At 58.4% G+C, this 115,343-nt stretch carries 104 protein-coding genes, 2 tRNA genes, 2 pseudogenes and 2 riboswitches (1 of these 110 running past the window's edge); of the genes and pseudogenes, 47 read left to right on the top strand and 61 right to left on the bottom strand.

Annotated features, from left to right (window positions below):
- The 6 genes from I9184_RS16445 to I9184_RS16420 all read right to left on the bottom strand — a co-directional run.
- Positions 1–1,085, bottom strand: partial view of an aldehyde dehydrogenase family protein gene (locus I9184_RS16445; protein WP_209835189.1) — the 5' portion only. It extends 367 nt beyond the left edge of the window; only the first 1,085 of its 1,452 coding nucleotides appear in the window; it begins with the start codon at positions 1,083–1,085; its stop codon lies off the left edge, out of view.
- 33 nt (positions 1,086–1,118) lie between these two features.
- Positions 1,119–2,717, bottom strand: a complete 1,599-nt coding sequence (locus tag I9184_RS16440) for a dipeptide ABC transporter ATP-binding protein (RefSeq protein ID WP_209835188.1) — start codon at positions 2,715–2,717, stop codon at positions 1,119–1,121.
- Positions 2,714–3,529 (bottom strand): ABC transporter permease, encoded by an 816-nt coding sequence (locus tag I9184_RS16435; protein ID WP_171206687.1) that lies wholly within the window; start codon positions 3,527–3,529, stop codon positions 2,714–2,716. Before I9184_RS16435 ends, I9184_RS16440 begins: the two co-directional genes overlap by 4 nt.
- A complete protein-coding gene (locus tag I9184_RS16430) occupies positions 3,526–4,473 on the bottom strand; it encodes an ABC transporter permease (protein WP_209835187.1) in 948 nt (315 codons plus the stop codon). Before I9184_RS16430 ends, I9184_RS16435 begins: the two co-directional genes overlap by 4 nt.
- Positions 4,474–4,513: 40 nt before the next feature.
- On the bottom strand, positions 4,514–5,536 hold the full coding sequence (locus I9184_RS16425) for a hypothetical protein (RefSeq protein ID WP_348539542.1): 1,023 nt from the start codon (positions 5,534–5,536) through the stop codon (positions 4,514–4,516).
- A 111-nt stretch (positions 5,537–5,647) separates the two neighbouring features.
- A complete protein-coding gene (locus tag I9184_RS16420) occupies positions 5,648–7,135 on the bottom strand; it encodes an ABC transporter substrate-binding protein (protein ID WP_209835185.1) in 1,488 nt (495 codons plus the stop codon).
- Between the two features lie 169 nt (positions 7,136–7,304).
- On the opposite strand from I9184_RS16420, the gene panB reads away from it, so the two are divergent.
- From panB to glpK, 3 genes are all read left to right on the top strand, one after another.
- Positions 7,305–8,144, top strand: coding sequence for a 3-methyl-2-oxobutanoate hydroxymethyltransferase (gene panB / locus I9184_RS16415; RefSeq protein WP_171637391.1), 840 nt, complete (start codon positions 7,305–7,307; stop codon positions 8,142–8,144).
- On the top strand, positions 8,141–8,992 hold the full coding sequence (gene panC, locus I9184_RS16410; RefSeq protein ID WP_209835184.1) for a pantoate--beta-alanine ligase: 852 nt from the start codon (positions 8,141–8,143) through the stop codon (positions 8,990–8,992). Before panB ends, panC begins: the two co-directional genes overlap by 4 nt.
- Before the next feature lie 69 nt (positions 8,993–9,061).
- Positions 9,062–10,540, top strand: a complete 1,479-nt coding sequence (glpK, locus tag I9184_RS16405; protein ID WP_209835183.1) for a glycerol kinase GlpK — start codon at positions 9,062–9,064, stop codon at positions 10,538–10,540.
- Here the strand turns inward: glpK and smpB are convergent.
- The 10 genes from smpB to I9184_RS16355 all read right to left on the bottom strand — a co-directional run bounded on the left by smpB (position 10,537) and on the right by I9184_RS16355 (position 18,755).
- Entirely contained in the window at positions 10,537–11,013 is a 477-nt protein-coding gene (gene smpB / locus I9184_RS16400) for an SsrA-binding protein SmpB (protein WP_209835182.1), read from the bottom strand. The two genes, glpK and smpB, sit on opposite strands and share 4 nt — an antisense overlap.
- A gap of 58 nt (positions 11,014–11,071) precedes the next feature.
- Positions 11,072–11,614, bottom strand: coding sequence for an isopentenyl-diphosphate Delta-isomerase (gene idi / locus I9184_RS16395; protein ID WP_209835181.1), 543 nt, complete (start codon positions 11,612–11,614; stop codon positions 11,072–11,074).
- Positions 11,615–11,815: 201 nt separating this feature from the next.
- Positions 11,816–12,229: a cytochrome C gene (locus tag I9184_RS16390; RefSeq protein ID WP_209835180.1), complete on the bottom strand. Its 414-nt coding sequence runs from the start codon at positions 12,227–12,229 to the stop codon at positions 11,816–11,818.
- A gap of 113 nt (positions 12,230–12,342) precedes the next feature.
- Positions 12,343–13,359, bottom strand: coding sequence for a P1 family peptidase (locus I9184_RS16385; RefSeq protein ID WP_171724720.1), 1,017 nt, complete (start codon positions 13,357–13,359; stop codon positions 12,343–12,345).
- Between the two features lie 82 nt (positions 13,360–13,441).
- Positions 13,442–14,188, bottom strand: a complete 747-nt coding sequence (locus tag I9184_RS16380; protein WP_171637403.1) for an SDR family oxidoreductase — start codon at positions 14,186–14,188, stop codon at positions 13,442–13,444.
- Between the two features lie 60 nt (positions 14,189–14,248).
- Entirely contained in the window at positions 14,249–14,668 is a 420-nt protein-coding gene (gene arfB / locus I9184_RS16375; RefSeq protein WP_171229972.1) for an alternative ribosome rescue aminoacyl-tRNA hydrolase ArfB, read from the bottom strand.
- Between the two features lie 263 nt (positions 14,669–14,931).
- The gene (locus I9184_RS16370) at positions 14,932–15,579 is read right to left on the bottom strand and encodes a queuosine precursor transporter (protein WP_171637404.1); all 648 of its coding nucleotides are present in this window, start codon (positions 15,577–15,579) and stop codon (positions 14,932–14,934) included.
- A 91-nt stretch (positions 15,580–15,670) separates the two neighbouring features.
- A complete protein-coding gene (locus tag I9184_RS16365) occupies positions 15,671–16,492 on the bottom strand; it encodes an esterase-like activity of phytase family protein (protein ID WP_348539541.1) in 822 nt (273 codons plus the stop codon).
- A 35-nt stretch (positions 16,493–16,527) separates the two neighbouring features.
- Complete coding sequence (gene mepA / locus I9184_RS16360) at positions 16,528–17,391, bottom strand: penicillin-insensitive murein endopeptidase (RefSeq protein WP_171637407.1); 864 nt, start codon at positions 17,389–17,391, stop codon at positions 16,528–16,530.
- Positions 17,388–18,755 carry an MFS transporter gene (locus I9184_RS16355; RefSeq protein ID WP_209835178.1) on the bottom strand — a complete coding sequence of 456 codons (1,368 nt, stop codon included), beginning with the start codon at positions 18,753–18,755 and terminating at the stop codon, positions 17,388–17,390. Before I9184_RS16355 ends, mepA begins: the two co-directional genes overlap by 4 nt.
- A gap of 128 nt (positions 18,756–18,883) precedes the next feature.
- On the opposite strand from I9184_RS16355, the gene I9184_RS16350 reads away from it, so the two are divergent.
- The 3 genes from I9184_RS16350 (at position 18,884) to yaaA (ending at position 22,091) form a co-directional block, all read left to right on the top strand.
- Positions 18,884–19,171, top strand: a complete 288-nt coding sequence (locus I9184_RS16350) for a YggT family protein (protein ID WP_209835177.1) — start codon at positions 18,884–18,886, stop codon at positions 19,169–19,171.
- Between the two features lie 76 nt (positions 19,172–19,247).
- Positions 19,248–21,287 carry a DNA helicase RecQ gene (recQ, locus tag I9184_RS16345; protein ID WP_209835176.1) on the top strand — a complete coding sequence of 680 codons (2,040 nt, stop codon included), beginning with the start codon at positions 19,248–19,250 and terminating at the stop codon, positions 21,285–21,287.
- 33 nt (positions 21,288–21,320) lie between these two features.
- Positions 21,321–22,091, top strand: a complete 771-nt coding sequence (gene yaaA / locus I9184_RS16340; protein WP_209835175.1) for a peroxide stress protein YaaA — start codon at positions 21,321–21,323, stop codon at positions 22,089–22,091.
- A 90-nt stretch (positions 22,092–22,181) separates the two neighbouring features.
- Here yaaA and I9184_RS16335 read toward each other — a convergent pair whose 3' ends face one another.
- Positions 22,182–24,440, bottom strand: coding sequence for a response regulator (locus I9184_RS16335; RefSeq protein WP_209835174.1), 2,259 nt, complete (start codon positions 24,438–24,440; stop codon positions 22,182–22,184).
- Positions 24,441–24,556: 116 nt separating this feature from the next.
- On the opposite strand from I9184_RS16335, the gene I9184_RS16330 reads away from it, so the two are divergent.
- Together I9184_RS16330 and pbpC are read left to right on the top strand one after the other, a co-directional pair.
- Positions 24,557–29,983: an alpha-2-macroglobulin family protein gene (locus I9184_RS16330; RefSeq protein ID WP_209835173.1), complete on the top strand. Its 5,427-nt coding sequence runs from the start codon at positions 24,557–24,559 to the stop codon at positions 29,981–29,983.
- 36 nt (positions 29,984–30,019) lie between these two features.
- Positions 30,020–32,056 carry a penicillin-binding protein 1C gene (gene pbpC, locus I9184_RS16325; protein ID WP_209835172.1) on the top strand — a complete coding sequence of 679 codons (2,037 nt, stop codon included), beginning with the start codon at positions 30,020–30,022 and terminating at the stop codon, positions 32,054–32,056.
- Here pbpC and I9184_RS16320 read toward each other — a convergent pair.
- Genes I9184_RS16320 through I9184_RS16305 form a run of 4 tightly spaced genes read right to left on the bottom strand, consistent with a single transcriptional unit; the run spans position 32,053 to position 38,730 of the window.
- Positions 32,053–34,095 carry a hypothetical protein gene (locus I9184_RS16320; protein ID WP_209835171.1) on the bottom strand — a complete coding sequence of 681 codons (2,043 nt, stop codon included), beginning with the start codon at positions 34,093–34,095 and terminating at the stop codon, positions 32,053–32,055. The genes pbpC and I9184_RS16320 overlap by 4 nt on opposite strands.
- Positions 34,092–36,854, bottom strand: a complete 2,763-nt coding sequence (locus I9184_RS16315) for a DUF4159 domain-containing protein (RefSeq protein WP_209835239.1) — start codon at positions 36,852–36,854, stop codon at positions 34,092–34,094. Before I9184_RS16315 ends, I9184_RS16320 begins: the two co-directional genes overlap by 4 nt.
- Positions 36,851–37,726, bottom strand: coding sequence for a DUF58 domain-containing protein (locus I9184_RS16310; RefSeq protein ID WP_171637426.1), 876 nt, complete (start codon positions 37,724–37,726; stop codon positions 36,851–36,853). The genes I9184_RS16315 and I9184_RS16310 overlap by 4 nt, the downstream gene beginning before the upstream one ends.
- Complete coding sequence (locus I9184_RS16305; protein WP_152459465.1) at positions 37,723–38,730, bottom strand: MoxR family ATPase; 1,008 nt, start codon at positions 38,728–38,730, stop codon at positions 37,723–37,725. The genes I9184_RS16310 and I9184_RS16305 overlap by 4 nt, the downstream gene beginning before the upstream one ends.
- Before the next feature lie 64 nt (positions 38,731–38,794).
- On the opposite strand from I9184_RS16305, the gene I9184_RS16300 reads away from it, so the two are divergent.
- Positions 38,795–39,370, top strand: a complete 576-nt coding sequence (locus I9184_RS16300; RefSeq protein WP_209835170.1) for a DUF1285 domain-containing protein — start codon at positions 38,795–38,797, stop codon at positions 39,368–39,370.
- On the opposite strand, the gene I9184_RS16295 is transcribed toward I9184_RS16300, so the two are convergent.
- On the bottom strand, positions 39,353–40,321 hold the full coding sequence (locus tag I9184_RS16295; protein ID WP_209835169.1) for a DMT family transporter: 969 nt from the start codon (positions 40,319–40,321) through the stop codon (positions 39,353–39,355). The two genes, I9184_RS16300 and I9184_RS16295, sit on opposite strands and share 18 nt — an antisense overlap.
- Before the next feature lie 158 nt (positions 40,322–40,479).
- Here I9184_RS16295 and I9184_RS16290 point away from each other — a divergent pair, with 158 nt between their 5' ends.
- Complete coding sequence (locus I9184_RS16290) at positions 40,480–41,235, top strand: TIM barrel protein (RefSeq protein WP_171637432.1); 756 nt, start codon at positions 40,480–40,482, stop codon at positions 41,233–41,235.
- Positions 41,236–41,309: 74 nt separating this feature from the next.
- Positions 41,310–41,540 carry a DUF2798 domain-containing protein gene (locus tag I9184_RS16285; RefSeq protein ID WP_171117031.1) on the top strand — a complete coding sequence of 77 codons (231 nt, stop codon included), beginning with the start codon at positions 41,310–41,312 and terminating at the stop codon, positions 41,538–41,540.
- Between the two features lie 20 nt (positions 41,541–41,560).
- On the opposite strand, the gene polA is transcribed toward I9184_RS16285, so the two are convergent.
- From polA to I9184_RS16270, 3 genes are all read right to left on the bottom strand, one after another.
- Entirely contained in the window at positions 41,561–44,359 is a 2,799-nt protein-coding gene (gene polA, locus I9184_RS16280; RefSeq protein ID WP_209835168.1) for a DNA polymerase I, read from the bottom strand.
- Between the two features lie 70 nt (positions 44,360–44,429).
- Positions 44,430–44,900: a hypothetical protein gene (locus tag I9184_RS16275; protein WP_209835167.1), complete on the bottom strand. Its 471-nt coding sequence runs from the start codon at positions 44,898–44,900 to the stop codon at positions 44,430–44,432.
- Positions 44,901–44,982: 82 nt separating this feature from the next.
- On the bottom strand, positions 44,983–45,159 hold the full coding sequence (locus I9184_RS16270; RefSeq protein ID WP_170346779.1) for a zinc-finger domain-containing protein: 177 nt from the start codon (positions 45,157–45,159) through the stop codon (positions 44,983–44,985).
- An 87-nt stretch (positions 45,160–45,246) separates the two neighbouring features.
- On the opposite strand from I9184_RS16270, the gene I9184_RS16265 reads away from it, so the two are divergent.
- Positions 45,247–46,239: an ABC transporter ATP-binding protein gene (locus tag I9184_RS16265; RefSeq protein WP_209835238.1), complete on the top strand. Its 993-nt coding sequence runs from the start codon at positions 45,247–45,249 to the stop codon at positions 46,237–46,239.
- On the opposite strand, the gene I9184_RS16260 is transcribed toward I9184_RS16265, so the two are convergent.
- On the bottom strand, positions 46,236–46,700 hold the full coding sequence (locus I9184_RS16260; RefSeq protein ID WP_171724734.1) for a DUF1203 domain-containing protein: 465 nt from the start codon (positions 46,698–46,700) through the stop codon (positions 46,236–46,238). The two genes, I9184_RS16265 and I9184_RS16260, sit on opposite strands and share 4 nt — an antisense overlap.
- Before the next feature lie 110 nt (positions 46,701–46,810).
- Here I9184_RS16260 and I9184_RS16255 point away from each other — a divergent pair, with 110 nt between their 5' ends.
- The 3 genes from I9184_RS16255 (at position 46,811) to I9184_RS16245 (ending at position 51,265) form a co-directional block, all read left to right on the top strand.
- On the top strand, positions 46,811–49,729 hold the full coding sequence (locus I9184_RS16255; RefSeq protein ID WP_209835166.1) for an error-prone DNA polymerase: 2,919 nt from the start codon (positions 46,811–46,813) through the stop codon (positions 49,727–49,729).
- Between the two features lie 48 nt (positions 49,730–49,777).
- Positions 49,778–50,191: a group III truncated hemoglobin gene (locus I9184_RS16250; protein ID WP_209835165.1), complete on the top strand. Its 414-nt coding sequence runs from the start codon at positions 49,778–49,780 to the stop codon at positions 50,189–50,191.
- A 135-nt stretch (positions 50,192–50,326) separates the two neighbouring features.
- Positions 50,327–51,265, top strand: coding sequence for a DMT family transporter (locus I9184_RS16245; RefSeq protein WP_209835164.1), 939 nt, complete (start codon positions 50,327–50,329; stop codon positions 51,263–51,265).
- 8 nt (positions 51,266–51,273) lie between these two features.
- On the opposite strand, the gene I9184_RS16240 is transcribed toward I9184_RS16245, so the two are convergent.
- A complete protein-coding gene (locus I9184_RS16240; RefSeq protein WP_245218176.1) occupies positions 51,274–51,993 on the bottom strand; it encodes an NYN domain-containing protein in 720 nt (239 codons plus the stop codon).
- 89 nt (positions 51,994–52,082) lie between these two features.
- Positions 52,083–53,195 carry an S-(hydroxymethyl)glutathione dehydrogenase/class III alcohol dehydrogenase gene (locus I9184_RS16235; protein WP_209835163.1) on the bottom strand — a complete coding sequence of 371 codons (1,113 nt, stop codon included), beginning with the start codon at positions 53,193–53,195 and terminating at the stop codon, positions 52,083–52,085.
- 130 nt (positions 53,196–53,325) lie between these two features.
- Here I9184_RS16235 and I9184_RS16230 point away from each other — a divergent pair, with 130 nt between their 5' ends.
- Positions 53,326–53,613 carry an I78 family peptidase inhibitor gene (locus I9184_RS16230; protein WP_171637451.1) on the top strand — a complete coding sequence of 96 codons (288 nt, stop codon included), beginning with the start codon at positions 53,326–53,328 and terminating at the stop codon, positions 53,611–53,613.
- A gap of 62 nt (positions 53,614–53,675) precedes the next feature.
- Positions 53,676–55,328: a DUF6504 family protein gene (locus I9184_RS16225; RefSeq protein WP_209835162.1), complete on the top strand. Its 1,653-nt coding sequence runs from the start codon at positions 53,676–53,678 to the stop codon at positions 55,326–55,328.
- 3 nt (positions 55,329–55,331) lie between these two features.
- On the opposite strand, the gene I9184_RS16220 is transcribed toward I9184_RS16225, so the two are convergent.
- Entirely contained in the window at positions 55,332–56,057 is a 726-nt protein-coding gene (locus tag I9184_RS16220; RefSeq protein WP_209835161.1) for an SDR family NAD(P)-dependent oxidoreductase, read from the bottom strand.
- Between the two features lie 193 nt (positions 56,058–56,250).
- On the opposite strand from I9184_RS16220, the gene I9184_RS16215 reads away from it, so the two are divergent.
- From I9184_RS16215 to I9184_RS16195, 5 genes are read left to right on the top strand one after another with little or no spacing between them, the layout of a single operon-like run.
- Positions 56,251–57,582, top strand: coding sequence for an FAD-dependent oxidoreductase (locus I9184_RS16215; RefSeq protein WP_209835160.1), 1,332 nt, complete (start codon positions 56,251–56,253; stop codon positions 57,580–57,582).
- Positions 57,536–58,081 (top strand): chalcone isomerase family protein, encoded by a 546-nt coding sequence (locus I9184_RS16210; protein WP_245218175.1) that lies wholly within the window; start codon positions 57,536–57,538, stop codon positions 58,079–58,081. The genes I9184_RS16215 and I9184_RS16210 overlap by 47 nt, the downstream gene beginning before the upstream one ends.
- Positions 58,081–59,304: an MFS transporter gene (locus I9184_RS16205; protein ID WP_209835159.1), complete on the top strand. Its 1,224-nt coding sequence runs from the start codon at positions 58,081–58,083 to the stop codon at positions 59,302–59,304. The genes I9184_RS16210 and I9184_RS16205 overlap by 1 nt, the downstream gene beginning before the upstream one ends.
- On the top strand, positions 59,301–59,918 hold the full coding sequence (locus tag I9184_RS16200) for a DUF3833 domain-containing protein (protein WP_209835158.1): 618 nt from the start codon (positions 59,301–59,303) through the stop codon (positions 59,916–59,918). Before I9184_RS16205 ends, I9184_RS16200 begins: the two co-directional genes overlap by 4 nt.
- Positions 59,915–60,457 (top strand): DUF3833 family protein, encoded by a 543-nt coding sequence (locus tag I9184_RS16195; protein WP_171206657.1) that lies wholly within the window; start codon positions 59,915–59,917, stop codon positions 60,455–60,457. The genes I9184_RS16200 and I9184_RS16195 overlap by 4 nt, the downstream gene beginning before the upstream one ends.
- A 29-nt stretch (positions 60,458–60,486) precedes the next feature.
- On the opposite strand, the gene I9184_RS16190 is transcribed toward I9184_RS16195, so the two are convergent.
- Together I9184_RS16190 and I9184_RS16185 are read right to left on the bottom strand one after the other, a co-directional pair.
- On the bottom strand, positions 60,487–60,711 hold the full coding sequence (locus I9184_RS16190) for a hypothetical protein (RefSeq protein WP_152459486.1): 225 nt from the start codon (positions 60,709–60,711) through the stop codon (positions 60,487–60,489).
- 301 nt (positions 60,712–61,012) lie between these two features.
- A pseudogene (locus tag I9184_RS16185) lies at positions 61,013–61,165 on the bottom strand (IS5/IS1182 family transposase); the annotation flags it as partial.
- Positions 61,166–61,238: 73 nt separating this feature from the next.
- Positions 61,239–61,443, top strand: a riboswitch (cobalamin riboswitch).
- A gap of 81 nt (positions 61,444–61,524) precedes the next feature.
- Here I9184_RS16185 and I9184_RS16180 point away from each other — a divergent pair.
- Positions 61,525–62,778, top strand: a complete 1,254-nt coding sequence (locus tag I9184_RS16180) for an aromatic ring-hydroxylating dioxygenase subunit alpha (protein WP_209835157.1) — start codon at positions 61,525–61,527, stop codon at positions 62,776–62,778.
- A gap of 5 nt (positions 62,779–62,783) precedes the next feature.
- A complete protein-coding gene (locus I9184_RS16175) occupies positions 62,784–63,866 on the top strand; it encodes a hybrid-cluster NAD(P)-dependent oxidoreductase (RefSeq protein ID WP_171637467.1) in 1,083 nt (360 codons plus the stop codon).
- A gap of 16 nt (positions 63,867–63,882) precedes the next feature.
- Here I9184_RS16175 and I9184_RS16170 read toward each other — a convergent pair whose 3' ends face one another.
- Positions 63,883–64,158, bottom strand: a complete 276-nt coding sequence (locus I9184_RS16170; RefSeq protein ID WP_209835156.1) for a hypothetical protein — start codon at positions 64,156–64,158, stop codon at positions 63,883–63,885.
- 286 nt (positions 64,159–64,444) lie between these two features.
- On the opposite strand from I9184_RS16170, the gene I9184_RS16165 reads away from it, so the two are divergent.
- On the top strand, positions 64,445–65,608 hold the full coding sequence (locus tag I9184_RS16165; protein ID WP_209835155.1) for a site-specific integrase: 1,164 nt from the start codon (positions 64,445–64,447) through the stop codon (positions 65,606–65,608).
- 104 nt (positions 65,609–65,712) lie between these two features.
- Positions 65,713–66,345 (top strand): annotated as a pseudogene (locus tag I9184_RS16160) (tyrosine-type recombinase/integrase).
- A gap of 141 nt (positions 66,346–66,486) precedes the next feature.
- Here the strand turns inward: I9184_RS16160 and I9184_RS16155 are convergent.
- Positions 66,487–67,824 (bottom strand): adenylate/guanylate cyclase domain-containing protein, encoded by a 1,338-nt coding sequence (locus I9184_RS16155; protein ID WP_209835154.1) that lies wholly within the window; start codon positions 67,822–67,824, stop codon positions 66,487–66,489.
- Positions 67,825–68,170: 346 nt separating this feature from the next.
- Between I9184_RS16155 and I9184_RS16150 the strand changes: the two genes are divergently transcribed.
- The 3 genes from I9184_RS16150 (at position 68,171) to I9184_RS16140 (ending at position 69,244) form a co-directional block, all read left to right on the top strand.
- On the top strand, positions 68,171–68,371 hold the full coding sequence (locus tag I9184_RS16150) for a DUF1059 domain-containing protein (RefSeq protein ID WP_170745557.1): 201 nt from the start codon (positions 68,171–68,173) through the stop codon (positions 68,369–68,371).
- A gap of 33 nt (positions 68,372–68,404) precedes the next feature.
- Positions 68,405–68,800, top strand: a complete 396-nt coding sequence (locus I9184_RS16145) for a rhodanese-like domain-containing protein (RefSeq protein ID WP_209835153.1) — start codon at positions 68,405–68,407, stop codon at positions 68,798–68,800.
- 147 nt (positions 68,801–68,947) lie between these two features.
- The gene (locus I9184_RS16140; RefSeq protein ID WP_209835152.1) at positions 68,948–69,244 is read left to right on the top strand and encodes a hypothetical protein; all 297 of its coding nucleotides are present in this window, start codon (positions 68,948–68,950) and stop codon (positions 69,242–69,244) included.
- Between the two features lie 91 nt (positions 69,245–69,335).
- Here I9184_RS16140 and I9184_RS16135 read toward each other — a convergent pair whose 3' ends face one another.
- The 3 genes from I9184_RS16135 to I9184_RS16125 all read right to left on the bottom strand — a co-directional run bounded on the left by I9184_RS16135 (position 69,336) and on the right by I9184_RS16125 (position 72,129).
- Positions 69,336–70,034, bottom strand: a complete 699-nt coding sequence (locus I9184_RS16135; protein WP_171638483.1) for an SDR family oxidoreductase — start codon at positions 70,032–70,034, stop codon at positions 69,336–69,338.
- Positions 70,035–70,121: 87 nt separating this feature from the next.
- On the bottom strand, positions 70,122–70,952 hold the full coding sequence (locus I9184_RS16130) for a class I SAM-dependent methyltransferase (RefSeq protein ID WP_209835151.1): 831 nt from the start codon (positions 70,950–70,952) through the stop codon (positions 70,122–70,124).
- Positions 70,953–71,232: 280 nt separating this feature from the next.
- Complete coding sequence (locus I9184_RS16125; protein ID WP_171329880.1) at positions 71,233–72,129, bottom strand: LysR family transcriptional regulator; 897 nt, start codon at positions 72,127–72,129, stop codon at positions 71,233–71,235.
- Between the two features lie 137 nt (positions 72,130–72,266).
- Here I9184_RS16125 and I9184_RS16120 point away from each other — a divergent pair, with 137 nt between their 5' ends.
- Both I9184_RS16120 and I9184_RS16115 read left to right on the top strand, forming a co-directional pair.
- The gene (locus tag I9184_RS16120; protein WP_171364712.1) at positions 72,267–72,587 is read left to right on the top strand and encodes a monooxygenase; all 321 of its coding nucleotides are present in this window, start codon (positions 72,267–72,269) and stop codon (positions 72,585–72,587) included.
- Positions 72,588–72,630: 43 nt separating this feature from the next.
- Entirely contained in the window at positions 72,631–73,011 is a 381-nt protein-coding gene (locus tag I9184_RS16115; protein WP_171329884.1) for a hypothetical protein, read from the top strand.
- A gap of 302 nt (positions 73,012–73,313) precedes the next feature.
- Here the strand turns inward: I9184_RS16115 and I9184_RS16110 are convergent, their stop codons facing one another.
- A complete protein-coding gene (locus tag I9184_RS16110; RefSeq protein ID WP_171638480.1) occupies positions 73,314–73,976 on the bottom strand; it encodes a Crp/Fnr family transcriptional regulator in 663 nt (220 codons plus the stop codon).
- 99 nt (positions 73,977–74,075) lie between these two features.
- Here I9184_RS16110 and I9184_RS16105 point away from each other — a divergent pair, with 99 nt between their 5' ends.
- Positions 74,076–75,659 (top strand): arylsulfatase, encoded by a 1,584-nt coding sequence (locus tag I9184_RS16105; protein ID WP_171638478.1) that lies wholly within the window; start codon positions 74,076–74,078, stop codon positions 75,657–75,659.
- A gap of 200 nt (positions 75,660–75,859) precedes the next feature.
- Here the strand turns inward: I9184_RS16105 and I9184_RS16100 are convergent, their stop codons facing one another.
- Positions 75,860–77,374, bottom strand: coding sequence for a phospholipase D family protein (locus I9184_RS16100; RefSeq protein WP_348539540.1), 1,515 nt, complete (start codon positions 77,372–77,374; stop codon positions 75,860–75,862).
- A gap of 619 nt (positions 77,375–77,993) precedes the next feature.
- Between I9184_RS16100 and I9184_RS16095 the strand changes: the two genes are divergently transcribed.
- Both I9184_RS16095 and I9184_RS16090 read left to right on the top strand, forming a co-directional pair.
- Entirely contained in the window at positions 77,994–78,500 is a 507-nt protein-coding gene (locus tag I9184_RS16095) for a helix-turn-helix domain-containing protein (RefSeq protein WP_209835149.1), read from the top strand.
- Positions 78,478–79,539, top strand: coding sequence for a site-specific integrase (locus I9184_RS16090; protein WP_209835148.1), 1,062 nt, complete (start codon positions 78,478–78,480; stop codon positions 79,537–79,539). The genes I9184_RS16095 and I9184_RS16090 overlap by 23 nt, the downstream gene beginning before the upstream one ends.
- Here the strand turns inward: I9184_RS16090 and I9184_RS16085 are convergent, their stop codons facing one another.
- The 3 genes from I9184_RS16085 to I9184_RS16075 form a co-directional block, all read right to left on the bottom strand.
- Entirely contained in the window at positions 79,540–81,393 is a 1,854-nt protein-coding gene (locus I9184_RS16085; protein WP_245218174.1) for a 7-cyano-7-deazaguanine synthase, read from the bottom strand.
- A complete protein-coding gene (locus tag I9184_RS16080; protein WP_245218173.1) occupies positions 81,368–82,174 on the bottom strand; it encodes a hypothetical protein in 807 nt (268 codons plus the stop codon). Before I9184_RS16080 ends, I9184_RS16085 begins: the two co-directional genes overlap by 26 nt.
- 107 nt (positions 82,175–82,281) lie before the next feature.
- Positions 82,282–82,357, bottom strand: a tRNA-Lys gene (locus tag I9184_RS16075).
- 210 nt (positions 82,358–82,567) lie between these two features.
- Here I9184_RS16075 and dapF point away from each other — a divergent pair.
- Positions 82,568–83,410, top strand: coding sequence for a diaminopimelate epimerase (dapF, locus tag I9184_RS16070; RefSeq protein ID WP_209835147.1), 843 nt, complete (start codon positions 82,568–82,570; stop codon positions 83,408–83,410).
- A complete protein-coding gene (gene mtaB / locus I9184_RS16065; RefSeq protein WP_209835146.1) occupies positions 83,407–84,663 on the top strand; it encodes a tRNA (N(6)-L-threonylcarbamoyladenosine(37)-C(2))-methylthiotransferase MtaB in 1,257 nt (418 codons plus the stop codon). The genes dapF and mtaB overlap by 4 nt, the downstream gene beginning before the upstream one ends.
- Positions 84,664–84,685: 22 nt before the next feature.
- On the opposite strand, the gene I9184_RS16060 is transcribed toward mtaB, so the two are convergent.
- The 4 genes from I9184_RS16060 to petA all read right to left on the bottom strand — a co-directional run bounded on the left by I9184_RS16060 (position 84,686) and on the right by petA (position 87,987).
- Positions 84,686–85,102, bottom strand: coding sequence for a nuclear transport factor 2 family protein (locus tag I9184_RS16060; RefSeq protein ID WP_171638461.1), 417 nt, complete (start codon positions 85,100–85,102; stop codon positions 84,686–84,688).
- A gap of 150 nt (positions 85,103–85,252) precedes the next feature.
- Positions 85,253–86,038 carry a cytochrome c1 gene (locus I9184_RS16055; protein WP_171638459.1) on the bottom strand — a complete coding sequence of 262 codons (786 nt, stop codon included), beginning with the start codon at positions 86,036–86,038 and terminating at the stop codon, positions 85,253–85,255.
- 17 nt (positions 86,039–86,055) lie between these two features.
- On the bottom strand, positions 86,056–87,387 hold the full coding sequence (petB, locus tag I9184_RS16050; RefSeq protein ID WP_171638457.1) for a cytochrome b: 1,332 nt from the start codon (positions 87,385–87,387) through the stop codon (positions 86,056–86,058).
- 15 nt (positions 87,388–87,402) lie between these two features.
- Positions 87,403–87,987 (bottom strand): ubiquinol-cytochrome c reductase iron-sulfur subunit, encoded by a 585-nt coding sequence (gene petA, locus I9184_RS16045; protein WP_152459513.1) that lies wholly within the window; start codon positions 87,985–87,987, stop codon positions 87,403–87,405.
- 461 nt (positions 87,988–88,448) lie between these two features.
- On the opposite strand from petA, the gene I9184_RS16040 reads away from it, so the two are divergent.
- Positions 88,449–88,895 (top strand): cytochrome C, encoded by a 447-nt coding sequence (locus tag I9184_RS16040; RefSeq protein WP_171638455.1) that lies wholly within the window; start codon positions 88,449–88,451, stop codon positions 88,893–88,895.
- Positions 88,896–88,914: 19 nt separating this feature from the next.
- On the opposite strand, the gene I9184_RS16035 is transcribed toward I9184_RS16040, so the two are convergent.
- Positions 88,915–89,526 carry an FMN-binding negative transcriptional regulator gene (locus I9184_RS16035; RefSeq protein WP_171638453.1) on the bottom strand — a complete coding sequence of 204 codons (612 nt, stop codon included), beginning with the start codon at positions 89,524–89,526 and terminating at the stop codon, positions 88,915–88,917.
- Between the two features lie 54 nt (positions 89,527–89,580).
- A riboswitch (FMN riboswitch) is annotated at positions 89,581–89,780 on the top strand.
- Positions 89,781–89,899: 119 nt separating this feature from the next.
- Here I9184_RS16035 and I9184_RS16030 point away from each other — a divergent pair.
- The 5 genes from I9184_RS16030 to cobO all read left to right on the top strand — a co-directional run bounded on the left by I9184_RS16030 (position 89,900) and on the right by cobO (position 93,842).
- A complete protein-coding gene (locus tag I9184_RS16030; protein WP_209835145.1) occupies positions 89,900–90,340 on the top strand; it encodes a 6,7-dimethyl-8-ribityllumazine synthase in 441 nt (146 codons plus the stop codon).
- A gap of 118 nt (positions 90,341–90,458) precedes the next feature.
- Positions 90,459–91,559: a chorismate synthase gene (aroC, locus tag I9184_RS16025; RefSeq protein ID WP_209835144.1), complete on the top strand. Its 1,101-nt coding sequence runs from the start codon at positions 90,459–90,461 to the stop codon at positions 91,557–91,559.
- Positions 91,543–92,205 (top strand): HD domain-containing protein, encoded by a 663-nt coding sequence (locus tag I9184_RS16020; RefSeq protein ID WP_209835143.1) that lies wholly within the window; start codon positions 91,543–91,545, stop codon positions 92,203–92,205. The genes aroC and I9184_RS16020 overlap by 17 nt, the downstream gene beginning before the upstream one ends.
- A gap of 45 nt (positions 92,206–92,250) precedes the next feature.
- Positions 92,251–93,186: a DMT family transporter gene (locus I9184_RS16015; protein ID WP_171638447.1), complete on the top strand. Its 936-nt coding sequence runs from the start codon at positions 92,251–92,253 to the stop codon at positions 93,184–93,186.
- Positions 93,187–93,242: 56 nt separating this feature from the next.
- The gene (cobO, locus tag I9184_RS16010) at positions 93,243–93,842 is read left to right on the top strand and encodes a cob(I)yrinic acid a,c-diamide adenosyltransferase (protein WP_171638445.1); all 600 of its coding nucleotides are present in this window, start codon (positions 93,243–93,245) and stop codon (positions 93,840–93,842) included.
- Between the two features lie 74 nt (positions 93,843–93,916).
- On the opposite strand, the gene arsB is transcribed toward cobO, so the two are convergent.
- From arsB to I9184_RS15990, 4 genes are read right to left on the bottom strand one after another with little or no spacing between them, the layout of a single operon-like run.
- Positions 93,917–94,936 (bottom strand): ACR3 family arsenite efflux transporter, encoded by a 1,020-nt coding sequence (gene arsB, locus I9184_RS16005; RefSeq protein WP_209835142.1) that lies wholly within the window; start codon positions 94,934–94,936, stop codon positions 93,917–93,919.
- Positions 94,933–96,198, bottom strand: a complete 1,266-nt coding sequence (gene arsJ, locus I9184_RS16000; protein ID WP_209835141.1) for an organoarsenical effux MFS transporter ArsJ — start codon at positions 96,196–96,198, stop codon at positions 94,933–94,935. Before arsJ ends, arsB begins: the two co-directional genes overlap by 4 nt.
- Positions 96,195–97,193 carry an ArsJ-associated glyceraldehyde-3-phosphate dehydrogenase gene (locus I9184_RS15995; protein WP_171724769.1) on the bottom strand — a complete coding sequence of 333 codons (999 nt, stop codon included), beginning with the start codon at positions 97,191–97,193 and terminating at the stop codon, positions 96,195–96,197. Before I9184_RS15995 ends, arsJ begins: the two co-directional genes overlap by 4 nt.
- Entirely contained in the window at positions 97,190–98,017 is an 828-nt protein-coding gene (locus tag I9184_RS15990; RefSeq protein ID WP_209835140.1) for a helix-turn-helix domain-containing protein, read from the bottom strand. The genes I9184_RS15995 and I9184_RS15990 overlap by 4 nt, the downstream gene beginning before the upstream one ends.
- A 235-nt stretch (positions 98,018–98,252) precedes the next feature.
- Between I9184_RS15990 and I9184_RS15985 the strand changes: the two genes are divergently transcribed.
- Positions 98,253–98,328: transfer RNA gene (locus I9184_RS15985), tRNA-Thr, on the top strand.
- Positions 98,329–98,390: 62 nt separating this feature from the next.
- On the opposite strand, the gene dxs is transcribed toward I9184_RS15985, so the two are convergent.
- From dxs to I9184_RS15955, 6 genes are all read right to left on the bottom strand, one after another.
- Positions 98,391–100,319 (bottom strand): 1-deoxy-D-xylulose-5-phosphate synthase, encoded by a 1,929-nt coding sequence (gene dxs, locus I9184_RS15980; protein WP_171638434.1) that lies wholly within the window; start codon positions 100,317–100,319, stop codon positions 98,391–98,393.
- A gap of 16 nt (positions 100,320–100,335) precedes the next feature.
- Positions 100,336–101,202, bottom strand: coding sequence for a polyprenyl synthetase family protein (locus tag I9184_RS15975; RefSeq protein ID WP_171724771.1), 867 nt, complete (start codon positions 101,200–101,202; stop codon positions 100,336–100,338).
- A complete protein-coding gene (locus tag I9184_RS15970; protein ID WP_209835139.1) occupies positions 101,203–101,445 on the bottom strand; it encodes an exodeoxyribonuclease VII small subunit in 243 nt (80 codons plus the stop codon).
- Positions 101,442–102,368, bottom strand: coding sequence for a histone deacetylase family protein (locus I9184_RS15965; RefSeq protein ID WP_209835138.1), 927 nt, complete (start codon positions 102,366–102,368; stop codon positions 101,442–101,444). Before I9184_RS15965 ends, I9184_RS15970 begins: the two co-directional genes overlap by 4 nt.
- Positions 102,369–102,436: 68 nt before the next feature.
- The gene (locus tag I9184_RS15960; protein ID WP_152459691.1) at positions 102,437–103,138 is read right to left on the bottom strand and encodes a response regulator; all 702 of its coding nucleotides are present in this window, start codon (positions 103,136–103,138) and stop codon (positions 102,437–102,439) included.
- Entirely contained in the window at positions 103,135–103,647 is a 513-nt protein-coding gene (locus I9184_RS15955) for a MarR family winged helix-turn-helix transcriptional regulator (RefSeq protein ID WP_152459690.1), read from the bottom strand. Before I9184_RS15955 ends, I9184_RS15960 begins: the two co-directional genes overlap by 4 nt.
- A gap of 161 nt (positions 103,648–103,808) precedes the next feature.
- Between I9184_RS15955 and I9184_RS15950 the strand changes: the two genes are divergently transcribed.
- The 3 genes from I9184_RS15950 (at position 103,809) to I9184_RS15940 (ending at position 106,210) form a co-directional block, all read left to right on the top strand.
- The gene (locus I9184_RS15950; RefSeq protein WP_171638424.1) at positions 103,809–104,675 is read left to right on the top strand and encodes a branched-chain amino acid aminotransferase; all 867 of its coding nucleotides are present in this window, start codon (positions 103,809–103,811) and stop codon (positions 104,673–104,675) included.
- 107 nt (positions 104,676–104,782) lie between these two features.
- Positions 104,783–105,733, top strand: a complete 951-nt coding sequence (locus I9184_RS15945) for an AraC family transcriptional regulator (RefSeq protein ID WP_171638422.1) — start codon at positions 104,783–104,785, stop codon at positions 105,731–105,733.
- Positions 105,734–105,844: 111 nt separating this feature from the next.
- The gene (locus tag I9184_RS15940) at positions 105,845–106,210 is read left to right on the top strand and encodes a hypothetical protein (RefSeq protein WP_152459687.1); all 366 of its coding nucleotides are present in this window, start codon (positions 105,845–105,847) and stop codon (positions 106,208–106,210) included.
- Between the two features lie 257 nt (positions 106,211–106,467).
- On the opposite strand, the gene I9184_RS15935 is transcribed toward I9184_RS15940, so the two are convergent.
- The 5 genes from I9184_RS15935 to I9184_RS15915 form a co-directional block, all read right to left on the bottom strand.
- Positions 106,468–107,769, bottom strand: coding sequence for an adenylate/guanylate cyclase domain-containing protein (locus I9184_RS15935; RefSeq protein ID WP_171638420.1), 1,302 nt, complete (start codon positions 107,767–107,769; stop codon positions 106,468–106,470).
- A gap of 178 nt (positions 107,770–107,947) precedes the next feature.
- Positions 107,948–109,138 (bottom strand): acyl-CoA dehydratase activase-related protein, encoded by a 1,191-nt coding sequence (locus tag I9184_RS15930; RefSeq protein ID WP_209835137.1) that lies wholly within the window; start codon positions 109,136–109,138, stop codon positions 107,948–107,950.
- Positions 109,089–111,224, bottom strand: coding sequence for a BadF/BadG/BcrA/BcrD ATPase family protein (locus I9184_RS21135; protein WP_209835136.1), 2,136 nt, complete (start codon positions 111,222–111,224; stop codon positions 109,089–109,091). Before I9184_RS21135 ends, I9184_RS15930 begins: the two co-directional genes overlap by 50 nt.
- Positions 111,221–112,732 carry a hypothetical protein gene (locus tag I9184_RS15920; RefSeq protein ID WP_209835135.1) on the bottom strand — a complete coding sequence of 504 codons (1,512 nt, stop codon included), beginning with the start codon at positions 112,730–112,732 and terminating at the stop codon, positions 111,221–111,223. The genes I9184_RS21135 and I9184_RS15920 overlap by 4 nt, the downstream gene beginning before the upstream one ends.
- A gap of 152 nt (positions 112,733–112,884) precedes the next feature.
- The gene (locus tag I9184_RS15915; protein ID WP_209835134.1) at positions 112,885–114,555 is read right to left on the bottom strand and encodes a hypothetical protein; all 1,671 of its coding nucleotides are present in this window, start codon (positions 114,553–114,555) and stop codon (positions 112,885–112,887) included.
- Between the two features lie 311 nt (positions 114,556–114,866).
- On the opposite strand from I9184_RS15915, the gene I9184_RS15910 reads away from it, so the two are divergent.
- A complete protein-coding gene (locus I9184_RS15910) occupies positions 114,867–115,160 on the top strand; it encodes a hypothetical protein (RefSeq protein ID WP_171724779.1) in 294 nt (97 codons plus the stop codon).
- Positions 115,161–115,343: the final 183 nt, after the last annotated feature.

Genomic DNA, 115,343 nt, shown 5'->3' with positions numbered 1-115,343 from the left:
TCTGGCGCGTCTTCGACAATCTGTCCCTGCGCAGCGATCGTCAGGTCCGTGGCGGTTTTCAGAAAGCCCCTGACAATCTGTCTCTGCCGGTCCGAGATCAACGGCCCAACCCGCAGATCCTGCATCGCCGGGCCGACGGTCAGTTCTTCATAGGCCTGGGACATGCGCGATCTGACCTGTTCATACACGCCACGCTGCACCAGGATCCGGGACGAGGCCGAACAGGTCTGGCCCGCATTTTGGATCCCCGCATTCACCAGAAACGGCAGCGCCGCATCCAGATCGGCATCGTCAAAAACCAATTGCGGGGATTTCCCGCCCAGTTCCAGCGTCACGGGCACCACGTTGCGTCCCGCCGCCTGCTGCACAAGGGCCCCTGTGGCAACAGAACCAGTGAACGAGATGTGGTTTACACCCGAATGTCCGGACAGCGCCGCACCCGCCTCGGCCCCCAGACCGGGCACGACATTCAAAGCACCGGCCGGCAGCCCGGCCTGTTGCGCAAGATGGGCAAAGGCCAACGCGGTCAAACAGGCCTCTTCCGCAGGTTTCAGAACACAGGCGTTGCCCATGGCCAACGCCGCCCCGACCGAACGTCCGATAATCTGCATCGGATAGTTCCAGGGCACGATATGGCCCGTCACCCCATGCGGTTCGCGCAGGGTATAGACGGTGTAGCCATCGAGATAGGGAATGGTCTCACCCATCACCTTGTCGGCCGCGCCGCCGTAGAACTCGCAATAGCGCGCCAGGGCGACCGCGTCTGCCCGGGCCTGCGTCAGCGGTTTGCCGACATCCTTCGCCTCAAGCCGCGCCAGATCGTCCACCCGTTCCAGCACCAGCTGGCCCAGCCGGGTCAGGATGCGGCCGCGTTCCAACGCCGTCTTTCGCCCCCAATCACCATTCAACGCAGACCGGGCGGCTTGTACCGCCGCTTCGATATCCGCCTCGGACCCTCGGGCGATCCGGCAGATCTCGGTCCCGTCCGAAGGGTTGATCAAGGGCAGGCTGTCGCCCGCGGCCGCCCGGATCCAGCGCCCGCCGATCAGGCACAAGGTGGGATCAAACCAAATCTTCTGGGTCATTTTGGGCCTCCAATCAGGCTCTAACAAGGAACTCTACGCCGTCAGCGGCCTTATCTCGGGCAACCGGGGCGAGGCGGCAATCAGGGTTTGCGTATAGGGATGTTGCGGGTTTTCGAACACCTGCTTGGTCTGACCCTGTTCGACGATCCGCCCGGACTGCATCACAAGCACACGGTCGGTGATCGTGCGGACAACGCTCAGGTCATGGCTGATGAACAGATAGGTCAGGTCATAGGCGTCGCACAGTTCAGCGAGCAGATCGAGGATCTGAGCACGGACCGAAACGTCAAGCGCCGAAACCGCCTCGTCGAACAGGATCAGATCGGGCCGGATGATCAGGGCGCGTGCAATGGCGATCCGTTGTCGTTGCCCGCCCGAGAATTCGTGGATGTATTTGCCCGCATCATCAGGGCCGAGGCCCACTGCCGTCAGAATTTCCGAAATCCGGTCCTGGCGTTCTGAATCCTTTGGTGGCGTTTCCAACAGGTGAAAGGGTTCAGTAATCAGGCGCGCGACACGGTGGCGGGGATTGAAGCTGCCATATGGGTCCTGAAACACGACCTGCATCCTCCGACGCACGGCAAGGTTGGGCCTGTGGCCGGTGAAAACCGGCTGACCATCCAACCGGATTTGACCGGATTGAACCTCCTCCAATCCCAAAATTGCCCGTGTCAGGGTCGATTTTCCACATCCGGATTCCCCGACCAGCCCCAACCGCTCGCCTCGGTTGAGGCAGAAGCTGACACCATCCACTGCCCGGTGATGCCGCGGCGCGTCCAACAGGCCCTTTCGGGGCAATCGGTAGTCCCGAACAACCTGGGTTACCTCCAGCAACGTTTGCGGTTGCGCGGGTTCCGGCAAAGTGACCTGATGGCCAGACGCCTCGAACAGCATTCGGGTATAAGGGTGTTGCATGTGACTCAGCAGGTGCTGTGTGGCCCCGCTTTCAACCACTTCTCCGTGGCGCATGACGATGATCTGGTCGGCCATATCAGAGACAACGGCCAGATCATGGGTGATCATCAGCAGCCCCATGTCGTATTCGCGCACCAGCCCCTTGAGAAGGTCGAGAATCTGCGCCTGTGTCGTGACGTCCAGCGCTGTCGTCGGCTCGTCCGCGATCAACAGCCTGGGGCGCAGAGCGATGGCCATGGCAATGACCACGCGTTGCCGTTGCCCGCCGGACAGTTCGTGCGGATAGCGGGAAAGGGGGAACCGATCAGGTGGCAGGCCAACGCGGGTCAGCACCTCTTTGGCGCGGGTCCGGGCCTGAGCAGGAGGCATCGCCTTGTGGATCAGGATCGTCTCCATCACCTGATCGCCGACGGTTCTTACCGGATTGAGCGCTGTCATCGGTTCCTGAAATACCATCCCCACGGACGCGCCGCGCAAGGCGCACAAATCGGGCTCTGACCGTGTCAACAGATCCTGACCGTCCAGCCAGATCGCACCTTCCGTGCTGGCCCCATGCGGCAGCAGTTGCATCACCGCCAATGCGGTCATCGATTTGCCCGAGCCGCTTTCACCCGTCACCGCCACGATCTGGCCGGGGTCGATCGACAAGTTGACCTGTTTCAGGATTGGCATCCCGTGGATCGTCAGCGACAGGTTTTCAATCTGCAACAAACTCATGCCCGCGCCACCCTGATCCGGGGATCCAGCCAGTCCCGCATTCCGTCGCCCAACAGGTTCAGACCCAGCACCGTGACGATGATCGACAGACCCGGAATCAGAGCCAAATGCGGAGCAAAACTGACCATCGTCTGTGCGTCTGCCAGCATCCGGCCCCAGCTGGGCGTCGGAGGTTGAGCGCCCAGACCGACATATGACAGGCCCGCTTCGGCCAGAATGCCAAGGCTGAACTGGATGGTCCCCTGCACGATCAGCAGATTGGCCACGTTGGGCAGAATATGCTCAGCTGATATCCGCGCGGCCCCTTTGCCCGACACACGGGCGGCGAGGATGAACTCTCTCTCCCAAAGCGACAAAGCAGCCCCGCGGGTGATACGGGCAAAGACGGGGATGTTGAAAATACCGATCGCAACAATGGCGTTGATCGCTCCGGCGCCATAGACGGCCGTGATCAGGATGGCGATCACCAGCGAAGGGAAAGCGAAGACCAGATCGTTGCCACGCATGATGACCTCATCCAGCCATGAGCCTTTGCGCGCGGCCGCTGCCAGGCCAAGAGGAACGCCGATTGCCATGCCGATGCCGACGGCCACCAACGCCACCGCAATCGACGTACGCGCACCGACCATGATCATCGAGAACATGTCGCGGCCGAAATGATCGGTTCCAAACCAATGCTGCCCGTTTGGTGGCTGCAATTTATTGGGAATGTCCAGCGCGGCATGGTCGTAAGGGGTCCAGATGAACGAGACCAACGCGGCCAGAACCACCAGCGACGACAACAAGGCCCCAAGGATCAGGTTCCGGTTCATGTCCTGCTCCTCAGTCGTGGGTCCACGGCCGCATAAGCAAGATCGACAAGGAAATTGACCGTTATCACAGCAAAGACCAGCAGCATCACGACCGATTCCACGACGATGAGGTCTCTGGCAGAAATGGCCTGAAACACCAGCCGCCCGAGGCCCGGCAGATAGAACACCTGTTCGATGATGATCGACCCCGCCAGCAGAAAGGAAAACTGCAAGCCGATGATGGTCAGCACCGGAATCAGCGCATTTCGCACCCCATGCCGCCAAAGGGCCTGACGACGGGACAGGCCCTTGGCCCGAGCCGTGCGCATGAAATCCTCACCCAGAATGTCCAGCAAGGCCGACCGCATGACCCGCGCCAGAATCGCCGCCTGTGGCAAGGCAAGAGCCACGGCAGGCAGGGTCAGGGAATGAAGGCCGGCCCAGAGCCCGCCGTTCCAACCGACAAACCCGCCTGCATTGAACCAGCGCAGATTGATGGCGAAGATCAGCACAAGCATCATCGCGAACCAGAAGTTCGGGACTGCGATGCCAAGCTGCGTCGCCCCCATCACTGCAAGGTCCCCCGGTTTGCCCCGACGCGCAGCGGCATAGATTCCGGCGGGAAAGGCGATCAATGTGGACAGCGTCAGCGCGTAAAGCGCCAGGGGTAACGACACCCACAGCCGGTCAGCGATCATCTGCGACACTGGTGTGCGATAGGTGTATGACGTGCCGAAATCGCCCACCAGCATGCCGCCAACCCAGTGGAAATAGCGCTGTATCTTTGACCCATCCAGGCCCAGCTCGGCCCGCAGCGCCGCCAGCGTGTCCTCCTGCGCATTGACGCCCAGCATGAACGATGCCGGATCACCTGGGGCAACCTCGATCACGGCGAAGATGACCACCGAGGCGACGGCCAGGCTGACAAGCAAGGAAATCAGTCGTTTTAGGACGTAGCGGAGCATTGGCACCACGTTAGGGTCACATCAGGCACGGGTCCAGCGTCTAAGGCACCAGAAGGAAAGCGGAAACCGCATAGGCAACGATCGCGGCATAGCCCAGTGGATAGATCCACTTGATCGCATAATTGTCCAGGGTGCGCGCCGCCCCCTCCTTGCCGGACACTTTCAATCGTCGCAGCGCGACGTTGAACACGATCAGCGCCCCGGTCATCAGGAACATGCACTGAAGGACAAAATCCAGAAAAGTCAGATAACCCAGCTTGGGCAGATCTGCGGATATTGCCCAGTTGAACGCGACAAAGACCAGCAAGTTGCCGCCCGCAATCTCGATCCTCCGGCGGTATTCATCCAGAAAAAACAGCGCCCAGCCGACCGAGATCAAGACAAGCATCGGCAGGAAAACCCGAATGACGTAATAGGTCAGATGTCGATTGCCCTCAAAAACAAGCGCGACCTGATCGCTTTCTTTCCCGGATAGACCCAAGACCCTGGATGTTTCCAACCGTGCATTGTTCAGAATCCATTCTTCTTCGCCCAGCTGATCTCCGAGGCCCGAGAATTCGTTCAACGGATGGTAAGTGACGTATTCAGAGGGAAAGACCGAAACCACCTCGAAATGAAACTCCTGCGTGTCGAACGGGTATTTTCGGAAATCGAAATGAGGCGCCTGGAGTGTAAGAGACGATTTTTCGACATACAGCACTCGACCGTCGTAACGCAGGGATGCGGCGGATTCGTGGATCCACTTGTTGGACTGCTGATTGTGAATGACAAAAGCCGGCAGAACGGACCCGATACTTGCCGCATGATTGGCAAGGTCGGGTGGGTTGAAGACCCTGATATCCCTCCCCAGTTCCTCAGGATCAAATGCCAGCGCGGGATCGGTCCATTCCACCCGCAAGACAACAACCGCGCCATAGTTTTCGGCCTTTTGATCAACACCGGTGATCTGGTCGATGCGAATTCCGATCCCAACATTCAACGGATTCTCGGGCGTTCCGGGCAGGGCATCCATCCGACCCCCCAACACATTCTGCGCCGTGGCCGCGATCGAAGAACCGAACACCAGGAAGAAACCTAAAACCAAGACGGGAATGGCACGGAGCAAGAACATACGTGAGAACACCCTGACACAAAGGAAGGCCCGGGCCGCCCGGCGCGGCCCAGGGCTGTAACATCACTCGGACCAGCTGATCTGAGTCAGATCGATTGCGGCGGTGGGCGCGTTCTCCCAAAGGCCCTGAACGCCGACTTTCGCAACGCCCAGTTTGGCCAACTGGAACAGGTAGCCATTGACATAGTCGCTTGCGATCAGGCGCTGCGCCTCACCCAGCAAACGGGTGCGTTCTTCGGTGTCGGTGGTGGTGTTCAGAGTGTCCATCAGCGCCTGAAAATCCGTGCTGTCATACTGAAAGTAATAATCAGGCCGCGCATAAATGCCGATATCCATAGGCTCGGTATGGCTGACGATGGTCAGACCGAATTCCTTGCCCTTGAACACGGATTCCAGCCATTGGGCCCATTCCACATTGATGATCTCGGCCGTGATGCCGACCTCGGCCAGCTGCGCCGCTATGATTTCGCCCCCACGACGGGCATAAGACGGCGGCGGCAAATGCAATGTGGTCTCAAACCCATTTTCGAATCCGGCCTCTGCCAGCAACTCTCTGGCTTTTTCGGGGTCGTAAGCGGATTGCGCGGTCAGATCGACGTAGGCCGGATTGTGCGGCGCAAAGTGGGTTCCGATCGGCGTGCCATAGCCAAACATTGCGCCGTCGATGATCGCCTGCCGGTCAATCGCATGGGCCAATGCCTGACGAACAAGGATATCATCAAACGGAGGCTGCTTGTTGTTGGTGGACAGGATCGTCTCACCTTCGGTCGACCCTACAAGGACCTGAAAGCGCGGGTCGGCCTCGAACTGGGGCAGGTTTTCCGGCGCCGGGAAGTTGTCAAACACGTCGACATCCTCGGCCATCATGGCGGCAAAAGCGGCGGTCGGGTCCGAGATGAACTTGAACGTCGCAGTCTCTAATGTGGGCTGTTCGCCCCAGTAATCGGGGTTTCGGTTCAGCGTGATACTGTCGCCCTGCACCCAGTTTCCAAAGGTATAGGCACCGGTACCAACCGGGTTGGTCTTGATGTTGTCTATGCTTTCCGGCGCGACGATGACGGCATCCCCCCAGGCCAGGTTGAACAGGAAATTTCCGTTCGGCTCTGACAGGGTGACTTTCACCGTCAGCGGGTCGACGACCTCGACGGTTTCGATACCGGCAAACAGGGCCTTCTGCGCGTTGGCGCTGTCTTCCGCGGTTGCGCGGTCAAGGCTGAATTTGACATCCTCGGCGTCCATGGTGGTGCCATCATGGAAGGTCACCCCGTCATGCAGGTTAAAGGTATAGACCGTCCCGTCTTCGGAAATCTCCCAGCTTTCCGCCAATCCGGGCACGACCGAGCCGTCGCCCATGAAACGTGTCAGGCCTTCGAAGATATTGGTGTAAACCACCGAGTCGATGGCTTGCGCCGCGGCGCTTGTCGGGTCCAGATGCGGAGGCTCAAGCTGCATCGCAATGGTGATGTCCGACTTGGCCAAAGCCTGCGTGGCAAGCAGGCTGGCCCCCACGGCCAGGGTCGAAGCAAAGGTCCGGAACAGGAATTTTGTCATGTGAACTCTCCCTACTGAAACGGGTTGTGCCCTTGTTTTCAGGGCCATTTTACTGACAGTCTTCCTGTAAACCTCAGGTCAATCAAGGGAATGTTCGCGCAACCGGGGTTTCTTCGGCCCCTCCCGATCTGCTATGCCGCACTGCAACATAATACTGCAGGAGCGATCCATGAGCGCCACCGCCCGCAAGAAAGCCCCGAACGCCGAGGACATTCGCGCCCGAAAAGGCGGCGAACCTCTGGTCTCTTTGACCGCCTATACCACGCCAATGGCGCGCCTGATGGACGCCCATTGCGATTTCGTGCTGGTCGGTGACAGCGTCGGCATGGTGCTGCACGGGCTGGAATCCACGCTGGGGGTCACGATGGAGATGATGATCCTGCATGGTCAGGCCGTATCACGCGGCCTAAAAAGTGCGATGATGGTCATCGACATGCCTTTCGGAAGCTATGAGGAAGGCCCGGCACAAGCCTTTCGTAACGCCGCACGCCTGATGGCGCACACAAATGCAGGCGCGGTCAAACTGGAAGGCGGGGTGGAAATGGCTGAAACCATCCGCTTTCTGGTGAAACGAGGCATCCCGGTGATGGCTCATATCGGACTGACGCCGCAGTCGATCAACACGCTGGGCGGCTACAAGGTGCAGGGCCGTGACGATCAGGCTGAAGCCGTCATGGCAGACGCCCGCGCCGTAAACGAGGCTGGTGCGTTCTCGGTCGTTCTGGAGAAAGTGCCCCAAGGTCTGGCGAACCAGATCACCGAAGAGATTGCGATCCCGACCATCGGCATCGGTGCATCTGCGGGGTGTGACGGGCAGATTTTGGTCGTGGACGACATGGTTGGCTTTTTCACCGCCTTCAAACCCAAATTCGTCAAACGCTATGCCGAGCTGGGCCCGTTGGCGGAAGCAGCCATCGCAGAATACGCCGCCGAAGTGCGCGCGCGGACCTTCCCGGCGGACGAACATGTCTTTGCCGATCAGGCTCCGGCCAAAGGACAAAAGACATGACCGCACCGATTTTGCGCTCTCTGGCCGAGCTGCGTGCCAAAACCACCACATGGCACCGAAACGGTGAGGGGATCGGCGTGGTTCCGACCATGGGTGCGCTGCACGAGGGGCATTTGTCACTGGCGCAGGCTGCGAAACAGGGCTGCGACCGGGTGATCGTGACGATTTTTGTGAATCCCAAGCAGTTCAACAATCCCGAAGACTTGGCAAATTACCCCCGCACCGAACATGAAGACGCCCAAAAGCTGGCCCCGTATGGTGTGGATGCGATCTATGTACCGGACCCGCAGGAAATCTATCCGGAAGGTTTTTCGACGACGGTATCGGTTGCCGGTCTGACCGACGTGATGGAAGGCCCATTCCGCCCCGGACATTTCGAAGGCGTGGCCACGGTGGTCGCCAAGCTGTTCCTGCAAACACAGGCGGATCGAGCCTATTTCGGGGAAAAAGACTATCAACAGCTGCTGGTTGTCCGCCGGATGGCGCGCGATCTGAACATCCCAATCGAGGTGATCGGCTGCCCGACTGTCCGAGAACCTTCGGGCCTGGCGATGTCGTCGCGCAACCTTCTTCTTTCCCCCCAAGGGTTGAAGATCGCAGAGCAAATGAACGGCGTCATGCGTCAGGTGACGGACGATCTGGCCAAGGGAGCAGACTTTGCCATGCTGGCGCAGGAGGCCAAGGAAACCCTGCTGAAGGTCGGGTTCACCGAAGTCGAGTATATCGACCTGCGCTGTGCCGAGACGCTGGAAAGCCTGTCCAGCGCAAGTCAACCCGCCCGCCTGTTCGTCACGGCCTGGGCCGACGGCGTCCGCCTGATCGACAATATTCCTGTCAATCCGGCCTGATTTCTGCACTGGCCCCTTCGCCATTGTTTGCGCTAAAGTCCGGCAAAACGATACCGGGGGAGAGCGGAAATGACCCATATTCTGGCAATCGATCAAGGCACCACATCCTCGCGCGCCATTCTGTTTGACGCGCAGATGCGGCCTGTTGGCACCGCCCAGCAGGAGTTTCCTCAGCACTTTCCGCAGGAAGGCTGGGTTGAACACGACCCCGAGGATATCTGGTCAAGCGTTCTGCACGTGTGCCGCGAGGTGATGGAGACCACCGGTGTTTCAGCGGATCAGATTGCCGGTATCGGCATCACCAACCAGCGCGAAACGACGGTTGTCTGGGACAAACAGACCGGCAAGGCCATCCACAATGCCATCGTCTGGCAGGACCGACGCACTGCCGATATCTGCGCGCGCTACAAACAGGCCGGGTGCGAGGATGACGTCACAGCTCAGACCGGTCTGTTGCTGGATCCTTATTTCTCGGGCACCAAGGTCAAATGGCTGCTGGATACCGTTTCGGGCGCCCGCGAGCGCGCAGAAGCCGGAGACCTGCTGTTCGGCACGATCGACAGTTTCCTGATCTGGCGGCTGACCGAAGGCCGTGTTCATGCAACCGATGCCACCAACGCCGCCCGTACCCTTTTGTTTGACATCCACAAAGGCACATGGAGCGCCGAGATTTGTGACCTGCTGGATGTGCCCCTGAACCTTTTGCCCGAAGTGAAGGATTGCGCCGCGGAATTCGGAACCACCACTTTGTTCGGCGGCGACATTCCCATTCTGGGCGTTGCAGGCGACCAGCAAGCCGCCACCATCGGGCAGGCCTGTTTCCAGCCCGGTATGATGAAATCAACCTATGGCACGGGTTGCTTTGCGCTGCTGAACACCGGCGCGCAACCGGTTCAGTCGAATAACCGCCTGCTGACGACGATCGCGTATCAACTGGACGGCCGGCGAACTTATGCGCTGGAGGGATCGATCTTTATCGCGGGGGCCGCAGTGCAATGGCTGCGCGACGCGTTGCAGATCATCGACGCGGCGCCACAAAGCGGCGAACTGGCGGCTCAGGCCGATCCGAACCAGCATGTGGTGCTTGTGCCCGCCTTCACCGGCCTCGGCGCGCCTTATTGGAAACCTGACTGTCGCGGGGCGCTGTTTGGGCTGACGCGCAATTCCGGCCGGGCCGAGATTGCCCGCGCCACGCTGGAAAGCATCGCCTTCCAGACCCGCGACCTGTGGCATGCCATGCAAGGCGACTGGGGCGCCGATGCCGATGTCATCCTGCGCGTCGATGGCGGGATGGCCGCGTCCGACTGGACCATGCAAGGCCTGTCGAACTGTCTCGGCGCGCCTGTGGACCGCCCCGTCATGCAAGAGACGACCGCCCTTGGCGCCGCATGGCTGGCAGGCATGAAAGCCGGAATTTATCCCGATCAGGCCGGGTTTGCGGAAACATGGGCGCTGGATCGCCGGTTCGAGCCAACGCAGGAACAATCCGAACGCGATGCGGCCTATGACCGTTGGCAACTTGCGGTACAGGCTGCGATGGCGTTCTAGCTGTGGTCTTTCAACAAACGCTGTTTCTGCCGTGACCAATCGCGTTTGGCTTGGGTTTCGCGCTTGTCATGGGTTTTCTTACCCTTGGCGATGCCGATCTTAATCTTGGCCAACCCCTTGTGGTTGAAATACAAAACCAACGGCACCAGCGTCATGCCCTTGCGCTGGGTTGCATTCCACAAATCGGACATCTGTTTGCGGGACACCAGCAGCTTGCGACGGCGGCGTTCTTCGTGCTTGAACACCTTGGCCTGCTCGTATGGCGCGATATAGCTGTTGACCAGCCACAGCTCGCCGTCATCGACGGCGGCATAGCTTTCCGCGATGTTGGAGCCACCCGCGCGCAGGGATTTGACCTCGGATCCTTGCAGAACGATACCGCATTCGATGTCTTCCTCGATCGCATAATCGAAGCGGGCGCGCCGGTTTTCGGCGATCACTTTGTAATTCGGGTCTGTCTTCTGCTTGGCCATGACGGGTTGATTTAGGCGGCTTGCGCCGCCCTTGCAAGGCACGGATTTCCAGCCGGGGTCATGATTTGGCAGAAATGATCAGATCCGGGCCAAAAATCGTGTCCGCGTGGCTGTGGAGATATATCTTTAACCAGGGTGTAAACCGGTCCGGGTGGCGTTTCACTTCGGCCAACAGATCGTGATAGTCGATCCAACGGATATCCATGACTTCATCCGGGTTGGGCGCGATTTTCAGCGGGCCGCGGACATGGGCCAGAAAGACGTCGACAACCTCGTTTTCCACCATGCTGTTGCCCACATCGGCGTGATATTCCAGCCGGTGTCGGTATTCGGGATACAGACCTGTGATCCCAAGCTCCTCACGCAGGCGGCGCACGGCACAGGTGGACGAGCTTTCCTCCCAATCGGGATGCGTACAGCAGGTGTTCGCCCAAAGGCCGGGCGTGTGGTACTTGCCCAATGCGCGACGCTGCAGCAGGATCTCGGTCCCCCGTACGACAAAAACCGACACAGCCTTGTGCTTGAGCCCCTTTTCGTGAACTTCAAGCTTGTCTACAGGGGTCAACTCACCATCGACCCAAGCTGGGATCATGATACCCATCTGTCCTCTCCTGCTGCCAATCCGCCTGACGAGCCCTGATGTTGATTATAGCTGTTGCCGGACCGGCTTGGCTTTGCGGCGTTGCTTGGCAATCCGCCGTCTGACTTCAAAGTGCGGCTGTTCCACATTGTTATCAATCGCACCAAAGGCCGCAGGGGCTGCGGCCTTTGGTCCTTGTGCAGTGGTGCACAGTATCAGGTGTTATTCACCCGACACGCTTGCGATATAGGCATAGACGTCTTCACCGCCCTTTTTCAGCTTGAAGGTCATTTTCGATTTGGCGGATGTGTCATCCAGATAGGTTTTCAAAAATGCCTTGGGGTCCTGAGCATACTCGACAAAAGTAGTTTCGTCCCAGACCAGACCCTTCTCACCGGCGGCAACGATGCTGTCTCCGTATTTGAAACCCTCAACGGTACCGGCGGTGCGGCCCGCGATTCCATAGAGGTTGGGGCCGGTCTTGCCACCTTTGACGATCACTTCGCCTGCCGGGTCGGCGATCATGTGGCAGGACTTGCATTTGTTGAAGGTTTTCTTGCCCGCCTCAGCGTCGCCTTCAGCATAAGCAGGAAGGGCCAGAAGGCCCATGATTGCGGTAGCGAGGATACGATTCATAGCTTTTGCTCCGATAGAAATTGGCTGCACCGAATGGACCGTCGGCGCAAAAAAGAGTCAACGCGCAGATTGCCGCGCGCGCTTACTGTGCCACTGCGACAAATAGGATGTCCTTAACTTTTGTCATGTACATCGGACCAGCAAGGCAACAGATCGCCCACGGACGGAGTCGCCAGATACACGGCGCGCGCAATAGCTCGCGCGAGGCACAGCGAGGCCGCATGCCCGATGACACCTGGTTCGGTGTCGGTGGCGACACCCCGCGCGCCCGTGCTGACCCCGAATACCAGATCACCATCCCCCGGCGTGTGGGCGGGTACAATAGCACGGGCAATACCGTCATGGGCGGCAACGGCCAGTCTCTGACACTGCGGTTTGGTCAGGTCCGCATCTGTCGCAACGATGGCAATCGTGGTATTGGCCTTGTCCGGCCTCGCGGACTGCATCACCTGCGCTTTGCGACTGACCGTTGGTTGGCCCAGTCCGGCATTGGAATCAGGCCCTAATCCACCGAATTCGCCGTCCATTTCAAATGGGGCGGCCCAGAAATGCCTGTCACCCGGCGTGGTGACACTGCCCAGCGGATTGACTGCAACCAATGCGCCAACGGTAACACCGCTGTCCAGAACAACCGAGGCCGAACCCAACCCGCCTTTGTGCATCGCGGTCAAAGCCCCGGTTCCTGCACCTGCTGTTCCGAGTTCGAACCGGTCCGACGCGGACTCGAACGCCGCACGGCCCAATGCGCGATAGGGATTCTCGTGCCACGCCTTGTCGCCGCCATTCAGCAGATCGAACAGGATCGCCCCGGGCACGATCGGAACCACGGCGGAACCCACCTTAAACCCGCGGCCCAGGGCATGCAGCGCGTCCATGACGCCCGAACAGGCATCCAGCCCGAAGGCCGACCCGCCCGAAAGCACGATCGCATCCACCTGTTCAACGGTCTTGTCGGCGGCCAGCAAATCTGTCTCGCGCGTGCCGGGTGCGCCACCCATCACGTGCACCGAGGCTCGGAGTGGTTGCGCGCCGGTCAGGACGGTGACGCCTGATTTCAAAGGTGCGTTCTGTGCGTTGCCGACCTTCAGGCCGGGGACATCCGTGATCAGGTTTCTGGGGCCGGGGATCATGCAAACCTCGGTGGTCGAGCTGGAAAGCGCGCTGGCGCGCGCTGCCTCCGGTGGGGATATTTTTGGCCAGATGAAGAGCGGATCAGATGCATCGGCCTCCATCCACCTCGAGCGCGGCGCCGGTGATCATGCTGGCCTCGTCCGAACACAGGAAACAGGCGGCATTGGCCATATCTTCAGGGGTTGAAAAGCGGCCCAACGGGATGGTCGACAGGAATTTGGCACGGATTTCGGGCGTATCCTCGCCCATGAAGGATTTCAATAGCGGCGTTTCCCCGGCAACCGGGCAGATCGCATTCACCCGCACGCCGGACGGGGCGAGCTCGACCGCCATCGTTTTAGTTGCGGTGATCATCCAGCCCTTGGAGGCGTTGTACCAGTTCAGGTTTGGGCGCGGCGACAGGCCTGCGGTTGAAGCAACGTTCAGTACTGAACCCGCTCCGCGCGCCTTCATAGGTGGAACCAATGCACGCGCGGTCAGATAGACGGATTTCATGTTCACGTTGAAAACACGGTCGAAATCCGCTTCGCTGACCTCCTCCAGCGGCGTCGGCAGGTGGGTCACACCGGCATTGTTCACAAGGATGTCCAGATGGCCGAAGGTTGAGAAAGCCGCATCCGCCATCTTTTGAACCGAGGCGCCCTTGCCTACATCGACCTGCTGAGCAATCGCCTCGGACCCAAGCTGGGTTGCGAATTCATGCGCGGCATCGCCATTGATGTCAGCAATCATGACACGCGCACCTTCGGCGAGGAACTTCCTTACGATCCCCGCACCAAACCCGGATGCACCGCCAGTGACGATTGCGGTTTTCCCCTCCAGCCTCATGGCGTTACTCTCCTGCACCTTTTGCAGGCCAGACTATCAATGCCCGGACGAGATGCCAGATCAATCTTCGGACACCTTGCCGCGCAGCGCCTTGACGTCGCCCCGCGCCTTTTTCGCCGCAAGCCTGCGTTTGACCGAACCATAGGTGGGTTTCGTCGCGATGCGCCGCTTAGGTTTGACCAGCGCCTTGCCGATCAGCTCGGCCAGCCTTGTTCGCGCAATTTCCCTGTTGCGGGCTTGGGAACGTGTTTCTTCGCATTGAATGATGATCGCACCATCCTTGGTCCAGCGGCGCCCGGCCAGTCGTTTTAGCCGCGCCTTGACCGGATCGGGCAGCGAGGGTGAGCGCGCAGCTTCGAAGCGCAGTTCAACGGCGGTCGAGACCTTGTTCACGTTCTGCCCGCCAGGCCCGGAGGAACGCATGAAGCTCTCGGTCATTTCCCAGTCCTGCAGTGTGATATCGTCAGAGATGCGCAACATGGGCAAGACCATAGCTGGAGCGAGTAAAAACAGAAAGGGCCGCCCCGATGGGACGGCCCTTCGAAAGTTCAGGAGGTCGGGTCGGTTAGATCAATCGACCAGCCGGAGCGTACGCTCGGCCAAGGGCTGCCCTAGCAGGCGGTCCTCCCGGTTGTTCCGACACCTCTCTCCAATCTCTTTCTCGACACTGGATCACCTCCTTTTCTATCTGTTGCGGTTGAAAAGAAGCGTGACACAAGATGCGCCATTCTCAAAGCACTTTTTTACGCAGGCCGTGCAGCGGTCAGTCGCGCAACGATCACCTTGAACGGAATCAGCGCGATCAGAGCCAGCGACAGTTTCACCAACCAGTCGGCAAAGGCCAGCGTCACCCACAGCGGCGCCTCGGGGCCTGACAGCATGAAGGGCACGGGCTCCCACGCCCAATTGATGGCCGCATCTGCATCGGCACCAAAGAAGGTGACCGAGGCCGAAAAGGCGATAGTAAAGAAGATCGCGGTATCCAGCGCTGAACCTACCAGGGTCGAGACCAGCGGCGCACGCCACCATTGACCGCCGCGCATGGCGTTGAACACGGTGACGTCGGTCAGTTGCGCGATCAGGAACGCGGTGCCCGAAGCGACGGCGATGCGCAGCGGCACGGCGGCATAGGTAAACCCGTCGCCCTGAAGCATGATCTGGCTGCCGATCAGCGAGCAGATCACCCCGGTGACGAAGCCCGCGAAAACAACCTTGCGGGCCGGGCCCACACCGTAGACGCGGTTCATAATATCAGTGACCAGAAAGGCCAGCGGATAGGTGAAGGCACCCCAGGTCAACAGGCCGTCAAAGATCAGGAACTGGACCAGGATGTTCGAGGCCACGACGATGGCGGCCATGGCAAGAATGCCGGGAATATAGTTGCGTTGCATTTTGTGATGCCCGTTTTGACAAGGTAGCGGCGACTTGGCCAAGGGACCGTCCCAAGGCAGGCTGTGCGTTTAGACCTTCATCTGCCGTGTGTCAATCGGGCAGCAGATACTCGACCAACTCGGTCCGTTGCAGTGCCAGAAAGTTGTCATCCGAGATCATCGTGGCCCGCAAACGTCCCCGATCATCCCGCCAGATCGACAAGCCTTCGAGGTTGTCATGCGCGCCGGTTCCGGTTTCGAACAGGGTTTCCTCGGCGTTTGGCACGTCGCCTGTCAGATCCCATCGCCGCAGGCGCGAGCGAAATCCGATTGCCGTGAGGTTTCGCTCCAACACGTAGAACCGCCCATCAGGACCGAAATCAGCGGCAACCGGTTTGAACCAACCACGCTGGGGCAGAACAAATGGGGTCGACCAGGTTTGGCCATTCCAGCGATAGACGGGAATATCTCCGTCCGGGGTGCGGTTCGTTTCCGGCAGCGTATACAGCCGTCCGCGCCTGTCGATGGCCAGACCTTCAAAGGACCCGTTGTCGGCGAGATGCTGAAATGCCTGCGGGCGTGGCAATACACGCGCCTTCGTGCCCGCTGCGGGGTAATGGGCGACGCGGTGCACCCCTTCAAATGAGATATAGAACCCACCGTCAGGAGCCGCCGCAATCCCTTCGGAATCGCCAACGCCGCCGGACATGAGATGCCCATTGCTGGACAGAACCGGCCATTGCCCCAGAATGCGAATGCCGGTGATCTCGCCATCAAGACGTTCAATGCGCGCAATCACCAACCGTGCCCGGTCGCTCAGCGCCATCATTTGCTGCCCATTGTCCGAAATGTGCAGCGCCGAGAATCCACCGAACCAATCCGCCTTGTCACGCCATGTAAAACTGCTTTGATGTGTGGCGGTCTTTACATCCACTCCAGGGGCCGCCGTGGCCAGAAACAGTGCCGCACCTACTTGGATTGCAAGACTGAGGCGCATTGCTTCGGCAAATCGGCCAGCACATATTCCCGGCGTTTCTTGGGCGGCGGCGCGTTTGGATCGGGCGGCGGCGGGTTCAGAATGTTACGCACCCATTGTTGCGCCTCGGCACAGCCATCGCCCTTGGGTGGTGCATCCTGGTTGACGCATCCCTTTGATCCTCTTGGGCATTTCAGGCGTACGTGAAAGTGGTAGTGATGCCCCCACCAGGGCCTGATCTTGCGCAGGTAGGCCCGGTTGCCTTTTTCATCGTTGCACATCTGAACCTTAGCCCCGGGGAACACGAAGATACGTGCCACGCGCTTGTCCTTGGCGGCTTCGCGCAGTACCGCGTGGTGCTGTTTGGTCCAGTTGCTGTTGACGTAGGCGCCGTTCGAGCGGCGCAGCGATATGGACGAAATATTCTCGCGCGCCTTGCGCGACAGGCGCATGTTGTCACCCGGAAGCATCCAGATATCGATATCCAGCCCCAGCTGGTGCGAGCGGTGGCCCGAAGTCATTGGCCCACCCCGCGGCTGGCTGATATCCCCAATATAGAGACCGTTCCAACCCGGCTGTTTCGCCGCAAACCGGCTGAGGTCCTGCACGTAATCGATCGCTTCGGGATGCCCCCAGTTGCGATTTCGCGACAGTCGCATAGCCTGCCACGTGGGCCCGGTCTCGGGCAATTGAACCGATCCGGCCGCACATCCGCGCGAATAACTGCCGAAAGCAGCCGATTTTTGTTGCGAGCTTACCTTCTGTGCCCCGAACAACTGCTTTGCCAAGGGCTGCGCTGATGCCGTATTCGCCAGCGCGGTTATTACCAGTAGTGCCAAAAAACGTAGTAAAATCATCTGCTCTGATCCCCTTCAGGTCTGACCCAGCGCATCAGGAATAGACCCAGAATAAACAACAGAATGATCGGTGACACCCCCAGACGCGCACTGCCGGTTGCGGTTGTTGCAATCCCGATCAACAACGGGGCCGCAAAAGCGGTCGCGCGCCCCGACAGACCATAAAGACCAAAGCTTTCGACCGGGGTTTCGGGGTCGGTGTGGCGCACCATCATCGAACGGCTGGCCGATTGCAGAATGCCTCCCATGCCACCGATCAGCACACCACAGCCAAAGAAGACCATGTCTGGCAGGTTGGATCCGTCAGGCAGGCCGATGCCGTAGATCTGCGTCCGGTCCATCGACACCACTGTGACGCAGACAAAAATCAATACCCAGATCGCCACCAATATCACTGGTTTCGGGCCGTATTTCTTGTCTGCCTTCCCCCCGATCCACGCAAAAACGGCCGAGGCGAGAACGCTGACGATCCCGAACACTCCGATCTTGATCAGATCCCATTCCAACACCAGCCGCGCGTAGACACCACCAAAACTGTACAGCCCGTTCAGAGCGTCGCGATAGAACATGGACGAACCGAGATAACTGGCCAGACTGACGCGATAGCGCAAGTTAGACACTGATTTCGACAACAGGCGCAGCGCCTCACCCACGCTTCCCTTCCTGTCCGTCGCCGCATCGTCGCGGACCCACAGGAAGTATGGCACCATGAACAGAATGAACCAGATTGCCGTAAATGGGCCGACAAAACGCGTGCCTTCCCGGGTGGCGGCATCCAGACCAAAGGCGGGCGTCATCCCGATCAGGGTTTTGCCGTTTGGCTGTTCCACAAACAGCGCCAGCATGATCGCCAGCGAAATCAGCCCTCCAAAATAGCCAAAGGCAAAGCCCGAGCCCGAGATCTCGCCCACTTCGCTGTCATCACCCAGATCGGGTAGCTGCGAGTTGATGAAGATCAGCGCATATTCCGCACCTACGAAGCCGAAACCAAAAGCCGACAGCATCAGCCACATGTTCGAGCCATCGGGCATCGTATACCAAAGCGCCGCGGACCCGACCGCATACATGACCGAAAAGGCAAATATCCACGGGATGCGCCGCCCCGAGACATCCGCCATCGCCCCCAGAAGCGGCGCACCAAAAGCGATGATCAGCCCGGTGATCGTCAGACAGTTCGCCCAAACAGTCTGTGCGCGCGCCGCAGCCGCCTGCGCATCCAGCCCTTCAGTGGTGAAATACCCGGCGGCGACGCCCGCGAAGTAAGGGCCAAAGACAAAGGTGACCAGAAGGGTGTGAAAGGGCTGGCTGGCCCAGTCAAAGAACCACCAGCCCCAAATGCGCCTGCGCTTGGAAATCTCTGCCATCTCTGCCCCTGTTTATCGTTGCGATTATATGACTGGGCTTTCATTCAAATCGCAAGCGTTGAGTGCCAGACACTTGCTCTTTGTCGCCATGGTGCTTAGGTCTCGGCCAACAAGAATACGGAGAACCCATGCTGTCGCTGATCCAAATCCTGCTGCTGATCCTGGACATTGTCTGGTTCATCATCCTGGCCCATGTGATCATGAGCTGGCTGATCAACTTTCAGGTGCTGAACTTGCACCAACAGCTGGTCGCGCAAATCTGGTACGGGCTGAACCGCCTGTTAGAACCTATTTATGGCCTGATCCGGCGCATCCTGCCCAATATGGGCGGTCTGGACCTGACGCCGCTGGTGGTGCTGATCGGGGTTTATGCGCTGCGGATCATCCTGATCAACAACGCGGTCTATTTCTACTGACCTCTTGTTCCCCGATTCCGACTGTGTGATTGTCCTTTCAAGAGCAGTCAAATCTTGAAACAGGGCACCCCCGCACATGTTCGACGCCGCGCCTCTGCTGCGAGATGTCTTTGGATTCGATGAATTCCGCCCCGGGCAGGAAGAGATCGTCGATGCCGTAACCGCCGGCCAGAACGTGCTGGCGATCATGCCCACGGGCGGCGGCAAATCCCTGTGTTATCAACTGCCTGCCCTGCTGCGCGACGGGGTCACGGTGGTGATCTCGCCGCTGATCGCCCTGATGCGCGATCAGGTGCGGGGGCTGCAAGAAGCCGGGGTCGAGGCCGGCGCGCTGACCTCGGGCAACACGCCCGAGGAAACCGATGCCGTGTGGGAAGCGCTTGAGGCCGGGCGGCTGAAACTGCTTTACATGGCGCCCGAACGGCTGGCGGCAGGCTCGGCACTGGGCATGTTGCGGCGGATCAATGTCAGCCTGATCGCGGTGGACGAGGCCCATTGCGTCAGCCAGTGGGGCCATGATTTCCGGCCTGATTATTTACGGATCGGAGAGTTGCGGCACGCCCTGAACGTGCCTCTGGCCGCCTTCACCGCGACCGCCGACGCCGAAACACAGGACGAGATCGTCGAGAAACTGTTCGACGGCACGCCTCCGCGCAAGTTCCTGCGCGGCTTCGACCGCCCGAACATCCACCTGGCCTTTGCCGCCAAGGACAGCCCGCGCAAGCAGATCCTGGATTTCGCCGATGCGCGCCGGGGCCAGTCGGGCATCGTCTATTGCGGCACCCGCAACAAGACCGAAGTGCTGGCGCAGGCGCTGCGCGAACAGGGCCACAGCGCCTGCCACTATCACGGCGGGATGGAGGCCGAGGACCGCCGCATCGTCGAAACCCGCTTCGCGCGCGAGGACGGGCTGATCGTGGTTGCCACCGTGGCTTTTGGCATGGGCATCGACAAGCCCGACATTCGTTGGGTCGCCCATGCGGACCTGCCGAAATCCATCGAGGCCTATTACCAGGAGATCGGCCGCGCCGGGCGCGACGGCGGGCCGGCCGAGACCCTGACTCTGTTCGGCCCCGACGATATACGTTTGCGGCGGTCCCAGATTGACGAGGGGCTGGCGCCACCCGAACGCCGCATGGCGGATCATGCGCGGTTGAACGCGCTGCTGGGGTTGGCCGAGGCACTGGAATGCCGCCGCCAGACCCTGCTGGGCTATTTCGGGGAACAGGCCGCATCCTGTGGCAAATGCGACCTGTGCGATACACCGCCCGAAGTATTTGATGGAACAACACCCGTCCGAATGGCCTTGTCCGCGATTCTTCGCACCGAGGAATGGTTTGGCAGCGGTCATCTGATCGACATCCTTCTGGGGAACGAGACCGACAAGATCCGCGCCCGTCGTCATGATGGTCTGTCCACCTGGGGCATCGGCAAGGACTGGTCGCGCGCGCAATGGCAGGCAATATTCCGCCAGATGATGGGGCACGATCTGGTGCGCCCCGACCCCGAACGCCACGGGGCCTTGCGGATGACCGAGGCCGCCAAACCAATTCTCAAGGGCGAGGCAAAGATCAACCTGCGCAAGGACGCCCTACGCAAGGCAACCCGTCGCCCCGCCGTGAAAGCCATGGTGTCCGATGAAGATGCGCCCTTGCTGTCGGCTCTCAAGGCCAAGAGACGCGCATTGGCAGAATCCGCCCGGGTCCCGGCTTATGTCATTTTTCCGGATCGTACCCTGATCGAAATGGCGGAAAAACGCCCCATGACGCTGGACGAAATGGCCCGGATCGGCGGCGTCGGCGCCAAGAAGCTGGAACGGTATGGCGACACCTTCCTTGAAGTGATAGCGGGCGAGGCCCAGGCGTTGCACCCGGCGCGGCGCAAGCTGGCCGGTCGCGATCAGGGCGACATCTATGACCGTTTGCTGGAAGTACAGTCCCAATTGTCCCGCGGTCCCGAGGGGATAGACAAGCCTCTGACCTGCTCGGCCTCGCAACTGGCAAAGGTGGCACAGATGCGCCCGGATGACCTGCGCGGGCTTGAACAGGTGCTGGGCGACCGGCGTCACGAAAGGTTCGGCACCGCCTTTCTGGACGTGCTGCGTGAGGCGGGCTAGATACGCCGGGACAGGTAAGGAAAGAGGGCAGGTATGCTGGTAGTGATTTCCCCGGCCAAGCGGCTGGACTGGACAGAGCGGGATGTTGAAGTCACACAGCCCGATTTTCAGGATGATGCGATCAGACTGTCCAAAACCGCGCGCAATCTGACCCTTGGCGATCTGAAAAAGCTTATGGGTCTGAGCGATGATCTGGCGCGCCTGAACCGCGATCGCTATCGTGCTTTTTCCGAAATGCCAGACGCCGATGCAACGCGCCCGGCCGCGCTGGCCTTTGCTGGGGACACCTATCAGGGTCTGGAAGCAGCTTCGCTCGATCCTGACGAACTGGCATGGGCACAGGATCATCTGCGCATCCTCTCAGGTCTCTATGGTGTCTTGCGGCCACTGGATGCGATACAGCCCTACAGGCTGGAGATGGGCAGCAAGCTGAAAACACGGCGCGGCAAGACCCTGTATGAGTATTGGCGCGACCAGCTGAGCAAAGCTCTGAACACACAAGGCAACATGATCGGCAGCGACGTTCTGATCAACTGCGCCAGTCAGGAGTATTTCGGCGCCGTGGACCCGAACGCTCTGAAATTGCGCGTCATCTCGCCGGTGTTCATGGAAGACAAGAACGGCACTCCGAAGATCGTGAGTTTCTTTGCCAAAAAGGCGCGTGGTGCAATGGCGCGATATGTCATTCAGCACCGCCTGACCGACCCCGATGCCCTGCTGGATTTCGATGCGGGCGGTTACGCATATCGTGCTGACCTATCGGAAAAGGATAAACCTGTCTTTGTTCGACCTTATTCGTCCTGAGACCCTGACAACCTGATCGATATTTCCTTCCACGGTTCTGGGCCGTGGATCCGAGCGAGGGTCCAGCCCCTCGCGCTCCCCGGGATATTTTCAGCCAGATGAAGTGGGATCCTGTTCGCGGTCACACATGGGTGCATGTTTCTGGGCGAGGTGATTGTCCATGACTTCGCTTACGCCATCCGGTTGGTGTTGCAGGATCATTTGATGAATATGATTTTTGCGCAGCGGTTTCGTCATGTAGTGATCCAACCCTGCGGACAGGATGCCCTGATCGTCACCGGCCATTGCATGAGCAGTTAAGGCGACAATCGGGACATGACGCCCTGTTTCGACCTCGAGCCTGCGGATTTCAGCAGTGGCCTGTTTGCCGTCCATTTTTGGCATCGATATGTCCATGAAGATCAAGTCCGGGTCAAATTCCTGAAACATCTCGACGGCTTCTATTCCATTGGACGCAAATCGCAGGTCTATATGCAGGTCTTTGACCATCTTTTTCAGGATCAGCTGGTTGGTAAGATTGTCCTCGGCCGCAAGTACCTTCATGCGCCTTGTTTCCGGGACATTGGTTTCTTTGTTGTCAGAGGCGGATTTTCGCTGCGTTGAACGACGTTCTGGCGGCGGGGTGTCCTTGAGAGCCACGAGTCTGGAATACAACTCGGCCCTGGGGATCGGCTTCTGCAACACACCGTCGATCAGTTCGCGGGCTGGGTGCGTGTGGATCAGAGATGGATTTGCAGACATCACGATGACCGAGGCGTCGCCCCACCCACGGTCTTTGAGGGTGACGGCAAGATCCAAGCCATCCATATCCGGCAGATCATGATCGCACAGGACAAGTTCAATCGCGCCATGCATTTCTGCCAGCGCCTCGGCCCCTGACGCGCAAACCGTCACTTTGGCCCCCAAACGGCCAAGTTGTTTCGCCAAAATGGCCCGGTTTACGGCCAGATCCTCGACCACCATGACATGATTCACACAATCCGCCAGTTTCGGAGGCTCGGGCTGTGGGCCTTCTGCCGTGGGCAGCGACACCCTGAACCCGAAACAGGATCCCCAACCCGGTTCGCTTTCGACCCAGACTGAACCGCCCATCATGGTGATCAGGCGCCTGGTGATCGCAAGACCCAACCCGGTGCCTTCAAATTGGCGATTGCGTTCATCTTCGACCTGATTGAACTCACCAAAAACGTGGTTGATCTTTTCTGCATCGATACCGATGCCGGTATCTTCGATGGCAACATGGATGTCGCATGTCTGAGCCTGGGCATGCGGAACGCCTGTCACACGGATCAGGACATGACCTTCCGTGGTGAATTTGACTGCGTTGCCGACCAAATTGGTCAGAACCTGCCGTATTCGGCCCGGATCGCCCACAAAAAGGGTGGGCAGGAACAGGTCGTAATCCACAAGCAACGTGAGCCCCTTGTCACGCACGCTTGGCTGCAACAGCATCGCGACTTCAAGAATGCAGCGCTCCAGATCGAAGGGTTCAGGGTGCAGAACCAGCTTGTCCGCCTCGATTTTGGAGTAATCAAGCACGTCGTTGATGATAACCAACAATGCCTCACCCGAATTGCGGATCGTGTTGACATAGAGCCGCTGTTCTTCGTCCAGCGGAGATTCATCAAGCAGTTCGGCCATACCCACGATACCATTCATCGGCGTGCGGATTTCGTGGCTCATATTGGCGAGAAAGGCTGATTTGGCCCTGTTGGCCGCTTCCGCCCGTTCGCGGGCAACCTTCAGTTCTGTTTCGTGCCGGACCGACGCGGTGATGTTGAGCGCCAGGCTGACCACGTCACCACCGCTGCCACGCTGATCAATCAGGCGAATGTAGTGACCGTTCCACAGCTGCATGACGATCGGAGTTGGATTGGCCCGATTCCAGCGTGCCTGCATTCTGGCCTGCCATTCCTCGGCAGTTTCGTCACCGGTATCGACAATTCCTTCGGTGGTCAGCAATTGCAGAATGCGCTGGTAGGAAATCCCTGGCGCCACCTCATCCAGCCCTTCAAACACGCTGAGATATGCAGCGTTTGCGCTGATGAGCCTGCTGTCGCCGTCAAAGAATGCAAACCCGTCCTGAATGGTCTGGATCGAATGCCAAAGGCGGCGTTCGGCAATCTCGATCTTGGCATGAGCGACAGAGAGATCGGATTTGACCTTTTCGTTTTCCCCACGAACAGTTTCGACTTCGGCCTGAGTTTCACCAATGCGCCTGGTCAGCGCCATGGCGTGTTGGCCCAGTTTGCGATTGGCGGCCGAAAGCTCGGCCTGTTTCAAGGCAAGCATTCGTTCGGCTGCCAGACGCGCACGCCGTTCCTGTGCCAGTTTGTTTGCAAGACTCATTTTGATCGGTTCCGGGACGTTCGGATTTCAGCATCGCGACAGAGAATGAAAAACTGTTTAAGCCGTTGCGCTACAGGCGCGCGCCATGCAAGGTTGAGCCCAAAGAGGAGAGCACGATGCACCGCTTTGTTTTTATTTCAATAACTTACATAATTGGCCTTCTGATCCTTCCCGCCGCCGTTCTGGCGCAGAGTGCGGTGCCTGAGTTCCGCTATGTCACCTCTCGGGACACGGATTTTTACGGGTCGGATCTGGATCCGTTGTTCGACACCGATCTGAAGTCCTGTGTTCAGGCCTGCTCGGCCAACGCGCAATGTACGGCGTTCACCTATAACACCCGTTCCGATGCCTGCTTTCCCAAAAGTGGCGTGAACAGACAAGAGGCGTATCAAGGCGCATTGTCCGCGCAAAAGGTGCCAAGCAGCGAACAGACTCTAATCTTGGGAAAAACGCGCGCGCAAGCACTGAGCGTCCTGAGTTCTGACGATCTGGATCACGCAAGAAAACAAGCCCGCGATCTGGGATTCCTGCACTCGGCAGGGGGGTATGATCTGCGGGCCGTTCTGGATGCCGCGCGCGACGCAGGCAGTGTCGCACAAACGATGCAGTGGACCGGTGTCGCCGTATCGCTCAGCGACCGCGCGGATCTTTGGGTGGAATATGCGCACATGCTGCTGGCCATGAACCCTTCGGGTTGGACCGAGCGGCGCGACCTGCGCAACCGCGCGCTGAATGCGGCGATCAATGGCTATCTGCGCGCCGAAACCCCCGGCACCCAGATCGCTGCTCTGATGACCCTTGCGGACGCCCTGGAAGAGGTTGAGCGCGGGCGCGACATGATTCCCGTTCTTCGGTTGGCCGAGCAGGTGCAGCCGCGCGAAGACGTGCTGACCGCATTGGACAAAGCCATCGGCAAATACGGTTTCCGCGTGGTCGACAGCTCGGTCGAAAGCGATGCGGCAGCCCCCAGGATCTGTATCGAATTCTCGGAATCACTGGTCAAGGCCGGGGTCGACTATGATCCCTTCGTTCAACGTGACGCCGATGGGCTAGTCGTGCAGGCCGAGGACAGCCAGCTTTGCATCGATGGGGTCGCGCATGGCCAGCGTTATCGCCTGACATTGCGCGAAGGCTTGCCTGCCGCCTCGGGCGAAGCACTGAATCGCAGCATCGAACTGACCCATTATGTACGCGACCGGACGCCTTCGGTTCGGTTTCCCGGACGCAGCTATGTCCTTCCGAAATCTGCCAACGCGGCCTTGCCCGTCGAAACGGTCAATGTCACCGAACTGGACCTGACCCTGCGGCGGGTCAGTGACCGGAACCTGTTGCGGGCCGTGCAACAGGACTTTTTCGGCCGCCCGCTCAGCGAATGGCAGGAGGAAGAATTCTCGGACCAGATTGCCCAGGACATCTGGACGGGTACTGCCGAGGTTTCAAACCAGTTGAACCAGACCATGACGGCACGTCTTCCCATGGCCGAAGCGATCTCGGATCAACCTGCCGGTATCTATGCATTGACCGCCCGCGTTCCGGGGGCCGATCCCTATGACGATCCCGGCGCAACGCAATGGTTTGTGCTTTCTGATCTGGGGATCAGCACCGCCCTGGGCACTGACGGGCTGCACGTGACCGTGCGCGGGCTAAGCGACGCGGCACCGCGCGAAGGTGTCGAAGTTTCGCTGATCTCAGGGGCGAACGCCGTCATCTCATCGGCACAGACCGATGAAACCGGCTATGCAAGGTTCGATCCGGGCCTGACACGCGGCAAAGGGGCCAGTGCGCCTGCTCTGGTGACGGCGGCAATCGATGAGAGGGATTTCAGCTTTCTCTCGCTGACCGATCCTGCCTTTGACCTGTCGGATCGCGGCGTTGAAGGGCGCGCACCGGCGGGGCCGGTCGATGTCTTTCTGACCACCGACCGAGGTGCCTATAGGGCCGGCGAAGTAATCCATGTCACCGCCCTGTCCCGCGATGGCAAAGCGCAGGCCATCGAGGGCCTGCCTCTGACGGCGATCCTGTATCGCCCGGACGGGGTGGAATACCGCCGGTCTGTCTCGGATGGCGGTGTTGCCGGGGGCCATGTCTTTGCCCTGCCCGTGGCCGCAGACGTACCGCGCGGCGCATGGAAGATTGAAATCAAATCCGATCCAATAGGCGATGCGCTGGCGCGTCAGACCGTTCTTGTCGAGGATTTCCTTCCCGAACGGATCGATTTCGAACTGACCCTGCCCGACGCACCCCTGCGCCCCGGCAACAGTCCACCGCTCGCGATCGACGCGCGCTATCTGTTTGGAGCGCCGGGGTCGGACCTGAGCATTGACGGGCAGGTCATCGCCCGCCCGGCGAACACGGTCCCGGGCTACGACGGATATCGCTTTGGCCGCTATGATGCAGAAACCTCGATCAAGAGCACATATTTCGGAGACACGCGCACAGACGCAACCGGGCACGCGACCGTGGCGGTCAAAGTCCCCGTGTTAGAGACTGAAGGAAAGCCAATCGAAGCTGAAATCATCGCCCGGCTGGCCGATGGCTCGGGCCGCCCGGTCGAGCGTCGCCTGACCGCGCCCGTCCTGCCGCCGCACCCTGTTATTGGTGTCAAACCTCTGTTCGACGAAGTCATCCCGGAAGGCACCGAGGCAGCGTTCGAGATCGTTGGCCTGTCTCCTGAGTTGACGCCCGTTCCGATGCGTCTCCGCTGGACGCTGAACAAGATAGAAACGCGCTATCAATGGTACCAGCTTCACGGCGACTGGAACTGGGAACCGACAACGCGCCGCAGCCGTGTCGCCACCGGCGAGGTGGACGTCCTCTCTGACCCTCTGACGCTGACGCAACCGGTGGAATGGGGGCGCTATGAACTGGTGGTGCAGCGAGTTGACGGAACATATTCCGAAACCGCCGTCGATTTCTATGCGGGCTGGTATCAGGCCGCCGATGCATCGACCACGCCGGACCGGCTTGAAATGTCGTTGGATCGCGACAGCTATCGCATCGGGGATACGGCGCAGTTGCGGATCGTGCCCCGCAGGGCCGGTGTCGCTCAGATCGAAGTCCTTTCGAACCGTCTGATCCACCGCCAGATCGTGGAGGTGCCCGAAGGGGAAACTCTGATCCCGATTGAAGTGACCCAGGATTGGGGCGCCGGGGCTTATGTCACCGCAACCGTGATCCGCCCAACGGATGTTGCAGCCGGTCAGAACCCGGCGCGGGCGATGGGCGTTGCCCATGCCAGCATCGATCCAGGGGACCGCAGACTTTCCCTAGCTATAGATGTGCCCGAGGTCACCGCACCACGTCAGACGCAAAAAGCCCGTATCAGGGTCGAAAATACCGTGGACGATGAGCCGGTCTGGCTGACGCTGGCCGCCGTCGACGTGGGCATTCTGAACCTCACCGAGTTCAAAAGCCCGGACCCGCAAGGATACTATTTCGGGCAGCGCCGTCTGGGTGTTGATCTGCGGGATGTCTACGGGCGACTGATCGACGGCATGAACGGAGCCATGGGCACAGTGCGCTCGGGCGGCGACAATGACAGCGGGATGCGTCGCCAGTCTCCGCCACCGACACAAGACCTGATGGCCGTGTTCAGTGGCCCGGTCGAGATCGGCGCGGATGGAGAGGTTGAGATCGACATTCCCCTTCCTGCCTTCAACGGAACCGTCCGGCTGATGGCCGTCGCGTGGTCGCGCAAAGCCGTCGGTCAGGCCGAAGCTGAAATGATCGTCCGCGACCCGGTGGTCGCTACCGCCAGCCTTCCGCGCTTCCTTGCCCCGGGCGATCAAAGCCGGATGCGTCTTGAGATCGTCCATGCGGATGGCACACCCGGAGAAATGGCACTTGGCCTGACCGCCTCCAAGGGTTTGGAACTGGGCGCGGCACCGGCCAGCTTTTTGCTGGAGGACGGTGGCAAGGCGGTTTTCGAGATCCCGATCACGGCCGGCACCATCGGCGATCCTGAAATCAGCGTATCGATCACCACACCTGATGGGCTGGACCTGTCGCAAACCCTGCGCATGCCGGTGCGGGCCAATGACCCGGTGATTGCACAGACGCGGCGTTTTGCCTTGGGCGCAGACGATAGCTTCCTGTTTTCGCAGGATGTGTTTGACGGGTTCCAGCCGGGTTCGGCCAAGGCCATCCTGTCCGCCGGAGCATTGGCCAAATTCGACACGCCCGGTCTGCTGGATCAGCTGAACCACTACCCCTATGGTTGCACCGAACAGATCACCAGCAAAGCGCTGCCGTTGCTGTACCTGTCATCCGTTGCGCAAGCCACGGGGCTGGGGGATGGCCCGGTTGTGGATCAACGCATCGCCGATTCGATCCGCAGTATCCTGACTCGTCAGGCCGCAAACGGCGCCTTTGGCCTGTGGCGCGCAGACAGCGGGGATTTCTGGCTGGACGCCTATGTGACCGACTTCCTGTCCCGTGCCCGCATTCAGGGGCATCTCGTGCCGGACCGGGCGTTCGCTCAGGCGATGGACAATCTTCGGAACAGGGTCAATTACGCGCCTGATTTCGACGAAGGCGGTCAGGACATCGCCTATGCCCTGATGGTTCTTGCGCGGGAAGGCGCGGCCTCGATGGGCGATCTGCGCTATTACGCGGATGTCAAAGGGGATGCCTTCGACACCCCTCTGGCGGCGGCGCAACTGGGCGCAGCTCTGGCCTCTTACGGCGACCAGACCCGAGCGGATGCGATGTTCAACCGTGCCGCGCGGATGCTGGATCGGCAACTGAACCAGCAACTGAACGTCTGGCGCGCTGACTACGGCACCCACCTTCGGGATGCAGCGGGCTTGTTGAGCCTTGCCGTGGACGCGGGCAGCGAGGCGATTGACCGCGATGCTTTGATCCAACGGGTGAGCACCGGCCGCGCGTCGCTGTCCACTCAGGAGGCCACGTGGTCATTGCTGGCGGCGCACGCTCTTGTGTCTGATCCAACGGGATCGGGCTTGATGGTCAACGGGGCGCCGGTTTCCGGTCCGTTTGTGAAAGTTCTGCAATCCGGACAGGCGGATGAGATCAACGTCACGGCCGCCGACGGTCAGGCGACGGATATCACCTTGACGGTCACAGGCATCCCGGAGGTTCCGCCCGAGGCAGGCGGCACCGGCTATGCAATCGAACGGCGGTATTATTCGATGGATGGCGATCTGATCGATTCAGAACGCTTTGCCGTGGGTGATCGGTTCGTCACCGTACTGCAAGTTACACCGTTCGAAAACGGCGGTGCGCGGCTGATGGTGAACGATCCACTGGCCGCCGGGATCGAGATTGACAACCCAAGCCTGCTGCGCTCGGGCGAGGTCCGATCGCTGGACTGGCTGGATCTGTCCGACGCCACCCATACCGAGTTCCGCTCGGACCGGTTCCTGGCCGCCGTTGATTTGTCCGGTCGTGAAACCGTGACGCTGGCCTACGTGGCGCGCGCCGTGACACCTGGCGTGTTCCATCATCCGGCGGCCTCGGTCGAAGACATGTACCGCCCGCAGAACCGGGCGCGGACATCTGCCGGACGGGTCGCGATCCAGTGACCGGACTTGCGCCATACCCTTGTTTGGGTGGTCGTCATGCCTAAGCGGTCGCGGTTCTTGTTTGCGCTGGCCGGAGCACTCTACCTGACGGCGCTGGCACGGGATGGTGTTGACCGCTGGGTCGATGCCACAACCCTGCCTTCCGTTATGGCTGAAACTTCGGTCGAGATGCGGGACCGGAATGGCGACCTTCTGCGGGCGTTTCCAGTTGAGGATGGCATCTGGAGGCTGCAGCCCGGCGCAGTTGACCCGGATTTCATCGCTATGCTGATCCGGTACGAGGATAAACGGTTCTGGACCCACGCCGGAGTGGACCTCATCGCGATGCTGCGGGCTGCCGGGCAAAGCCTGTGGAACGGGCGTAACGTGTCGGGCGGGTCCACTCTGACCATGCAGGTGGCGCGGTTGATCGAAGATGGTCCAACCGGGCGCTGGAGCGGGAAATTTCGCCAGATCAGAGTCGCATTGGCGTTGGAGCGGCGTCTGAGCAAACAGGAAATCCTGAACCTTTATCTGACCCATGCCCCCTATGGTGGCAATCTGGAAGGGCTCCGCGCCGGCGCCCGCGCGTGGTTTGGAAAGGACGCCACCCGGCTGACGCCCGCGCAAAGCGCCCTGTTGGTTGCGTTGCCGCAATCCCCCGAGGCCCGGCGCCCGGATCGCAAGCCCGAGGCTGCCCGGCAGGCCCGCGACCGGGTTCTGAACAGGCTGGTGCGCCACACCGTCCTGACCGATGCCGAAGCGCGCGCGGCCATGACCGAGCCTCTTCCGGATCGGATGAATCCGTTTCCGCGTCTTGCACCTCATCTGACTGACCGCGTGAGGCGGCAAGCACCCGCAACACAGGCCTTCGATCTGACTCTGGATGCCGGATTGCAGGCCCGGCTGGAAACCTTGGTGGCCCGGGCCGCCAACCGCGTCGGACCACGCGTTTCCGGGGCTCTGATCGTGGCCGACCATCGCAGCGGCGAGGTTCTGGCATCGGTCGGATCTGCCGGGTACCAAGATGCCCGTCAGGGGTTCGTGGATATGACCCGGGCCGTACGGTCACCCGGATCGACCCTGAAACCTCTGGTCTACGGGCTGGCCTTCGATCAGGGGCTGGCCCACCCCGAGACCCTGATCAGCGACAGCCCCGTGATGTTTGGCCGATACGCACCGCGCAATTTCGACGGCGCCTTCCGTGGCGATGTCCGGGTGCGGGACGCCCTACAGCTGTCGCTGAACATCCCCGTCGTGCGCCTGACGAATGAGCTGGGCCCCGCTCGGTTGATGACAGCATTGAGGTTGGCCGGATCAGAGCCACGTCTGAATGGCGCAACACCCGGATTGGCGATTTCTTTGGGGGGCGTGGGGTTGAGCCTGCACGATCTGGTGCAGGTTTACGCCACTCTGGCAGCTGGCGGCACAGGCCCGATCCTGCATCATGACGTTCTGGCAGACGCCCAGCGCACCCGGCGCGTTCTGTCGGAAACCTCGGCCTGGCAGGTTTCGGACATTCTGGCCGGGCTTGCGCCACCGGCAGGCGGTGCAACAGGGTCGCTGGCCTACAAGACCGGCACGTCTTATGGCCACCGCGATGCCTGGGCCATCGGCTTTGACGGGCAGCACGTCATAGGGGTCTGGCTGGGCCGCGCCGATGGAACGCCTGTTCCCGGCGCATTCGGGGGCGACCTTGCCGCACCCCTGTTGGCCGAGGCTTTCAACCTGTTGAAACCCGATCTAACGCCCCTGCGCCCACCGCCACCTTCGACCTTGCTTGTCGGCGCGGCCCAATTGCCTCAGCCGTTGCAGCGATTTCGCCCCCGCACGACAGCTTTCAAGGATGATCCCGCGGCGCCGGACCTGCTGTTCCCGCCCGATAACGCCGTATTAGAGACGTCAGGAGCACCTCTGACGGTCAAACTGCGTGGCGGCGTCGGGCCGTTTTCCGTACTGGCAGATGGCGTGCCGGTGCTGACCGGGCAGCGGCGACGAGAGTTCGAAATCCCAAATCCGGGGACCGGCTTCACCTCACTTGTCGTGGTGGATGCGCAAGGTCAATCCGACAGGGCGTCAATCAGGATCGATTAGCGCCGCCCCTCGCGCAGCCAACCGCCCAACAGGAAACCTCCTGCCAACAGCAAAACCAGCCAAGGCGGCAGCAGACCCGCCTGGGTAACATCCCGTGTCTCGTAGGCATCGCGCGGGGTCAGACCGATCCAGCCCCGACCAGCCGCCGGGCGCCCGGCGCGCACGTTGCGGATCGACGGCAATCCATCTTCCACCCGGATCACGCCGCCCCGCATGCCGGTCAGAACCGGTTCAAGAACATCCCCCGTAGCGATGGTGCGTTCAAACTCCTTCGGCGCGGCGGGACCAAGCCCGATCACGGCCATGTGGTCACCTTCCTGCAAACGGTAAAGACCAATCTCGGGCCCATAGTATTGCGCTTCGAACCGCCCCGGAGAGACCTCCTGCAAGGTGATTTCCAGCGTTTCGCCGTTCGGGCGCGTCACAGTCACCGGACCCACATCATCCCCAAGCGTCTGTCGAATGATGCGCATGGACTGGCCGTTGGCTTCGGCCCACAGCGCCTCTTCCTCGAGTTCGGGTTCCTTCATCATCCAATGGGCCAGCCTGCGCAAAAGTTCCAGTTGCGGACCGCCACCTTCAAAGCCACGGCTCCACAGCCAGGCATGGTCCGATGCCAGCATCGCAACACGCCCTTCGCCCACTCGGTCCAGAACCAGCAGGGGGCGTTCGTCAATGCCCGTCATCAGAACCTCGCCCGAGCGATGGTTCACATCGATCTGGCGCAACCAGGCCCCCCAATCCTCGGAATCGCCAAGATTTGTTGTCACCGGATGGCGCTGACCCAACGCGCTGACCTTTGGAACAAAGCGTTCCTCGAAGACACGCGCGGAAGGTTGCGCTGGCAGGATGGGCGCCAGCGGCGACCGAAAAATGCTGTCAGCTCCGGCGAAATCCGGACCGGCGGCAATCAGAACGGCGCCGCCGTCATTGATATAACTGGTGACGTTGTCCAGATAGATTGCAGGCAGGATGCCGCGCCGCTTGTAACGGTCGAATATGATCAGATCGAAATCGTTGATCTTTTCCAGAAACAACTCGCGGGTCGGGAAGGCGATCAAAGACAATTCGTCCACCGGCACGCCATCTTGCTTCTCGGGCGGGCGCAGGATGGTGAAATGCACCAGATCGACCGAGCTGTCGGATTTCAGCAGGTTGCGCCATGTGCGCCCGCCCGGATGCGGCTCGCCCGAGACCAGCAGAACGCGCAGGCGATCCCGAACGCCGTTCATCTGGATCAGCGCGGTGTTGTTGCGGTCGGTCAACTCGCCTTCGGCCAGGGGCACGGAAAACTGGAGCACGTTGCGCCCGCCATGAGGCAGGGTGACAGGCAGTTCGACATCCCGACCGATTGGAATACTCAGCTGCTGAGGCTCACCACCATCCACGGAAATCTCCAGCGGCGCTGTCGCGGCACCCGCGGGGGCTGCTCCGCTGTCTTCAACGCGCAGGGTCAAAGTCACCGATTCACCGATGATGGCAAAGGCAGGCGCATTTCGGACGATAAGCCGGCGATCCCAGTCGTCCGCACGCCCGGATTGCAGCAGATGCATCGGCGCTGGCAATTCCGGGGCCTGATCGGCATCGTGCACGATCCCGTCCGATACCACCAGAATGCCTGCGATGCGCGCACGCGGCTCTTCGGCCAGGGCCTCATTCAGGGCGGCCATGACCTGCGTGCCCTCATCCCCGTCACCGTCGCCGATCCGAATGCGGCGCAGTTCCGTATTGTCGCGCGCCTCAATCTCGGCGGCCAGATCTTCGGCGGCCTGCGCCGTTTGTTCGGCCCGGTCCGAAAGTGTCTGGCTGGCGCTTTCATCCTCGATCATCAAAACGATATCCGTCAGCGGCGCGCGGTCCTCGACTTGATAGACCGGACCGGACAGTGCCGCGATGACAACCAGGGCCGCCAATCCCCGCAGGGCCCAGCCCGACAAGCCGCGCCACAAGGCCAGAGCTACTCCGACAGCGGCAATCGCCCCCACAGCAGCCAAAAGCGGCCACGGGATCAGCGGGTCGAATATGACGGTTCCGGTCATTGTCCCAACCTGTCCAAAAGGGCGGGCACGTGGACCTGATCGGATTTGTAATTCCCGGTCAGCACGTGCATCACCAGATTGACGCCAAAACGATTGGCCAGTTCGCGTTGCCGTTCCCCGGCATACCCACGACCGACAGGCAAAAGGGCCTGGCCGTTGCGATCCACGGCCCAGGCCCCGGCCCAGTCATTGCCGCCGATAACCACCGGTGTCACGTTGTCATTGAGGTTGCGGAATGGCATCCCTTCGATCTGTTCTGCATCCCCGGGTGCAGCTTCGACCCAGACTTCTGCGCCGGAATAGCGGCCCGGGAAATCCTGGAGCAAATAGAATGTTCTGGTCAGGACGTGATCGCGGGGAATCGGCTCTAATGCAGGGATATTCAGCGGTCCGGCCAGTTGCTGCAACTTGCGGCCATTCGGACTGGATGCGCCGAAACCGGCAATATCCGCATCGCGCGTATCAAACAGGATCATCCCACCCGAACGCAAATAGGCGTTCAGTTTGATATACGCCTCGGCCGAAGGTTGCGGCTGGTTCGGCGTGATGGGCCAATAGAGAAGCGGAAAGAATGCCAGCTCGTCTCGTTCCAGATCAACGCCGATTGGGTCCGCCGGTTCGACAGAGGTGCGAAAGAACAGGGTTTGCGCCAAGCCCCGCAATCCGGCCTCGGCAATATCGTCCACCTGCGTCTCACCGGTCAGCACATGCGCCAGCACAAGCTCGTGCGTTGCAGCGAGGGCAAATTCGGTATCTTCGGGCGTCTGCGCCTGTACGTCCGGCACCAGCAGAAAAGCGGCCAGCGCGGCAGCCGCCGTTCGCGCCAGGCCCAGCCTGCCCGACAAGGCCAGCGAGGCAATCACGTCAACCGTGAGCAAGATCAGCGCGAGGCTGAGCAACAGGCCACCAAGCGGGGTTTCCGTGCTGACCTCCTGCCCTTTGATCGGCACATTGGCGGGCCAGGTCACAGGGCGCAGCTCGGTTTCTTCCGAAACCACGTTCAATGCCAGCTTCTGCTTTCCGCTTTCATAGAGACCCGGACGCAAATCTGGCCCGATCCGGCCCGAGATCAGCTGAACGCCATCCACACCGGCCAGGGTTCCGGCATCTGACAGGGCGCCAAACCCGTCCATGATCTGAACCGGCTCCCACGTGGTGCCTTGCAGTTGCGATTCTTGCCGCGACTTGGCTGCCGAAGCCACGGCCAAACGATCCAGCATCTCGACGAACAGGCCCGACAACGGCAGGCTGGACCATTCGGCATCCGCAGTGACGTGAAACAGCACCACCTGCCCAAGCCCCAAAGCCTTGCGTGTTACCAACGGAGTCCCGTCAGACAGCGAAGCAATCACGCGATCCGCCAAGTTAGGGTCTGGTTGCGCCATGACTTGGGTCGAAACAACCACGTCCTTTGGGATATCCAGGCCGAAAAACGGAGAGCTTTCGGGGAATGGAGCCAGCGTCTTGGCTTCGCCCCAGCTCATCGCACCGCCGACAGATCGTCCACCGCTGCGCAGCCGCGCCGGCAACAGGGTGTCTTCGGTATCCCTGCCCAGATCGCTGGCCGCCATGCGCGGACCGGCAAAACGCAGCAGAAGCCCGCCCTGTTCGACCCATTCGATCAAAGCGGCCTCTTCCGGCTCCGACATCTGCGCCACGTCCGACAGGACGATCACATCCGGGTTGGCGGGCAGAACCTCAAGCAGGCCGCCATCGACAAAATCCGCGGTCGGGACCAGAACCTGCGTCAAGTAATGGAGGGGTGACAACAGCTCCAGCCCTTCACGGTTGCGGGTTCCGGCAATCAGCGCAACCTCGCGCCGGCGCAGACTGTCATCGGTCAAAGTCACAGCCCCGGCGGACCTTTGGCCCTGAATTTCAAACCGCGTTATACGGGCGCGCAATTCCGACGGCAGCGCCAGATCGGCCTGCGCCGAGGTTTCGCCGACCTCCAGGGTCAGCTCAACGGAATGCAGCACCCGGGCCGTGCCCGCCGGATCACGGCCTTGTGCCAATACCGTCACGCGGTCTTCCGGTCCGGGGCCCGCGCGCTGAACGGTCAATTGGATCAGCCCGTCCTGATAGGCCGCAGGCCGGATCGCCACGGGCCGGGAGGCCGCCTGATAGACCGTCACATCTCCGCGCGCCTGAAGGCTGGACACCAGTTCAGCGTGGTCTGCATAATCCAGCCTGTCACTGAACCAATGGGTATCAAATCCGCCGTCAACGGCGTTCAACGCGGCAATAATCTGAGCAATCTGATCCGCATTCGGCTGCCAGGGGTTCGGGGTCAGCCCCGGCAAACGCCCACGCCACGCTTCCGCAGCCTGAAATACCGGTGTTTCCGGCTCTGTCAGGCGCAAAATCGCAACCGTTCGGCCCGCGCGCCCGGCCTCCGACAGTTGCGTGTCGATTTGGTCAAGTGTCGCCGGCCAGCGCGCGGCTCCGGCCCAACTGGCGTCCAGCACCAGCAGCAGCGGCCCGGTTCCGGTTTCATCCCGTGACGGGTTCAGAACCGGCCCTGCCAGCCCGATGATGATCGCAGCCGCCGCCAGCATCCGCAGCAGCAACAGCCACCATGGGGTGCGGTCGGATACGCTTTCGTCGTCCTTAAGGCCCAACAGCAGCGTGACCGCCGGGAACAAGCGGCGGATCGGTGCGGGCGGAACCGCGCGCAGGATCAGCCACAGGATCGGCAGAGTCAGAAGACCCAGCAACACCCATGGCGCGGTAAAGCCGATGCCCGCCAGAACCGTCATCGCGTGCCCCCATCCAAGGCCCGATAAAGCCATAACAGAGCCGCTTGTGCGCTGTCACCCGTGTGGTGCAGGCCCAGTTGCCAGCCCGTCGCTCGGCACAGTTGCCTCAACGCGTCCTTGCGGTGCGCCAGGCGTTCCAGATAACGGTCCCGCAGCTCGGCGGCCTTGAGCGTTTCGTGTCGGACGGACCCTCCGACGCTTTCGAAAATGGTGCGCCCGCGATAGGGAAACGACTCTTCACCCGGATCCAGCACTTGCAGAACCACGCCGCGCACGCCGCGGTCGGCGGCTTTGGTCAGGGCAAGTTCAACCTCATCCATGGGGCCCAGAAAATCCGAGATGAACACGGCGCGGGCATGAGGGATCATGGCGCGGTGTTCGGGTGGGGCGTAATCCGCTTGATCATCCTCGGACCAGGCCTGCGCCAGCCGAATGATCTGCGCATTGCCGCGCCGGGGCGGCAAGGTGGTGCCGGTCAGACCTACGCGTTCACCGCCGCGCACCAGAAGGATGGATGTCGCCAGCCCCAACAGCCGCGCGCGATCCGCTTTGGTCGGCAGGGTCTTGTCGGACGCAAACCGCATCGAAGCCCCCTGATCGACCCACAGCATCACGGATTGCGCGATCTGCCATTCCCGTTCACGTACGAACTGCTGATCCCCCCGCGCCGAGCGGCGGTGATCGATCATGCGACGGCTGTCGCCGACCTGTGCCGGGCGGTATTGCCAGAAATCATCCCCCATCCCGGACCGCCGTCGACCGTGGTCGCCCAGAAGAACGGTTCCGGCCAAGTGCTCAGCCCGCGCCAAGAGGGGCGGTAGCCGCGATGCCTCGGCTTCGGATCTTTCGCGAAGGGTCAGCTCGGCATTCACGCCGCGGCCTCGGTCCGGATCAGCCCGACAGCGGTCGAATCAATCAGCTCTGCAAGGCTGTCACCACGCGCCCTTGCCGCAAAGTTGAGCGCCATCCGGTGGCTGAGCACCGGGCGCGCCATATCCAGAACATCCTCGGCATTGGGTGCCAGGCGCCCCTGCAACATGGCCCGCGCGCGCACCGTCATCATCAGCGCCTGCGCGGCACGGGGGCCCGGACCCCAGGCCACGGTTTCGGCAACCCGTTCGGACACACCGGGTTCTTCGGGGCGGAACGCCCGCACCAGATCAAGGATCAGTTCAACGACGGATTCTCCGACCGGCATCCGGCGCAACAAGACCTGCGCGGCCAGCAACTCTTCCTTGCTGAAAATCTGATGCGCCTCTTCCTCTTCAACCCCGGTCGTAGCCAGCAGAATATCCCGCTCTGTCTGGCGGTCGGGGTATTCGACGTCAATCTGCACCAGGAACCGGTCAAGCTGGGCTTCGGGCAGCGGATAAGTGCCTTCCTGCTCGATCGGGTTTTGCGTTGCCAGCACGTGGAACGGCGTACCCAATGAACGATCTTCACCCGCCACGGTAACGGTGCGTTCCTGCATCGCCTGCAACAGCGCCGATTGTGTCCGCGGACTTGCCCGGTTGATTTCATCCGCCATCAACAGTTGACAGAAGATCGGGCCGGGAATGAACCGGAAATGGCGGCTGCCATCGTCGGCAGTGTCCAGAACCTCGGACCCAAGAATATCGGCGGGCATCAGATCGGGCGTGAACTGAATGCGGCTGCCATGCAGGCCCATCACCGTCGACAGAGTCTCGACCAGGCGTGTCTTGCCCAAACCCGGCAGACCGATCAACAGGGCATGGCCGCCGCACAAAAGTGCGGTCAGCGTCAGGTCCACGACCCTCTCCTGCCCGATGAAGCGGCGGGTGATCGAGGCCTTGGCCTCTTGCAGCTTGTTTTCCAGCGCTTCGATCTCGGCTACGAGGTCGGCAGGTTCGGTCATGACTTTCCCTTCCGTGGACTATTATGATTGAAGTGTATCGCGCTGAGAGGAAATGGCAAAAGCAATGAGCGGACAAAAACCTGTGAAACCGTCGCCAGATGGTCTGGCGGCATCGGTCAAGGCGGCCAAAACCAACGGTTTACCGCCCGTTCACCTCTGGAATCCTCCGTTTTGCGGCGATCTGGACATCAAGATCGCAAAAGATGGCACATGGAGTTATTTAGGCTCACCCATCAACCGTTTCGAGCTTGTGAAGCTTTTTTCCTCAATTCTTAAGAAGGAAGACGGCAAATACTTCCTCGTCACCCCGGTCGAGAAGGTGGGAATCACTGTAGAAGACGCGCCGTTTGTCGCAGTGGATTTCGTCCGGGACGGGGATGGAAAGGACCAGTCCTTGACCTTCACAACCCATGTTGGCGACCGGGCCTTGGCCGGAGCTGATCATCCGATCCGAATTGTAATCGACCCTGAAACAGACGAACCCTCACCCTACATATTGATCCGCGACAACCTTGAAGCTCGGATAGACCGCAAAAGCTTTTACCGCCTCGTCGAGATCGGAACGCACCACGACGGCTGGTTCGGTGTTTGGTCAGGCGGGCAGTTCTTTGGCCTGATCCCTTCAGCCGACCTGAGCTGACCGCGGCGCGCGATCCTGTGCCAGCACGACAGCCATTGCAACAATGCCCGCACCAAATGCCCGGGTCCAGTTCCACTCGTCCCCCAGCATCAGCATGATCAGCATCACGTAGAACGGGGCAACATTGATGTGAAAAGAGGCCAGCGCCACGCCCAGCTTGCCGACGGAGGTGATGAATAATACCTGGCTGAGACCCATGGAGATAAGCGCATAGATCATCAGCATGCCCGCCTGCTGCGTGTCGAACGCAGTTGCAGGCATCACGTCCAGACCAAACTGCGCCGATCCGAAAACCAGCAGCGATGCCATGGCCAGCCCTCCGACGAAGGTGATCGTCGTGCGCCCGGTCTGGCTCAGTTCGGCGAAATCACGGGCGGTTGCCATGCTGGCCCAGCAGAACAGCACCGTTGATCCAACCGCACAGGCCGCGCCCAGACCCAACTGGGCCGGGGCCAAGGCGCTGGTGGCGATCAATCCGCCGACAATCGACACAAGAACGCCCAGCGCAAAATTCCACTTCAGCCGGCGTGTGCCAGCAGCCAATTCAAGCAATGTGGCCACCAAAGGTGCGCAGGAGACGATGATTGCTACCGTTACCGGGTCGGTTAGCTTTTGCGCCAAGATCAACAGGAACATTCCCAACCCGATTCCAAGGCCTCCGACGGTCATTGCATGACCCCAGCGGGCTGAAACAACCCGGCGCGGCCCGTCCAGAATTACCCAGACCGGAACCATCACCAACACGGCCAGCGCCAGTCGCGCGGCCAACAGGGCGACGGGCGGCCATGTTTGCAACAGCACCTCGGCCGCCGGAAACCCGGCCGCCCATGTCAGCATCGAAGCCACGGCCAACCCGTTGCCCGACAAGGCAGAATGCTGTCCCGCCGGCGCAGAAAGGCTGTTCCCGCGGACGGGGTCTGGGCTCATCGCCATCGTTTTCAAACCTTCCATTGGCACGGCGTCAGAAAATTGATTCGCCGCAATGCAGGAAGCGTTTCCGATTTCATCGGGTCGATCTGGTCGAATTTCGACAAACTGTCGTTTTCTGTCACTTTCACAGAAATCAACGCGCGGATAAGGTCGGGCCACCTGAAACCCATGGGCCGCCTATGCCAAAATTCGCTGCGAATATCTCATTGCTCTTTGCCGAACTTCCGTATCTGGATCGGTTTCAGGCAGCGGCAGATGCCGGGTTCAAGGCGGTCGAGATCCTGTTTCCGTACGAACTGGCTGCAAAAGAAACCCGGCGTGCCTTGCTGGCCAACGGGCTCGAACTGGTTCTGATCAACGCGCCTCCGCCGAATTATACCGGTGGCGCACCGGGTTATGCCGCCATCCCCGGCGGTGCGTCCCGGTTTCAGTCTGATATCCGCCGCGTTCTGCGCTACGCTCAGGTGCTGCGGCCGGGTTTCATTCATATCATGTCAGGATACGCCGCCGGGACGGATGCATTGGACTGCTTCGTGCAAAACTTACAGTGGGCCGCCGATTTCGCACCGCAGCAGACATTTACGATCGAACCCCTCAATCCGATGTCCCAACCCGGCTATTTCTTGAACGACTATAATCTGGCGACCGAGGTACTGGGCCGCGTGGATCGCCCGAATGTCGGTCTGCAATATGACAGTTTTCACGCACATATGATCCACGGCGACGCGCTGGCCGTCTGGGAGCGTTTTCACCCCAGCGTTGTCCACGCCCAGATCGGGGCCGCCCCCGAACGTTCTGAACCGGGGCGCGGGCCCACGGATTTCACGCAGCTTTTCGCGGCAATGGATGATGCTGGTTACACCGGTTGGGTCAGTGCCGAATACGCGCCTTCTACCGCTCGAACGGATGCGACCTTGGCTTGGATGCGACGTTAACGCCGTTCATCGGGCTGGAATTAGCAGCCCGAAAGGCGCACATATCGGGCAAGCCGTTTTCAAGGATGACCGATATGATCCCTGCCCGCTTTGCCCATGCCATCTTTGGACTGATCATGTCAGGGCTGATGTCGTGCATTGTCACCGGGATCGCTACGGTCAAGGCAGTGGGGTTCCATCCTGAAACGCTGGGCGACTGGATGGCGTCCTGGGCCTTTTGCTGGCCCATCGCGTTCACGGTGATCCTGGTCCTGGGACCTTCGGTGAAACGTATGGTCGAAGGGTGGGTCAGGCCACAAGGCTGACTTGGGGGGCTGACCCGGCGCTAGTGCGCCTCGGCCCAGTTCGCACCCTGGCCGGCATCAACGCTCAGCTTCACATCCAGTTTCACCGCCGGGTCCGAGGCACCCTCCATCACCTCGCGCGCCACATCGATCAGCGGATCCACGGAATCCTCGGCGACTTCGAACAACAATTCGTCATGGACCTGCAACAGCATCCTGGCGGGCAGCCCGTTGATCGCACCCGGCATCCGCACCATCGCGCGCCGGATCACATCCGCCGCCGTGCCCTGAATCGGCGCGTTGATCGCCGCCCGGCGCGAGAATCCTGCATGCGGCCCCTTGGCGTTGATTTCGGGCGTGTGGATCTTGCGCCCGAACAGAGTTTGGACATAGCCGTGCTCTTTGGCAAATGCCACCGTGTCATCCATATACTGTCGAATGCCCGGAAAGCGTTCGAAATAGCGGTCGATGAAACCCTGTGCCTCGGCCCGCGGTATGCGCAGGTTGCGCGCCAGGCCGAAGCCCGAGATGCCATAGATCACACCAAAGTTGATCGCCTTGGCCTGGCGGCGGATGTCCGGCGTCATCTCGTCCAGCGGCACGTCGAACATTTCCGACGCGGTCATGGCGTGGATGTCCAGCCCATCGGCAAAGGCCTGTTTCAGGGTCGGAATGTCGGCGATATGCGCCAGGATGCGCAGCTCGATCTGGCTGTAGTCGAGGCTGACCAGAACATTTCCGGGCTCGGCGACAAAGGCCTCGCGGATGCGGCGGCCCTCCTCGGTGCGCACGGGGATATTCTGCAAATTGGGGTCGGTCGAGGCCAGACGCCCCGTGTTCGCCCCGGTAATGGTATAAGACGTGTGCACCCGGCCCGTGTCGGGGTTGATATGGGTCTGAAGCGCGTCGGTATAGGTCGATTTCAGCTTGGACAACTGGCGCCAATCCAGCACCCTGCGCGGCAGTTCATGCTCGGTCGCGAGGTCTTCCAAAATATCGGCCCCGGTCGAGTACTTGCCGGTCTTCCCCTTCTTGCCGCCTTCCAGGCCCATCTTGTCGAACAGGATCTCGCCCAACTGCGCGGGTGAGCCGACATTGAAATTCTCACCCGCCAGCTCGTGAATTTCAGCCTCTAAACCGGCCATTTTCTGGGCAAAGGCGTTTGACATACGGCTCAGCACGTCGCGGTCGACCTTGATGCCATGCATCTCCATCTCGGCCAGAACCGGCACAAGTGGTCGTTCGAGCGTCTCGTAAACAGTCGTCACCTGCACCCGGTGCAGCTGCGGTTTGAACAATTGCCACAAGCGCAGCGTTATATCCGCATCCTCGGCGGCATAGGCGGTGGCCTCGTCGATCGGCACCTTGTCGAAGGTGATCGCAGATTTGCCTGACCCCAGCAGCGGCTTTATCGGGATCGGCGTGTGGCTGAGATACCGTTCCGAGAGTGTATCCATGCCGTGCCCATGCTCGCCGCCATGCATGGCATAGGACATCAGCATCGTATCATCGATCGGGGCCACATCGATACCGTGACGCCGGAAAATCTTGGCATCGTATTTCATGTTCTGCCCGATTTTGATGATCGAGGGGTCCTCAAGCACCGGCTTCAGCAGCGTCAGCGCCTCATCCAGAGGCATTTGCCCTTCAGCCAGCGCGTCCGACCCGAACAGATCATCCGCCGCACCATCACGGTGGGTCAGCGGGATGTAACAGGCTTCGCTGGCCTCGACACACAGCGAAATTCCGACCAGATCGGCGATCATTTCATTCAGACCGGTGGTTTCGGTATCTACTGCGATCCAGCCTCGCTCTTGGGCCTGGTCGATCCATTTTTGCAAAGCCGCTGCATCACGGACACATTCATACTTTGCCGCGTCAAACGGGATCGTCTCGGCCTCAACTTCTTTGGCCGCAGGCGCCGGAGCGTCGGCGATGGCCGGTGCCTCGGCCCCCAGCTTGTCGGCGATCCGTTTGGTCAGTGTGCGGAATTCCATATCCGCCAGAAAACCCAGCAGGGTCTCGGCATCGGGCTCTTTCACTTCAAGGTCATCCAGCGTGAAATCCAGCGGTGTGTTCTCGTCCAGCTGCACCAGTTTCTTCGACAGTTCGATCTGATCGCGCTTTTCGATCAGGGTCTGCCGGCGCTTGGGCTGTTTGATTTCCTCGGCCCGGTCCAGCAGTGTTCCCAGATCACCGTATTCGTTGATCAACAGCGCCGCCGTCTTGACCCCGATTCCCGGAGCGCCCGGCACATTGTCAACGGAATCCCCGGCCAGCGCCTGAACATCCACAACGCGCTCAGGAGCAACTCCAAACTTCTCGATCACGCCGTCCCGGTCGATGCGCTTGTTCTTCATCGCATCCAGCATCTCGACGCCGTCACCGACCAACTGCATCAGATCCTTGTCGGAACTTACGATGGTCACGCGGCCCCCAGCCTCGCGCGCCTGCACGGTCAGGGTGGCGATGATGTCGTCGGCCTCATAGCCTTCGAGTTCTTTGCAGGCGATATTGAACGCCTTTGTCGCCTCACGGGTCAGCGGAATTTGCGGGCGCAGGTCCTCGGGCATCGCTTCGCGGTTGGCCTTGTACAGGTCGTACAGATCATTCCGGAATGTGTGCGACCCCTTGTCGAAAATCACCGCCACATGGGTTGGCGCATCCGGCCCGGTGTTTCCTTCGACATATTTCTGAAGCATGTTACAGAACCCGGACACCGCCCCAATCGGCAGACCATCCGACTTGCGGGTTAGCGGAGGCAGCGCGTGATAGGCCCTGAAAATAAAGGCCGATCCGTCGATCAGATGCAGGTGACATCCTTTTCCGAAATTGCTCATGCGCGCGCTCCCTGTCGGTCAGGGATGGTTCTGCCACAGGGTCGCGCGGGTGACCAGCCAAGAACGCAGCCTAACCGCCAAACAATCCCGAGAAGACGTCAGAGAAACTGTTCAGCAAAGCCATGACCACCAACACCCCCAGCAAGGCAAAAAATGCAAAGGCAAAGAACTGGAACAGGATTGCCCCCGTACCGATAACCATTCCGGCGATGGCAGGGCGCCGCTTTTCGTGACGCAGGATGCCAACGGCCGATATGACGATCGCAAGCCCGCCAAGCATGGCGACTCCGATCCACAGGAAATCATCCAGATCGCGGGCGCGGGCAACGGGCTCGGGTTGTTCCATCCCCGCGGCGGCCCTCAGGGTCGACTTGCCGATCTCGGCCGCCAGTTCGCCCAGCGACACACCCGCAGTCTGCTGAGGTGCAAAGGGCCCCGCCCAGAATACGAACAACGCAGCAAACAACGCCAAAGACGCGATGCAGAACCCAGCCCAGCCGAAAACCGGGTTCACTGTGTCAGTGGCCGAAATTCCGGTCATCACGTATCCCTGCTTTGGTTGCGCCAAAGCACTAACATGAAAACCGAGGCAAGATTTGGGCAAAACCCGGTTGGTCAGGCAATCAGCCCTGTTCGGTGCCCTTCAGCACATATTTGCAGTCGCAATACGGGCATTCGACCCAGCCTGTATCCTCGGGGATTTGCAGCCAGACGCGCGGATGGCCCAATGCGCCTTCGCCGCCGTCACAGGCGACACGGGCGGTTTCGACGATCTTGGTTTCCGGCGCTTCGATGGTCACGGCTGGCGATCCTTCTTCGGTTGTCGGCCTCGCGGGCATGTATTAGGTGCGTTTATGAGCGATGAGCAATCCGGGGGCAAGAGCCACATGAGCGATGCGGCAATCAGGATCGAAGGTCTGCGCAAGACCTATCGTGGCGGCAAGGGTCAGCCTGAGAAACACGCGCTGAAAGGCATTGATTTGACTGTTCCCAGGGGCTCGGTTTTCGGGCTGCTGGGCCCGAACGGCGCCGGGAAATCGACCCTGATCAATATTCTGGCCGGGTTGGTGGTGAAGTCCTCGGGCTGTGTGTCGATCTGGGGTTTCGATCAGGATCAGAATCCGCGGCAATCCCGCGCCGCGATTGGTGTGATGCCGCAGGAGCTGAACCTTGACCCGTTTTTCACCCCGCGGGGCGCCTTGGAAGTACAGGCAGGCCTGTACGGCGTTCCGAAATCCGAACGTCGCAGCGATGAAATCCTTGAACTGGTCGGCCTCAGCGACAAGGCCGAGGCCTATGCCCGCACGCTGTCGGGCGGGATGCGGCGGCGGCTGCTGCTGGCCAAGGCGCTGGTGCACCACCCGAAAATCCTGGTGCTGGACGAACCCACGGCAGGCGTGGATATCGAACTGCGCCAGATGCTGTGGGCCAATGTGCGCAAGCTGAACCAGCAGGGCATGACCATCATCCTGACCACCCACTATCTGGAAGAAGCGCAGGAGATGTGCGACGAAATCGCCATCATCAACCACGGTGAAAAGATCGCTCAGGACAGTACCGCCAACCTGCTGGGCCGAATGGACAGCCGGACCATGGTCATTGTTCCCGACACCCCGGTGGTCGACCTGCCGGTGACCGAAGGCGTCGAGGCCAGCTTACGTGAAGACGGCAGCCTGATACTGCAATATCGCAGCGCCCGGACCAGCGCCGAACAGGTTCTGGAATCCGTCCGGGCGGCGGGCATCCGCATCCGCGACGTGCGCACCGAAGAGGCCGATCTCGAGGACGTGTTTCTGGCCCTGACCTCCTCGCGCACCGACGATGCCCCGGCCGACGATCGGGACCAGCCGCGCCGGGGCCTGCACCGGGTCAAGCTTTAAGCCCGGTCGATCCGTGCTTGGTAGCAGTTGTTCCGTGCAGATCTGACGTGAATATAGGCCACGTCCGGGCGGGCAAAAATGTCGCTGACTTTTGCGTTGATCTGATCCTTGGGCGTGATTGCCCCGGTGCCATAAACGATCCGGTCATCCGGTCCATACCCCTTGATCAAATAGTCGGGTGCAGTGGTCAAAATCTCGGGCAGGGCGTCGCCTTCATAGCGCTCGCAAGGCGTTGCGCACAGAAAGATTGGTCCTGTTTCAGCGTATGGATGTGGCTCTAAAAAGGGGCGATGCGCCAATATCAGCATCTCTGCGCCTTCGGGAATGTTCTTCAGGCAGTGGCGACAGGGGTTGCCTGCCCCCGACGAAACGGCGCGCTCGGGCGCAGCGCCATATGCATCAGGCTGGCCTGCCTGAAGAGCGCGGACTTCGTCAGTGGGCAGAGCGGTGATCTTGAACATATCAGGTCTCCTTTTTCTGCAACCATGCGCGCCTGACCAGGTTCAGGCGACCCGTTTCCTGCGCAAAGGACTCGAAAAAGAACAAAACGTGAATATAATGTGGAATCGCCATGTATGCCGAACTGTCGATCACGTCGAACTTCACCTTCCTCACCGGGGCCTCGCACCCCGAGGAGTACATGGAGCGCGCCGTCACCCTGGGCCTGCCCGCCATCGCCATCGCCGATGACAACTCGGTGGCCGGCATCGTCCGCACCCATACCCAGGCGCGCGAGATCGCCCGCAAGGTCCGTGAGCGCCGCGCGTGGGACGAGCAGAACACGCCCATCGGCCCGCCCTGCCCCGATCACATCCCGAAACCGCCCTCGTTCCCGGTGCATGCGGTGCCGCGCCTGATCCCGGCGGCGCGGCTGATTTTTACCGATGCCCCGCCCGTCACCGCCCTGCCCATCAACCGGCAGGGTTGGGCCAACCTGTGCCGCCTCCTGTCCACCGGACGGCTGCGCGCGGCCAAGGGCGACTGCATCCTGCACCTGTCCGACCTGCTGGAATTTTCCGACGGTCTGCACCTGCTGCTCTGGCCACAGGCGGGCCGCCCAACCGGCGGCGCGAGCGGATGGCGGACACAGGCGGAACAGCTGACGCGCCGCTTTGCCGGTCGCATGCATCTGCTGATTCACCCCCGGTATGATGGCGCCGATAGCGCATTTTTTCATCTGTTAGAGACTGAATCTCATCATCTGAACCTGCCCACAATTGCCAGCGCCGCGCCGATGATGCATCACGGGTCGCGCCGCAAGCTGGGTGATGTGCTGTCCGCGATCCGCCTGCGCCGCAAGGTGGACGATCTGGGCCGCGACGCGCTGGCCAATGGCGAACAGCGCCTGCGCTCGGAACCCGAGATGCTGCGCATTTTCAAGGGCTTTGAGGACGCCGTGGCCCGCGCTTATGCGCTCAGCCAGGAACTCACATTCTCGCTGGACGAGCTGCGCTATGAATACCCCAGCGAGGGCAGCGAGCAGGAAACCCCGACCCAGCGCCTGCATCGGCTGGCGCATGAAGGGTTGAAATGGCGCTATCCCGCCGGGGCGTCCGAGAAAGCCAAAAAGATGCTGGCGCATGAACTGACGCTGATCGGCAAGCTGAAATACGAACCCTACTTCCTGACCGTCCGCGACATCGTCCATTTCGCCCGCTCGCGCGGTATCCTGTGCCAGGGGCGCGGCTCGGCAGCAAACTCTGTCGTCTGTTTCTGTCTCGGCATCACCGAGGTCAGCCCCGAGATGGGCACCATGGTGTTTGAACGTTTCGTCTCCGAGGCGCGGGACGAGCCGCCCGACATCGATGTCGATTTCGAACATGAACGCCGCGAAGAGGTGATCCAGCACATCTATGAACGCTATGGACGCCACCGCGCGGGGCTGTGCGCCACGGTGATCCACTATCGCGGCAAGCGCGCCATCCGCGAGGTCGGCCGCGCCATGGGCCTGACCGAAGATACGATCTCGGCGCTTTCCTCACAGCTTTGGGGGTTTTTCTCGGCCTCGGGGCTCGAGGCACAACGGATGCGCGAGATCGGCCTCGACCCCCAAGACCGCCGCCTGAAACAGACTCTAATGTTGGTTCATGAGATCGACGGCTTTCCCCGCCACCTCTCTCAGCACGTGGGAGGATTCATCATCACCGAGGGTCGGCTGGATGAGCTTGTCCCCATCGAAAACGCCACGATGGAGGGCCGCACGGTCATCTGCTGGGACAAGGACGATATCGACAGTCTTGGCATCCTCAAGGTCGATGTCCTCAGCCTTGGCATGCTGACCTGCATCCGCAAGGCCTTCGACCTGATCGGCCAGCATCACCAGACCAGCTACACCCTTGCCACCCTGCCGCCCGAGGATCCGGTGGTCTATGACATGCTGTGCAAGGCAGACTCGGTGGGCGTGTTCCAGGTGGAATCACGCGCGCAGATGAACTTCCTTCCCCGGATGCGGCCGCGCAATTTCTATGATCTGGTGATCGAGGTCGCCATCATCCGCCCCGGCCCCATCCAGGGCGATATGGTTCACCCCTATATCCGCCGCCGGAACGGCGAGGAGGAGGTCAGCTTTCCCTCGGACGCACTGGGCGAGGTCTTGGGCAAGACGCTGGGCGTTCCGCTGTTTCAGGAACAGGCGATGCAGATCGCCATTGTGGGTGCGGGGTTCACCCCGGAACAGGCCGACCGGCTGCGACGGTCGCTGGCGACCTTCAAGAAGCATGGCAGTGTCAGCGAATTCCGCACCCTGTTCCTGCGCGGGATGCAGCGCAACGGCTATGACGCCGAATTTGCCGAACGCTGTTTCTCGCAGATCGAGGGGTTCGGCTCCTACGGCTTCCCCGAAAGCCACGCGGCCAGCTTTGCGCTGCTGGTCTATGCCAGCGCCTGGATCAAGTGCCACCACCCGGGGATTTTCGCCTGCGCGCTTCTGAATTCGCAGCCGATGGGCTTCTACGCCCCCGCCCAAATCGTGCGCGATGCGCGCGAGCATGGCGTGCAGGTGCGCCCGGTCTGCATCAATGCCAGCTTCTGGGACAACGTAATGGAGCCTGACGGTCAGGGCGGGCTGGCCCTGCGGCTGGGCTTTCGCCAGATCAAGGGGCTGAGCGAGGAAGACGCCAGCTGGCTGACCGCCGCGCGCGGCAACGGCTACCATCAGGTCGATGATGTCTGGCGTCGTGCGGGCCTTGGGCCGTCGGTGATCGAACGGCTGGCCGAGGCCGATGCCTTTGCCGCCTGCAGCCTGACCCGGCGCGAGGCGCTGTGGCAGGCCAAGGCAATTGCCACAGCCAAGCCTCTGCCCCTGTTTGCGCAGGATCTGGAAGGCGAGGCGCTGGACGAGCCCGCCGCCCATCTGCCCCGGATGTCGCTGGGCGAACAGGTGGTTGAGGATTACGTCGCCACCCGCCTGAGCCTGCGGGCGCATCCCGTGGCCCTGCTGCGGCACCTGCTGACGCCGGGGCAGCGCGACAATACCACCTCTGTCACATAACGCCGGAACCGCCTATCTGCCAAAAAACAGAGGTGAAAACAGGCCACCATGACCAGACCAACCCTTCCGCCGCGCTTTCCCGCGACGCCCGAGCAGATCAACGCACAGGTTCGCGCCTTTTACGCCCGTGTGCGGCAGGACGCGGTACTTGGCCCGGTATTCGCCAACCATGTCACCGACTGGCCCGCGCATGAGGAAAAGATCGCATCCTTCTGGCGCAACGCCATCCTGTTCGAGCGCAGCTATGACGGCAACCCGCAGCGGGTGCATATCGAACGACCGGACGTGAAGCCCGAGATGTTCGCCCATTGGCTGGACCTGTTCGAAGAGGTCGCCACCCAGACCCTGCCCCCGGAAACCGCCACCCCATGGATCGCTCTGGCGCGCCGCATCGGTGTTGGGATGAAAGCCGGGGTGCAATCGGCCCGCCAGCCCAAGAACGCGCCACCGATCCTGCGTTGAGCCCACGTCATGGCTGCCTTGCGATGTTAGCGGTAAATTAGGGGCTATGCGGGTCGAGGAAATAGGGTTAGTCAGAGACAAGACAGCCCCTTTTGCGCTGCCCCTTCACATCGACACATCACCCGAGGCCGACCCATGAGCACTCAGAACACCACCCTCCGGGGTCTTGGCTATGCATTCGCGGGCTTTGCGGTCTTCGCCACCCATGACGCGCTGATCAAGGTGCTGGGCGGGACCTACTCGGTGATGCAGATCATCTTTTTTGCCACGCTGTTTTCCTTTGTTCCGATGGCCGTGACGATCTTGACGGACCGGACCACGGGCAACTTCCTGCCGCATCACCCCTGGTTGGTGTTGCTGCGCTCGGGTCTGATGGTCACGGCCATGTCCTGCGCGTTCTATGCCTTTTCGGTCCTGCCCCTGGCCGAGGTCTATTCGTTGCTGTTTTCTTTCCCGCTGATCGTCACGGTCCTGTCGATTCCGATACTGGGCGAAGTCGTCCGGGCCCAGCGCTGGGCCGCGGTTGGCGTGGGTCTGATCGGGGTGCTGATCGTTCTGCGTCCCGGCGCAACGGATATCACGCTCGGCCATCTGGCCGCCCTGATGGCCGCATTCTGCAGCGCCTTTGCATCGGTGCTGGTGCGCAAGATCGGAAACGAGGAACGATCGGCCGTGCTGATCCTCTACCCAATGCTGCTGGCGATCGTGGTCATGAGCCTGGCCCAACCGGCCGTTTATCAGCCGCCGTCCCTGTTGCATCTGGCCATGATGGCGCTGGTCGGCGTGTTTTCCGTGATCGCCCAGCACCTGATCATTCTGGCCTATCGCGCTGCGCCCGCCGGCGTCATCGCGCCCAGCCAGTACAGCCAGATCATCTGGGCCACGATATTCGGCATGATGTTCTTTGGCGAAACGCCCGACATGTGGGTCGCAGTCGGGGCCAGCATCATCATCGCGTCCGGTGTGTTCGTTGTCTGGCGCGAGAGCCGGGCCAATGTGTCGCCGAACAAGCCTGTTCTGCGCGTCCGCTCGCCGCGTTCCGACACCGGCGCCTCTGCGCGGCCTGGGTCGTAGGGCGGCTGCTACTGATCTTTCAGTCTGATCTTCAGGCCGCCGTTTTCGCCTGTTTCCTCGAATTTCCCGGTGGCTCGCACCAAGTCGCTCAGGCGCTTGAAGCCATAGGTTCGCGTATCAAAATCCGGATAGTTCATGCTGAGCTGGCTGCCTACCAAGCCAAGGCCCGCCCATCCGTCCGGTTCCTCGGACTTGAGCACGACATTCCGGATTAACTGGAAAGCATGATTCAGCTCTTTTTTGAGCTGAACTGCATTTACCTTCTCGCCGCCATTCATCTCTTCCTTTTTGATGTTCTCAATTAGAATGAAGCGGTTACAGGCTTTCTTGAAGGCGTTGGGCGTCTTTTCCTCGCCGATCCCGAACACGCTCAACCCTTGTTCGCGGATCCGGCTGGCAAGCCGGGTGAAGTCGCTGTCTGACGACACCAGTACAAACCCACCGAACCGGCCGGAATGCAATATGTCCATGGCATCAATCACAAGGGCGATATCCCCGGCGTTCTTGCCAGTGGTATTGGCGAATTGCTGGTGCGGTACGATGGCGTATTCAGCCAGCTTCTCGGCGCTCCAACCCTGCGGCGTGCCGCCCGAGAAATCTCCGTAGATCCGGCGCAGGCTTGCCTCACCCAGTGTGGCAACTTCTTCGAAAATCTCGGCAACATGCTTTGCCGGTACATTCTCGGCGTCAATCAGAACGGCCAGGCGCTCCGTTGCTTCAGTGATCAATTTAGTCCCTCTATTCAGATATTTATCAATATTCTGAAGATAGGAAACAAGAAGGGCGGGTTAAACCCCGCCCTTGCAATTTCTGGTAGTCAGTAAATCACCACCGACCGGATGCTTTCGCCCTTGTGCATCAGGTCAAAGCCGGTGTTGATGTCGTCCAGACCCATGGTGTGGGTGATCATCGGGTCTATCTCGATCTTGCCTTCCATGTACCAGTCGACGATCTTGGGCACGTCCGTGCGCCCACGTGCGCCGCCAAAGGCGGTGCCGCGCCATGACCGGCCGGTGACCAGCTGGAACGGACGGGTCGAGATCTCGGCCCCCGCGGGTGCGACGCCGATGATGATCGATTCGCCCCAGCCCTTGTGCGCCGATTCCAGCGCCGCGCGCATCACGCCGACATTGCCTGTTGCATCAAAGGTGTAATCCGCGCCGCCCTTGGTCAGGTTGACCAGATAGGGCACCAGATCGCCCTCGACCTCGGACGGGTTGACGAAATCGGTCATGCCGAATTTCTCGGCCATCTCGACCTTGGCCGGGTTCAGGTCGACGCCGACGATCTGATCGGCCCCGGCCAGACGCAGGCCCTGAATGACATTCAGACCGATCCCGCCTAGGCCGAACACGATGGCGCGGCTGCCGATTTCCACCTTGGCGGTGTTGATCACCGCACCAATGCCGGTGGTCACACCACAACCGATGTAGCAGATCTTGTCGAAAGGCGCGTCTTCACGCACTTTGGCCAGCGCAATCTCGGGCAGAACCGTGTGGTTCGAGAAGGTCGAGCAGCCCATGTAATGCAGGATCGGATCCCCATCCAAGGTCGAGAAACGAGAGGTGCCATCGGGCATCAGGCCCTGGCCCTGGGTTTCCCGGATCGCCTGACACAGGTTGGTCTTGGGATGCAGACAGTATTCGCACTCACGGCATTCGGGGGTGTAGAGCGGGATCACATGATCGCCCGGCTTCAGGCTGGTCACGCCTGGGCCGACCTCGACCACAACGCCTGCGCCTTCATGGCCCAGAATGGCCGGGAACAGGCCTTCGGGGTCGGCACCCGACAGGGTGAATTCATCCGTATGACAGATACCGGTGGCCTTGATTTCAACCAGAACCTCGCCCGCCTTTGGGCCTTCAAGGTTCACATCCATCACTTCCAAAGGTTTGCCTGCCTGAATGGCGACGGCGGCACGGGTACGCATGGTACTTATCTCCCTGTCACTTTTGCCCCGACCCTGCGTCAAATACAGGGTGGTTTCAACTGTGCTTTCTTGGCAGGTTGGCTAATTATTTGATATTGCAGAAACGACATTGCCAGAATGAGGAACGCCAATGCACCGTTTTTTACCGATCTTTATCTTTCTGGCGGCCTGCGCAGACACAAGCGTCCCGCAGGATGTCGCCGCCACCTCAGAAGACGCACCTGTTGATCTGGCATTTTGCAAGGGCGAGCCCTTTGCCGAATCCGTTGGTCAGCCCGTTTCAACGATTCAGGCTGGTCTTCCCGAACGGTCTCGTGTTTTGGGCCCGGACGACATCGCGACACAGGATTACCGTATCGACAGGCTGAACGTCTATGTGAACGACGCCGGTGTTATTCAGCGTCTGACCTGCGGGTAAGCGTGGACTCGGCAGGTGATTCTGAATTAAGAACAAAATAAGAACATCAATGATGCCTGCCGATGCCCAAACGCCGAATTCTTTCGCTCTGGTTTCCCCGTCTGGGGGCCGAACGGCTGGTCCGCGCCGCGCGGGGCCTGCATGCCGGGCCTTTGGCCGTTGTGGCCGAACAGTCGAACATGCAGATCGTCACGTCATTGAATGCCGAGGCGCAGGCCGCCGGATTGCGCGTGGGTCAGCCGGTCCGCGATGCCCATGCCATGTGCGCCAGCCTGATCACCCGCCCTCGCAACGCCCCGGCCGAGGCTGCGTTTCTGACCGCGCTGCGCCGCTGGGCGGGCAAGTTCAGCCCGTGGGTGGCCGAAGAGGCCCCCGATGGCCTGATCGTTGACCTGTCGGGCTGTGCCCATCTGTTCGGCGGTGAAGAGGCCTTGCTGAGCGTGCTTGAGACCGACTGCGCCGACATGGGCCTGAGCGTGCAGATGGGCATCGCCGACACGCTGGGCGCAGCCTGGGCGTTGGCGCGCTATGCCGGGCAAGAGGCCACGTCCGATCGCAACGGTGATGCTATTGCCCAAGAGGCCCGCGCCACCCGCGCCCGGGCAAGCAAGCGGCGGCACTGGACCAGGGGCGGGGCCGCGCCACAGGTGATGGCGCTGGGCGGTGGCGCGCGGATTGCCGCGCCGGGGCAGGCCTATGGCGCGCTCAGCCCCTTGCCCATCGCGGCGCTGCGGCTGGACGATCAGACCGTGGCGCAACTGAACCGCCTGGGCCTGCGCCGGATCGGTGATCTGCTGGGCCAGCCGCGTGCCAGTTTGGCACGGCGGTTCGGCCGCGGGCTGGTGTTGCGTCTGGATCAGGCCATGGGCAGCGCGCCCGAGCCGGTCTCGCCCGCCCGTCCGCCCAATCACTTTGCGGTGCGGATGACTCTGCCCAACCCGATTGGCCTGGTCGAAGACGTGATGGCCGCTGTCGATCGGATTCTGCCAACGCTCTGCACCAAACTGGAAGAGAAGGGGCGCGGGGTCCGCACGCTGCGCCTGGAAGCCCACCGTGCGGATCAGGCCGCTGAAATTATCGAGATCGGCCTGGCCCGTCCGACCTATGATAAAAACCGTATTCGCCCTTTGTTAGAGATGAAAGTTGACAAGATCGACGCAGGCTATGGCATCGACTTGCTGCGGCTTGAAGCGATCCAGACAGAACCCATCCACGCCCGCACCATCGCCGGTCATGCCGAAGCGCGCCGCGTGGCCCGCAACCGGCTTGAGGGCAATACAGCCGTGGATGACCTGATTGGGAAACTGGGCGCGCGGGTAGGGCTGGACGCGATCACCCGGCGGCATCCTGCGGCCTCTCATATCCCCGAGAAAACGGCGCAAACGCTGGCGGCGGCCTGGTCGGAACCCGCGCGCGACTGGCCTGCCCCGCCGCGCCCCCGCCCCTTGCATATGTGGCAGCCCGAACCCGTGATGGCCCCGGAAACCCCGAATGTGCCCCGCACCTTTCGCTGGCGTGGACGAGACTGGCAACTGGCACAGGCCACCGGCCCGGAACGCATCGCGCCGGAATGGTGGCTGGATGATCCCAACTGGCGCAGCGGGGTACGCGATTACTGGGTGGTGGTGACAGAACAAGGGGAGCGCCTGTGGTTGTTCTATGGGCACGGGGGCGCGATGTCCGCAGGCTGGTTCTGTCAGGGGCAGTTTTGTTAGAGTCTATTTCCCACGATAAACCAGCAGATCCGGCAGACAGTCGATCAGACGAATGAACCAGGAAAACGGTGCCGGAAAATCCGTACGGAAACGGCGACGCGCCATCGCCTTGACCACGCGATCCGCCGCATCCTCGGGCGACATCAGCATCGGCATCTTGAAACCGTTCTTTTCGGTCAGTCGGGTCTTGATAAAGCCCGGATTGACGATACGCACCGTCACGCCAGTATCCGCCAGATCGTGTCGCATCGTCTCGGCCAGAGAAATCAGTGCGGCCTTGCTGGCTCCGTACCCGATGGCGGCAGGCAGCCCATGATACCCGGCCAGTGACCCGATCAGAGTAACCTCTCCCTGGCCTGCCCGGACAAAACCCGGAACGGTTTCACCCAGAACCCGCAGCGCACCCAGATAGTTCACATCGCTCATCCTGAGCGACGCCTCGGTGTCCCATTCGGCCGAACGCATGGGGTCATAAGCCCCGGCATTGTAAACCAGCCCATCGACATGCCCCGCCTCGGCAACAGCCGAACGAACAGAGTCTAAATCGGTCACATCGCACCGGATCGCGCGCGCATCCGGCAGTTCAGAACACAGTTCGGACAACCTCTCAAGATTGCGCGCAGACAGGATCAGGGAAGCACCCTGTTGGCCAAGCGCATGCGCCAAAGCGCGACCCAGCCCTTCGCTAGCGCCGATGATCCAAATGGTATTGCCGTCAAAGCTGCTCATGTGTGGGCCGATTCAGTTGTGTTTCACGATAATACGGCCTTGCGCCTGCTTCGGATCAAAACGGTGGCGCAGGTCACGGAAGCTCAAACCAGACGCCACAAGGTAGTGCATCTGTTAAAAACTTCTAATCGGATTGATCCACTTGTGCCTACCCTGCGTATCTTCTTGTAAACTGTCACATAAAGAGGCTGGAATGTTCGACGAACCCCGGGGTGTACGGAAGAAAATCGCGATTGTAGGTGCAGGCATTTCGGGTCTTTCCGCCGCTTACTATCTTTCAAAAAACAACGACGTGACAGTCTATGAGGCCGAGCCTCGGCTTGGTGGCCATGCCCGCACGGTGATGGCCGGAAAGAACGGGGATCAACCGGTCGATACGGGCTTTATCGTCTTCAACTATGCGACATATCCCTACCTGACCCGGCTGTTTGATGAGCTCGGCGTGCCCGTGATCGAAAGCGAGATGAGCTTTGGCGCGACAATCGACAATGGCCGCATTGAATACGGGCTGAACAATCTGCGCACACTGACCGCTCAAAAGCGCAATCTGGCGCGTCCGGCTTACTATAAGATGATCGCTGATATTCTGCGGTTTGGCAAAGAAGCCCCCGGAGCCGCCAAGGACGATGACACCACGATTGGCGAATTGGTGGACCAGCTGCGGCTGGGTCACTGGTTCCGGCACAATTATCTGATGCCGATGTGCGGTGCCATCTGGTCCACGCCGGTCGAGTTCGTGGATCAGTTCCCCGCACGCTCTTTGGTACAGTTTTTCCGCAATCACGCTTTGCTGGCAAGTGGTCGCGCAAACCAGCATCAATGGTACACGGTCAAAGGCGGCAGCATAGAGTATGTCCGCCGGATCGACGCAGCCCTTCGTGCGCGGGGGGCAGAAATACGTCTGGCCAGCCCCGTTCAGAATATATCCCGTGACGAGATGGGCATCACCATCCACAGCCAGGGCGCCGTGGATCAGTTCGATGAAATCATCCTGGCCACCCATTCGGACCAGTCGCTTGCCATTTTAGGTGATGGCGCGACCCCCGCGGAAGCCGATGCATTGGGCGCAATCCGCTATCAGCCCAATACGGCCATATTGCATTGTGACCCAAATCAGATGCCAAAGCGGCGCGCCTGTTGGTCAAGCTGGACCTATCGATCGCAAGCCGGAGACGTGGGGGTAACCTACTGGATGAACCGGCTTCAGAACATTCCGGACAGTGACCCGCTGTTTGTAACGCTGAACGCTTCATCAGAAATTCCCGCGGAAAAGATCTATGACAAAGTCGAGTTTGCCCATCCGGTCTTCGACAAGGCCGCGCTGAAGGCGCAAGGGCAAATCCGCGAGATGCAGGGACAGAACCGAACCTGGTTTGCCGGTGCTTACAACCGGCACGGATTTCACGAAGACGGGATAGCCAGCGCGATGCATGTCGTTGCTCGAATAAATGGTGCCCCGCAAACCATCGGAGCTGACAATGGCATTCTTGGGAAAGACCCGGCCCTATCTGTTGCCGCTGAATAAGGCGATATGGCGCACAGCGTTTCTTGCACTTTCCTTGCTGATCCCCAATGGGCTGATCGCATCGCCGGTCACGGAAGAACTGAACGGTGCCCAACTGCGCGGAACCGCGACGTTCCGGTATCTGGGTTTGCCGATCTATGACGCCAAACTCTATACGCCCAAAGGTGCGCCGTTCAGTTGGAGCGAAGATATCGCCCTGCAACTGACCTATCGCAAGAACATCAAGAAGAAAGCGTTGGTCAATTCGACGCTTGACGAGATGGACCGCATTGGCCGTTCAGCACCGGTTCGCGACCAACTGAACCGGTGCTTCAAAGCCGTGGCAAAAGGGGACAGCTATCTGGCGGTTTCTGATGGTCCCGACAAGGTCAGTTTCTGGTTGAACGGGCAAAAGACGTGCACCATGGCGCATCCGGGCATCAAGCGCAGTTTCATGTCTGTATTCCTGGGAGACAACACGCGGTCCGCGTCCTTCACGCGCAGGCTACAGGGGCGGTGATGCTCTATCCCCGGGTCAGTCTCTATGCGCTGATGCTCGCTGCGGCGGGTATCCCGCTTTATATCCACTTGCCGCGCTTTACAGCCGTGAACCTGGGTATTGGCCTTGGGGTCATTGGTACGGTGCTGCTGGTGATCCGTTTGGTGGATCTGGTGCAGGATCCGCTGATCGGTTGGGCAATCGACCGATGGCCCGGCGGCCAGCTTGCATTTGCCGCGATGGCGGCTTTGGGGCTGGCGATCGGGTTTCCCCTGCTTTTCAATCTGCCGCAGGGTGCCAGCGTGCCGGAACTGGTCGCGATCCTTATCTTGCTGTTCTCGGCATACAGCCTGGGAACCATCCTTCTGTATGGTCGCAGCGCAACTCTGGCGAAGCGAACCGATCCGAAAGAGCTGATGACACTGGCCGCCTATCGTGAAGGCGGGCAGTTGACCGGGGTGGTCATCGCAGCCAGCGCTCCGGCCCTGTTGGTTGCTTTCGGGGCACACTCCCAAGGCTACCCCGCATTCGGCGCGTTTCTTGGGCTGCTGTCCGTTCTGACCCTGATACTGACGATCCCGATCTGGCGACGCAGACCGATCACCGGATCAGGCCTGTCCTTTGCGGGTCTGGGTCAGGCCGGTGGCTTGCGCCTTCTTGCGCTGGCTTTGGTCAACAGCCTCCCGGTTGCCATAACCTCCACCCTGTTTCTGTTTTTTGTGGAAGACCGGCTGCAACTGCCGGGCAAGGCGGGTCCTTTGTTGATCCTGTTCTTCCTGAGCGCAGGCGCGAGCGTTCCGCTCTGGGCAAAGCTCAGTAACAAAATTGGCCCGAAACAGACTCTGATTATCGCCATGCCGCTCTCGATCGCCGGCTTTATCGGCGCTGCCACACTGAGTTCAGGAAACCTTGCGGGTTTTGCAATGATCTGTCTCGCCTCGGGCGCGGCGTTGGGCGCGGATATGGTCGTGTTGCCTGCGATGTTCTCGATCGTGCTTACCCGGGCCGGGCTGAACGCATCAGCCGCGTTTGGCATCTGGTCCTTCGCTGGCAAACTGGGCCTCGCCCTGGCTGCCTTTTTCACTCTGCCGCTGCTGGAACGCAGCGGTTTCACCCCCGGTCAAACCAATTCAGCACAGGCTCTGGATACACTCAATCTTGCCTATGCGGTGCTGCCCTGCATCCTGAAAGTCGGAGCGTTCGGGATGGTGTTGACCCTGCCCACCGAGGTCACAAGCAAATGAACGCTTTCAGCATCATCCTTCTGGTCCTTCTGACCGCCGTCTTCATCCGTGCAAGGCTGCTGAGCTTTCGCGCGCAATCGCCGTCCGATTACAGTGGCACCGGGCCAAATTTTTCGCTGAAAAAACACCTGAACGGAGAGATCTTGTCCGAAGGCCTGATCTATGGCCCCAACGGCAAAATGTCGAACAGCTTTGTCGCGCGCATGTCCGGCGAATGGCAAGGCAACTCGGGCACGCTGACCGAGTACTTCACCTATTCCAACGGAAAACAGATGACCCGCAAATGGTACCTGACGCTGGGAACTGGCAACACATTCACGGCAATGGCGGATGATATCGTGGGCGAAGGTCGGGGCATCATCTCGGGGTCCGCGGTAAAACTGACCTATCGTATCATTCTGCCAGATGACGCTGGTGGACACACACTGGATGTCACCGATTGGATGTACCTGACAGAAACCGGCGTCATCATGAATCGGTCCGAGATGCGCAAGTTTGGCGTCAAGGTCGCGGAACTGATCGCCACAATGCGTCCAAGCCCCAGATCGAAACCGATGCATCCAAGTGGGTCAAACGGGTATGACGCGACTTCGGAAGGGAAGCCGTTGCAATGATCACCTTTCGCTCTTTCATCGCCTGCATTGCCATCGCAAGCCTTGCAATTCTGGCGGCCTGCTCCAGCAAACCGAAGGTACCAAAAACGTTTCTGTCGGACCGACAGTTGAACCTGGAAGAGTTTTTTGAGGGTAAAACAGTGGCCTACGGTCAGTTTCAGGATGTTCTGGGAAATATCCCCCGCAGATTCACGGTTGATATCGACGGAACATGGGACGGCGAAACCCTGACCCTGGTCGAAGACTTCGTCTACGACGATGGCGCGACGGAACAACGCATCTGGACATTGACCAAAACCGGAGAGGATACGTGGACCGGTACGGCGCCTGGCGTGCTGGGCACCGCCAGCGGGATTGAACGCGGGGATACGTTCAACTGGAAATACAAGATCGACCTGCCGATCAAGGACGGGACCATGCGTGTCAAATTCGACGACTGGATGTGGCTGCTGGATGACGACCGTCTGCTGAACCGCGCGTATGTCTCACGCTATGGCGTCCGTCTGGGTGAAGTCATCCTGTTCTTCGAGAAGAAATAGGGCCGTCAGGCCCGGTTTCATCACAAAAGTCAGTAGAAAATAAACTCGTCCACCAATGCTGTCGTCGATCCCTTGACCTCACCGGCCGTGTTTGCCCTTGGCCCGTCCGAGGCTGCGCCCTCGGCGCGTTCGCCGCCCTCGACCTTCAAGCGCGCGCGTTCTATCTGCCCCCAGAGGAAAAACAGACCATCCCGTTTTCCCATGAGGCGCGAAGGAACTGTTGTCCGCAAAACACCTGTTTTCGGTTTTGGCATCTGCTCTCTTACTGCCTCCGGTGTTTTCCACCATTTTCGGAAAACGTAATGGTTTTTCCCGAAAAAGACAATTTTTTATGGACAAAATGAGGTTTTCTACCGTCCGTTGACAGGATGGACTGACAACTCTCGCATGACGGATATTCGCCTTCTTCACCTGCCTCATGGCAAGCCAGCACTATCCCAAACGGATCAACTTCACCCAAAAGGGTTTGCTGCAAACCTCCTTCACTTGGCCTGACTCTCTCTTTTCCAGCCATGCTCAGGCGACGTGCAGCGTTTCGTTTCTGAGCAGAGCAGCCGGGCCTTCGCTGTCACGGCTGGGGGACAATTTGACGGCGCGGATGTCAGACGTGGCCGCATCCATCGCAAAGCCCACTGGCCCCTGCAGAACGCCGTGCTGGCGGGCTTGCCATGCCCCTGTGCCAAGGACCGTGATCCCGGCGCCGTCCACTCAGCCGGAAAATTTCCATGTCTGTTTTGAAACCGGAAATGTCGCAAGCATTTCAGCGCCCAAGCAGGTAGAAAGTAGGCTGCCATCGTGAGGTGCCGCTGTTTGATTCTCAGACCGCGGAGAATTGGGAAGCCGGTGGAATTCCGGCGCTGCCCCCGCAACGGTAAGGAAGGTCAGGTTCGACAATCAACCACTGGGACGAGGATCCCGGGAAGGTGTCGCAACCGGGTGCAAGCCCCTTTCAAGTCCGGAAACCAGCCTTGCAGATATGTCAAACCGCGGGTGGCGGTGGGGGCACGGGTTTCGGACGTGGTCCTCGCGCGCCTCCGGACGGTTCCTCCCTGTCATCTGCCCAAGCAATGCCGCGGGGCGCGGCAGGAGAGCCAGAAGTGAACAATGTCCAAAACCTGTTGGCGCGTCGAATCCCGGGCTATGCTCTGGAACGGGCCTTTTACACCGACCCCGAGATCTTTCAGACCGACCTGGAAACCATCCACTATCGCGAATGGCTCTTTGCCATTCCGGCCTGTGAACTGGTGAAAGCCGGCGACTATGTAACGTACAACGTGGGTGCCTATCGCGTGATCATCGTGCGCGGCGCCGACAACCAGATCCGGGCGTTTCACAACACCTGCCGCCATCGCGGCTCGATCATATGCAAGGCGGCAAAAGGCAACGCGCCGAAGCTGGTTTGCCCGTATCACCAATGGACCTACGAGCTTGACGGCTCTTTGCTGTGGGCCCGCGACATGGGGCCGGAGTTTGATCCCAGACAGCATGGTTTGAAGACGGTTCATTGCCGCGAGCTTGCCGGGTTGGTCTATATCTGTCTGGCGGATGTCGCCCCGGATTTTGACACGTTTGCCAATATCGCGCGCCCGTATCTTGAGCCGCATGATCTTGCGAATGCCAAGGTCGCATTCGAAAGCTCGATCATCGAGAACGGCAACTGGAAACTGGTCTGGGAAAACAATCGCGAGTGCTATCACTGCGGCGGCAACCACCCTGCGCTGTGCCGGACCTTCCCTGATGATCCGAGCGTGACGGGGATCGAAGGCGGTGAAACCCCAGCCTATATGCAAGCCCATTTCGACAGGTGCCAGTCAGCGGGTATGCCATCGCAGTTCTATCTGCACGAGGACGGCCAATTCCGTCTGGCGCGGATGCCGCTGAAAGAAGGCGCCGAGAGCTATACGATGGACAGGAAATCCGCCGTGCGCCGCTGGTTGGGCCGGTCGCCCTTTGCGGATGCGGGATCGCTTTTGAAGTTCCACTATCCGACCACGTGGAACCACTTTCTTGCCGATCACTCGATTGTTTTCCGTGTTACGCCGATCAGCCCGACAGAGACCGAGGTCACGACCAAATGGCTGGTCAACAAGGATGCGGTTGAAGGCGTTGACTACGACGTGAAACGCCTGACCGAAGTCTGGGTCGCCACGAATGACGAAGACCGTCAGGTGGTCGAGGACAACCAGCAGGGCATCAACAGCCCGGCCTATGTGCCCGGCCCGTATTCAGCCATTCAGGAATCCGGCGTACTGCAATTCGTGGATTGGTATTGCAGCACAGTGTCGGCCCGCCTGACCCCTGACTACATGGCGGCGGAGTAAGTCTGATGAAAGATCTGGACACGCTTTCATCAGCCGTTTGGCAGGATGGAGAGATGCTGGAATGTGTCTCGGTCGTGCCCGAGATGCCGAACACCGCCAGCTTTTCGTTCCGAGCCCCCTCGGGGGCGCAGTTCGCCTATCACCCCGGTCAGTTCCTGACGCTCGAGATTCCGGCGCCCGGCCAGCCCGGGGGAGTCGTGTATCGCACCTACACGATCTCATCGTCGCCATCGCGGCCGCGGTCGATCACCATCACCGCCAAAGCGCAACCCGACAGTATCGGCACGCGCTGGATGCTGGACAATCTTCAACCCGGCATGCGGCTCAAGGCCATTGGGCCTGCGGGCCTGTTCACCAACGCACTGAGCGATGCGCGCAAGTTCCTGTTTATCTCGGCTGGCTCAGGCATCACACCGATGATGTCAATGACCACCTGCATGTGGGACGAAGGCCGCGATCTGGACGTTGTCTTCATCAACTGCGCCAAGCGGCCATCCGAGATCATCTTCCGCCAGCGCTTGGAACAGATGGCCAGCCGCACGGATGGTTTGGACCTGAAGTTCGTGGTGGAAGAGCCGGACCGCTACCGCCCATGGACGGGATATCAGGGGCAGTTCAACCAATTGATGCTGGGCCTGATGGCGCCGGATTACCTTGAGCGCGAAGTCTATTGCTGCGGTCCCGAGCCCTTCATGCAAGCGGTGCGCGACGCGCTGGCCGGTCTTGGTTTTGATATGGACAACTATTATCAGGAAAGCTTCGGCGCGCCGGTGGAAACCGAGGCGGATCAGCCCGAGTTGGATGACGTTGTTCTGGACGACGACAGCAGCGCCGAAATCCTGTTCGCGACCTCGGGCGTGACGGCCAAGGTTGCCGAGACCGACACGGTGCTTGCCGCCGCCCGCTCGGTTGGCCTGAACATCCCGTCAGGCTGTACCTTCGGCGTGTGCGGTACCTGCAAGGTCAAGAAAACCGCTGGCGAGGTCCACATGGTCCACAACGGAGGGATCTCGGAAGATGACATCGACGCGGGGTACATTCTGGCCTGCTGCTCGAACCCGATCGGCAAGGTCGAAGTCGAGGTTTAGGCGCTTCGCATCCCGATCAAAGCCGCAGCGTGGCTGACACCCGCTGCGGCTTTCGGCGCGTTTTTTCTGCCCGTTGCAGAATCCGGGCCAGATTGGGTCGCCGGATGTCCGGCACTTTCAGAACTTTGTCATCTTCACGCAGAACCAGCTGCCCGTCTGCTCTGGGTTTCGACATGTGCGAGGCGTGGACCTCTTCCATCGCATCCCGCTTGATACCATGCTGGCCGAATTCGAGATTTGTTCCGCCGAGGTCGTGTTGGATGGCACAAAGCGTGTCCGGCACCTCGATCAAGCCCGTGGCTTCGACCGTCGTTCACAGCTGGGCCAAACACAAGCAGTTCGCTGTAAGCCAAGATCATAGTCCATGGAAAAAAGTGGTGAGCCGTGCAGGATTCGAACCTGCGACCCACTGATTAAAAGTCTTATTAGCCCATTTTCGATAGCATAATAACCAATTCGATTGGACAGTATATTCTCTTAAGTAGAAAGAGTTTTGGCGTGCTGAGGTTTCTATAAGACCCTTCCCAACTCTCCGCACTTTGCTTACCTTGTGCTTACCCAAGCCGTTCGAGACCAATATGCCCAACGTTAGATTAACAAAATCAAGTGTCGATCGCCTTTCAGCAACAAACCGGGACACGATCTATTGGGACGACGGTCTGCCGGGTTTTGGACTCCGCGTGAAAACGACCGGCGTCAAAAGCTTCTTAGTTCAATATCGCAACAAACAAACCGGTCGTTCGAAACGCAAGACACTTGGGCGATATGGGCCGACCTTGTCTTTGGGCGCCGCCCGCGAAATAGCACGCGCGCTTCTTGCTGACGTGGTTCGTGGCGCAGATCCTGTCGCCGATGCTCAAAGCCTCAGGCATTCACCAACGGTGAACTCGCTTGCCACGCAATACATGACCGAACATGCGGAACCGAAGAAACGTCCCGGTAGCGTTCGGAATGATCGGTCAATGCTGGACAGATACATTCTGCCCAAGCTTGGGGATCTTAAAGTCATTGAAGTGACGCATCAGCATGTTCAGAAGCTTCACAATCAAATGCGTGATACGCCCTATCAAGCCAATCGCACTCTGGCGCTCATGTCGAAAATGTTTGAACTGTCTGTGCGCTGGGGTCAGCGTTCTGACAATCCGGCGCGCGGCATAGAAAAGTTCCCCGAGGAAAAGCGGGACCGCTGGTTGTCAGACGGTGAGTTGCAAAGACTTTTGGTGGCTCTGTCAGAGCATCCAAATCAGGTTGCAGCGAACGCTATTCGCCTGCAGCTCCTGACAGGCGCACGGATCGGCGAAGTGCTGACGGCAAAATGGGAAGACTTCGATTTGGACCGCGCGGTCTGGACAAAGCCGTCGCACCACACAAAGCAAAAGCGACGAGAGCACCTGCCGATTTCGTCAGCAACCTGTGATTTGCTTGCGGCAATGAAAGCAGAGGCATCTCCTGAAAGTCGTTGGTTGTTTCCGGGACGCTCTCCGGACCAACCGTACAAAGATCTGAAGAAATTTTGGAGCTCGGTCACCACATCAGCAGGTCTTCAAGACTACCGTATCCACGACAATCGGCATACGCATGCGTCGCATCTCGTTTCCAGCGGTCTGAGTCTGCCTATAGTCGGTCGATTACTTGGACACACGAACCCGTCTACCACGCAACGCTACGCGCACCTCGCAGATGACCCGTTGCGGCAGGCAGCGGATGTGATGGGTAAGAAGATCAGCGGTGGCAGTTCCTGAAACCTGAGAATTTCCTGTGCTGAAGACACGCGAGCGGCAATTAGACTGCAGCTGTCGGCACAGTGTCGAAGTTTGGGACGGAAGGGAATGGACGGAGATCTAAGATGTCCAAATCTCTACTTCCCGTTGTCACAACGCGTCGTCCGCCTTGGAACAAAGGCAGACTAGTCGGACAGAAGCGGCCATTGCAGTCAAAGCAAGTCTGGGCCAGTCGCGCTTGGCTCGAACTTGCAAACAAGCTGAGAGACCTTGCATTGTTCAATCTTGCTATCGATAGCAAGTTGCGCGGGTGCGATCTCGTCCGCCTGAGGGTTAACGATCTCGCCGTCGGCTATTCTGTTCGCGATCGGGTATCCGTTGTTCAACGTTAAACTGCGAAGCCCGTGCAATTTGAAGTGACGGAGAATACACGTGAAGTCGTGTCGCAATGGGTCTCTTCTCAATGCATGCATGGACAACGGTATCTGTTTCCAAGTCGTATGCATGCTTTGCCGCATCTTTCGATCCGGCAATACGCTAGGCTTATCCGGGAATGGGTGTCAGCGATTGGTCTCGATCCGTCCAGCTACGGCACGCATTCGCTTAGGCGCACCAAAGCGGCTTTGATATACAGAAAGACCGGAAACCTACGTGCCGTTCAACTTCTGCTCGGTCACAGCAAAGTGGACAGTACGGTGCGTTACCTTGGCGTCGAGCTTGAAGACGCGCTTAGTATTGCCGAACGTATCGATCTTTAACGATTTAGGCGGGCGGGATCGTCCGCTCGCCGCTCCCAAGCAGACTTTCGGAATCTCCCGTTAATCTTCCGCTTCGAGCCCAAAGCCGACAATCGGATTCCGTGGTAAAGACCAGTAGGCAAGGCCAGCGTTCCGAGTTGTTTAGTTCGTAGGGCTGACCGCGTGCAGTCTCCAAGAATTTGGAACGCCCTTCAACTCGTGCTTACCGCAGTCTTGAAACTCGAACGGCGCACCAAGCATCAGTTGCCGCGTGAGATCGGAGGCCAAAACCTGTCCTTCCTGGGCTTGGCCCATCACCCGAGCAGCTATGACCACGCCAAGGCCGCTGATATCCTCGCCGCGAATTTCAATCTCACCAGTGTGAGCGCCGAAGCGTGCGTTAAGGTCGATTGCAGACAATGCTTCACGTAAAGAACCAGCGCAGGCCAGCGCACTTGTAGGAGAACTGAACGTCGCCAGCACGCCGTCGCCGGTGAATTTCACCAGATGACCGCCGTGTCGAGAGATCTGGTTTGCGCAGACGTCATCGTGGCGGTTCATAAGGTCACGCCAATTCTCATCACCGATACGTGCTTGTTGTGAGGTGGACGCGACGAGATCTGAGAACAGAACGGTAGCAAGGGTGCGCTTGGGTTGGATCGTCGCCGATGCTTCGCCGGTGACAAACTCGACGATTGCAGCCGCATAGCTGTCCACGTCGCCTTCCCATGGCACATGCTCATGGCCGGGTATGGTTTTGTATTTAGTGGATGGTATCAAACGCAGAAAATCCTTGGCGCAATCAGCCCCGTTGGGTTCTTCAAATTCGCGATGTATGACCAACGTGGGTTGTGAAATAGAAGGCAGCAATTCCCGGATATCAATCCGGGCAGCCAATTCGAACAGGTTGGCGACTGTAATAGGGGTCGCGCTCATCCTTTGGAAATGCGCCCATGCTTCCTGAGCTTCGGCATCGTCCTCACTTGGGCCAAAAGCCGAGAACGGGTGAGGTTTATAGAGCTTCCCCCAATTCTCTCGAAACTGTTTCAACGCGGATTTAAGGCTTTCAGGGGTCAGGTAACCACGAGTAAGACGGCCTTGAGCGTACCCGCCGCACAAAGCCAGACGTTCGACGCGCTCGGGGCGCATCGCGGCATAGACACAGGCAAGTGAAGCCCCCTCGGAGAAAGCAATGACCGTGGCTGAGGTCATTTCAGTGACATCCATCACAGCCTCTATATCCATGACGCGCTCTTCAAGGGTTGGTGTCCCCTGAATGCGGTCTGACATGCCGTTGCCGCGTTTGTCGAAGGTCACCAATCTTCCCACCGAGCTGAGAGCTGTCATCCATTGCAGGTAGCCCGGATTTTCCATGGACGCTTCCAGATGCGAAATCATTCCGGGGACCAACACAAGATTGCGCGGCCCATCGCCCCAAACTTGATAGGCGATGGATAGCCCGTCGCTTTCGGTGAAAAGGGTCTCCACATTGGCAGTCATGCGCCCCTCCCAGTTGTTCTCTGGCCAATACTCCGCCCATATTTTGAATGTGGTTCCGACGGAGCCAGCGCATGATCATATTGAAGTTCGATTGGCCTATCGGTCAATGATCTCTTTAGTTGAGCGCAACGTGCGTCATGCAAGGATTGTAATAATCAGATAAAAACCGGAGGTCTGCATTTCCGGCGAAGCAGCCGCTCATGCCGAGTGCAGTCAATGGCCGCATCGAGCCCAAAGGCGACTTTCACAGCGATGACCACGTCTCACAAACAGTCTATCTAACTGCCGGATTCGGTGAATAATGCCCAATCTGCTATTCTCGGTTCAAACAAAGGGGAGAAACTAGATGGCGAACGCGTTTTCATATGCTTGTCGGGATTGTGAAGGGATGGCGGCCTGTCCCGCAAGCGTGGTCGCCGAGACCAAGGATGAAGTTTGGAAACTTATGGAACTTCATGCGCAAGTTGCTCATGACGAAAATCCTGCTGATTGGGATGGTGAAACACGGGCCTATCTGGCGACCTTGATTAAACCCGTGAACGTCTGAAACGTGCTCTGGCACAGACGACTGGAGGTCGACATGGCGAGCACATTTGCTCAAATGGAAGAAGAGGAAATTTCGGCTGCTGAAGGCATCTCCGCTGCCGAAGCACTCGCAACATTAGAGAATGACCAAAAAGTACTCTTGGTCGATGTAAGGGACACCGCGGAAATGAACGCCACCGGTGTGTACCCAAATGCTGTAGCTGCGCCCGGCCGCGCAGTTGCTTGGATGGCAGATCTGGAGAGCGAGTATCGGAGTTCGGAATTGCAGGACCGAACCAGGACGATCTTCACAACGTGCGGCGGCGCTCCAAGCTATCGTGGCGCTGCCGCAGCAAACGTCCTGACCTCAATGGGGTTCCAACATGTTCGCTTCGTCGATGGGGGCATGGCAGCTTTGATCAATGCTGGGGCCACCACTCAACGACTTTGATGGTGCTATCTCGTCTTACCAGCCGTCACTTGAAAGGGCGTGGTTACCGCTCCGAGCCCTTACGGACGCGCAAAATAAATTGTGCTACGATGCGCCCGATTTAGGCAGGCAAGTATCCAGGCATCGCCGTTGTTGGAGGATGCACACATGATCATGCGGATTTTTCAGGTGCTTGTGAGGCCAGGCAACGAGAAAGAGTTCAGTAAATTCTTTCACGAAACTGCCATTCCATTGATGAAACGGACCGAGGGCGTCGTCCAAGTCTTTCCGGGCGCCGCAAGATCAGGTTCCCCGAGAGAGTTCAGCTTTGTGATGATTTGGGACAGTCTGGAGTCTCTAAAGGCGTTTGTAGGGGAGGACTATGAAAGCCCCCACATCGATCCGGCAGAAGCCGCACTTGTCGAAGCTCGGTCAATCAAACACCACGACCTGGTGGAGTTGTAAAGCAGACCACCTGCTATCGGCCTCGGGCCCTGGCGGATGTTGCTGTGCGCGTGAGTCAGCACTTTCTGAACGACCAACCAGATAGAGCCTGTTACAGATATGGCGTCCTTTGGGGGCGCACTGTGAGTTCCGTGACGCAGGCGTTGTTGGGCAGCATTACTGCAGTCGAGATTAGCGTTGAAATTTCTTCAAGCTGAATCATTTTGGAGCGGTCTTTGCCTGCGTCGGACACGTCTGGAGTGTTGACAAACCCCGGGTGCACAAGGGTGACCCGAACACCGTCTTCGCGGACATCTTCGAACAGAGCCTTGGCGAAACCAGCCTGCGCATGCCGCAGGGCACAATGAATGGCGTGATTTTTCCAGCCCAGCCAGGATGTAGGCCCGCAGATATAGACAAATGCCCCCTCTGTTTCACGGATCGCAGGCAAGACATGCGCGGTCAGTCTGATGGTTGCCCGCAGCACTTGGTCGATGGATGTGTCCCAATCTGAAAAGCGGTCAATCGAAACAGCGCCGTAGGTGAACTTGGCGGCGCAGTGAACCATCGCGTCCAACCGCTCGCTTTGCAGCGCCCAGTCTGCGAGAGCGGCCACAGAAGTCATGTCGCCCATTTCTGCGGCAAACCATTCGCCCGTGCCACCTGCGGCCTCAACCATGGCAATTGTTTCTTGCAGCGCGTCCTCGCGGCGTCCATGCGCGAGTATGTTCCACCCTTTCGAAGCCAGGTCGATGGCCGTTGCCCGGCCTATTCCACTTGAGGCACCCGTAATCAGAGCTGTTTCAGCCATGAGCATTCCCCGATTTGCTTATGGAAGATTACCACAAACCGCCACCCCACTTAAGAAAGGCCAAACCTGACCTGTTAGTCAAAGCAGCTAAACTGGAAGGCGCGCGTGGATTTCAATTGGGGCAATCAAACCACGTTCGATATTCCTGACCATATGTTGAACCTTAAGCGCGGTGTCATCGCCCATTATAAGATGAAGACCCAAAGGTGGAGGGCCATCTGAACGGCTTTGCGCAGCTGCCAGATCTGCAAAGAACTGTTTGGCGAATGCAGTGCGGTCGATCCGGTCACTCACCTCGAAACCGGCAGATTTCAAAGCAGCTTCATATGTCTCCGGAGAAGTCAGTGCGCTTTGATCTGCAGATGACGCCCAGGGTGCGGGATAGTCCATTTGCCCCTCTCCGACTTGCATAACATCGTAAATCGCAAAAATTCCGCCTGGCCTGAGCACTCGCTTCGCCTCACGGGCGATGCCGACTTTGTCTGAGATGTTCATGCCGACGTGGATCATGTAAGCGGCGTCCATGGAGCCAGTGTCCAGCGGCAATTCCAACACGCTGCCTTCGATGAGTTGAACTCGGTGTGACAAGCCCGTCCATTCTGTAAGAGCGCGACCGGTTTCCACAAACTCGGCGGTTAAATCGACACCGGTCACATACGCCCCGGTGGCCGCCGCCACATAGCGTGCCGGACCCCCGAGCCCACAGCCAAAATCGACAACTCGGCTTTCAGGTGAAAGGCCGAGAGCTTTCACAAAAGGTTCGGTCGCGAGACGCCCGCCAATGTGAAACTCGTCAACCGGCGCCAAAGCGTCGTGGGAAATTGGCGGGGTCAGGTCCAGTGCTGCGCAACCATCGGAAATCCGTTTGAGCAAGTGACCGGAATGGTAATGGTGCGCGACTTCGTTGGGATTGGTCATATTGAAGCTTCCCTAATCGATGCCGTCAGGATACACAGGGTGAGCCAGAATGTCAGCTTCGTCCGCAAAACGGTCATCCATACAGAACGCAGCGAACGGCTGTTCTGAGCCCATTTTTCCGGATACTGCACGATGTTCCAATGACTGTTTTGGGCAGAAATCGGGCTTTGCAAAGCTCCGTGAATCGGCCCGTACTGGACCCTTGATGATGCTCCACCAGGCTTCAATTCGGCTCCAAGAAACGGAACTTGTTTGATAGTGCAGAGATTAGCGATTTTGTTTAAGGATTGCACCGTTTCGCATAATCAACGAAAGCTCTGACACGGGGCGGCATATTGCGCTTGGATAGATAGTTCAGGGAGAACCGGGGCAAATCAGCGGTCTGGCCTTCCAGAACCTGAACCAACCTGCCGTCTTCCAGCAAGCTCTCGACAGAGCTTGCAAAGATATAGGCCAGCCCAAGCCCCGCCTTTGCGCCTTCAAGGATGGAGGTCACGTCGTTGGTGACGATCTTGGGACGCGGCATGACCGAATAGGGGCCGTCTGTGCCTGCAAATACCCACGGGGCCAGCTTGTCAGCACCTGTAATAGCAAAACAGACCCCGCTATGTGCCGCCACATCGGCCGGTTTCTCTAGGGGCGGGCAATTGGCTAGATATTCGGGGGACGCGACAATCGTCATCTTCAGTGTAGGGCCAATTGCGATGGCATATGTATCAGGATCAAGCAGGGTCTCAGCACGGATAGCAGCATCAACCCCGCTGGTTACGAGATCGACTTTTGTTTCGTCATAAATTAGTTCAATCGCCACCGCCGGATGTTCTTTTGCAAATCCTGTGATTAGGGCATCCAGAAACAATTGGCCCGCGGCGGTCGGGGCCGTTAGCCGAAGCGTGCCCGACAGATCTTCGTTTAGGTCGTGAATACTTTTCAGTGCTGTTTCCAGATCATTGATTGCTGGCAGGCTACGGCGAAAAAGAAGTTCGCCCGCTTTGGTCAGGGCGATGGCCCGGGTCGATCTTTCGATCAGGCGCACGCCAAGGCGATCTTCGAACCTCTGGACAGCTTCACTTACCGAACCCGCTCCAAGTTTCAGTTTTTCAGCCGCCGCGCGGAAACCGTTCTCTTGAGCAACCGCCACGAATATCGACACGTCGTTCAACTCATTTCGCCTCATTGTTAGATATTCCTTACATCGCGATCTAAAAATGGCTGTTTATCTAACAAATATCCCTGACTATCTTGCTTGGCAATGGAAACCACACGCTTCGCCACACGCAAAACCGGAGCGAGAAAGTCAAAAGGACAAAGCTGATGAGCACGATGAAAATCTGGGACCTACACATGACATATGACGGCCCCATGACCGAAGAATTTGCCGAGGGCACTAAGCGGTTGGCTGAAAGCATTGCGCAGGAAGCTGGTGTGATCTGGAAAATCTGGACCGTTGATGAAAGCAGTGGTGATTTCGGTTCGACCTATTTGTTCCGGGATCTCGCCGCCCTGGAAACCTACAAGGCGATGCACGTGAAGCGTCTGGCGGCAATCGGTGTCACCGTAACGTCGGACCATGTGTTTGATATCATGGAAGACCTCAGCTCAATCACCAACGCCCCCTTGCGCGAGGTAGTCTGATCAGGATCCCTCTTAAACTTGCGCACATACAAGGAGCTTTCAAATGAGCAATCGAACATTCCTGACCCTTCACAGCACAATCTATGCGTTGTTTGCCTTTGCGCTGTTTTTTCTGCCTGGTTTTCTGTGGCCAAACTACGGATTGGAGCTGAATGACCGCTACGCCTGGTTCCTGTCGCAGCACAACAGCATTTTTCTTGGAGGGATTGCCATTATTGGCTTTCTTCTTAGGGATGTGACCGACGGTGCAACCGCCCGGAAGCTGCTGACCGGGCTGATGGCAACCAACGCACTTGGTTTTGTCGTAACGCTATATGCGGCGCTGACAGGTATCTTCACTGGCTTTGGTTGGTCGGATCCCGCATTCTTTGCGTTTCTTGCGGTGATGAGCTTCCTGCAACTCAAGAAACTTAGTCAGTCCTGATGGTAGGGAACGCGGCTCGGAGCTTTCCGCTCCGAGCTTTCTGCCAATAAGAAGTGGATTTATGTTAAGATCTAGAGCGGAGCTTTCAACAAAGCCACGTGTTTGCCCCCGCAATTAAGGTTCGCTACCTTTCCTGCATGTGAGAATGTAATGTCTGTATTGGGCGCATAGCTGTCTTTGGAGCGATCACATCAAAAGTCCGCTTCAGTCCGCAAAGCAGTTATTGGAAGTTCATCAAGTCAATGTCTGCTTCGCGGACAAAACAGCCTTTCGAAGCACTGCGCTGACGATAGTATGAGAGCCTAGGTTTTCCGATTGAATCGATCCAGCTTGCTTGGTTCAAGAATTTCAATTCGGGCGTATCCAGGACGCAGCCAGCCGCGCTGCGAAAACTCCTTTAAAGTACGGACAACAGTGTTTCGCGACACGTTAGCCATGCGGCCAAGGTCCGCTTGCGACAAGAAGATGGGGCCTCGTTTCATTTCGCCGCGACATTGTAACAACGTCCCAGCGATGCGTCGCATGGGGTCGGGATCAAGGAGTATCTCGATTTTGCGGAATGTTGTGTCGACGTTCTGAGCGGTGATCTGCGCAAATCGGCGCATAGCTTCACTGTCGTGTTTAGAGAGACGCTCCATGGCGTCGAGCGGTAGGAAAAACAGATCAGCCGCTGCGACAGTTCTGAATGTGATCCGCCGTTTTTCTCCCGTGAAGAAAGATATTTCCCCTAACCATGCTCCGGGTGCACTAACGTGTACGAAATGCGGCCCGTCTCTGGCTGGCGCGATTTCGATGGCGGCGGCGCCTCGGAGTATTGCGTAAGCACCGCCGGGTGGATCACCGACGGAAAATATAGTTTCTCCACCTTCAAAATGCAGAATCTGGCCTGCCGCCACAACAGCTTGCTGAAAGCTCTCAGGTTGTAGAGCAAGCCATCCGCGTTCAAGCAATATGCTGTGTAACATTCGCAAAATTTAAAAGAATTGCACCGTGTGGGGCAATTGAAATTTTCAAGAACCTTATCATCAGTGACCTAGCTTGTTTTCAAAATAAGGGGGACTCCAATGAATTTCGGAAAACTGATTTGCTTGTTTGCTTTGACGGCAATTGGCAATACCGCAATCGCGCAAGAAAATGAACGTCCCAATATTTTGGTGATCTGGGGTGACGATATCGGATGGCAGAACTTGTCTTCGTACGGTATGGGCACCATGGGATACACCACGCCCAATATTGACAGGATCGCAAACGAAGGCATTCGTTTCACGGACCACTATGCCCAGCCAAGTTGTACGGCAGGGCGTGCCGCTTTCATCACTGGGCAATATCCAATTCGGTCCGGCATGACGACCGTGGGTCAACCCGGCTCTCCATTAGGTTTGCAGCAGGAATCCCCGTCACTTGCAGACTACATGAACCAGGCAGGCTATCGCACCGGCCACTTCGGCAAAAACCACCTCGGTGATCGCAACGAACACTTGCCGACAATGCATGGTTTCGACGAATTTTTCGGCAATCTCTATCACCTGAACACGCAGGAAGAGGCTGAACAACGCGATTACCAGCGGTTTGGAGAGGAGTTTGCGGGCTCGTTGGAAGCCTATGAAGAACAGTATGGCACACGCGGAGTAATCCACAGCTTCGCCTCGGAAACCGACGATCCGACTGAGCATCCGCGATTTGGCAAGGTAGGAACGCAGACCATTGAGGACACGGGGCCGCTAACCCAAGACCGGATGAAAAACTTCGACGAAGGTGAAGTGATCCCTTTGGCGCTGGACTTCATGTCCGCTTCCAAAGAGGCCGGCGAACCTTTCTTTGTCTGGCTCAATACCAGCCGCATGCATCTTTATACTCGCTTAAATGACGAATGGCGCTACGCAGCCGAAAAATACACATCAGAAGCGGACTTGCACGGCAGCGGCATGCTTCAGCACGACCACGACATTGGCATCGTGCTTGACTGGCTAGACGAACAGGGGCTGACTGAGAACACAATCGTTTGGTACTCGACAGACAACGGGCCAGAGCATTCTTCATGGCCTCACGGTGCGACCACTCCTTTCCGCGGTGAAAAAATGACCACTTATGAAGGTGGAGTCCGGGTGCCATCAATGATCCGTTGGCCAAGCACTCTGGAAGCAGGAAAGGTACTGAACGGCATCCAGGGACATCAGGATATGTTTACATCACTGGCGAGCGCTGCCGGCATCGAGGACATCGCCGCACAAGCTATGGAGCAGGAGCAACAGTTCATCGACGGTGTTGACAACCTCGGCTATTGGAAGGGTGAGCAGGAGCATTCCAACCGTTCTCATATCTTCCACTACTACGAAGCACGCCTCATGGCGGTTCGCATGGGACCTTGGAAGTTCCATTTTGCCACCAAGGAAAACTACTACGATCCCGTTGCGGCCCGCACCGGTGCTCCTTTGGTCTTCAATATCCGAATGGACCCTTTCGAGAGCTTCGATTCAGTCGATTCTTACGGGCATCTCATGCAGAAAGTGTCCTGGCTGATCCAACCAATGGGCACTCTTATGGGCATGCACTTGGGATCTCTTGCGGACCACCCTCCGGTTCAAGGGGGTGAGTCCTTCGACATGTCCAACGTGGTTGAGGACTTCATCAGCAAAGCACTGCAGTAGCTGGTTTTAGACTGTTGGAAACGAAGATTTTTTAGCGAGTGCCTCGGTGAGAGGGGCGGATATTCTCATTCGTCCCTCTGTAATGTCTCGGTTTGCTCAATCGTTTTAATGGGCTCCTTTTGGGCTCTCAGCGGACACCCTCAGCTCGAATATCAAAATTTGAACGACTGAGAAAAACCTGACTGTTAGAAGTCGAGCAGTCAGAGCATCCACTCGACTGGCAGCCACCTTACGACCACTGTCAATGCGCGCTGGAAGCCGTTTGTTTCCGGGTCGTTGGTGTGAACGGTAACTGTTCCGTCTTGTTCTACTTGCAGCCAGATTATCTCGCCGTTGTCGTCAAGCTCGACGCGATACGAAAACTCGGGCTTGTTCAATTGCTCAGCGAGCGAAGCAGCAATTGTTGGACTTTCTATCATGAGGCCCATTTCAGTGTTGAGACGTGCGGATCTGGGATCCAGATTATATGAGCCAATAAAAACCCGTTCTCTATCAGACCCAAAAACTTTTGCGTGCAACCCAGATGCTGATCCGGCCAGAATCTCTGGTAGACTTCGATCGCGATGTTCCTGTCGCAAGGCTCGCAGCTCCAAAAGCTCTACACCGCTGTTCAGAAGATCATCCCTGTATCGCATATACGCCGCATGAACCGGCATCACATCCGTAGCATCTAAAGAGTTGGTTAAAACGCGCACCTTTACTCCGGACTCAGCCAACGATCGCAGAACATCAGCGCCTCTTTCGCCGGGAATAAAATACGCCGATACAAGGTCTAGTGAGATTTGTGATGTATTGGCGAATTCGATCAGTTGTTCGACGATCAGGTCTCCACTTTTGACTTCCCCCAAACCTTTCGCCGGGTCGTCTACAAAAAGGGTGACTTCGCTCCATTCGAATTTCAGATCATGTGCGGCTATTCGGTCGGCCAGTTCGTTTTCCTGGATCGCCTTTTGATAGCCGGCGCCAGCAGCAGTCTGACGCGCTGCGTCGGCCATGGCTTGAAGGCTTTGTTTTAGCGGAGGCTCCAAAAAAAGGTCCGCGTCATAGGATGAAGCACTGTTCCAGTACGCGTCGAATGATTGAGAAACCTCTTCAACAATTGGCCCAATGGCTATCGCATCTACATCCAGGTAGTGCGTTCCAGTTCCATAATCGAAATAAATGTCACCGATGTTTCGTCCGCCGACAATTGTAGCCACGCCGTCTACTGTCATAGACTTGTTGTGCATTCGTCTGTTCAGGCGACTGAAATCAAATACGTAAGACAAAAGCTTGGGGTTTCTCAGCGTAAACGGATTGAAAATGCGCACACTCGCACTGGGCAGAGCGTCCAGTTCGGCAAGCAAACTATCCAATCCGGAGATGCCGTTATCGTCGACCAGCAACCTGACTCGTACGCCTCGCTCGGCTGCTGCCCTAAGCTCGTCTAGAAGCATCAGGCCCGTAACGTCATCCTGCCAAATGTAGTACTGAGCATCGATTGAAGATGTCGCTTCCCTCGCAAGTATGGCCCTAGCCGCAAAAGCGGCGCGTCCATTTCCCAAAGGCCGCACCCCGTCGAGCCCTGGATTCCTATCCAGAGCATTTTGAATAGTTGCTCCCAAGGGTCCGGCCCAATCGGCACCTTGTCTATGTGTCAACTCAGAAAAGTTTTCTTCAGGAAGAGGAAACGCCAACCTTAACCCTACTATGGCGATTGCGATCAACGCTACCACAATCAATAAAATCCTAATTAGCCGCATTTAGGGTCCCGTTGTATTAAATCAGCGTGGCTTTGTTGATGAACTTGAACTATCGACAGACAGTTTTTCAAGAGCTTAGACCGGGGCACAGATTCAGCGCAGCATTTTGCCCACTTTGGGCTCGAAGCCGTCTTCCAAGCATTTTTGATTAACGTCAGCTTTCGGGTTATTTGCAGCCGCTGAATCCCTGCGATTTGGATGGCAAGGTCACGCATTTTGCGGATGGGTCACACCTTTCTGATTCAAGCCACATAATATCAATAACTTAGCCATGGCATGTGTCACGCCTTTATTGGCGGCGGCCACAGATTTTAGAGATCCGAACCCTCACTTTGTTCAACAGAAGCGGACCGAACTTCCTCGTGCCGCAGTGAGCAATTGAGGTTGATATGCCCAAGTTGACACAAGATCAGCTGGCGGAGCGGTGGCACATGTCGCCGCGGACGCTGGAGCAGTAGCGCTGGCTCGGAAAGGGCCCCAGGTTTTTGAAGATCGGCGCGCGCGTTTTATACGATGAAGGAGTGATCGAAGCCTTTGAGGAGGCGCAGGTCTGCCAGAATACATGCGGCCCGATTTCCGGGGAGGGTGTGTAATGGCAAAGTCCTTCCCCTCACACAAAGTCAAATCGCACCTTGTCTACACAGTCTGGGAGGTGGCGGACGTTTTAGGCTGTCATCGCCAGACCGTCATTCGCTGGATTGGGAACAACGGACTTGCGGCTGATACCAGCAGCAAGCCCTGGTTGATCGAAGGACATGTGCTCAAGGACTTCCTCGGACAAAGACAACGCAAGGCGCGGTGCAAGTTGGCATTGCATTACTGCTACTGCCTCAGCTGCAGAGGTCCGCGTGAACCTGACGGCAAGATTGCGGATTATGTTCAGGAAAAAGCTTCCAGCGGCCGCCTAACAGCCCTCTGTCCGACGTGTGGTGCGGTCATGAACAAGATCATTCGCCGTTCAGATCTGGAAGCCATTCAGGCCAAACTGGAGGTCACACTTCAACAAGCCTCCCCAAGATTAGTGTCCTGTACCGAACCCCATTTAAAAGTGACCTTGAAAGAGGAGCCCGAGACCCATGCCAAAACACACCTCGGATAACCTGCGCATCAAGCGCAAACACCTTGTCTGGCTGAAGGACGCAAAGGGGCTGTCGCAATCTTCGATCGACAAAGCCGCAGCATCGATTGCCATCTATGATAAATGGCTCAAAGGTAAGGACTACAGGGCGTTCCATTCAGAAAGGGCGCGCGCGTTCAAACGCCATCTGCAAGGTCTGCGCAATGAACGAACGGGCGCGCCACTGTCGGCAGCTACGATCAACGGAGTGTTGCGCGATGTCATGAAGCTTTTTGACTGGATGGCGGACCAACCGGGGTACAAGTCCAGGATCTCGCGCGCAGACATTGCCTATCTCACGCCGGATCGCAAATCGGAACAAGCCCGTCGAAGCACCCTGTGGAAGCCGCATCCGTCCCCTGAACAAGTAAACCACCTGCTGTCCATCATGCCTGCAGAAACAGTGATCCAGCGCCGTGACCGCGCCCTGATCGCTTTCCTTTTCTTGACCGGATCACGCGAAGGTGCCGCCATCACCCTGCGGCTGGGTCATGTCGATCCAGCCAATAAATGCGTGCAGTTTGACGGCCGTTCCGTGGATACAAAGTTTGGAAAGTCTTTCACGACCAGTTTCTTTCCCTTCGGTGATGATGTCGAAAGGATTCTGCGAGACTGGATCACGGAGCTTCGTCAGGACCATCTTTTCTCGGACACGGATCCTCTGTTCCCAAAGACGCGCGTAGCTGTTGGCCCGTCCAGACGGTTTGAGGCAGTAGGTATCGCGCGCGAGCCGTGGGCCGGCCCGTCGTCTGCGGCCAGGATCTTCAAGCAAGCTTTCGTTAACGCCGGGCTGCCACCATTTTCGCCGCACCGCGTGCGAGATACGATCGCAGAGCTGGCAAAACTTCACTGCAGGACACCAGAGGACTATAAAGCCTGGTCGCAGAACATGGGACACGACGACGTGATGACGACGTTCCGCTCCTATGGTTCTGTTTCACCTGGCCGTCAGGTCGAACTGATGGGGCGGTTTCGCCGCCGTGGACCATTGCCAGACGAGGACGCGGTTATTGATGAATGATCAGCTCCGGTGACGCACCCGAACGACCACGCGCTCGGGAGCAAGCCGGTATCCGTTCCAAGAGAGATTTTCGATCAACTCTTGGGGCTTATCAACTGACAGACCAGCGGACTCGAATCTCTTTGCAATCGTTCTTCGCGCGGTCAGTATTCTCCGCCTAACGACTTCGTCGGTTTCAACGCCTAATTTTTCGACGAGGTCGCCAGACTTTAAGCAGGGATACTCCAAAGGTTCGAGACCTTTGCCTGCTGCACGGAGCCACTCTTCAGCCAAAACGATCAACAGATCCACTGTGGCGTTTTTCTTAAGCTCAATATGTTCGCCGATCAAAACCAAACGTGAGGTTTTGTCGATTTCTATGGTCAGCGGTGGTTGCTCTTTCTCGTTTTTTTCAACTGACGCAGCAGGCACTGCCGGCAAGGTTAAGCCGCTCTGCATCGCACCATATAGACTTGGCAAACTCTGTTCAGGGAACTCGCCGGGTGACTTGCTTTCAAGAGTTTGACGCATCACCGATGTGACAGCCTTTCCATGACGGTTCAGCAAATCTGCGATCATCGACATGGCTGTGTCCGGCGGATTGTCGAGGTGATTGACCGCATCTAACACAACTGGGAAATTTCGGATCAGTGCATCTGGCGTGGCGTTTTCAAACAATACTGCATTGCGCACATAGGACAACGCCATCTCCCGGTCGATGCCGTTCGGTCGAGCGTCCGACATCAGGTCCACGCGATACGCATCTTCAGGGTCAAAACGTTCAAGCCCTATTGAGAGCATCGCAAAACGCCGATCGATACACTGCGAACAGCGACCGCAATGGAAGTATTGATTGGTTTGATTATGCACATCCGCGCAACTGCGCGTCTCGACAATTTGATCTGCCATCCCAAGTTGGGAGATGCGCTCCACGACTTCAGCTTTAGTGCGCGCGAAGTAGGGATTGTCGACGCGCATATCGTTCTCGAAAACAAGCCGCAGAAAACCGGTCAACAGGTTGAGTGCCTTAGGATGGGTCGTTCTCGTCGCCCGCGTTCCAATGACACTGCCAACCGGCGGCAAGTTGAGGCTCACAACGCCGTTTTCATGGAACGACAAGCGGTCCAGTCCGAAGGCCTTTGCAGTGATCGACCCAAGTACCGCGAACAAGAATGAGCGTGTGCGATGCGTTCTTTCCGCAGTCGATCGGCCCTTCAACTGGGCGGTCATGGGAATGTGACGGCACTTTTCCGGTCCGTACCGTTTGCTCAGCGCTGAGATCAGCCGTTTCTGGACCGGCGCTATTTTCGTGGACGAGGCATGACTGACCAAAGCAACCCGATGCTTCTGTTCCACGATTTCTTCCACAGCGCCCGCAAAGGAATCGAGCCCGCCGGAAAACATCAAGACACGGTGGGGCTTCCATGAACTATTTCGGCCGAATTTGAAGAAGCGCGATCGCTCTGCATCCGGTTCGTCTTTGGTCGAAAAAGAAAATTCAAAGCGGTCGCCGGATAGAAACATCAACGTTTCTTCCAGAACCTGTATTACGCTCTCACGTTGCCAGAAATCCAGATCGCGTACCGGCATGGTGGCTACGAACCGTCTGTGCCACTTCTCACCCATCTTCTGATCCGCCAAACCACCACGGCTGACTGCCGCGTCCGCGCAATAAACAAGTGCGGCAATCTCCAGCAAATCGAGCGCACGATCCTGCAATCCCTCGACCAATTGACGGTTCAATTGTCCAATCCGTAGCGTCATTGCGACTTCGCGGTCAGCAATGTCGAGACGCAGGACTTCATCACCGCCGCTTTTTGTCAGGGGCGGCAACCATCTGACTTCAACTTCAGGCAACGGCGCGACGGCGCCCAAACTCCGAGCGCATCTTTTTGAACGCGTAAGCTGTGAACTTGTCTATTGCATCGCGATCAAGCGCCTGCTTCTGCCAGACGGTTTTGCCATACCAGCCGCCCGCATATTCTTCGACAATTCTAGACACTTCAAATGTGTGCTGGGCGAGGGCTTGTTGAAATGCCACTCGCTGTGCATCGGTGGAAAAGCGTCGATCCTCGCCAGTGTGATTGGCGAGTTCCCGGCTCAGATAGTAGTCTAGAGAGCGGTATGTCAGCCGGGCAAAGAAATCCCGCGCGAGTCTTGCAAAAGCATCGCCCGAGGCGAAACTCGCGAGTGCTTGGCGAATTTCTTGCGGTGTCGGTTCAAACAGGGATGGCAACCGGTCGTGCAGCTGAACGGAAAGGCTTTCCAAGAGCGCGGCCTTCGCCAATTCTCCTGCATCTGAGGAACTTCGGAGATCGAAGCTCCTGCCATCAACGGCACGATCCAAACCGGCCAGCAAGCCGGTCACTGAACCGAGTTCCGACGTCGTAATGCCCAAGTCAGCCAAAGCGTCTTCGAAGCCCGGAGCCCTTGCAAGCAAAGGCAGCCTCACGAGGAGATCACTTACAAACTGAAACCTGGGATCACGACTCGCCCGTGCGAGATCGCTCTCAGATGCATCCGCTGCGGCCTCGGCGATCTCTTCGACTGACGCATCGGTTGCGATCAGATCAACGACCTCGCGCCACTTCCTGGACCGAGGCAAAGTGCCAAGCCTGATGTGTCCCATCAGTTCCTCCCTTGTCTGCAGAGTCATGCAACCCTCGGGCGAATTTAAAGGGAAAAATCGGCATCTACGCTTACCCTACGCTTACCCGAAGCGAGTGTTAGGCATGAGATCGCCTCGTAAGTATTTGAAAACAGTGGTGAGCCGTGCAGGATTCGAACCTGCGACCCACTGATTAAAAGTCAGTTGCTCTACCAACTGAGCTAACGGCCCACTCTTTTGTTGGATCTGTTGATCCGTGGCGCTCTTTACGGCAATTCCCCGACCGGGTTCAAGCCCTTATTTTGCGCCTCGTTTCGCCGTAACAACGCGTGTTTCCGGCAACCCGATAGGCGGCCTAATTAGGCAGGTGGCGCTGGAGGGTCAACCCCTTTTTTGAGGAATCTTCGCGACAGGGTGGATTCATGTTCGGACCGACGTTATATGCCCGCCATGCAACAGAGACTCGACACCGGACTGCCCTTCATAAAGATGCACGGGCTGGGCAATGACTTTGTCATTGTTGACGCACGCGCACAGGATGCCCCGATCACACCGACGCTGGCCCGGGGAATCGGGCATCGGCAATTTGGGGTGGGATTCGATCAGTTGGCCGTTATCGAAAAGGGTGAAGCCGACGCGCATCTGGTGTTCTACAATTCCGATGGATCAACTTCTGCCGCCTGCGGCAACGCCACCCGCTGTATTGCACGGTTGCTTATGGATGAGACGGGGCGCTCTGCCCTCAAGCTCACCACGGAACGGGGAACCCTTCATGCGCGGGATGCCGGCGATGGGCTCACCTCGGTCAACATGGGGCACCCGCAGCTGGACTGGCGCGAAGTTCCTCTGGCAGAAGAAATGGATACGCTGGAATTGCCGATCGAAGGCACCCCGACGGCAACGGGAATGGGCAACCCGCATTGCACGTTCTTCGTTGACAACGCCGAAGCGATCCCGTTGGCAGAATTCGGCGCGCGTTACGAATACCACCCGCTTTATCCCGAACGCACTAATGTCCAAGTGGCCCAGGTCATTGGTCCGGATCACATCCGTATGCGCGTATGGGAGCGCGGAGTAGGCATCACTCTGGCATCTGGGTCTTCGTCCTGTGCAACGGCTGTGGCCGCCGCGCGACGGGGGCTGACCGGGTGCAAGGTGCGGATTGATTTGGATGGTGGCACGCTTTGGGTCGACTGGCGCGACGATGGTGTCTGGATGACCGGCCCGACATGTCACGTTTTCTCTGGCACTCTGACGCCTGAATTTCTGAGGTCACTGGGATGAACCCGCCCAAGTTCACCACGTTGGGCTGCCGCCTGAATGCCTATGAAACTGAGGCGATGAAAGAACTGTCGCAACAGGCCGGTCTGACAGACGCTGTGGTGGTGAACACATGCGCCGTGACGGCTGAGGCCGTGCGCAAGGCCCGGCAGGAAATCCGCAAGCTACGGCGCGAGAATCCGAATGCCCGCCTGATCGTCACAGGCTGTGCCGCCCAGACCGAGCCCGAAACCTTTGCGCAGATGGACGAGGTCGATGCGGTCATCGGTAACACTGAAAAGATGCAGCCCGAGACCTGGCAAGGCATGGCGACTGATTTCATCGGTCAGACCGAGGCGGTGCAGGTGGATGACATCATGTCGGTCACCGAAACGGCCGGCCATCTGATCGACGGATTCGGCACCCGCTCGCGCGCCTATGTGCAGGTCCAGAACGGTTGTGACCACCGCTGTACCTTCTGCATCATTCCCTATGGCCGGGGCAACTCGCGCAGCGTGCCGGCCGGTGTGGTGGTGGATCAGATCAAGCGGCTTGTCGACAAGGGCTATAACGAGGTCGTGCTGACCGGGGTCGATCTGACATCCTGGGGCGCCGACCTGCCCGCAAGCCCCAAACTGGGCGATCTTGTCATGCGCATCCTCAAGCTGGTGCCCGACCTGCCGCGCCTGCGCATCAGCTCGATCGATTCGATCGAGGTGGACGAGAATCTGATGCAGGCCATCGCAACCGAGCCGCGCCTGATGCCGCATCTGCACCTGTCGCTTCAGCACGGCGACGATCTGATTCTAAAGCGCATGAAACGCCGCCATCTGCGCGACGACGCCATCCGCTTTACCGAAGAGGCACGCAAGCTGCGCCCCGACATGACCTTTGGTGCGGATATCATCGCAGGCTTCCCGACCGAGTCCGAAGCGCATTTCGAAAACTCGCTGAAGCTGATCAGCGACTGCGACCTGACTTGGCTGCATGTCTTCCCCTATTCCAAGCGTGAAGGCACACCGGCGGCCCGCATACCGCAGCAGGTGAATGGAACGGTCATCAAGGATCGCGCCGCCCGCTTGCGCGCAGCAGGCGACGCTCAGGTCACAAAGCACTTGTCACAACAAATCGGCAAAACCCATCACATCCTGATGGAAAGCCCGCACATGGGCCGAACCGAGCAATTCACCGAAGTGTCCTTTTCGGCCCCCCGGACCGAGGGCGAGATCGTGACGGCGGCAGTCACCGGTCATACTCAAACCCAGCTGATCGCGTGATGGCGTCGGCTGCCGGCGGCATTCATTGCCCGGTCACGGCAGCGAGGGCGGCCGTGTCGTAGAATTCCTGATATTCGCAGACCCGGTCGCCGCAGAACTTGCAAATGACAACGACCGGCGTTTCGACCTTCTGGCCGCTGGCTTTGTGTGTCCAGGCCGTGACGCCCACCCCGACGACCCGGTCGTCCTGGGCTATGGTGTCCTTCAACGTCCAGTGGACCATTTCGAAGGCATCCGTCAATTCCTTCAGATATTGGTGCATCTGACCCTGCCCCTTGCGGGCGCAACTGAAGTCCAGCCCGTTTTTCCCGTCGCCAAGGGACCGGATGCAGATATCGTCGGTCGTGTAGTCGTCCCACATTTTCAGGTTCGAACCCTTGGATTCGTTCCATCTGGAAAAGGCCTCGCGCAGTTTCGCGGCATTCGACAAAGCGTTCATGACAATTCACTCCAAAATGACTTCTACAATGCAACCAGCGTCGTGCTGCACGGGGTTCGCGTCAAGGAAGAAGTTGTCGAGCGGTTTCAAAGAAAAAGCCCCGTGCGACGCACGGGGCCTTTTTAATTTTCTTAAACCTACCCTGACGGATCAGGCGGATTTCTTGCCCTTGTGCGGAGCCCACAGGCGCTTGTTGACCAGATAGAGAAGCACCGACAGAACGGTGAGGAAAATCACGCCAACAAAGCCGGCGTTCTTGCGCTCCATCATCTTCGGCTCGGCCGCCCACATCAGGAACGCCGCGACGTCCTCTGACATGTGTTCGACAGAGTTCGAGTGCCCGTCAGCAAACTCGACCTGTTCATCCGCCAGCGGCGGTGCCATCGAAATCCAGCCGCCGGGGAAGGCCTTGTTTTCGTAGAGGACAGTGCCTGCCTCTTCCTTCTCTTCACCAGTATAGCCGTCCAGCAGTGAGGCGATGTACTCGGCTCCGCCCATGCCTTTGACCAGCTGATTGATGCCCAGACCGTAAGGTCCGTGGAAGCCCGCGCGGGCCTTGGCCATCAGGCTCAGGTCCGGTGCGCCGACACCGTTGTTGGCCGGGAAGTGGTCAGTCGGAATCGCCGGGCGGAAATCGTCCAGCTCGGGGTCGAACACTTCGAAGTTGCCCGCTGCATAAGCGATAACTTCTTCTTCCGAATAGCCCAGCGCTTCCAGATCGCGCAGAGGCACATATTGCAGACCGTGGCAGGCTGCGCAGACCTCGGTATAGATCTGCAGGCCGCGCTGCAGCTGATGCTGGTCCCAGGTACCGAAGGGACCTTCGAACGAGAAGTCGAAGTCTTCGATATGCTGCTCACCCCCACCTGCTGCAATGGATGCAACAGGGGTCAGGGCCAAGGCAAACGCGGCGCCGATTGCAAGTTTCTTGAACATGTTTCCGGTCCCTCTTCTTACTCGGCCGGCGTGGCTTTGGCGTCAGCCTTGCCATAATGCGCGTTGAAGTCTTCTTCGATGGTCTCGGGCTGTGCCAGAGGCTTCTCGATCACTCCGAGGATCGGCAGGATCACGAAGAAATAGGCGAACCAGTAGGCGGACGCGATCAGCGAGAAGGTCGCATAGGGCTCTTCCGCGGGCATCGCACCCAGCCACATCAGGGCAAAGAAGTCGATGACCAGCAGGTAGAACCACCATTTGAACATCGGACGGTACTTGCCCGAACGCACGTTCGAGGTGTCCAGCCAGGGCGCCAGCGCCATGGCCAGGATCGCACCGAACATCGCCAGAACACCGAAGAACTTAGCATCAATGATACCGCCGGTGATGAAGCTGGCGAATTGAACGACCCAGACCTCACCGGTGAACGCGCGCAGGATCGCGTAGAACGGCAGGAAGTACCATTCGGGAACGATGTGTGCAGGTGTCACCAGAGGGTTGGCTTCGATGTAGTTGTCCGGGTGGCCCAGATAGTTCGGCATAAAGCCCACGACGGCCCAGAACACGACCAGGATCACGGCTAGGGCGAAGAGATCCTTGATCACGAAGTACGGCCAGAACGGCAGCGTGTCTTTCTCGGCCTCAGCTTTCGAGCCCCGGCGCACTTCAACACCTGTCGGGTTGTTGTTGCCGGTGGTGTGGAAGGCCCAGATATGCACCACAACCAATGCCGCAATGATAAACGGCAGCAGATAGTGCAACGAGAAGAAGCGGTTCAGCGTGGCGTTGTCCACGGCGGGCCCACCCAGCAGCCAGGTCTGCAGCGCGTCACCAACAAACGGGATCGCACCAAACAGGCCGGTGATCACAGTCGCACCCCAGAAGGACATCTGACCCCAGGGCAGAACATAGCCCATGAAGGCGGTGCCCATCATCATCAGGTAGATCAGCATACCAATGATCCACGTGATTTCACGCGGGGCTTTGTACGAGCCGTAGAACAGGCCGCGGAACATGTGGATGTAAACCGCAACAAAGAACAGCGACGCGCCATTCATGTGCAGATAGCGGATAAAGTGACCGCCATTCACGTTGCGCATGATGTGCTCGATGCTGGCAAAGGCCAGATCGACATGCGGGGTATAGTGCATCACCAAAACGATACCGGTGATGATTTGCAGCGCCAGGCAGAACGCCAGAACGATGCCCCAGATCCACCACCAGTTCAGGTTCTTGGGGGTCGGGATCATAAGGGTATCGTACAGCAGGCCGACAATCGGCAGGCGGCTGTTCAGCCACTTCTCGCCGTTTGTCTTCGGCTCGTAATGATCGTGGGGAATTCCGGACATAAGTTTGGGTCTCCCTTAGCCGAGTTTGATTGTGCTGTTGTCCACCCATTCTGCGGGCGGGACAGGCAGGTTCTCAGGCGCGGGGCCTTTACGGATACGACCGGCGAGGTCGTAGTGCGAGCCGTGGCACGGGCAGAACCAGCCACCGAAGTCGCCGGCATCCCCCAGAGGCACACAGCCGAGGTGCGTACAAACGCCCATCTGAACGATCCAAGCACCCGGCGCTTCGCCTTCCGGTGACGGCATGACACGGTTTGCGTCAGTCGCAGGCGCATCTGCGCTCAGGTTGAAGTTGCGTGCCAGCGGATCTGGCAGCGCATCAACACCTTCGGCGTCCTGTTCCTGGGCTTCCTGAATCTCGGCACCGGTGCGGTGACGGACAAAAACGGGTTTTCCCAGCCATTTTACCGTCAGTTGCGTGCCCGGCTCGACGCCGCTCACATCCACACGGATCGAGGACAGCGCCTGAACGTCTGCCGACGGGTTCATTTGGTTGATCAGTGGCCATACGGCTGCACCCGTTGCAACGACACCTGCGCCGCCAGCGACGTAGTACAGGAAATCTCTGCGGGTGCCTTCGTGGTCTTCTGCGTGGGACACGAGGTTATCTCCGATTATCTGGCGCCCGCGGACGGGCAAATAGCTCGCGCACCGCACGAATGCGGTGTCTTAACCGCGCTTACTATCGGGGAGAATAGTGTTCGTCCAGCGTTCATAAACGCGCAATACGCCGCATGTGTCCCTTCATGCACGTGACGAGGGGCTTTTTTTGGTGATTCTCGTCCGCAACTTTACCTGCGGCTTCGAATCAACGGGGATTGATTCGAACTTCGAACTCAGTTTTGCAGGCGAAATCCAGCCCGATTCTGACCACCAGTCGGCCAGTCATTTGAGAGCGTATTCTTGACAATCAGCATCGCGAAGCAGCGATTGTCTGCTGGGTAAATCATATTTGCCAAATAGATGATTTAAATCGAAAATTGAGCGCAATTACACAGTTGCACTTTTTGCGTGAATACCGGACAGCGCAAAAACGCGCGAACTCCTGCAAGGAGACCCCAATGTCAAAAATCACCCTGGCCACTGCGATACTCACATTGGCCCTGTCCTCGCAAACACTTGCGGCAGGTGATCCAGCGAAAGGCGAGGCGATGTACAACCGCTGTTCATCGTGTCATGCGATCATCAAGGACGGCGAAGTACTGGTCAAAGGCGGAATCACCGGCCCGAATCTCTATGGTGTCGTCGGACGTGTCGCCGGGTCCGAGAATGACTATCGCTACGGCAGCGAGCGCCTGCCGGTCGGTATGTTCACCGATGACATGATCCGTGCTGGCGAAGAAGGTCTGATCTGGACCGAAGAAAACATTGCCGCCTATTCCAAAGACCCCATCGGTTTCATCAAAGAGTATCTGGATGACGAAACCGCCCGCCCGAACATGAGCGTCAAGCTCAGGAAAGGCGCGGAAGATATCGCCGCCTATCTGGCAACTTTCAGTTCCGAGTAATCCTGTTTCCCGGTGCTGGTTACGCCTTGTGCATCAAGGCGGCCAGCTGACCGGTTTCACTGCCAAATCCGCCGGGCACTTTGTCGGCAGCAGCGATTCTTGCATCCTCCGGCTTGTTCTGGCCCAGTTTCCAGGTGCCCTGGATATCCTCTACCTGCATCCGGCATGGTACGATCATCCGCATCATTCTGGCCAACGCGTCATCAGACATTTTCCCGGTGACCCATGGCGCTTTGGGCAGCAGTCGATCTTCAAAGAATGCCGTTTGTCGATCCAGCAAATCACGCAGCTCGTCCTGCGGGCGCAGTTCAAGCCGTCCGGTCAGGTGCACGGCAACATAGTTCCAAGTCGGAACCTGATCGGCGACACCGTACCAGTCGGGCGAGACATAGCCATCAGGCCCCTGCACCGCAATCCTGACCTCTTTCGGCCCGTGCAGCATACGGACAATCGGGTTTGATCGCACCAGATGAAGATCGACCACCGCACCGTCCTCAGACAGCAGAAAGGGCACGTGACTGATCAATGGCGCGCCGTCGCCGGAAATCGCCAGAACGCCAAAAGCCCGGTCGCGGGCGAATTCAATATGACGCGCACGATCCTCGGCGCGGAAGGCTGGATTTGGGTGCATAGGCGACCTCCTGCCAAATCTCTTGCAGATGGGGTTGGTTCTTGGCAAGGTCTGCCTCGTTCTCAGGGCGGGGTGGAATTCCCCACCGGCGGTATGCGGGCCATGACCCGTAAGCCCGCGAGCGGCTCTGCCGTGTCCACGATCCGAAAGGCAGGAGCCGGTATTCGGACAAAGTGTGGAACCACGAAAGAGTGTCAGCAGATCTGGTGAGAGGCCAGAGCCGACGGTCAAAGTCCGGATGGAAGAGAACGTGCAAGTCGTGCCGGTGAACCGGCGCGCCTGCTCGTGATCGCCTTGGGTGACGTGTCATGCCGGGCTGGCAGCAAAGGTTTTCGCGACCGCCAGCAGGCCACCGAACTGAAAGGAGATCACGATGACACACACCCGCTATGCTTTTGTCAAAGCCAACTGGCATTCCGACATCGTCGACCGCGCGCTGGACGGGTTTCTTGAACTGATCCCGGCCGATCAGGTCGATGTTTTCGACGTTCCCGGCGCGTTCGAGATGCCGCTGCTGGCCCGCGATCTGGCCCAAACCGGCCGCTACGCGGCTGTCGCCTGCGCCGCATTTGTCGTGGATGGCGGCATTTACCGGCACGACTTCGTGGCGCAGGCCGTCGTGGACGGGTTGATGCGCGCCGGCATGGATACCGGCGTACCGGTCCTGTCCGTCTCCCTGACGCCGCACCAGTATCAGGAAACCGATCATCACAACGCCATCTACCGCGCGCATTTTGTTGAGAAAGGCCGCGAAGCCGCACAAGCTGCGCTGAATATCACAGCGACCCGAACGGCGCTGACGCAGGCCGCCTGATCTTCATCTTCTCAAAACTACTCATTCGCGCCACCGCAAGGTGGCGCGCACCAATTCGCAAATCCCCTTGAGGCTCACGGCGCTCCCCGCTAATCACGATCCCAAAGGAGCCCGCCCCATGTCGATGAACAGTTTTGGCCATCTATTCCGTGTCACCACCTGGGGTGAAAGTCATGGACCCGCCTTGGGTGCCACTGTTGACGGCTGTCCGCCGGGTGTCGCGATCGACGAGACCATGATCCAGCACTGGCTGGACAAGCGCAAACCGGGGCAGAACAAGTTCACCACCCAGCGGCGCGAACCCGATCAGGTGAAAATCCTGTCTGGTGTGTTCGAAGGGCAGACCACCGGAACGCCTGTGCAACTGATGATCGAGAACACCGATCAGCGCTCGAAAGACTATGGCGATATCATGGAAAAGTTCCGCCCGGGGCACGCCGATATCACCTATTGGCAGAAGTACGGGATCCGGGATTATCGCGGCGGCGGGCGGAGTTCTGCACGCGAAACAGCATCACGTGTTGCTGCGGGTGGATTGGCGCGTGAGGCGATCAAACAGATTGCGCCCAACGTGCAGATCACCGGATACATGACCCAGATCGGGCCGCATAAGATCGAGCGCGACAATTTCGACTGGTCCCAGATCGAGCAGAACCCGTTCTGGACACCGGATGCGCAAGCCGCCGAGAAGTGGGCCACCTATCTGGACGATCTGCGCAAGTCCGGCAACTCGGTTGGCGCAATTGTCGAAGTTGTGGCGCGCGGCGTGCCCGCAGGGCTTGGCGCGCCGGTTTATGCCAAGTTAGACACTGATCTAGCCGCTGCGATGATGTCGATCAACGCGGTGAAAGGCGTCGAAATCGGCGAAGGCATGGCCGCGGCTGAACTGACGGGCGAGGCCAACGCGGATGAGATTTTCATGGGCCAGAATGGCCCACAATACAGCTCGAACCATGCGGGCGGGATTCTGGGCGGCATCTCAACCGGACAGGACATCGTCGTTCGCTTTGCGGTCAAGCCGACCTCGTCTATTCTGACCACACGCAAAACCATCACCAAATCAGGCGAAGAGACCGAGATCATCACCAAGGGCCGTCACGACCCTTGTGTTGGTATTCGCGCGGTCCCGGTAGGAGAGGCGATGATGGCCTGCGTGATCCTCGACCACCTGCTCTTGCATCGCGGCCAGATCGGAGAGAACCGTGGACGGATCGGCTGATCTGCGCTCCCGCCTGCGGGCTGTGGTCGCACATCGCATGGAAACGGATCCGGCCCATGATCTGGCCCATCTGGATCGTGTTTGGACCAACGCCCGGGCCATCGCAGATGATCAAACCGATATGTCCGTGCTGCTGGCCGCAAGTTATCTGCATGATCTTGTGAATCTGCCCAAGGACGATCCCGACCGGCATCTTGCCTCGCGCAGATCCGCAGCGGAATCAGAGCCTATTCTTAAGGAAATCGGGTTTGAGGCCGATCAGGTCCGTGCGATCCAGCACGCGATCGAAGCCCATAGTTTTTCGGCCGATATCCCCCCTGAAACGATCGAGGCACGCATTCTGCGCGATGCGGACCGCCTTGACGCCCTAGGCGCCATCGGTATCGCCCGCAACTTTTCCGTTTCCGGAGCCTTGGGGCGTACTCTTTACGATCCGGCGGACCCTTTTGCCCAAGCCCGGCCACTGGATGACCTTCATTTCTCGCTCGACCACTGGAAGGTGAAACTTCTGCGCCTGCCAGGTGACATGTTGACCGAAACCGGAAGGCGGATTGCAGAACAACGCACCGCGCGCATGATCCGCTTTCTTGAAGAATTCGCCGAAGAGATCGGCTGTTCCTTGCCGCAATCCTGGGTGAATTGCTGAATCCACCCGTTGATCTTTGCCCGTCAAAGACGCAGGTTCGCGCCGATGACAAAACCCTTAACTTCGCATCGACCTCTGCTTGCCGTAACGCTGAAGCTGTGCGCCTTGTTCCTGTTCACGTCGATGTCCGCGCTGGTCAAAGCACTTTCAGATGAATTCCCGCCGGGCCAATTGGTGTTTTTCCGGTCCCTGTTCGCAATCCCCGTGATCATTCTTTGGCTCATCGCGCGGGGGGAGTTGTCGAAAGGCTTTGTGGTCAAGAAACCCATGGGCCATTTCTGGCGCGGTGTTCTGGGGACAAGCGCCATGGGTCTTACCTTTACCGGCCTCAGCCTGTTGCCCCTGCCGGAAGTTACTGCCATCGGCTATGCGACACCGATCTTCACCCTGATTCTGGCCGCCGTCATGCTGGGCGAACGGATTCGGCTTATCCGTATCGGCGCTGTGGCTTTGGGTCTGCTGGGTGTCCTGATCATGATATGGCCACGTATTGGCACCACCAAGATGGAACTCGCCGCCACCATCGGCGCGTTATGCGTGTTGGGCGCAACCCTCGCCCGTGCCTTCGTTCAGATCCATATCCGGCAATTGGTCAAGGTCGATCACCCTGCGGCCATCGTGTTCTATTTCTCGATGACCGCGACGCTCCTGTCCGCTCTGACAGCGTTCTGGGGATGGACGATGCCCACCTGGAATCAGGCTCTGATCATGGTCATGATGGGCCTGATCGGCGGCGTCGCGCAGATTTTGGTCACATCTTCCTATCGGTTTGGCCAGGCCTCGATGCTGGCGCCTTATGACTATGCAACCATGCTTTTTGCGATCGTGATCGGCTATGTCTGGTTCGACGAACTGCCAACGATTGCAATCCTGATCGGGGCCGCGCTGGTGATTGCAGGCAATGTTGTCGTCATCTGGCGCGAACACCAGTTGGGGCTGGAGCGCGGCAAGGTCCGGTCGGTTACAGACCCCAAAGCATGACTTTACCTTTTGCAATCTTCCCCTAGGTTGGGCCGAACAGTCAAAGAGGTTCCCAAATGAGCGACGCGCAGGATCACAAGGAAAAGATGCAGAAGGTGCAGGCCCAGCACCGCAAGAAAGTGTCCGAGGCCGTGGATCCAGGCCGCGGTCTGGTCCTGATCAATACCGGCAAGGGCAAAGGCAAGTCCTCGGCCGCGTTCGGCGTGGTCATTCGTGCCTTGGGCTGGGGCCAGAAGGTTGCTGTGGTGCAGTTCATCAAGGGCAAGTGGAAAACCGGCGAGCGCCGTTTCTTCGAAGAGCGCGATCTGGTGACATGGCATACGATGGGCGAAGGTTTTACCTGGGACACACAGGACCGGGAACGCGATATTGCAGCTGCCAATGCCGCCTTTGACAAGGCCCGCGCCCTGATGTCCAGCGGCGAATACGATCTGGTTGTGCTGGACGAGATCAACATCGCCCTGCGTTACGAATACCTGTCGGTCGAACAGGTCATCGAAGGTTTGAACACGCGTTCGGAAAAGACCAGCGTATTCCTGACTGGTCGTGACGCGCCGAACGCGCTGCGTGACTATGCTGATCTGGTCACGGAAATGACCGAGGAGAAACACCCGTTCCAAGCGGGCATCAAAGCACAGCGCGGCGTGGATTTCTGAAGCAACGTTGCTGCAAGGCTGGCGGTGCATAGCCGCCAGTTCCGATTATCGCCCTGCTGCGTTGACCGATTCTGTCATGTCGCAGGTTCCGGGAAACGCTGGCGTGTTCGGTTGGCGAAAGCCACAAGCGACAGCATCACCGGTACTTCGACCAGGACCCCCACGACCGTCGCCAGTGCCGCGCCGGAATGAAGACCGAACAAGCTGATTGCGACGGCAACGGCCAGTTCAAAAAAGTTCGATGTCCCGATCATGGCACAGGGCGCTGCGATCCGGTGGGGAACCTTCAGCGCATAAGCGGCGCCATAGGCAATGGCAAAAATCCCATAGCTTTGGATCAGAATGGGAACGGCGATCAGAACGATGACCGTAGGTTTCGCCAGAATGGTCTGACCTTGCAGGCCGAACAAGATGACCACGGTTGCAATCAATCCCATGACGGACCACAGTTTCACCCGCGAAGAAAAGGCTTCTATCGCTTGTTTAGAGCCTAATCTGCGGCGGGTGATCAACCCGGCGGCAAGCGGCAGCACCACATAAAGGACCGTGGCCAAAACCAAAGTCTGCCACGGCACTTCGATGTCGGTGACATCCAGCAAAAAGGCCACGATCGGCGCAAATGCCACGACCATGATCAGATCATTGACCGAGACCTGAACCAGCGTGTAAGTCGCGTCGCCTCTGGTAAGCTGCGACCACACAAACACCATGGCGGTGCAAGGGGCGGCCCCCAGCAGGATCAGACCGGCAGTGTATTGCGCGGCATCTTCGGGCGCGATCCAGGGTGCGAAGACATAGTCGAAAAACAGGACGGCCAGCAGTGCCATGGTGAAAGGCTTTATCAGCCAGTTCACCACCAGCGTCACAATCAGACCACGTGGCTGGCGGGCGACTCCGGCGACTGCGCCGAAATCGACGTTGACCATCATAGGGTAAACCATTGCCCAGATCAGCACCGCCACCACCAGATTGACGCTGGCGATTTCGGCGTTTGCCACCAGGTGCACCAGCCCCGGCGCGGCCAGCCCGATCAGGACGCCACCGATCATCGCAAGTGCAACCCAGATCGTGAGATACCGTTCAAAAATGCTCATGACAGCGCCTCAGTCGTTTGATCCGTAAGTTTGCCAGAGGTCAGCGCGGCAAGCCCGACCATCACGGCCGCCGTGCCCAGCACCATGGGCAGCCCTCCGACCTGATAGGTCAGGCCAGACAAGACGGTGCCGGCCAACCGCCCCGTCGCATTTGCCATGTAGTAAAAGCCGACATCCATCGTCACACGCTCGGACCGGGTGAAGGCAAGAATCAGATAGGAATGCAGCGATGAATTGACCGCGAAGATCGCACCAAAGACCAAAAGCCCGACGACCAGTGTCAGGGTCAGCCAGGTCTCGGACCCATTTGACAGCAAAACTGCCAGTGTCAGAGCCGCAGGAACGCAGAACAGGATCGCCGCCCAGCTGCGTGCGGCACGGATCAGATCACCTTCGGTTCGATCTGACGCACGAAGAATCCTTGGCGCGTTGGCCTGCACGGCGCCATAGAGGATGATCCACACCGCCATGAATGTTCCGATCATGAAGAACGCGGCCCGATTGCCCTGTTCGGTGCCATCTGAAAGAACAGCATAGAAATAGATCGGGATGCCGACCACGAACCAGACGTCCCGCGCGCCGAACAGGAAGACACGCGCCGCGGACAACCAGTTCACATTTGCGGATTTTGAAAAAACCTCAGAGAACTTTGCGCCCTTGCGCCCCTTCGGCAGGCCCGCTGGCATGAACAGCATCACCGCGACCAGGATCACCGCCAGAACGGCGGCCATGGCAAGCACTGCCGGAAGGAAGCCCAGTGTTGCAAGCATGGCGGCACCCAACAGGAATCCCAGCCCTTTGACCGCGTTTTTCGAACCCGTCAGAACCGCAACCCATCGAAACAACGCGCCTCCTTCGGAAGGAGCCAGCAATTTGACCGCCGATTTCGAAGACATCTTGGCCAGATCCTTGGCTACTCCACTGGCCCCTTGCACGATCATGACAAAAGTGACCGAAGCCGCGACGGTCCAGTTCGGGTTAAGCTGCGTCATGGCGAGCAACGCGACGATCTGCACCCCCAGCCCAGCATAGAGGGTCGAGGTCAACCCGAACCGTGCGGCGATCCAACCGGCGGACAGGTTGGTGACAATCCCGGCGATTTCATAAAGCACAAACAGATAGGCAAGCTGCACCGGTGAAAAGCCCAGGGTGTGAAAGTGCAACAGCACCAACATCCTGAGCGCCCCGTCGGTCAGCATGAAGGCCCAATAGGCAGCCGTGACCGCGATATAAGCCGACAGTCCTTCGGGGCGTTGCGTCACAATGATGCCCCGACCATCAGCGCGACATCCACCAGCCGATGCGCATAACCCATCTCGTTGTCGTACCACGCATAGATTTTCACCTGCGTCCCGTTCACAACCATGGTCGAGGGCGCATCGATGATCGAAGAGCGTTCGTCATTGGTGTAATCGGTGGACACCAGCGGGCGCGTCTCATAGCCCAGAATGCCCTTCAGTTCGCCTTCGGCAGCGGTTTTGAAGAAGGCGTTGACCTCTTCAACCGTGGTTTCACGCTCAACCTCGAACACGCAATCGGTCAACGAGGCGTTCAGCAACGGCACCCGAACCGCATGGCCGTTCAGACGACCTTTGAGTTCCGGATAGATCAGAGTGATGGCCGTGGCCGACCCGGTCGTGGTCGGGATCAAAGAGTTCAGGGCAGAGCGAGCGCGCCTGAGATCCTTGGCAGGCCGATCCACAATTGTCTGCGTGTTGGTTACGTCGTGAATCGTCGTCATTGATCCATGGCGGATGCCCAGGTTTTCGTGAACGACCTTCACGACAGGCGCAAGACAGTTTGTCGTGCACGAGGCCGCCGTCACGATCCTGTGCGCCGCGGGGTCGTAGGTTCCGTCATTCACACCCATGACGATATTGGCCGTCGGCCCGTCCTTGACCGGAGCAGAGACAACAACCTTCTTCACCCCAGCGTCAAAATACGGTGCCAGCTTCGCTTCGGTCTTGAACACGCCGGTGCAGTCGATCACCACGTCAACACCGTCCAGCGGCAACGCGCTCAGGTCTTTTGTGCCAACGAACGGCAGGCGGGTACCGTTGACCGTGATGCTGTCTGCATCATGGTCGAATTCCGCCTCCCAGCGCCCATGCACGGTGTCGAACTCCAGCAGATGCGCGTGCATCTCGGGATCACCGACGGCATCGTTGATCCAGGCTATCTTTGCGCCTTTTTCAAGCAAGGGCTTCAGGGCCAGTTTTCCCATACGGCCAAGGCCGTTCAGTGCGTAGGTGGTCATTTCGTTTCCTCGGTAGGCGTACGCCCGATTTCATCGACGGCGGATTGCAATGCGATCCGGTCAAGGCTTTCGACCGGCAATGACGAAAAGGCCTGAATCCGGCGCTTCAGTGCACCATAGGCGGTTTGAAAGGCCAGGCTTTTCTCGGCGTCGGTACCTTCGGCCTTGACCGGATCTTCCACGCCCCAATGGCCACTTATCGGTTGACCCTCCCAAGCCGGGCATTCCTCGTTGGCGGCCTGATTGCAGACAGTAAAGACAAAATCCATGACGGGCGCGTCCGGCGCCGAAAACTCGGACAGATTCTTCGGCCGCAGGCCCGAGATATCGAGCCCCTTGTCGTGCAGAATCTGCACCGCAAAGGGATTGAGTTCTGAACTGGGCCGCGTCCCGGCCGAATAGACGTTGAACCGGTCGCCGCCGATCTGTCGCAGCAAGGATTCGGCAAAAATCGAACGGGCCGAGTTGCCGGAACAAATGAACAGCACATTGACCTTTCGGTTCGTCGCGGTGTCTTTGGGAAAGGGCATGCAGATATCCGGACGGCCACGGCAGCAATCCACGATCAGGAAATCCAGCATCTGCTGCACAGTTTTCATTTCAATCGAATAGAGCAGAGACGTCCCGGATCGTTCCTGTTTCACCAATCCCGACCGCTGCAAAGCATTCAGGTAGTTCGACATGGTACTGGGTTTGATATCCAGCTCCGCTGCCAGCTCGCCCGCGGGAACCCTGTCAGGAAACCGTCGCATCAACATGCGAAACACGGTGATGCGCTGCGGGTGGCCAAGGATGGTAAACTGATCGATTATCTTTTCTATCATATTTCATGAATTATTAAAATAAAGAAGATGGGTCAATTTTATTCCGCATCGTCACAAAAAATTCACGGATCAGAGCGCCAATTTGAAAGACTGGCCGCAGGCTTTCGGTTCACAACTCGAGGCCCAGCCGTGCTGAGCAACGTCAAAACGGTTACGACCGGGCTTGCAGGCGCCAGACTGACGGTTTAAACGAAGCTTCGCATCCGGTCATAATCAGTTCCATATGACCTAAGGTGCCGCTGTAGCTCAGCTGGTAGAGCACGTCATTCGTAATGATGGGGTCGGGGGTTCGAGTCCCTTCAGCGGCACCAGATATATCCAGGTCAAACGGAATTCGGCCCTCGCAACCTCCGCTGCCCTGCCGACTGGCGCGCTAAGCGCGTTTCTCTCCGATCGAGGCAACACCCAGAACGTCCAGAACTTTCGCTTCGATATGCTCGGCATTCATGCCGGCCACCGCATACATGTCCGCGGGGCTGGCTTGATCGATGAAAATATCCGGCAAAACCATCGAACGGTATTTCAACCCCCGATCAAATACACCTTCATCTGCCAAAAGTTGAGCGACATGGCTGCCAAAACCGCCAACGGCCCCTTCTTCTATGGTGATCAACGCCTCGTGGCGGGATACCAGATCCAGGATCAGGTCACGGTCAAGAGGTTTGGCAAAACGAGCATCGGCAATCGTGGGCGTTATGCCTTTGGCTGAAAGGGATTCCGCCGCCTTCTGAACCTCTGCCAGACGTGTACCGAATGAAAGCAAAGCCACCCGCGCACCTTCCCGGATAACGCGGCCCTTGCCGATCTCCAGAACCTCGCCGCGTTCGGGCAAGTCCACCCCGACACCTTCGCCGCGCGGATAGCGGAACGCAATGGGGCCTTCGTCATGCGCGGCGGCGGTCGCCACCATATGCATCAGCTCGGCCTCGTCTGCGGCAGCCATGACGACCATACCGGGCAGGTTGGCCAAATAGGCAATGTCGAACGACCCCGCATGGGTGGCGCCGTCAGCCCCGACCAAACCTGCCCGGTCGATTGCAAAACGTACGGGCAGGCGCTGAATCGCCACGTCATGTACCACCTGGTCGTAACCACGCTGCAGAAAGGTCGAATACATTGCGCAAAACGGCTTCATTCCTCCTGCGGCAAGCGCAGCCGAAAACGTCACGCCGTGCTGTTCGGCAATCGCCACATCAAAGCAACGTGACGGATAGCGCTCGGCGAACAGGTTGAGGCCAGTTCCGTCGGGCATCGCAGCAGTCACGGCAACGATCTTGTCGTCACGCGCGGCCTCATCCACCAGCGCCTTGCCGAATACAGACGTATAAGAGGGCGCGTTTGAAGGTGCCTTCTTTTGCTCCCCAGTAACCACATCGAACTTGGCCGTGGCATGGCCTTTGTCGCGGGCCTGTTCGGCGGGGGCATACCCCTTGCCTTTTTTCGTCAATACATGGATCAGAATCGGCCCGGTTGCCCGTGCTTTGACCGTGCGCAGAACAGGCAGCAGCTGGTCCATGTCATGGCCATCTATCGGGCCGAGATAGGAAAACCCAAGCTCTTCGAACAGCGTGCCGCCCACCGCCATGCCTTTCAGCATCTCCTTGGCGCGCTTGGCACCCTCCCGGAATGGCTCGGGCAGCAATGAGACAGCGCCTTTTGCAGCAGCTTTCAGATCGTGAAACGGTTCTTCGGAATAGATACGCGATAAATAGCTGGACAACGCACCAACTGGCGGCGCGATGCTCATCTCGTTGTCGTTCAGAATGACGATCAGACGCTTTTTCAGGTGGCCCGCATTGTTCATCGCCTCAAAGGCCATGCCCGCAGACATCGAACCATCGCCGATCACCGCAATTGCGTCGCCCAGCCCTTCGGGCGTGACACCACCCAGATCCCGTGCGACAGCAAAACCCAAAGCAGCGCTGATCGACGTGCTGGAATGCGCAGCGCCAAATGGATCATAGGGGCTTTCGCTGCGCTTGGTGAAACCGCTGAGGCCATCCTTCATGCGCAATGTGCGGATGCGATCACGTCGTTCGGTCAGGATTTTGTGCGGATAACACTGATGACCCACATCCCAGATGATCTTGTCTCGGGGCGTATCAAACACAGCGTGCAACGCGGTGGTCAGTTCAACGACACCCAAGCCGGCCCCCAAATGCCCGCCGGTCACGGCAACCGCCGAAATTGTTTCGGCCCGCAACTCCTGTGCGACTTGGTGCAGCTGCGCGTCCGAGAACTGCTTGAGATCCGCTGGGCGGTTCACAAGATCCAGCAAGGGCGTATTGGGGCGGTCAGACATGTGTCGCGTTCCTGGCTTAGCTGTCCCGGGCAATAACGAAGCGGGCGGCTTCCTTCAAGGTTTCCGCCCTCGGACCAAACCCGTCCAAAGCGGCGCAGGCCTGATCCACAAGTTCACTTGCGCGGGCTTTGGCAGCAGGCAGACCCAAAAGCGAAACAAAAGTGGCTTTCCCTGCCTCGGTATCCTTTTGCAATCGCTTGCCCGCCTTTTGGGCATCGCCTTCGATATCAAGGATGTCATCTGCGATCTGAAAAGCAAGACCCATTGCCCGGGCATATCGGCGCAACGGGTCAGGATCGGATCGGGCCATAACGGCGCCAACGCAGGCAGACCACTCGATCAGGGCGCCCGTCTTGCCGGCCTGAAGACGCGTGATTTCGTCCAGCGTCAGCGGATTGGCGGCCGTTTCCGCCGCAATGTCCAGCGCCTGTCCCAGCACCATACCTTGTGCGCCGCTGGCTTTGGCCAGGGTCAGGGCTAGGTCCGCGCGAATGTCTGCGGACCCAACCTGAGAACAGGTGCAAAGTTCGAAAGCAAGCGTCTGAAGGGCATCCCCGGCCAGAACAGCCGTGCCCTCATCCCACTCTACGTGAACGGTGGGCCGCCCGCGGCGCAGGTCATCGTCATCCATGCAGGGCAGGTCGTCATGCACCAGGGAATAAGCGTGCAGCGCCTCTATGGCCGTGGCCGGCCAGATCGCCCGGTCTTCTTCAACACCGTGCAGTCGGGCACTTTCCAATGCTAGAAACCCGCGCAGCCGCTTTCCGCCTCGGGTGGCATATGCCATGGCCCGGGTTACATCCACGTCTGCAAACGCGCCCAAAACCAGATCAAAATGGCTTTGAATGCTGGCAGCATCCTGCGCAAGTCTTTCGGGGAACATTCACATACCTTCGACAGGCGTCGTACCGGTCGGCTGACCACTGGCGTCCAGAGTGATCGCTGCGACTTTTTCTTCCGCGCGCTTCAACTCCTCCTCGCACCGCTTTTTCAGCGCCGCGCCGCGTTCGTACAGCGCAATTGATTGATCCAGCGCGACATCGCCACGTTCCAGCTGGCCGACTACGGCTTCAAGCTCTTTCATCGCCTGTTCGAATGTCATCTGGTCTACGAGAGTCTGGGTCATCGGGCTGCCTTTATCAATTCTTCCACATGGGCGCGTGTGGCCTGGGCCAGTGCGTTCAGATCATACCCGCCTTCCAGAGTCGAGACGATACGACCGTCGCAAACCTCGTCGGCAATCCTGCACAGCTCTGCGGTGATCCAGGCGAAGTCATCAGTGGCCCAGTTCAGATTGGCCAGCGGGTCGTCCTGATGGGCGTCGAACCCGGCGGAAATGATGATCAGTTCCGGCCTGAAGGCCCGCAAGCGCGGAAAGGCCTTCGTTTCATAGGCGGCACGCATCTCGACGCCGCCACTGCCGGGCGCCAGAGGGATGTTGAGAACCGTATCATGAACACCCGTTTCCTCGGGCCGGCCCGATCCGGGCCACAAAGGCATCTGCTGGCTGGTTATCACCAATGCCCGCGCTTCATCCCACAACAGGTCCTGGGTTCCATTGCCGTGATGCACGTCAAAGTCGACCACCGCCACACGATTCAAGCCGTGATGGTCCAGCGCATGTTTCGCCGCCAATGCTGCATTTCCAATCAGGCAGAAGCCCATGGCCGTTTCGGTTTCCGCATGGTGCCCCGGCGGGCGAATGGCACAGAACGCGTTCGATGCTTCACCGCCCAAAACCAGATCAACGGCCCGCACCGCCGCACCCGCCGCGCGGTATGCTGCGTCCACCGATCCCGGAGACAGGAACGTATCCCCGTCGATCTGTGCGAACCCGTCCGCAGGGCGCGCGGCCCGAATGTCGCGGATATAGCTCTCGGGGTGAATGCGCAGAAGATCGTCATCCGCAGCCAGCGGAGCCGTCACCCGCTTCAGCTCCAGCGCTTCCAATGCATGCAATATATGCTCCAGCCGCGCCACCCGTTCCGGGTGCCCGTCAGGTGTCACATGGCCCAGACAATCGGCGTGGGTCAAAAGGGCGGTTGTCATTGGGATCCCATCTTCATCTGGCTACAAATATCCTCGCCGAAGGCCAAAAAACGCCGCGCAGCGGCATCTCAATCCGGCGCAAGCATATACCCCGCGCCCCGCACAGTCTGCAAATAGCGTGGCTGCTTGGGGTCCTGTTCGATTTTGCGTCGAAGGCGCGTGATTTGCACATCCACCGCGCGCTCCTGCGCCTGACCCTTGTCGCGGCCCAGATCCTCGACCAGCTTGGCGCGGCTGATGGGCTCTCCGGGCTGGGCCGAGAATATCTTCATCAACTGGCTTTCGGTTGCGGTCAGACGGACCGGGTCTTCGCCCTGCCACATCTCACCGCGTTCAATGTCATAGCGGATGGGCCCGAGGTTCAGGATCTTCGCCGTGGTTTCTTCTGCCGGCGTTTCCGGCATCCGGCGCAGGATCGCATTGATCCGCAACAGCAGCTCTTTCGGCTCGAACGGTTTTGCCAGGTAATCATCCGCCCCGGCCTCGAGGCCCGCGATCCGGTGTTCCGTCTCGCCCTTTGCTGTCAGCAGCAGGATCGGTGTCGTATGCGTTTCCCGCAAAGCGCGGGTCAGACTGACACCATCCTCGCCCGGCATCATCACGTCCATGACGATCATGTCGAAATCCAACCCCGACAATACGCGCCGCGCGTGGGCCGCATCCCGTGCCGCAGTAACCAGAAACCCGTTTCGCATCAAAAACTTCTTGAGCAGATCACGAATGCGCTCGTCGTCGTCAACAATCAGCAGATGGGCATCCATATCGCTCATGTGGTCGTATCCCGAAGTTTCGTATAGGCATGACGCATATCAGCATCCATCATTGCTTCAAGCACTTTGCGGAATCCGGCCACGGCTTCGGGACCGGCATCCTTGTAGGCGGCGCGCATTCTTGCCCGCTGAGCATCCGACAACGTGGTTTCCAGCGACTGCCCCTTTTCTGTCAGAAATAGGTGGCGTTCGCGTTTGTCCACTGTACCCACGCGGCTTTCCACCAAACCATCCTCGATCAAGGTTCGCAAAACCCTGTTCAGAGACTGTTTTGTCACGCCAAGGATGGCCAACAAATTGTTGACCGTCGTGCCCGGCGCGCGGTTGATGAAGTGGATTGCCCGGTGGTGGGCGCGGCCATAGGCCATCTCTGCGAGGATGCGATCGGGATCAGCCGTAAAGCCGCGATAGGCGAAGAACATGGCCTCGATCCCCTGCCTCAATTGCTCATCGGTTAAAAACAAAAGGCTCTCGCCCCCATAACGCGGGGCCGGACGGATGTCGGACATATCATGCCTCATTCGTTACTACCGGGGCCGAGTTTATGTCAGCGTTATTGACATTCCAAGAGTAGAGCGGTATCGAATTGCAGTTTTTGCGCAATATTATGTCCGCACCGGACCTAAATCGCGCAACAATCGAAAACTCAACCCGGTTCAGGAGGTTTCGCATGGCGGGGTATGATGATCGTGATGGCACCATTTGGATGGATGGCAAGCTGGTGCCCTGGCGTGAGGCCAATGTGCACATTCTGACCCACGCAATGCACTATGCGTCATCGGTATTCGAAGGCGAGCGCGCATACAACGGTAAGATCTTCAAAAGCCGCGAACATTCCCAGCGTCTGATCGCCTCGGCCGAAGCGCTGGACATGCCGATGCCTTATTCGGTTGATGAAATCGAAGCTGCGAAGGAAGAAGCGCTGAAAGCCAGCGGTTTGCAGGACGCATATGTGCGGGCGTTGGTCTGGCGTGGCTCGGGCGAGGATATGGGCGTGGCCTCGGCGCGCAATCCGGTGCGCATGGCCATCGCAGTCTGGCCTTGGGGCGCCTATTACGGCGATGCCAAGTTGCAGGGCGCCAAGCTGGACATCGCCGAATGGAAACGCCCCAGCCCGGAAACCATCCCGGTCCATGCCAAGGCGGCGGGTCTTTACATGATTTGCACCATATCCAAGCACAAGGCCGAGGCCAAAGGATGCTCGGACGCATTGTTCATGGACTGGCGCGGTTATGTCGCCGAGGCCACCGGCGCAAACGTGTTTTTCGTCAAGGATGGCGAGGTGCACACCCCGCTGGCAGACTGCTTCCTGAACGGCATCACCCGCCAGACGGTGATCCAGATGTTGAAAGACAAGGGCATCACCGTGCATGAGCGCCGCATCAAGCCCGAAGAAATGGCTGACTTCGAACAGTGCTGGCTGACCGGCACCGCGGCCGAGGTCACGCCTGTCGGACAGATCGGCGAATATACATTCGAGGTCGGCGACCTGACCCGCCAAATCGCCGAAGATTACGAGAAACTGGTTCGCTCGTAAGACATTGCCCCCGCTTTGTCGGGGGCTTTTTATTGCCAAACGTGCAATTTTTTGTGCAAACCGTTCGGCCATCTGGACGGATTGCACAGATTGCGTATCTTCGGCACATGTTGGACCTTCTCAGCGATATTCTCACCCGCCTTTCCTTGCGCGGCACGTTTTACTTCCGCACGTCATTCACTCCGCCCTTCGGAATTCAGGTGCCGGGGTTCGAAAACGTGGCGCGGTTTCATTTTGTGCAGCGTGGTGAGCTGAAGGTTCATGTCTCGACCACGGGCGAAACGCTGCGGTTGAGGCAGGGGGACCTGATCCTGATCCCCCACGGGGCGCCACACGCATTGCTCTGCGCCGAGGTCAAGCCGTTGGACGCATTGCCTCTGGAGCAGGTGCTGGAGCGCGCGGGCTACTCGGGCGAAGGCGTGCTGGTCTATGGCGGTGATGACGAGGAACGGGATACACAGCTGATCTGCGGTCATTTCTCTTTTTCCGGCCCGGCCGGCCGAAACGGCACCGGGCATATGCTGATCGACCGCCTGCCGCCCTATATCCTGATCGAGAATTATGGCGAAGAGGCCGGATCGTGGATGGAAGCCACCCTGCGCATGATCGGCTCTGAGGTTTCAGGCGCAAAAATCGGTGGCGACCTGATCGCGCTGAAACTGTCCGAGGCCCTGTTCGCACAGGCGATCCGGGCCTATCTGGAGCGTCAGAGCCCGCAGGATTCCGCATTGGCAGGATTTGCTGATCAGCGCATCTCGCGGGCCTTGACCGCGTTCCACCAGGCCCCGGCCAAGGACTGGAGCGTCGCGTCTTTGGCACGTGTGGCGGGTATGTCGCGCACTGCCTTTGCTCAGCGTTTTGCTGAAAAGATGGACACTACGCCGATGCAGTACCTCACGGATTGGCGGATGCAAATCGCGTGCCACGGCCTGACCGAGGCAAGATGGAACGTTGCAGATGCAGCGGCCGAGGTCGGGTATGCCTCCGAGGCGGCTTTCTCACGCGTGTTCAAGAAACAGGTTGGGCTGTCACCGGCTGCGTACCGGGCGATGCATTGATCCCCCAGGTTTTTTGAACGATCTGCATGGTATTAGAGACTATCAGGAATTCAGCGTTCGGCTTGGGCGTCCTACCTTCCCTTTATCATTGATTGAGAAAAGGAAGATCTGATGTCCCTGCGTTTCGTTACCCGCTCTGTCCATGCTTACCTCGACTACCCCGTCGCCATTGCCCTCATGACGTTGCCGTTCCTGTTGGGATTGGGCCAATCCAACCCCCTGGCCCTGTGGCTGTCGGTTGTCACCGGTGTTGCTGCGTTTGTTCTGACGGTACTGACGGATCACCACCTTGGGATTTGGCGGGTCCTTCCCTACAAGTTCCATCTGGCCGTAGACTTGATTGTCGGCATCACATTCCTGTTTGCACCCAGCGTCCTGGGGTTCTCAGGACTGGATGCGGTGTTTTATTGGCTGAACGGCGCGGCCGTGGTGCTTGTCATCTCGCTCAGCGCGCCCGAGCAGGAAGTTGCCGCATAAAACCGCTGACCACGGTTGTCCCAGTTTCACCGTAAAGCGCCAAGGTCCGAGCCGCCGGGGTTTTCATCCGGCGGCTCGTTTTTGAAAAAGCGGCCGGGCTTCAAAGGAATGCTCTCACTGTCACAACAGGCCATCCGGCTGCGGCTCGCAGCTGCCTCCGCGTGATCTGTTGTTTCAACTGACCCAGGTTCGCCCCATTCCAGTCACTGATTGAACCCGCACTGACATTGGCACGTTTCACCGAGAAGATAAGGTTTTCAGCCTTTGATGAGCCGCTCGGACGAGTGTGACGTTGCAGGTTTGTCGTGGACCTTCAGCAGCCAATACGGTTGGATTTCGCCATTTCCCTTGATATTGATAACCTCTCGTCTCTCGCAATCCACATATTCGGCTATCTCGTCTCTTACTTCGGGTGAGATTTGAACGCGCCCGGGTTCTCCGGTGCTTTCCATTCTTGAGGCGATGTTGACTGTATCACCCCAAACGTCAAAAAACGGTTTGTCGCCGCCGATTACACCTGCGATTACCGGGCCTTTGTGAATTCCGACCCGCAGGGACACCTTTGGATGCAGTTTGTCTGTCACCTGCTCGACCGTCGCAATCATATCAATCGCCAACGCCGCCATGCGAACAGAATCCGGTTGTCTCTCTTTGACCGAGGGGTCCAAACCACCTGCAACCATGTAACTGTCACCGATGGTTTTGATTTTCTCCAGCTTGTAGCTCAAAACCAGTTCATCGAATGCTGAGAACACGGAGCCCAGCAATTTGACCGTCGCCCTTGCCCCATTGGCGGCCGCGAATTCAGAAAATCCAGACAAATCAGAAAACAGAATTGTGGCGTCATCAATTCTTTCAGCGATTAACCTGTCCGGGTGCGCTTTGATGCGCCTTGCAATGCGCGAAGGCAAAAGAACATTTATCAGCCGCTCGGAAACAGCAAATTCCCTTTCCAAAGCATCTTCGTATCGATCTATTGCGGCATTTGCAGAGTAGGAGGTGAAAAAAAGCGCCGAGACGATTCCCAAAATCAATACAATGAAAATAACATCCTGAGGCTGCCTTACAAATCCGTCCCGATATGACTGCGCAATAATATCCCAAATCGTTTCGCCGGGCGGTATATGCAAAGGAACGACAAGCGATATGTAAATAAACAAAGCTGCGCTGAGGATCGTTATCAAAGTGATCCAGCGCCAATATGCGGCCCCTAGAAAATAAAAAAGCAAGGGCGGGCCGACCAGCAAGACCAGATGATCTTCACCGTTTTTGCCGACGCTGATGTCATGGGCCAGAAACAGGAATAACCACACTGTAAAATAAGCGACTTTGACCTCAAGGCCGAAGCGATCCAACGTCATCGTCAAAAGTGCCGCGAAGCCAAGACCAAAGTTTACCCATGCGAGATATCTCCAGTCTGGTCCAAGTTGGAACTGGTAGAAAGCTGTGAAACCGAACCCAAGCGACGCAATAAAGGCTGCAACGTTAACAACTTGCATTTTTCGTCTTATTTTTCCATCGTCGATCGGATTTTCAGAGTCCACAATGTGTTTCAGCAAAGCATCGCCCCCGCGCCAGCTCTATGCAAAATATCCCTCAAATCCCTTTCTTAGTCGATAAGCCCCAGGTTGTTTGTTCAGAAGTCAATTTCGCGTCGCGACGCCAACACAGCCTGAACCGCTTTTGGCCTCGCGCCCGCAAACGGGTGCCGTACTGCCCTGAAAATCGGCCGTTGGATCAAGTTGGCAACAACAATTCAGGTGGTGCTGTTTTCAGGGCCTCCAGTTTGCTCTGAATGATATTCGGCGATTTCTGTTCCAGATAGTAAGCAATGGTTTCCACGCGAATTCGGACAGAGCCGGCAGGTTTCGTCTCATCGAGATCCTGAAACACAAAGAAAAGCGTTCCAAGCGCTTCGGTAATTTCCTGGACTGGTGAATAAGTCGGCTGGTCCATTCCGCATTCATAGCTTGAAAACCGGATTGAACAGGTTATCCACGGCATAATAGATCCATAGCGTGCAGCCCAGAGAAGTTCGTTGGTGTTTGCACTGTGAGACGTTTTCCAAATATCCGAAATGTCAAAAGGGCTTTGAATTCGGCCAGCTTTGATCAGATCGCCGTATAACCAATCCAGTATCTCTGCGTCCAATGGCAGGTACTGACCCCAGAGGATCGGATAACCAAAGGCCTGCAACTCACTTTCAATGGCGTGGCCAATTCCGGTGTCCATGTGGTAGGGGCGGCCCAAGGCCAGGATGCAAGGCCGATGTTGTGTGGCGCACTCGGACAGTACCGCCAGACTTTGCCGCCGCAGACTCTGATCAAACTCTTGAAGGGCGTCATAAGCTTTGGAAACCGCAGCGCGCAGTTCAGCCAAGCGCAAGTCGGTGATTACGCCCTTCAGGGCATCGTACAGCTGCCGGGTCGCAATTTGTGGGTCTGCCAAGGATACGGCGGGCGAAAGATAATGTACGCCCACTTCCTTGAACACGTCCTTTTCCCGCCGAAATCCGGCTCGTGTACTTTCGGGGCCGGCAATAACGCGCGGGCAGGCCATGTTTTCCCGAACATGACCCCGCAAAAAGGATGGGACAGTCAGGATTATGGGAACGAACAGGATATCAATGGGGCGCTTTTGCCCGTCCAGCAATTCACCATAATGGCCGGACATGCACTTGACGGGGTAACAGCAATCAACAGCACCACGCCCTTTTCCGAATTTCAGCTGTTGTGCTTCTGATGTGTCCGACGAATAGACGATATTGCGGCGATTGATTCCCAGTTCAACGAACAATGTCGTCCAAAACCTGTGCGTCGACCACTGGTTCAGGACCCGAGGGATGCCGATCCGAACATCCCGCTTGGGTGGTTTGGACTTAGCGAAAGGCGCCTTCGCGAACGCTTTCTGCAATATTTGGATTGGCATTCGCTTCCTCGTCGATTTGCTTTTTTCGCGCTTTCATCTCGGCTGCGTCTTCAATCAACCCTTTCGAGCAAGAATTGCCGGTAATCACCCGCTCCCACCCTTCCGCCAGAGGAACCTTGCTGTTTGCCCGGCCACGACCGCCGGGGATCTGAACATCCACAAAGGCCCGGCTACAGTTCATCGCACACCACTTGCAGGTGGTTTTGCTGTTGGTTGTACTGACATATTCCAACTCTTCGATGCGGTCGTGCCCGACGAAGCGGGACGTTTGCCCGGTGTTCACATGTTCGAGCGCCAGAAGGGCGGCGCCCAAAGCGCCAGCCTCGCCAGCATGAGGGTGCACGGTAATTTCCGCGTCGGGAATTTTACCCCTGATGAAATCGATCTGGGCTTTGACGACGGCCAGGTTTCGATGTGTTCCACCTTGCAGAACAAACTTCCTGCCGATGGCCTTGAGGTTCTGAAACTGCCCGGCATAGACCCAAACATTCAGGGGCAGGACCGCAGCAAGGCTTGCCATGATTTCTTCTGCCGCCCACCCTTTGCGTTGCTGGTTCACGATGTCGGACTGAAGGAACACGCCGCACCCCATCATGAGTTTCGGCATCCGCTTGGCGCTGAAGGCTTTTTCGGCGTAATCCTCAAGCCGGACATCATAGCGTTCGGCAACGCCTTGAAGAAACGCCCCATTGCCGGAAGAACATTGGGAATTGAGCCGAAAATCGACGACCGCTTTCTGCCGCAACAGCATGATTTTGACATCGGTCCCACCGACGTCGCATATCGCGTCTGCGTCGGGATGTATGTGCATGGCAGCAGCCGCATGTGCGACCGTCTCAACCACTGGCACGTCCGCCCCCAAAATATTCTTCAGCAGATCTTTCCCGTACCCCGTCAGGCCAAGAGCGCCGATATCCTCGATCCCTGCATCGCGCAACTTGCGGAAAACGGACTTGGCGTCTTCGATCGGGTTTCCCTGACTATGCTGATAAACCGAAGCCTTAATTTCAGCGTCGCAGTCCAACGCCACCGCCTTGACCGTAGTGCTGCCGAAATCGCACCCGACATAATATGTCTCGGCCACAACGGGCTGGGGCATCTGGATCACTGGTTGCGTAAAATCCTCCAGGAACCGGACGAGTTCACCGTTCCGGGCCAAGGCCTCTTGCCCGGTCTTGGCCTTTTCACCGTGTTGGCCTGTTTCCACCCACCATTTCAGGCCATCCGTGCCGGAATAGGCCCGGGATACATTTTGTTCCCGACGAGATATCTCGACGCAACCAAGGCTTGCATAGTACAAGGCATCGCCGGGAACCAGGATTGCATCGGTGACGCTCTGTCCTGCTTCCAATACGACATTGCGCTCGTCCCAGAGCGCGGCCAAATGGCTTGCCCAAGCCTGCTGAAGACCTTGAAAGAACATGTTCGGCCCACCCAGCAAAAGCACTGATGGTGTGGGGGTGTTGCCTTTTGTCAAAGTCGCCAGGTTCTGCCGCACGACTGCGTCAAACAAGCTTGCGATGATTTCGGTCTTGGGAACTCCGGCCTTGACCAGACTGTTTGCGTCCGTCTCTGCAAAGATCCCACATTTGGCGCTGATCCGATGAAGGGTTTGTCCATCGAATGGCAGAGTGGTCAGCTCGTCCGGGGAGATGTTCAGTTTTCGTGCGGACTTTTCGATAAAGGTGCCCGTACCGCCGCTGCACGCTGATTGCATATAGACCTGCTTGGCCTTGCCTGCGGTAGTTGGCGTGAAGAACAACGTCTTCATGTCTTCACCGCCAATTTCAGACACGAAATGCACATCCGGATGCAACGCTTCGACGGCGGCGGCGACGGCGACAACCTCCTGGATTTGCCGCGCGTTCACATGATCTGCCAGTGTCCCTGCCCCGGATCCTGTAAACGTGACAACATCGCGACCGGCGGTCAGGCCGGCCTCCAACTCCATCTGCGACAGCAGTTCAAGGGTTTTCTCGGCCTGGCGTGTTTTGTGACGACCATAGGCTTTCCAGATGACTTCGCCATCTTCCACCACGACGCCTTTTACAGTTGTCGATCCAATATCTACCCCAGCGAATTTCACAACGTGGTATTTCCCAACTCAAGCACGACATTGGATGCCGTACCCACGGCGCCGCGATGGGGAACTTTCCAAAATGGCGTGTTGACCTTGGGATGCTCTTTGGCGCGCTTTCTGGCCTCGTCCGCAGTCAACCCGGCGGCGGCAAGAGCAGATTCAAATTCCTCCTGCGCGCGGATCTTGGCGTCTGCCAGCACCATCTGGCACCGCGACAAAGCGTGTACGTCGCTGTCCCCTTTTACCTCGATTGGGGCATAGAGCATGTCCGGATACCGGCCCTGTACGGCCGCCATTGCGCCGATGCTCATTGTGTTGGGAAGGCAGCCATAGGGCGACAGCTCGCAAATCATATGTGCTTTTCGCTGGGTATGCGCCCAGATCGCCTTGGCGATCAGCAAATCACCCTCACCCCCGTTGATCATGTTGTCAAAAAAAGGAGCCGCCAGTTTCCGCAGCTTGTCCTGATCGGGCATCGGACGGGGAACGCCCCCAAGCATCCGGCGCATCTGATCGTATTTGAACCTGAAAAAGCGCTGCCCAAGTTTCAACAGAACATAGTTCTGACGCGCTTTGTCTTTAATCCCGAAGCCCAGCTTGAGCTTTTGCCCGCCATACCGCATCAGGTAATCGAACCATACGACCATCGGCGCCGGCTGAACTTCGGCGCCTTCGCCTTCAAGCCATTTGTGCATATTGTAGTTCTGCACCCCTTCGGCGGTGGCCAGATAGAACTCGCCGGTGATCTTGACCATGGGCTTGACCCTCAATCGATCAAGCTGGATGTCTTCAAAATGGCCGCGCGCACGCCTCATGGCCTTAAGAAAGCGTCGGGTCGTCGAATGCCACAGGACCGATCCCCATTTCGGCATTTGCTTCGGCCTGCTCAGCATGGCGTCGTATATCTCGGAAACCGCCTTCTGCGCCGCCCGGTTGGTCGCGCCTTGCTCTAGCTCATAGGGTCGCAGCTGGTATTCCAGATCCTGAATGGCATCCGCAGCCATCATGCCCAAGGCCGTGCTCAGCAGCAGGTGAATGTCAGTCTGCAAACCGGCGTCTTTGCCTTTCGACTGATCGATTTCATGCTGTTGAACCAGAAACATCCTGAACGCCTCGAGCCCCTGGTTCTTCAGCGCAAGCTCATAGCTTTGGTGATATTGACCGAAACGGCAGGCTCCGCAGGCCCCTGCGGTCACATAAACATATTTTTCGGCCACTTCGTCAGCGCCGATAGCCTCGGCTTCGTTTCTGAGGAAACTCGACAAGTTGCCCGTTGTGAAGGCGGTGGGGCAGCACTGTCCGACATCCGCCAGTTCACGTCCCAGGTACAAGTCTTCAACTGTCACATCAGGCAGGCGCTGCGCATTGTAACCCGCACTTTTGAACAGGCCTTCCAGCAGTTTTTCGGCGCGCCATGTGACCCCACCAAACAACAGGGTGACATCCTTGCGCTGATCCGCAGTAAAAGGACGAGGTTCGTAGGCCCTATAGGACTCTTCCAAAATACGACTCATAAAAATACCCCCCAACCAACATAACATGTATTTACAATGCACAATATATTATTCAGAGATCGCCCCCTGCATCGGGAGTCCGTGTGAAACAGAACCGTCGGAATTTCAGGTTTTCTTAGACGCCGGTCAGGCACTTTCAGCCTGAAAACCCATCAAATACCCAGGAATTTTTTTGCATTTCCTTCAAAGAAGTTAGATGCACAAGGACTGATCTGTGGATCGCTGAAGAACTTGTCAAATTCGATCAGGTATTCACGGGTTCTGCCGACCATCAGGGGCATCGCCCAATCCGTTCCAAAACACACTTTGTCCCGGAAATGGTGCGGTGCGTTCTTGGTTCTCTTGGCCACTAGTACTGATTTCAATCGCTGAAATATCTTTGGCTTGAGCTTTGAATCCAGAATTCCCAAAAAATGACCCAAGCCAAGATAAACATTGTCGTATTCCTCAACCAAGCGAATAGCACGATAGGCAAATGTTTGCTTGAAATCGGTGTTTTCTGCTGCCCACCCCATCCAATCTACTTCTTTTGCGCCACCACCATGAGCCAGGAACAACCAAAGGTCCTGGGCATTGTGGGTCTCCATCGCGTGCTTCCACAACTCTGGATCGGAATAGACGCCGTAACCTTTCTCCACCTCAAACCCCATCGGGCTGCAATGGGCAAACAAACGCAGGTTGTGGCTGGAGAAATGGCGAATGATGTCACCCATCTTGGCCTGTGCCATCGGGTAGGGCGCAGGGTTCTGCGCTTTTTCTTTGTACTTGTCCAGACTTCGCCCAGGGGCGACCGGGGTCTGGTAGCCGCGCATATCGATCGGCCGGATCCCCAAGGGCGGATAGATTTTGTATCCCGTTATCCCTAGTGCAACGCCTGAATCGACAATCTGTTTCCAGTTCCCGCCTCGAAACGGGTCAACTGCCCCAAAATTGATCAATTCATTCGGGTTCTCAGCTGCGAGTGACTGCATCCGGTCCATTTGTTCGGTGAAGTCAAAATACGGCGGTAGGAATCCGGGCATCCAAAATTCCTTGAGCTTGTCGAAGGCACGGCGCATATCCAGCAGGATACCCACGAAAAGGCTGGCTTCCGGGTCGCTCGGCTGACCATCCTTCTTGAAATCCCTCTTGAGCGCTTTGAACCGGTTTCGCTCGGACAAGGTCATGATGACAAAGAATTCAAGAAACTGAAAGATAATGCCGATTTGACCGATTGGAATGCGGACGGCACGAAAGCCGGCATCAGATCCAGGTTTGTGCAACTCACCCGGCTGCATGTGTTCAGCTTCATGAAAGAAATCTCTTTCTGCCGCTTTTTGACCAGCGGTCCTGAAGGCCTCGGCCAGAAAACGGTCCAGCAAATCAGGGTCCGTGCCACTGTCTCCAAAGACGGACCTTTCAGAAATTCTGTCGCCGCCCACAAGCTGAACACCTATTGGGAGGTCACCCGCCCTTGAATAGTTGATATCACGGTCAATATCGTTCAGGGCTCGGATCAGCTCCTCTGTGTCCTTCCAATCTTGGTGGCTGGGGTTGGGTGTCGATTGATACTCTCTGATCTTCTCGCGAACTGGATGTGCAATGGCCCGCATAAGCCGGTCCACATCGTGATCGAGCAACGCGTCGATCAAATCGTCCTGGTCAGGTTCTTCCGTCGCGAGTTTGCTGAAGTCACTCATGCGGGTCAAACGAACCGCCAGAAAGGCCAACCCAAGCGAAAACCAATACAGTGAAGTGAACGAGTAGAAGATACTGTGCAACGGTAAATATCGCGCCGTGAACAGGTGGGTGTGCATGTCAATAAAGGTGATTTTGTCAGTCATATTTTTGGCTCCACGAAATAAAATTCAGCCGGGAATTTTCTGTTTTCGTATGACTTTGCTGTCAGAAACCGGAAATGGCTTTTGGCCTTAATCTGCTGAGTTTAAGGTTTTTCGAAAATTTTTGCAATTTTCAGCCCCGGCAACCCGCTTCACCAAATCCAAGTTGAGCAGGGCATTTTGCGGTCAGTCCATGTGAGGTGTTGGCAGAGTTCTCAACACCTTTACCGCATCCGGCCATCGCCGATTGGTCCGCTATCGCATGGGAGATGTAGAAGCGTTCGAGATCGCGCGTCTTCAGGAGGTGGTTGCAAATGACTGGTAACTGGAAACCCATCGAATTTGCGGGCATTGCTGCACTGGCCCGGATCAATCTGCAAACTCTACTGGCCGAATGGTTGCCAGATGGCCGGATCATCGGGAGCGAATGGGTGGCGCCGAATCCCACCCGCGCAGATCGGTCGCGGGGTTCGTTTCGGATCAATCTCGACAGCGGACTGTGGGCAGACTTCGCGACGGGTGAAAAAGGCGGAGATGCCATCAGCCTTTTTGCCTATCTGAACGAGGTGCAGCAAGGTAGACCACACGTGCGCTGGCTCGGCGCCTAGCCTTTGTTGCACATTCACCACAGGACGACTCCGCTCCTGTTGCTTCCACAGTGCTTCCAGCGGGGTTGGCACAAATTGCAACACCGCCTTGAGGCGGTGCGTAACATACTGTTTTATTTAGGTAATATTGGTTGCGGGAGTAGGATTTGAACCTACGACCTTCAGGTTATGAGCCTGACGAGC

The organism is Ruegeria sp. HKCCE3926 (assembly GCF_017872515.1).
GTDB lineage: Bacteria > Pseudomonadota > Alphaproteobacteria > Rhodobacterales > Rhodobacteraceae > Ruegeria.
The sequence above is the reverse complement of the archived record's forward strand: the minus strand, read 5'-3'. Positions and strand labels throughout refer to the sequence as shown.

Excerpts from the sequence above, each read along its gene's own strand:
- I9184_RS16440 (WP_209835188.1), bottom strand. The coding sequence starts at position 2,717 with ATGAGTTTGTTGCAGATTGAAAACCTGTCGCTGACGATCCACGGGATG.
- I9184_RS16435 (WP_171206687.1), bottom strand. The coding sequence starts at position 3,529 with ATGAACCGGAACCTGATCCTTGGGGCCTTGTTGTCGTCGCTGGTGGTT.
- I9184_RS16430 (WP_209835187.1), bottom strand. The coding sequence starts at position 4,473 with ATGCTCCGCTACGTCCTAAAACGACTGATTTCCTTGCTTGTCAGCCTG.
- I9184_RS16420 (WP_209835185.1), bottom strand. The coding sequence starts at position 7,135 with ATGACAAAATTCCTGTTCCGGACCTTTGCTTCGACCCTGGCCGTGGGG.
- panB (WP_171637391.1), top strand. The coding sequence starts at position 7,305 with ATGAGCGCCACCGCCCGCAAGAAAGCCCCGAACGCCGAGGACATTCGC.
- panC (WP_209835184.1), top strand. The coding sequence starts at position 8,141 with ATGACCGCACCGATTTTGCGCTCTCTGGCCGAGCTGCGTGCCAAAACC.
- glpK (WP_209835183.1), top strand. The coding sequence starts at position 9,062 with ATGACCCATATTCTGGCAATCGATCAAGGCACCACATCCTCGCGCGCC.
- smpB (WP_209835182.1), bottom strand. The coding sequence starts at position 11,013 with ATGGCCAAGCAGAAGACAGACCCGAATTACAAAGTGATCGCCGAAAAC.
- idi (WP_209835181.1), bottom strand. The coding sequence starts at position 11,614 with ATGGGTATCATGATCCCAGCTTGGGTCGATGGTGAGTTGACCCCTGTA.
- I9184_RS16390 (WP_209835180.1), bottom strand. The coding sequence starts at position 12,229 with ATGAATCGTATCCTCGCTACCGCAATCATGGGCCTTCTGGCCCTTCCT.
- I9184_RS16385 (WP_171724720.1), bottom strand. The coding sequence starts at position 13,359 with ATGATCCCCGGCCCCAGAAACCTGATCACGGATGTCCCCGGCCTGAAG.
- I9184_RS16380 (WP_171637403.1), bottom strand. The coding sequence starts at position 14,188 with ATGAGGCTGGAGGGGAAAACCGCAATCGTCACTGGCGGTGCATCCGGG.
- arfB (WP_171229972.1), bottom strand. The coding sequence starts at position 14,668 with ATGTTGCGCATCTCTGACGATATCACACTGCAGGACTGGGAAATGACC.
- I9184_RS16370 (WP_171637404.1), bottom strand. The coding sequence starts at position 15,579 with ATGCAACGCAACTATATTCCCGGCATTCTTGCCATGGCCGCCATCGTC.
- mepA (WP_171637407.1), bottom strand. The coding sequence starts at position 17,391 with ATGATTTTACTACGTTTTTTGGCACTACTGGTAATAACCGCGCTGGCG.
- I9184_RS16355 (WP_209835178.1), bottom strand. The coding sequence starts at position 18,755 with ATGGCAGAGATTTCCAAGCGCAGGCGCATTTGGGGCTGGTGGTTCTTT.
- I9184_RS16350 (WP_209835177.1), top strand. The coding sequence starts at position 18,884 with ATGCTGTCGCTGATCCAAATCCTGCTGCTGATCCTGGACATTGTCTGG.
- recQ (WP_209835176.1), top strand. The coding sequence starts at position 19,248 with ATGTTCGACGCCGCGCCTCTGCTGCGAGATGTCTTTGGATTCGATGAA.
- yaaA (WP_209835175.1), top strand. The coding sequence starts at position 21,321 with ATGCTGGTAGTGATTTCCCCGGCCAAGCGGCTGGACTGGACAGAGCGG.
- I9184_RS16335 (WP_209835174.1), bottom strand. The coding sequence starts at position 24,440 with ATGAGTCTTGCAAACAAACTGGCACAGGAACGGCGTGCGCGTCTGGCA.
- I9184_RS16330 (WP_209835173.1), top strand. The coding sequence starts at position 24,557 with ATGCACCGCTTTGTTTTTATTTCAATAACTTACATAATTGGCCTTCTG.
- pbpC (WP_209835172.1), top strand. The coding sequence starts at position 30,020 with ATGCCTAAGCGGTCGCGGTTCTTGTTTGCGCTGGCCGGAGCACTCTAC.
- I9184_RS16320 (WP_209835171.1), bottom strand. The coding sequence starts at position 34,095 with ATGACCGGAACCGTCATATTCGACCCGCTGATCCCGTGGCCGCTTTTG.
- I9184_RS16315 (WP_209835239.1), bottom strand. The coding sequence starts at position 36,854 with ATGACGGTTCTGGCGGGCATCGGCTTTACCGCGCCATGGGTGTTGCTG.
- I9184_RS16305 (WP_152459465.1), bottom strand. The coding sequence starts at position 38,730 with ATGACCGAACCTGCCGACCTCGTAGCCGAGATCGAAGCGCTGGAAAAC.
- I9184_RS16300 (WP_209835170.1), top strand. The coding sequence starts at position 38,795 with ATGAGCGGACAAAAACCTGTGAAACCGTCGCCAGATGGTCTGGCGGCA.
- I9184_RS16295 (WP_209835169.1), bottom strand. The coding sequence starts at position 40,321 with ATGGAAGGTTTGAAAACGATGGCGATGAGCCCAGACCCCGTCCGCGGG.
- I9184_RS16290 (WP_171637432.1), top strand. The coding sequence starts at position 40,480 with ATGCCAAAATTCGCTGCGAATATCTCATTGCTCTTTGCCGAACTTCCG.
- I9184_RS16285 (WP_171117031.1), top strand. The coding sequence starts at position 41,310 with ATGATCCCTGCCCGCTTTGCCCATGCCATCTTTGGACTGATCATGTCA.
- polA (WP_209835168.1), bottom strand. The coding sequence starts at position 44,359 with ATGAGCAATTTCGGAAAAGGATGTCACCTGCATCTGATCGACGGATCG.
- I9184_RS16275 (WP_209835167.1), bottom strand. The coding sequence starts at position 44,900 with ATGACCGGAATTTCGGCCACTGACACAGTGAACCCGGTTTTCGGCTGG.
- I9184_RS16265 (WP_209835238.1), top strand. The coding sequence starts at position 45,247 with ATGAGCGATGCGGCAATCAGGATCGAAGGTCTGCGCAAGACCTATCGT.
- I9184_RS16260 (WP_171724734.1), bottom strand. The coding sequence starts at position 46,700 with ATGTTCAAGATCACCGCTCTGCCCACTGACGAAGTCCGCGCTCTTCAG.
- I9184_RS16255 (WP_209835166.1), top strand. The coding sequence starts at position 46,811 with ATGTATGCCGAACTGTCGATCACGTCGAACTTCACCTTCCTCACCGGG.
- I9184_RS16250 (WP_209835165.1), top strand. The coding sequence starts at position 49,778 with ATGACCAGACCAACCCTTCCGCCGCGCTTTCCCGCGACGCCCGAGCAG.
- I9184_RS16245 (WP_209835164.1), top strand. The coding sequence starts at position 50,327 with ATGAGCACTCAGAACACCACCCTCCGGGGTCTTGGCTATGCATTCGCG.
- I9184_RS16235 (WP_209835163.1), bottom strand. The coding sequence starts at position 53,195 with ATGCGTACCCGTGCCGCCGTCGCCATTCAGGCAGGCAAACCTTTGGAA.
- I9184_RS16230 (WP_171637451.1), top strand. The coding sequence starts at position 53,326 with ATGCACCGTTTTTTACCGATCTTTATCTTTCTGGCGGCCTGCGCAGAC.
- I9184_RS16225 (WP_209835162.1), top strand. The coding sequence starts at position 53,676 with ATGCCCAAACGCCGAATTCTTTCGCTCTGGTTTCCCCGTCTGGGGGCC.
- I9184_RS16220 (WP_209835161.1), bottom strand. The coding sequence starts at position 56,057 with ATGAGCAGCTTTGACGGCAATACCATTTGGATCATCGGCGCTAGCGAA.
- I9184_RS16215 (WP_209835160.1), top strand. The coding sequence starts at position 56,251 with ATGTTCGACGAACCCCGGGGTGTACGGAAGAAAATCGCGATTGTAGGT.
- I9184_RS16210 (WP_245218175.1), top strand. The coding sequence starts at position 57,536 with ATGGCATTCTTGGGAAAGACCCGGCCCTATCTGTTGCCGCTGAATAAG.
- I9184_RS16205 (WP_209835159.1), top strand. The coding sequence starts at position 58,081 with ATGCTCTATCCCCGGGTCAGTCTCTATGCGCTGATGCTCGCTGCGGCG.
- I9184_RS16200 (WP_209835158.1), top strand. The coding sequence starts at position 59,301 with ATGAACGCTTTCAGCATCATCCTTCTGGTCCTTCTGACCGCCGTCTTC.
- I9184_RS16195 (WP_171206657.1), top strand. The coding sequence starts at position 59,915 with ATGATCACCTTTCGCTCTTTCATCGCCTGCATTGCCATCGCAAGCCTT.
- I9184_RS16190 (WP_152459486.1), bottom strand. The coding sequence starts at position 60,711 with ATGCCAAAACCGAAAACAGGTGTTTTGCGGACAACAGTTCCTTCGCGC.
- I9184_RS16180 (WP_209835157.1), top strand. The coding sequence starts at position 61,525 with ATGCCGCGGGGCGCGGCAGGAGAGCCAGAAGTGAACAATGTCCAAAAC.
- I9184_RS16175 (WP_171637467.1), top strand. The coding sequence starts at position 62,784 with ATGAAAGATCTGGACACGCTTTCATCAGCCGTTTGGCAGGATGGAGAG.
- I9184_RS16165 (WP_209835155.1), top strand. The coding sequence starts at position 64,445 with ATGCCCAACGTTAGATTAACAAAATCAAGTGTCGATCGCCTTTCAGCA.
- I9184_RS16155 (WP_209835154.1), bottom strand. The coding sequence starts at position 67,824 with ATGACTGCCAATGTGGAGACCCTTTTCACCGAAAGCGACGGGCTATCC.
- I9184_RS16150 (WP_170745557.1), top strand. The coding sequence starts at position 68,171 with ATGGCGAACGCGTTTTCATATGCTTGTCGGGATTGTGAAGGGATGGCG.
- I9184_RS16145 (WP_209835153.1), top strand. The coding sequence starts at position 68,405 with ATGGCGAGCACATTTGCTCAAATGGAAGAAGAGGAAATTTCGGCTGCT.
- I9184_RS16140 (WP_209835152.1), top strand. The coding sequence starts at position 68,948 with ATGATCATGCGGATTTTTCAGGTGCTTGTGAGGCCAGGCAACGAGAAA.
- I9184_RS16135 (WP_171638483.1), bottom strand. The coding sequence starts at position 70,034 with ATGGCTGAAACAGCTCTGATTACGGGTGCCTCAAGTGGAATAGGCCGG.
- I9184_RS16130 (WP_209835151.1), bottom strand. The coding sequence starts at position 70,952 with ATGACCAATCCCAACGAAGTCGCGCACCATTACCATTCCGGTCACTTG.
- I9184_RS16125 (WP_171329880.1), bottom strand. The coding sequence starts at position 72,129 with ATGAGGCGAAATGAGTTGAACGACGTGTCGATATTCGTGGCGGTTGCT.
- I9184_RS16120 (WP_171364712.1), top strand. The coding sequence starts at position 72,267 with ATGAGCACGATGAAAATCTGGGACCTACACATGACATATGACGGCCCC.
- I9184_RS16115 (WP_171329884.1), top strand. The coding sequence starts at position 72,631 with ATGAGCAATCGAACATTCCTGACCCTTCACAGCACAATCTATGCGTTG.
- I9184_RS16110 (WP_171638480.1), bottom strand. The coding sequence starts at position 73,976 with ATGTTACACAGCATATTGCTTGAACGCGGATGGCTTGCTCTACAACCT.
- I9184_RS16105 (WP_171638478.1), top strand. The coding sequence starts at position 74,076 with ATGAATTTCGGAAAACTGATTTGCTTGTTTGCTTTGACGGCAATTGGC.
- I9184_RS16095 (WP_209835149.1), top strand. The coding sequence starts at position 77,994 with ATGGCAAAGTCCTTCCCCTCACACAAAGTCAAATCGCACCTTGTCTAC.
- I9184_RS16090 (WP_209835148.1), top strand. The coding sequence starts at position 78,478 with ATGCCAAAACACACCTCGGATAACCTGCGCATCAAGCGCAAACACCTT.
- I9184_RS16080 (WP_245218173.1), bottom strand. The coding sequence starts at position 82,174 with ATGACTCTGCAGACAAGGGAGGAACTGATGGGACACATCAGGCTTGGC.
- dapF (WP_209835147.1), top strand. The coding sequence starts at position 82,568 with ATGCCCGCCATGCAACAGAGACTCGACACCGGACTGCCCTTCATAAAG.
- mtaB (WP_209835146.1), top strand. The coding sequence starts at position 83,407 with ATGAACCCGCCCAAGTTCACCACGTTGGGCTGCCGCCTGAATGCCTAT.
- I9184_RS16060 (WP_171638461.1), bottom strand. The coding sequence starts at position 85,102 with ATGAACGCTTTGTCGAATGCCGCGAAACTGCGCGAGGCCTTTTCCAGA.
- I9184_RS16055 (WP_171638459.1), bottom strand. The coding sequence starts at position 86,038 with ATGTTCAAGAAACTTGCAATCGGCGCCGCGTTTGCCTTGGCCCTGACC.
- petB (WP_171638457.1), bottom strand. The coding sequence starts at position 87,387 with ATGTCCGGAATTCCCCACGATCATTACGAGCCGAAGACAAACGGCGAG.
- I9184_RS16040 (WP_171638455.1), top strand. The coding sequence starts at position 88,449 with ATGTCAAAAATCACCCTGGCCACTGCGATACTCACATTGGCCCTGTCC.
- I9184_RS16035 (WP_171638453.1), bottom strand. The coding sequence starts at position 89,526 with ATGCACCCAAATCCAGCCTTCCGCGCCGAGGATCGTGCGCGTCATATT.
- I9184_RS16030 (WP_209835145.1), top strand. The coding sequence starts at position 89,900 with ATGACACACACCCGCTATGCTTTTGTCAAAGCCAACTGGCATTCCGAC.
- aroC (WP_209835144.1), top strand. The coding sequence starts at position 90,459 with ATGTCGATGAACAGTTTTGGCCATCTATTCCGTGTCACCACCTGGGGT.
- I9184_RS16015 (WP_171638447.1), top strand. The coding sequence starts at position 92,251 with ATGACAAAACCCTTAACTTCGCATCGACCTCTGCTTGCCGTAACGCTG.
- cobO (WP_171638445.1), top strand. The coding sequence starts at position 93,243 with ATGAGCGACGCGCAGGATCACAAGGAAAAGATGCAGAAGGTGCAGGCC.
- arsB (WP_209835142.1), bottom strand. The coding sequence starts at position 94,936 with ATGAGCATTTTTGAACGGTATCTCACGATCTGGGTTGCACTTGCGATG.
- I9184_RS15995 (WP_171724769.1), bottom strand. The coding sequence starts at position 97,193 with ATGACCACCTACGCACTGAACGGCCTTGGCCGTATGGGAAAACTGGCC.
- I9184_RS15990 (WP_209835140.1), bottom strand. The coding sequence starts at position 98,017 with ATGATAGAAAAGATAATCGATCAGTTTACCATCCTTGGCCACCCGCAG.
- dxs (WP_171638434.1), bottom strand. The coding sequence starts at position 100,319 with ATGTCTGACCGCCCCAATACGCCCTTGCTGGATCTTGTGAACCGCCCA.
- I9184_RS15975 (WP_171724771.1), bottom strand. The coding sequence starts at position 101,202 with ATGTTCCCCGAAAGACTTGCGCAGGATGCTGCCAGCATTCAAAGCCAT.
- I9184_RS15970 (WP_209835139.1), bottom strand. The coding sequence starts at position 101,445 with ATGACCCAGACTCTCGTAGACCAGATGACATTCGAACAGGCGATGAAA.
- I9184_RS15965 (WP_209835138.1), bottom strand. The coding sequence starts at position 102,368 with ATGACAACCGCCCTTTTGACCCACGCCGATTGTCTGGGCCATGTGACA.
- I9184_RS15960 (WP_152459691.1), bottom strand. The coding sequence starts at position 103,138 with ATGAGCGATATGGATGCCCATCTGCTGATTGTTGACGACGACGAGCGC.
- I9184_RS15955 (WP_152459690.1), bottom strand. The coding sequence starts at position 103,647 with ATGTCCGACATCCGTCCGGCCCCGCGTTATGGGGGCGAGAGCCTTTTG.
- I9184_RS15950 (WP_171638424.1), top strand. The coding sequence starts at position 103,809 with ATGGCGGGGTATGATGATCGTGATGGCACCATTTGGATGGATGGCAAG.
- I9184_RS15945 (WP_171638422.1), top strand. The coding sequence starts at position 104,783 with ATGTTGGACCTTCTCAGCGATATTCTCACCCGCCTTTCCTTGCGCGGC.
- I9184_RS15940 (WP_152459687.1), top strand. The coding sequence starts at position 105,845 with ATGTCCCTGCGTTTCGTTACCCGCTCTGTCCATGCTTACCTCGACTAC.
- I9184_RS15930 (WP_209835137.1), bottom strand. The coding sequence starts at position 109,138 with ATGCCAATCCAAATATTGCAGAAAGCGTTCGCGAAGGCGCCTTTCGCT.
- I9184_RS15920 (WP_209835135.1), bottom strand. The coding sequence starts at position 112,732 with ATGAGTCGTATTTTGGAAGAGTCCTATAGGGCCTACGAACCTCGTCCT.
- I9184_RS15915 (WP_209835134.1), bottom strand. The coding sequence starts at position 114,555 with ATGACTGACAAAATCACCTTTATTGACATGCACACCCACCTGTTCACG.
- I9184_RS15910 (WP_171724779.1), top strand. The coding sequence starts at position 114,867 with ATGACTGGTAACTGGAAACCCATCGAATTTGCGGGCATTGCTGCACTG.